The organism is Streptomyces sp. NPDC020917, from assembly GCF_044333795.1.
Lineage (GTDB): Bacteria > Actinomycetota > Actinomycetes > Streptomycetales > Streptomycetaceae > Actinacidiphila.
Window position 1 is genome coordinate 1 of the sequence record NZ_JBIRRR010000017.1, and the last position, 113411, is coordinate 113411.

The following is a 113411-nucleotide window of genomic DNA, read 5'->3' on the forward strand; positions in this document are numbered from 1 at the left end:
AGCGTTAGGGAAACGCCCGGTTACATTCCGAACCCGGAAGCTAAGCCTTTCAGCGCCGATGGTACTGCAGGGGGGACCCTGTGGGAGAGTAGGACGCCGCCGAACAATCTTTCTGGACCCTCGGTCCTGGCCTGAGCGCTGGGACCGGGGGTCCTTTTGTTTTGTCTGCTGTATTTCCCCGTGCTCCCTCGAAGCGCGCCCCTCCCGTCAATGCGGGAGAATTGCACTTGCAGCAGCACGATCCGACAGGAGTTACGTCGATGTCCAACTCACCCGAAGACCGGCCCGAACGCCCTGAGCGTCGGGACTCGCGTGGTGGCGGCTACCGCCGTGAGGACCGACGTGACGACCGCCCGCGTGGTCCGCGCCGTGACGACGACCGCGGCGGGTTCCGTCGCGACGACCGTCGCGACGACCGCCCCCGTGACGACCGCCCTCGTGACGACCGGTCAGGAGGCGGCCACCGCCGTGACGACCGCCCCGGTGGCGGCTTCCGTCGCGACGACCGGCCGCGCGACGACCGGCGTGACGAGCGCCCCCGCAGTGACCGTCCCCGTGACGACCGTGGTGGTTACCGTCCGCGGGACGACCGTTCCGGCGGCGGTTTCCGTCGTGACGATCGGCCGCGCGATGACCGCGGCGGGTTCCGTCGCGACGACCGGCGTGACGAGCGTCCCCGTTATGACCGTCCGCGGGACGACCGCCCTCGCGATGACCGTTCCGGCGGTGGGTTCCGTCGCGACGAGCGTCCGCGCTACGACCGTCCCCGTGACGACCGCCCCGGTGGCGGCTTCCGCCGCGACGACCGGCCGCGCGATGACCGGCGTGACGAGCGCCCCCGCAGTGACCGTCCCCGTGACGACCGCGGTGGTTACCGTCCGCGGGACGACCGTCCCCGTGACGATCGTCCGCGTGGTCCGCGCCGTGACGACGACCGCGGCGGCTTCCGTCGCGACGACCGGCGTGACGAGCGTCCCCGTTATGACCGTCCGCGGGACGACCGCCCTCGCGATGACCGTTCCGGCGGTGGGTTCCGTCGCGACGAGCGTCCGCGCTACGACCGTCCCCGTGACGACCGCCCCGGTGGCGGCTTCCGCCGCGATGACCGGCCGCGCGATGACCGGCGTGACGAGCGCCCCCGCAGTGACCGTCCCCGTGACGACCGCGGTGGTTACCGTCCGCGGGACGACCGTCCCCGTGACGATCGTCCGCGTGGTCCGCGCCGTGACGACGACCGCGGCGGCTTCCGTCGCGACGACCGCCGCGACGAGCGTCCCCGCGACGACCGCCCCCGCGGTCCCCGCCACGACGACCGCGACCGCGGCGAGCGCGGGTACGGCCGGCGTCCGGCCGTGCAGGGCCGCGGGCGGTTCGAGAACCGTGGCGGCCGGGACGAGCGCCGTGACGAGCGGGAGCCGATCAGGCGGCTGCCGATCCCGGAGGAGGTCACCGGGCAGGAGATCGACCCGAGCGTCCGCCAGGAGCTGATGAGCCTGCCGAAGACGCTCGCCGAGGACGTCGCGCGCAACCTCGTCATGGTCGCGCGGCTGCTCGACGAGGACCCGGAGCAGGCGTACGCGTACTCGCGGGTCGCCCTGCGGCTCGCGTCCCGTGTCGCCGCCGTCCGCGAGGCCGCGGGCTTCGCGTCGTACGCCACGGAGCGGTACGCCGAGGCGCTCGCGGAGTTCCGGGCGACGCGCCGGATGACCGGGACCGTCGACCTCTGGCCGGTGATGGCGGACTGCGAGCGCGGTCTGGGCCGTCCCGAGCGCGCGCTGGAGATGGCCGGCGCCCCGGAGGTGCACAAGCTCGACAAGGCCGGACAGGTGGAGATGCGGCTGGTCGCGGCCGGCGCCCGGCAGGACATGGGCCAGGCCGAGGCGGCCGTGGTCACCCTGCAGAGCCCGGAGCTGGCGTCCAACGCCGTCCACCCGTGGACCGCGCGGCTGCGGTACGCCTACGCCGACGGGCTGCTGGCCGTCGGGCGCGAGGCCGAGGCCCGCGACTGGTTCGCCAAGGCCGTGGAGGCCGACCACAACGGCACCACCGACGCCTCCGACCGGCTGGCGCAGCTCGACGGCGTGGAGTTCGTGGACGCCCTCGCCACCGACGCCGACTCCGAGAGCGACGAGACCGACGACGCCGACGACGCCGCCTACGCCGATGCCGGCGAGGACGGCGAGGCCGGCGGCGCCCGGGACCGGAGCGCGGACGACACCGCCGACGACACCCCCGACGACGGTGACGCCGACGCGGAGGACGACGCCGACGGCGACGACGGTGCGTCCGAAGACGACGGCGCGTCCGACGAGGACGGCGAGGACGACGAGGACGACCACGCCGACGAGGACGGTGACGACGCCCCTGCCGCCGCCCCGGACGACGACGCCGTGGACCTGACGGACGAGGCCGACCCCTCGTCCTTCCTGGACTCGCCGTTCCGCGCGCCCACCCGCCCGGAGCGCGACGACGACTGACCGTCGCCGGCTCCGGCCGTCCCCACCGCCGAGGGCGGCACCCGTTTCCGCGGGTGCCGCCCTCGGCGCGTTTCAGGACAGGTCGAGGCCGCGCATGACGAGCCCGCTGGCCGGCTTCGGCCCGAAGGACGTGGACTTGCGGGGCATCATCACGCCCTCGCGGGCCAGCTCCAGCACCACCTGCTCGTCCACCGGGTGCATCAACACCGCGGTGCCGCCGAGCCGTTCGGCCAGTTCGACGGCCGCGCCGGTGTCGTGGATGTAGCGGATGTGCTCGGGGGCGTCCGGGACCCGCCAGACGCGGTCAAGGAGCAGGTGGTGCAGCACCGTCGCGTCCAGTCGACGCCACGGCTCCGGGCGGTCCGCGGGAACGGCGGCGGCGACGCGGGCCGGGTCGGGCCGGTCGAGCAGGTGGTAGCCGTCGCCGGCCAGCACGAAGGCGTTGCCGTCGGCCGCCGCCTTGCCGAGCGCGGCGAGCGCCGCGTCGAGCGTGTCGCCGGCGGGCCGCACCCGGAAGGCGCCGCGGGCGGCCTCCAGCGCGGCGGCCACCGGGAGGCCGGGCAGCACGCGGTGGATCGCCCGGACCCGCAGCGGGTAGCGGGCGGAGTCGACGAGCAGGACCAGGCCGTAGTCCCAGGGGCCGTCCGGCCGGTGCTCGGCCTGGAGCCGCCGGTAGGTGGCCCAGCGGTGGTGGCCGTCGGCGATCAGCGCCTGGCGGGTGGACAGGTCCGCGTCGATCGCCGCGAGGTCGGCGGGATCGGTGACCGCCCACAGCCGGTGGCGGACGCCGTCCTCGGTGGTGGTGGCCAGCAGCGGTTCCGCGCCGGCCGCGGTGCGGTCGATGACGCGGGCGGTCGCCTCGCCGTCGCGGTAGGTCAGCAGCAGCGGTTCGAGGTTGGCACGGGTCGCGGTCATCAGAGCGGCGCGGTCCGCGACGGGGCCCGGCATGACGTCCTCGTGCGGCAGCACCACGCCGTCCTCGGGCCCACTGAGCCGCAGCGCGCCGATCACCCCGCGCTGCAGGTGGTCGCCGTCGCGCTGCTCGTAGACGTACACCGCGGGGTGCGGGTCGGCGGCCAGGACGCCCTCGTCCAGCCAGCGGGCCAGGGTGCGAGCCGCCTTGCGGTTGCGGGCGTCCGCGGTGGCGGCGTCCGGGAGGATGAGCCGCACCACGTTGTACGGGTCGGCGGTCTCCAGGTGGCGCTGGCCGTCGGGGCGGACCACGACGTCGTACGGCGGCGAGGTGACGGCGGCCAGGCTGCCGACGCGCCCGCGGACGTAGCGCAGTCCGCGGAACGGCGCCAGGCGCAGGCCGCGCTGGCCGGACCCGCCGGCCGGGCTGGAGTTGCTCATCCGCGCATGCTACGTCGGCGGGTGCGCCGGCTGCCGCGGGCATGGGAGATGATCGGGGTTGTCGACCGCCACACGAGGAGCGAGCACGCATGACCCACAGGACCCGGCCGAACGGCAGCGAGCATCCGCTGGACGTGGCGTACGACACCGCGCTGCTGGACCTCGACGGCGTGGTGTACGCGGGCGGTGACGCGATCGCGCACGCGGTGGAGTCGCTGGATTCGGCGCACCGGCAGGGGATGCGGCTGGCGTACGTGACCAACAACGCGGCCCGCACGCCGCAGACCGTGGCCGAGCACCTCACCCGGCTCGGCGTGCCCGCCGCGGCCGAGGACGTGATCACCTCGGCGCAGGCGGTGGCCCGGCTGATCGCCGATCAGGTGCCCGCCGGCGCCAAGGTGCTGGCGGTCGGCGGCGAGGGACTGGTCGCCGCCCTGCGCGAACGGGGCCTGGTGCCGGTCGAGTCGGCGGTGGACGGCCCGGCCGCGGCCGTCCAGGGCTACTCGCCGGATCTGCGCTGGGCGCAGCTGGCGGAGATGGCGTACGCGGTGAACGCCGGGGTGCCGTGGTTCGCGTCCAACACCGACCTGACGATTCCCAGCGGGCGGGGCATCGCGCCGGGCAACGGCGCTGCGGTGGAGGTGGTCCGCATCGCCACCGGAGCGACCCCGCAGGTGGCGGGTAAGCCGCTGCCGCCGATGCACCGCGAGACGGTGATCAGGACCGGCGCGCGGCGGCCGCTGGTGGTGGGCGACCGGCTCGACACCGACATCGAGGGGGCCTTCGCCGGCGGCGTCGACGCGCTGCTGGTCCTGACCGGCGTGACCACGCCGGCCGCGCTGCTCGCCGCCGAGCCGCGGCACCGGCCCGCGTACGTCGGTGCCGACCTGCGGGACCTGCTGCGGGCCCAGCCCGAGGTGGCGGACGCCGCGGACGGTGCGTTCGGCTGCGGCGGCTGGACGGCCTCGGCGGGCGCGGACGAGCTGGCGCTGGACGGCGAAGGCGACCCGCTCGACGGGCTGCGCGCGCTGTGTGCCGCCGCGTGGTCCGCCGCGGGCGGGGGCACCTGCCGGCTCGACGGCGGCAAGGCCCTGTCCCGCCTGGGTTTTTGAGTCCTCGCGCGTTCGGCGGGGCGCCGGCCCGGGCGTCCGAGGGGCCGGCGCCCCGCCGGAACGCCTCCGCGGAGCGAGCCGCGCCCGTTCAGGCGTCGGCTTCGGCGGCCGCCGCCGCGGTCAGCAGTTCGTCCTCCGTGGCGCCCTTGCGCCAGTAGCCGGTGAACGTGACGGCCGCCCGGTCGAAGCCGCGCTCGCCGACCAGGTGGCGGCGCAGTGCCCGGACGCCGGACGCCTCACCGGCCAGCCAGGCGTACGGGGTTCCGGCGGGCAGTGCGGCGGTCCGCACGGCCTCGGCCGGGGACTCGGGCCGAAGCAGCCAGGTGATGTCGGCGTCGGCGCCGGTGGGCAGCGGGGTCCGGTCGTCGGGGTGCGCGACCTGCAGCCACACCTTGGCGGGCAGGCCGGCCGGCAGCCACTCCAGGATGGCCGCGATGGCCGGCAGCGCGGTCTCGTCGCCGGTCAGCAGCACCCAGTCGGTGCCCGGCGGCAGCCGGAAGTCGACGCCGCCGTTGTCCCCGGTGACCGGCGCCAGGATGGACACGGGGTCGCCGGGGGTGGCCCGGTGCGCCCAGCGGGAGGCGGGTCCGCGGTCGCCGTGCAGGGCGAAGTCGACGTCGATCTCGGCGGGGTCCTGCCGGGTGCCGCGGATGGTGTAGGTGCGCATGATGCCGCGCACGCCCGGGTCCAGGGCCCGCCAGCGCGGGTACCACCGGTCGTCGAGGACGTCGGGGAGGACCGGGACGTCCTGCCCTGGGTGCGGCAGGAACAGCTTGAACCGCTGGTCGCGGCCGCCGTTGACGACGGCGGACAGGTCGTCGCCGCCGAGGACGACCCGCAGCATCGTCGGCGACAGCCGGCGGGTGCGGACGACGCGGGGGTGGAAGAAGGCGTAGGTCGGCTCCGGCACGGTGTCAGCCCACCTTCTTCGCCGAGGTGATGGCCTTGGTGAGCTCCTCGATCCGGGCGGCGCACTTGCCGTAGGAGAAGATCGGTTCGCTGGGCCAGCCGAGGACCTGCCCGGCCTTGACCGCGGGCAGTCCCGCCCAGGTGGGCTTGGCGGCCAGGTCCTTGGGCTGCAGGGTCGCCGAGCGGTTGTCGAGCATCATCACGTCGGCCTTGTACTTGTCGGCGTTCTCCCAGCTGAGCGTCTCGAAGAAGCCGCCCTGCACCTTGTTCGGGACGATGAAGTCCACGCCGAGGCTGCGGTAGTAGCTCAGGTCCGCGGCCGAGGAGGGCGTGGAGACGTAGAACGCGTCGGCGGCGCCCGAGCAGGCCATGACCTTGATGCCGGGGTGGGCCCTGACCGCGGCGCGCAGGTCGGCGGACGCCTGCTCGAACCGGGTCTTCTGCGCGGCGTTGCGGGTCGAGGCCATGTCCGCGCCCAGGGACGTGGCGAGTTCGGCGTAGCGCCGCAGGGGCGTGGTGAGCGGCACCCCGGCGACGTCGATGCCGACGCTCGGGGCGATCGCCAGGATCTTCTTCGCGCTCTCGTCCGGGACGTACCACAGCGTCGGCGCCTCGTACATGTGGCTGATCAGCAGGCCGGGGGAGAGGGCCGCGTACTTCTCGATGGCGAACTCGCCCCAGGTGTTGCCGATGACGGTCACCTTGTCGACATCGAGATCGCCGGCCTGCGCGTCGGGCCGGCCGTCCTTGAGCTTGGTGGGGCCGAACACGCCGACGCACTCGATGCCGTAGTCGTGCAGGGCCGCGGCCGCTCCGACGTAGGCGACGAGGTGGGTGGGCGTGCGGTCCAGCCGGAGCGGCTTCTTGCGGTCGTCGGTGAACGTCCAGGGCCCGGCGGGGGTGGTGGCGGAACCGGACGCGGAGCCCTTGGTGGCGGACGCCTTCGAGTCCCCGGAGCCGGACGAGCCGCCGCAGGCGGTGAGGAGCGCGCCGAGGCCGGCGGTGCCGCCGGCCGCGAGAAGGCCGCGGCGGGACATTCCCGACGCAGGCGTACCTGGTGTGGGCATTCCGGACGCAAGGGGGGAACGGGAGATGTGCATGGGCTGCCGCTCTGCTCGAAGGTGCGTGGGCAAGGTTAGGCTAACCTAACTCCCGTGTTGGTCGAACGTCACTCCCCGCCCGCCCGGGACACCGGGTCCGCCCCCGGGCCGCCGCACGGCGGCCCCCCGCATGCCAACGCCCGGCGAACGGCCGGGCTGCTGATGGCCGTTGGGCTGCTGATCGCCGTCGTCGTGGCCAGCATCGCCATCGGCGCCCGGGACATCCCCGCCGGACAGGTGTGGCACGGGCTGTTCCACTACACCGGCACCGACAACGACGTGGTGGTCCGCGAACTCCGGCTGCCCAGAACGCTGCTGGGCCTGCTGGTCGGTGCCGCCCTCGGCATGGCCGGCGCCGCCATGCAGGCGCTGACCCGCAACCCGCTCGCCGACCCGGGACTGCTCGGCGTCAACGCCGGTGCGGCGGCCGCCGTCGTCTCGGCCATCAGCTTCTTCGGCGTCAGCAGCACGACCGGCTACGTGTGGTGGGCGCTCGGCGGGGCCGCGGCCGTCGCCGTGCTGGTGTACGCCGTCGGCGGCACCCGGTCCGCCACGCCGGTGCGGCTCGCACTGGCCGGCACCGCCGTCACCGCGCTGCTCCAGGGCTGGACCAGCGCGGTCGAACTCACCGACCACGCGGCCCTGGACCGCATGCGCTTCTGGCAGGTCGGCTCGCTCGCCGCCGCCGACATGGCCACCGTCCGGCAGGTCGCCCCGTTCCTCGCGGCCGGCACCCTGCTCGCGCTCGGCAGCGCCCGGGCGCTCAACGCCGTCGCTCTTGGCGACGACACCGCCCGGGCACTGGGTGCCCGGCTCGCCCGCACCCGCGGCCTGGTGATGCTCGCCGTCACCCTGCTGTGCGGTGCGGCGACCGCCGCCTGCGGGCCGATCGTCTTCGTCGGGCTGATGGTCCCGCACGTCGTCCGCGGCATCACCGGGCCCGACATGCGCTGGATCCTGCCGTACACCGCCGTCCTGTCGCCCGTGCTGCTGCTCGGCGCCGACGTCCTGGGACGGCTCGTCGCCCGGCCCGCGGAACTCCAGGTCGGCATCGTCACCGCGGTCCTCGGCGGACCGGTGTTCATCGCCCTCGTCCGGCGCCGAAGGATGGCCGAGCTGTGACCGACACGCCCCGCACCACCCCGCTCCCGGCCGATCCCGCACCCGCCGCGCGGCCGGTACCCGTACGGATCCCGGCTGTTCGCACCCGCGGCGGGCTGTCGCTGCGGCTGGACGCGCGCGCCGCCCTGGTGTGCGCCGCCCTGCTGCTGGCCGGGCTCGGCGTGTCCGTCGTCCTCATCGGCACCGGCGACTTCCGCATCGCGCCCCTCGATGTGCTGCGCACCCTGACCGGACACGGCACGCCCGCCGAGGAGTTCGTGGTCAGGGACCTGCGGCTGCCCCGCGTCGCCGTCGGCCTGCTGGTCGGCGCGGCCCTCGGCATGGCCGGGGCCGCCTTCCAGAGCGTCTCCCGCAACCCGCTCGGCAGCCCCGACGTCATCGGCTTCGGCCAGGGCTCGGCGGCCGGCGCGCTGGTCGTCATCGTGCTGTTCAAGGGCACCGCCTCCCAGGTCGCAGTCGGCTCGGTCGCCGGCGGACTCCTCACCGGGCTGGCCGTCTACCTGCTCGCCTGGAAGCGCGGCGTGCACGGCTACCGGCTGGTGCTCGTCGGGATCGGCGCGTCCGCGGTGCTCTCCGCGGTCAACAGCTACCTGCTCGTCAAGGCGGACTACGTGGACGCGGCGCGGGCCGTGGTCTGGCTCACCGGCTCGCTCGACGGGCGCGACTGGGACCAGGTGTGGCCGCTGCTGGGCACCTGCGCCGTCCTGATGCCGCTGCTGCTGTGGCAGGGCCCGGCGCTGCGCCTGACCGAGATGGGCGACGACACCGCCCGCGGTCTCGGCGTGCGGGTCGAACGGGTCCGGCTGACCGCGGTGCTGGCCGCCGTCCTGCTGACCGCCTCGGCGACCGCCGCCGCGGGCCCGGTCGCCTTCATCGCCCTCACCGCACCCCAACTCGCCCGCCGGCTCACCCGGTCACCCGGCGTCGGGCTGCTGCCCTCCGCGCTCATGGGCGCCGCCCTGCTCGTCACCGCCGACTGGGCGGCGCAGCGCGCCTTCGGCTCCGGCCAGGTGCCGGTCGGCGTCGCCACCGGCGTGCTCGGCGGCGGCTACCTGCTCTGGCTGCTCGTCACCGAACGCCGGGCGGGCCGGATATGAGCGCTTTGCCGACACGACGTCACCACCCCCAGGAGAAGCTCCCCATGACGCGCCGCAACGACAAGTCGACAGAGCCGCACGGAAGTACCGGGCAGCGGCAGCGGCTCACCGCCGAGTCGGTGACGCTCGCCTACGACCGGCGGACCGTCGCCGAGGACCTGTCCGTCGCGATCCCCGACCGGTCCTTCACGGTCATCGTCGGCCCCAACGCCTGCGGCAAGTCGACACTGCTGCGCGCCCTGTCCCGGCTGCTCAAGCCCGCCCAGGGCCGGGTCCTGCTGGACGGTCAGGCGATCGGCTCGCTGCCCGCCAGGACCGTCGCCCGCACCCTCGGGCTGCTCCCGCAGAGCTCCACGGCACCCGACGGCATCACCGTGGCCGGGCTGGTCGCCCGCGGCCGCTATCCCCACCAGGGGCTGCTGCGCCAGTGGTCGGCACAGGACGAGCGGATCGTCGAGGAGTCGATGGCGGCCACCGGCGTCGCCGCCCTGGCGGATCGCCATGTCGACGAACTGTCCGGCGGGCAGCGGCAACGCGTCTGGATCGCCATGGCGCTGGCCCAGCAGACGCCCGTGCTGCTGCTCGACGAGCCGACCACCTACCTCGACATCCAGCACCAGATCGACGTCCTCGACCTGTGCGCCGACCTGCACGAGCAGGGCCGCACCCTGGTGGCCGTGCTGCACGACCTCAACCAGGCCGCGCGCTACGCCACCCACCTCATCGCCATGCGCGACGGGCGGATCGAGGCGCAGGGCCGCCCCGGGGAGATCCTCACCGCCGCACTCGTCGAACGCGTCTTCGGCGTGTCGTGCCGGATCATCGAGGACCCCGAGAGCGGCACGCCGCTGGTGATCCCCGCCGCGCGCCGGCCCGCGGCGGGCACGGCGGACGCCGGCCCGGGCGACGGCCGTGGTGCCGAGGGCCAGGACGGTGACGCCCACAACGGCGACGGCCAGGACGGCGACGACGGCGCTACAGCAGCGAGCGCAGCCGCAGCACGTCCCGCAGGCTCGCCTGCACCTTGACCCGGCCGCTGCCCCACGCCTTGGCGAAGTGCAGCTCGCCGCCGACCATCCGCAGCAGGTCGTCGCCGGTCATCGACAGCCGGATCTGGGCCTTCTCCTCGGGATCGCCGGGGATCGTCACCACGTCCTGGATCCGGCCGCCGGCCAGCCGGCCCACGAACGTGACGTCGAGATCGGTGATCCGGCAGCTCAGCGAGCGGTCCAGGGCAACGGCGGACTTGGCGTCGCCCTCGGCGCCGGCGAGGGTCGCCGAGAAGCGGTCGAGCGCGTCGCGGCACTCCTCGATGGTGGGCATCGTGCGGTACTTCCCCGGTCGTGGGTTGCGTCCGGATGACCGTACCGCAGGGCACCGTCACCGGGACGCGACGGCAGGAGACGGTAGCGTCGGAGTCATGTCGCATGCATGCGGCCAACGCCGAGGCGAGGAGTGAGAGCGATGCGGGACGCGCTGCGTACCTGTCTGCAGATCGCGGGCGGCCTGACGGAGGCCACCCGGCGCCGCACGGTCGACGCGGCGAGGGACCTGCTCGACCAGGCGGGGATCGACGTCGGCGCCGTGCAGCAGCGGCTCGGGTCCGCCGTCCCGGCCGAGGTGCAGACCCTCGCCGACGAGCTGATGGCCACCGGACGGGCCAACCGCGACCTGCTCGTCGGACTCGTCCGCGAGGAGGTCGACAAGGCGGTGGGCCGGGTCGGCCGCCTGGCCGACGACGTCACCAAGGTCGGCGTGATCCTGGAGACCCTGGAACGGCGTATCCGCAACCTGGAGGAGCCCAAGGCCCCGTCCACGACCCAGCCGCCCTCCGAGCCGGTGCCGTCCCCGACCGTCGAGCACGTCCACGTGGAGCCGGAGAAGCCGGCCGCCGCCGGGACCGGGAAGGCCGCCCCGGCCAAGAAGGCGGCCCCGGCCAAGAAGGCGGCCCCGGCCAAGAAGGCGGCCCCGGCCAAGAAGGCGGCAGCCGCGAAGAAGGCCGCGCCCGCCAAGAAGGCGACCGCGAAGAAGGCAGCCCCCGCGAACAAGACCGCGGCCACGAAGACCGCGGCGAAGAAGGCGACCGCCAAGAAGACGGCCACGGCGAAGAAGGCCACGGCGGCGACGCCCGCGCAGACGACAGCCCCGAACGCCGGGGAGACCGCGGCCGCCAAGACCACCGCCACGAAGGCCGCGGCGAAGAAGGCGCCCGCGAAGAAGACGACGGCCAAGAAGGCGACGGCGAAGAAGGCCGCGCCCGCGAAGAAGAGCACGGCGAAGACGGCCGCCGCGAAGAAGACGACCGCGGGTACCGCGAGGAAGACGACCGCGGGTACCGCGAGGAAGACGACCGCGGGTACCGCGAGGAAGACGACCGCGGGTACCGCGAAGAAGACGACCGCGGGTACCGCGAAGAAGGCCGCAGCGACGAAGACCACCGCCGCGCAGAGTACCGCGCCGGCCTCCGCCGCAGCGGCCCCCGCAGCCGGGGAGACCGTGCCCGTGAAGACGATCGCAGCCGGGACCGCGCCCGCGAAGACGGCGCCCGCGAAGACCGCGCCCGCGAAGAGCGCGCCGGCGGCGACCGCGCCCGCGAAGAAGACCACGAGGACGGCCGCCGCCAAGAAGACGACCGCGGCCGCCACCAAGAAGACGACCGAGAGCGCAGCGAAGAAGGCCGCACCCGCGAAGAAGGCGGCGCCCGCGGCCGGTACGGCCAGGAGCACCGCGCAGGAGGACGGCGATGAGTGAGGGGTACCCGGTGTGGGCCCGGGACTCGGCGGAGGGGCGGCCCGCCACGGGCGTCCCCACCGCGACGCCCGTGCCCGCACCCGCGCGCGAGCCCGCGGTGGCGGCCGCGGACCCGGCGCAGGACCGCGCCGGCGAGCCTCCCGCGGCCGGGCCGGCCGGGCCCGCCGCCCCGGCCGAGCCGCAACCCCTGGGGGTCACCGTCGCGATGACGGGGAATGCTGAGGTGGACGCCGCGGTTGAGCGGCTGGGGGACGCGGACGAACTGCCGGTGCACGCCCACATCGAGGTGTACGAGGATGTGCACCGGGGGCTGCGCGACGCACTCACCGCGCTGGACGAGAACAGGGGCTGAACCGTACGTGGCACGACGCCGACTCGACGCTGAGCTGGTGCGCCGGAACCTCGCGCGCTCACGGGAGCACGCAAGCCAGTTGATCGCCGCCGGCCGGGTCACGGTGGGCGGCGCCACCGCGACGAAGTCCGCGACGCAGGTGGAGACCAGCGCGGCCCTCGTGGTGGCCGCCGACGAGAGCGAGCCCGACTACGTGTCGCGCGGCGGCCACAAGCTGGCGGGCGCCTTCGCGGCGTTCCTGCCGAAGGGCCTGGCCGTCCAGGGCCGCAGGGCGCTCGACGCGGGCGCGTCCACCGGCGGTTTCACCGACGTCCTGCTGCGCAACGGCGCCGCCGAGGTGGTCGCCGTCGACGTCGGCTACGGCCAGCTCGCCTGGTCGCTGCAGAGCGACGACCGGGTCGTCGTCAAGGACCGCACCAACGTACGGGAGTTGACGCTCGACGCGATCGACGGCAGGCCCGCGGACGTCATCGTCGGCGACCTGTCCTTCATCCCGCTCGGACTGGTGCTGCCGGCCCTCGTGCGCTGCGCGGCGCCGGACGCCGACCTGGTGCTGATGGTCAAGCCGCAGTTCGAGGTCGGCAAGGAGCGGCTGGGCAGCGGCGGGGTGGTCCGCAGTACGCAGCTGCGCGCGGAGAGCGTCCGCAAGGTGGCCGGGCAGGCCGCCGAGCTGGGCCTGGGGGTGCTCGGCGTCACGGCCAGCCCGCTGCCGGGACCGTCCGGGAACGTGGAGTACTTTCTGTGGCTGCGTGCCGGCGCCCCCGCGCTGGACCCGGCCGAAGTCGACCGTGCTGTGGCGGAGGGGCCGCGTTGACCGTGACGAGCGATTTCCAGAACCGGACCGTCTTCCTGCTCACCCACACCGGCCGCGACGCGGCCATCCGCAGCGCCGAGCGGGTCGTCAACGGACTGCTGCGCTGCGGTATCGGGGTGCGGGTGCTGGAGGACGAGGCCGCCGACCTGCCGCTGCCCGACACCGTGGAGCTGATCGCCGAGATCGGTCCCGGCGCGGTCCAGGGCTGCGAGCTGATCATCGTGCTGGGCGGCGACGGGACGCTGCTGCGCGGCGCCGAGTTCGCCCGGGCGTCCGGCGTGCCCATGCTCGGCGTCAACCTCGGGCGGGTCGGCTTCCTCGCCGAGGCCGAGCGCGACGACCTCGACAAGGTCGTCGACCGGGTCGTCACGCGCGAGTACGAGGTCGAGGAGCGGATGACCCTCGACGTGCTGGTCCGCAACGACGGGCACATCGTCCACACCGACTGGGCGCTCAACGAGGCGTCGGTGGAGAAGGCGTCCCGGGAGCGGCTGCTGGAGGTCGTGACCGAGGTCGACGGCCGCCCGGTGTCCGCTTTCGGCGGCGACGGCGTCGTCTGCGCCACCCCCACCGGCTCCACCGCGTACGCCTTCTCCGCCGGCGGCCCGGTCGTCTGGCCCGAGGTCGAGGCGCTGCTCATGGTGCCGATCAGCGCGCACGCGCTGTTCGCCAAGCCGCTGGTCACCTCGCCGCAGTCGGTGCTGGCCGTCGAGGTGCAGCCGCAGACGCCGCACGGGGTGCTGTGGTGCGACGGGCGCAGGACGGTGGAGCTGCCGGCCGGGGCCCGGGTCGAGGTGCGCCGCGGGGCGGTGCCGGTCCGGCTGGCCAGGCTGCACCACGCGTCCTTCACCGACCGCCTGGTCGCGAAGTTCGCGCTGCCCGTCTCCGGGTGGCGCGGCGCGCCCCACTGAAGCCCGCCGCCGGAGGCCGTCCGAAGCCTGCCGCCGGAGCCCGTCCGTAGCCTGGGGCCGTAGCCCGTCCGAAGCCGGGAGCCGGAGCCCGTCGCGCGGCGGGCGGCAAACCTCGTATGGTCGTATCCGTGTTGGAGGAAATGCGGATCCGGTCGCTGGGAGTCATCGAGGACGCCGTGGTGGAGCTGTCGCCCGGCTTCACCGCGGTGACCGGCGAGACCGGCGCAGGCAAGACCATGGTCGTCACCAGCCTCGGCCTGCTGCTCGGCGGCCGGGCCGACCCGGCGCTGGTGCGGATCGGCGCCAAGCAGGCGGTCGTCGAGGGGCGGATCACCCTGGACACCGGCGGGCGCGCCGCCGTGCGCGCCGAGGAGGCCGGTGCCGAACTCGACGACGGTGCGCTGCTGATCAGCCGCACGGTGTCGGCCGAGGGCCGCTCCCGCGCGCACGTCGGCGGACGCGGCGTCCCCGTCGGGCTGCTCGGCGAGCTCGCCGACGACCTGGTGGCGGTGCACGGCCAGACCGACCAGCAGGGACTGCTGCGCCCGGCGCGGCAGCGCGAGGCGCTCGACCGGTACGCCGGCGACGCCGTGGCGGTGCCGCTGGCCAAGTACGCGGGCGCGTACCGCCGGCTGCGGGAGGTCGCGACCGAGCTGGAGGAGCTGACCACCCGGGCGCGGGAACGCGCCCAGGAGGCCGACCTGCTGCGGTTCGGCATCGAGGAGATCTCCGCCGCGGAACCGCAGCCCGGCGAGGACGCCGAGCTGGCCGCCGAGGCCGAGCGGCTGGGGCACGCCGAGGCGCTGGCCTCGGCCGCGACCCTCGCCCACGCGGCGCTCGCGGGCAACCCCGAGGACCCCGAGGGCGTGGACGCCGGCACCCTGGTCGCCGGGGCGCAGCGCGCGCTCGACGCGGTCGCGGCGCACGACCCGGTGCTGTCCGCGCTGGCCGGGCGGCTCGGGGAGGTCGGCATCCTGCTCGGGGACGTGGCCGGCGAGCTGGCCGGGTACGCGGACAACCTGGACGCCGACCCGCTGCGGCTGGCCGCCGTCGAGGAGCGCCGCGCGGTCCTGGCCCACCTGGTCCGCAAGTACGGCGCGGACGGTCAGGACGCGGCCGCCGTCCTGGAGTGGGGACGGCAGGGCGCGACCCGGCTCGCCGAACTCGACGGCGACGACGACCGGATCGGCGAACTGGCCGCCGAGCACGAGGCGCTGCGGGCCGAGCTGAGCGGGCTCGCGCAGGAGCTGAGCGACGCGCGCGGCGAGGCGGCGGACCGGTTCGCCGCGGCGGTCACCGCGGAACTCGCCGAGCTGGCCATGCCGCACGCGCGGGTCGGCGTCGCGCTGCACCAGACCGAGGCGGCGGACCCCGAGCAGGGCATCGAGGTCGGCGGGCGGGCCGTGGCGTACGGGCCGAACGGCGCGGACGAGGTCGAGCTGCAGCTCGCGCCGCATCCCGGGGCGCCGCCGCGGCCCATCGCCAAGGGGGCCTCCGGCGGTGAGCTGTCCCGCGTGATGCTCGCCGTCGAGGTGGTCTTCGCCGGGTCCGACCCGGTGCCGACGTACCTGTTCGACGAGGTGGACGCCGGTGTCGGCGGCAAGGCGGCGGTGGAGGTCGGCCGGCGGCTGGCCCGGCTGGCGCGCACCGCCCAGGTCGTGGTCGTCACCCACCTTCCGCAGGTGGCCGCGTTCGCCGACCGGCAGCTGCTGGTCGAGAAGACGAACGACGGGTCGGTGACGCGGAGCGGGGTCAGGGTGCTGGAGGGGGAGGAGCGGGTGCGGGAGCTCTCGCGCATGCTGGCCGGGTTGGAGGACTCGGAGTTGGGGCGGGCGCACGCGGAGGAGTTGCTCGCCGCGGCGAAGGCGTCCCGCTGACCCACGTCCAGGCTGCGCCTGGGGCCGTCCGCGGCTCAGCTCGGGTGGTCAGGCTGCGCCTGGGGCTGGACGGGGCTCGGCCCTGCCGCTACGCGGCGGTCGCGGCGGTGGGTCGCTTGGCCGCGGGGCTGCGGGCTGTTCGCCGGCTGTTCGCCGGTGGGTGGGCCCGCGCCTTGCGGCGCGGTGGTGTTTCCCACCCGCTCCCACCCGCACCACCCGTGCGACTCCGCCGGTGGCCCCGGCCGGGCTTCTCGCCGTCGGCGGCTGCGGGATCGGGGCGGGGGTGCTGGGGGGGACTGGTTGGGCGGGTGGGGGCTGTTGGTGTGGGGGCGGGGGTATGGGAGAGTGCGGCGGGCTGTGGGGGGCTGACGGGAGGAGGGTCGGGATGACCGCGAGGAACGGACGGGTGTCGGTCGGGGCGGCGGCTGCGGCGGCCACCCGGGCCGCGTACCGGCAGTTGCGGCGGCGGCCGCCCGTGGAGGCCCGCATGTGGCAGCGGACCAACTACGCAGGGCGCGGAGTGGAGTTGTATGGCGGGCTGGCCGCCGCGGCCGGCGCGGCGACGGCGCTGGCCACCGCGCGCGGCCTGAGCCTGCGCGCCCGGGCCGCGGCCGTCGGGGCCGCCCTGGCCGCGGGCGCCTGCGGCGCGTACGACGACCAGAAGGGCTCTCCCGACGAGCGCGGGTTCGGCGTGCACCTGGGCGCCCTGCGCGAGGGCCGCCTCACCTCGGGCGGTGTGAAGCTGCTGGGCATCGGCGCGGCGGGACTGGCCGCGGGGGTGCTGCTGAAGGCCCGCCCGCTGGACCAGCTGCTCGCCGGCGTGGTGATAGCCGGCACCGCGCACGCGGTGAACCTCGTCGACGTCGCCCCCGGCCGCGCCGCCAAGGCCGTGATCACCGTGGGCGCCCCCGGCCTGCTCCGCGCCGGAACCGGCGGGGTCCTGGCCGCGGCCCCGGTCGGCGCCGCGGCCGCCGTCCTCGGCGACGACCTGAGCGAGCGCACGATGCTCGGGGACGCCGGCGCGCACGCCCTGGGCGCCGCGCTCGGCGCGGCCATCGCCGCGGCCAACGGCCGCATCGGACTGCTGCTGCACGCCGCCGCACTCGTCGCGCTGACCGGAGCCGGCGACAGGATCTCCACCGACCAGCGGTTGTGGAATGCCCCCGGAGTACGGCACGTTGATGCCTGGGGCCGCGTGGCCCACCCGTACGGGTGACACCCGGGCCGGGTGAACGGGCGCGACGGCCCATGTCCGCGCAAAGCCATGGCCTCGGCCTGGCATCCTGGGACAGGCCGCCCGGCGGCCCCTGTTCCGCACCGCGCCGTCCCGCACGGCGCCGACCCCCGTACCCGAGTCAGGAGCCGTACCCCGCGTGAGCAGCACCGTGAACCCCGCCAAGGGGCAGCTGCACGCCGTGCACGTCCTGAGCACGGCGGCGGGCGCGCATGTCTGCTCCCTGGCCGGCGGACTGGTGGCGCGCGGCGTGGAGGTCACGGTCTGCGCGCCGGCCGCGACCGAGTCGGACTACGCGTTCTCCCGGACCGGCGCCCGGTTCGTGCCCGTCGACCTCGGCCGCCGCACCGCGGCCGACGCGCCCGCCGTGACCGCGCTGCGCACGGTGTTCAGCGGCGCGGGCGTGGTGCACGCGCACGGCATGCGGGCCGGGCTGCTCGCCGCGCTGGCCCTCGGCGGCCGGCGCACCCCGCTGGTGGTCACCTGGCACGGCGCCGACCCGCCCGCCGACGACGGCCCCGGCGCGATGGTGCTGCGCTGGCTGGAACGCCGCTGGGTGCGCGGCGCCTCCGTAGTCCTCGGCGTCTCCTCCGACCTGGTGGACCGGGCCCGCCGGTACGGCGCCCACGACGTGCGGTTCGCGCCGCCGGCGGTGCCGCGCCCCGCGGCCCGGGCGCCCCGCCCGCCCGCGGAAGGCGACCGGTACCGGCAGAAGACCCGGGCCGAATTCGGTGCCGTGGACCGGCCGTTGCTGCTCGCCGTGGGCCGGCTGGAGCCGCCGAAGGGGTACGAGCTGCTGCTCGACGCGGCGACCCGCTGGGCGGGTCTCGACCCCCGCCCGCTGGTGGCGATCGCCGGCGAGGGACCCCAACGGGGCTATCTGGACCGGCGGATCGAAGCCGAGCGGTTGCCGGTGCAGCTGCTCGGGCGGCGCGACGACATCCCCGAACTGCTGTCCGCCGCCGACCTGGTGCTGCTGCCCAGCCGCTGGGAAGGCCGCGCCCTCATCGCTCAGGAAGCGCTGCACGCGGGGGTGCCGCTGGTGGCCACCGCCGTCGGGGGAACGCCCGAACTCGTGGGCGATGCCGCCGAACTGGTGCCGTACGGCGACCCCAACGCCTTCGCACGCGCGGTGACCCGGCTGCTCGCCGACCCCGAACGCCGCACCGCGCTCGCGGTGGCGGGACGCGGGCAGGCCGCGACCTGGCCCACCGAGGACGACACGGTGGCCCAGGTGCTCAGCGTCTACGACGAGTTGACGCAGTCCCGCTGACACGTCCCGGTAACGCTTACGTTCCCGGACTCGTCCCGCGGTCCCGACCTACGCGCGGAACGCCCCGCACGCGGTGAGCCGCAACGCCGTGTCGATCAGCGGCACATGGCTGAACGCCTGCGGGAAGTTGCCCACCTGGCGCTGCCGCCGCGGATCCCACTCCTCCGCGAGCAGGCCGAGGTCGTTGCGCAGCGCCAGCAGCTTCTCGAACAGCCGCCGCGCCTCCTCCACCCGGCCGATCATCGCCAGGTCGTCGGCGAGCCAGAACGAGCAGGCCAGGAACGCCCCTTCGTCGCCGGGCAGCCCGTCCAGGTTCTGCTCGCCGCTGGCGTCGCTGCTGGAGGTGGGGTAGCGCAGCACGAAGCCGTCCTCGGTGGACAGCTCCCGCTGGATCGCCTCGATCGTGCCGATGACCCGCTTGTCGTCCGGCGGCAGGAAACCCATCTGCGGGATCAGCAGCAGCGACGCGTCGAGCTCCTTCGAGCCGTACGACTGCGTGAACGTGTTGCGCTCGCGGTCGTAGCCCTTCTCGCACACGTCGTAGTGGATCTCGTCGCGCAGCTCCCGCAGCCGCTCCAGCGGACCGTCCACCTCGCCGGACTCGATGAGCTTGACCGTGCGGTCGACGGCCACCCAGGCCATCACCTTGGAGTGCACGAAGTGGCGGCGCGGGCCGCGCACCTCCCAGATGCCCTCGTCCGGCTCGTTCCAGTGCTTCTCCAGGTAGCGGATCAGCTTGAGCTGCAGGACGCTCGCGTAGTCGTTGCGGGCCAGGCCGGTCATGTGGCCCAGGTGCAGCGCCTCGGTGACCTCGCCGTACACGTCCAGCTGCAGCTGGTGCGCGGCGCCGTTGCCGATCCGCACCGGCGAGGAGTTCTCGTAGCCGGGCAGCCAGTGCAGCTCGTTCTCGCCCAGCTCGCGCTCGCCGGCGATGCCGTACATGATCTGCAGGTTCTCCGGGTCGCCGGCGACCGCGCGCAGCAGCCACTCGCGCCAGGCGCGGGCCTCCTCGCGGTAGCCGGTGCGCAGCAGCGAGGACAGGGTGATCGCCGCGTCCCGCAGCCAGGTGAAGCGGTAGTCCCAGTTGCGGACGCCGCCGATGTCCTCGGGCAACGATGTCGTGGGGGCGGCCACGATGCCGCCCGTCGGCGCGTACGTGAGGGCCTTCAGCGTGATCAGGGAGCGGACCACGGCCTCCCGGTACGGGCCGTTGTAGGTGCACTGCTCGACCCAGTCGCGCCAGAACTCCTCGGTGTTCGCCAGCGCCACCTCGGGCTCCGGCAGCGAGGGCTGCGGCTTGTGCGAGGGCTCCCAGCTGATGGTGAACGCCACCCGGTCGCCGGGGCCCACGGTGAACTCGGAGTAGGTCGTCAGGTCCTTGCCGTAGGTGTCCACGTCGGTGTCCAGCCACACGGAGTCGGGGCCGGCCACGGCCACCGTCCGGTCGCCGACCTTGTGCACCCACGGCACGACCTGGCCGTAGGCGAACCGCATCCGCAGGCTGGAGCACATCGGCACCCGGCCGCTGACACCCTCCACAATCCGGATCAGCTGCGGCGCGCCGTCGCGCGGCGGCATGAAATCGATCACCCTGACCGTGCCTCGACCGGTGTCCCACTCGGACTCCAGCACGAGTGAGTCGCCCCGGTAGCGGCGGCGTGTCGCCCGCGGCGGCTCCTGGCCCTCGGGATGCGCCGGGCCGACCCGCCAGAACCCGTGCTCGTCGGTGCCGAGCAGGCCGGCGAAGACCGCCGGCGAGTCGAAACGCGGCAGGCACAGCCAGTCGACCGTGCCGTCGACGCAGACCAGGGCGGCGGTCTGCATGTCACCGATGAGTGCGTAGTCCTCGATACGCCCTGCCACGTGCAACTCCAGTCGAACACGGCGCCGCCCTCACACGGGACGGTCTTGCGGTCTGGGGGAAATTCAGATCTGGATCTGTGAACGAGCTCGGCGATCCGGAGGAGGGCGGGGTTGCTGCCGTGCCGGTCGGCTCGCGCAATGCGTCCGAGCAGAATACGTCGTCGCGGCGAGCGTTGCGCGCCTCTCGACGATCTTCGCTCGGCCTGTCGGGTGTACCCCGGAGGACCGCCACGTGACATGTCCCACCGCGTTCGCCCTGCTCGGCCGCGAACCCCGCACATCTCCTCCGCGGGGCTCGCACACCTCACTCATGAGCCTCTCACATCACCGACACAAACCCATGATCAGCGCAAAGCCCCCGAACCGGCGGGCAGCGCCTGCCATCGCCCGGCGCGGGCGCTGATACCCTGGTAGCCCGTGGGCCGGTGGGCTGAACCACTGAACCGCCGCGACGGCGCCCGGCAGGAGCGCCGTCCCTCACCTCGCGACCACGGGAGCCCCCTCTTGGCAAGTGCGCCGAAATTCGCGCCGAAATCCTCGACGACCAAGCACATCTTCGTCACCGGCGGGGTGGCCTCCTCGCTCGGCAAGGGGCTGACCGCCTCCAGCCTCGGCGCGCTGCTGAAGGCGCGCGGCCTGCGGGTCACCATGCAGAAGCTCGACCCGTACCTCAACGTGGACCCGGGCACCATGAACCCGTTCCAGCACGGTGAGGTGTTCGTCACGGACGACGGCGCCGAGACCGACCTGGACATCGGCCACTACGAGCGGTTCCTGGACGTCAACCTGGCCGGCTCGGCCAACGTCACCACCGGCCAGATCTACTCCTCGGTGATCGCCAAGGAGCGGCGCGGCGAGTACCTCGGCGACACCGTGCAGGTCATCCCGCACATCACCAACGAGATCAAGTCGCGGATCCGGCGGATGGCCACCGACGACGTGGACGTGGTGATCACCGAGGTCGGCGGCACCGTCGGCGACATCGAGTCGCTGCCGTTCCTGGAGTCGGTCCGCCAGGTGCGGCACGAGGTCGGCCGCGACAACGTCTTCGTGGTGCACATCTCACTGCTCCCCTACATCGGCCCGTCCGGCGAGCTGAAGACCAAGCCGACCCAGCACTCGGTGGCGGCGCTGCGCAACATCGGCATCCAGCCCGACGCGATCGTGCTGCGCGCCGACCGGGACGTGCCGACCGCGATCAAGCGCAAGATCTCGCTGATGTGCGACGTCGACGAGGACGCGGTGGTCGCCGCGATCGACGCGCCCTCCATCTACGACATCCCCAAGGTGCTGCACACCGAGGGCCTGGACGCCTATGTCGTCCGCCGGCTGGACCTGCCCTTCCGTGATGTGGACTGGACCCAGTGGGACGACCTGCTCAAGCGGGTCCACCAGCCCGCGCACCAGGTCACCGTCGCGCTGGTCGGCAAGTACATCGACCTGCCCGACGCCTATCTGTCGGTGACCGAGGCGCTGCGCGCCGGCGGCTTCGCCAACAACGCCAGGGTCACCGTCAAGTGGGTCACCTCGGACGACTGCAAGACCCCGGCCGGCGCCGCGGCCCAGCTGTCCGGCGTCGACGCGATCTGCGTGCCCGGCGGGTTCGGCGACCGCGGCGTGGAGGGCAAGGTGACGGCCATCACCTACGCCCGTGAGAACCGCATCCCGCTCCTCGGACTGTGCCTGGGCCTGCAGTGCATCGTGATCGAGGCGGCCCGCAACCTCGCGGACATCCCGGACGCGAACTCCACCGAGTTCGACCCGGCCACCGCCCACCCCGTCATCTCCACCATGGCCGAGCAGCTCGACATCGTCGGCGGCAAGGGCGACCTCGGCGGCACCATGCGCCTGGGCACCTACCCCGCGAAGCTCGCCGAGGGCTCGATCGTCCGCGAGGCGTACGGCGACGAGCCGTACGTCGAGGAGCGGCACCGGCACCGCTACGAGGTCAACAACGCCTACCGCGCGGAGCTGGAGAAGAAGGCCGGCATCGTGTTCTCCGGCACCTCGCCGGACAACAAGCTCGTCGAGTACGTGGAGTACCCGCGCGAGGTGCACCCGTACCTGGTCGCCACCCAGGCGCACCCCGAACTGAAGTCCCGGCCGACCCGCCCCCACCCGCTGTTCGCCGGGCTGGTCAAGGCGGCGGTGGCGGCCAAGACGGAGGGCCGGGCATGATCCGGGACACCGCCGAGGAATGGCGGGTCACGTCCACGTCCACGCCGTTCACCGGCAAGAAGACGGGGGTGCGCACGGACGAGGTGGTCATGCCGGACGGCAGCACCGCCGTCCGCGACTACCAGGTCCACCCGGGCTCGGTGGCCGTCCTCGCCCTCGACGACGACGGCAGCGTCCTGGTGCTCCGGCAGTACCGGCACCCGGTGCGGCACAAGCTCTGGGAGATCCCCGCGGGCCTGCTGGACGTCCCCGGTGAGAACCCGTTGCACGCCGCCCAGCGCGAGCTGTACGAGGAGGCGCACGTCAAGGCCGAGGACTGGCGGGTGCTGGTCGACCTGTACACCTCGCCCGGCGGCTCCGACGAGGCGGTCAGGATCTTCCTGGCCCGCGGCGTGTCCGAAGCGGACGGCGAGCGCTTCGAGGTCTCCGAGGAGGAGGCCGACATGGAGCACTCCAGGGTGCCGCTGGAGGAGCTGGTGCGCGGTGCGCTGGCCGGCGAGCTGCACAACAACTGCCTGCTGGTGGGGGTCCTCGCGCTGCAGAGCGCGCTCGCCGGCGCCGGCCTGGACGCGCTGCGCCCGGCCGAGGCGCCGTGGCCGGCCCGGCCCTTCACGGCGTGAGGCACCGACCGGGGCGCGGATGAGCCCAGGGGTGCGCGGCGGGGTGTGACCCGGGATGCGGGCGGCGTCGGGTGGGATGATCCGATGGAGTGATCATTGGGCCCTTCGGCCGCGTCGGCCCTTGGCTCCACGGGGTCGGCCACCAGCGGTGAACTAGGCTCGACGCGCGCCCTGGTCCGGGGCGTCGACCGCGACGACCTCACCAGCCGGGAGCGTGTCCGTGACGGATCAGGCACTCGACCCGCCTCCGGCGCGGCGCGGGGAAACCGCCGGTACCGGCGAGTCCTCCGCGGGCAGCACGGGCAGCACGGGCGGCGCGGGTGGCCCGGGTGGCACCTCCGCCGGCACGCCCGCGGCGCGCCGGCCGCGCAAGCGGGCCGACGCCGACCGGTCCGCGGAGGCCGACCAGGGTTCGGAGCCGCCGACGGACGGCACCGGTGCGGCTTCCCCCTCGCGCGCCGACGCGTCCCGCCGCAGGACCCGGAACCCGGAGGAGCCCGGGAACGGCGAGAGCTCCGGGAAGCGCGACAAGCCCGGGAAGTCCCCCCGGCGGGCGGCCGTTCCCCGCCGCCCCAAGCGCGCGAAGGCCGTCGAGCCCGCCGTGGACGAGGCCGGGACCGGGGCCGTGGCAGCCGAAGCCGCCGACGCCGACGTTGTGAAGGTTGCGGAGGTTGCGGCCCAGGTCGGCGGTACCGGCCGCGCGGAGCCCGCCGAAGCGGCAGGATCAGCGCAGGGCGCCGATGGGGCGCCCGGCCGGACCGCCGAGGGTCCGCGAGCGGGAAGGGAGCCAGCCGTGACGCCGGGGCCGGGCACCGAGGGCCAGCAGCCGCACCACGCCGACGCCACACCCGCCGGCCCTCCCCGCCCAGAACCTGGCACCGGCTCGCCATCCGACGGCCCGGCCGCCCCGCCGGCCGGTCGTACGCGCCCGCCTTCTGGTGCCCGTCCGGTATCCGACAGCCCTGCGAGTCCACCCGCCGGCCGTCCCCGCCCGGAACCCGGCGCGCGCCAAGAACCTGGCACCCGTTCAGCTTCCGGCAGCCCGGCTGGCTCGCCCGCAGGCCGTCCCGGTTCAGGACATGGCGCCCAGCCGGCGTCCGGCGAGTCGGTCAGCGCGCCCGCCGGTCGTCACCGCCCTGCCCCTGGCGTTCAGCCAGCACCCGACGGCCGGGCCACCACGTCCCCCGGCAGTGCCCGCGCGGAATCCGACGCCCGTCCGGCGTCCGGGGGTGCCGCCACCCCGCCCGCCGGCCGTCCCCGTTCCGTGCCCGGCGCCCAGCCGGTAGCCGACGGCCCGGCCACCACGCCCGCCCGTCGCCACGGCCCGGAAACTGGCGCCCGGCCGGCGTCCGGCGACCCGGCCAGCGCGCCTGCCGGCGCGGCCCGCCCGGCATCCGGTGGCCCGGCTGAGCCGGGGGTTGCTGATGCGGAGGGTGGGCCCGTGGCCCGTACGGCGCCCGCACCGTCGCAGGAGGCGGCGCACGCAGGTCCCGCTGGATCGCAGGCCGCCCGGATGTCCGGGGCTCAAGGGGCCGGTGGGCCGGAAGCCGGCGCGCAGGGGGCGCCCGTGGCTGCGGCCTCGCCCGGACCCGTGCCCGGGGTGGTACCGACTCGGAGGCGGGCGAAGCCGTTCGTGCCGTCGAGTCCGGCGACCGGGTTCGTCGGGCGGGAGCGGGAGCTGGAGGAACTGCGGGCGGAGATCGGGCGGCCGGGCCTGCGGGCGGCCGGCGGCCGGGAGTCGGAGCAGGGGCGGGTGCTGCTCGTCGTGGGGCGGCCCGGGATCGGGCGGACCACGGTGGCCCTGGAACTGGCCCGGCAGGTCGCGGGCGACTACCCCGCGGGCCGCTTCTTCGTCCGGCTCACCGGTGACGGCGGCGAGCCGCTGCCCGCCCAGCAGGTCGAGGACGCCCTCGCGCCGGCCGTCGGCGGGCCCGCGCTGGTGGTCCTGGACGACGTCGCCCGCGGCGACCAGCTCGCCGGGCTGCTGCCCGCGGCGCCCGGCAGCCTCGTCGTGGCCACCGCCGGCGGCCCGCTCACCGGCGTCGCCGACGTCCGCCCGTGCACCCTCGGCGGCCTGGACACCCCGGCCGCCGTGGAGCTGGTGGCCCGCACCATCGGCGGCACCCGGGTCACCAACGACCCGCGCGGCGCGGAGACCCTCGTGCAGGAACTCGGCGGCCACCCCACCGCGCTGCGCCTGGTCGCGGCGTGGCTGGTGGGGCATCCGCGGCTGTCGCTGTCCGACGCGGCGACCAGGCTGAAGGCGGCGGAGGGCTCCGGCGAGCTGGTGCGCGCCTTCCGGCTCGTCTACGACACGCTGCCGACGACCGCCGCGCGGATACTGCGCCTGCTGGTGCTGGCCCCGGCCGGCCGGGTCGACGCCCAGGTGGCCTCCGCGCTGGCCGGCTGCTCGGTGCCCGCCGCGCAGAGCACGCTGGACGACTTCGTGGCCGGCGCGCTGCTGGAGGGCGGCGGCGCCCGCCCGTACCGGGTGCCGGGCAGCCTGGAACCGCTGCTGCGCGCGCTGGTCGAGCAGCTCGACCCGCCGGAGGACGTGCGGCTCGCCCGCGCCAGGATGCTGGAGCGGACCGTCCGCCTGCTGCGCTCGTGCGGGGCGACGCTCGCCGGCGAGGCGCCGGACGACGGGCTGCCGCGCACCCTGCGGTTCGGCTCGCGCGCCGAGGCCGCCGGCTGGCTGGCCGAGAGGCTCCCGGCGCTGATGGCCGCCGCGCGCGCCGCCGTCGCCGACGGCGAGCTGGACACGCTGGCCAGGCGGCTCGTCGCGGCCCTGGTCCGGGCGCTGGTCGCCGTCCCCGAGAGCGCGCAGACCATGGCCGGGGAACGCTACGAGCTGCACGGCCTGGTGCTGGGCGTCGCCGAACGCCGCGGCCTGCACCGCGAGAAGGCCGCCGCGCTGATCAACCTCGCCGACCTGGACGCCGAGGCCGGCCGCGGCGACGACGCGGTGGCCAAGTACCGGCAGGCGCTCGACGCGGCCCGCGCGGGCGACGACACCGATGCCGAGGGCCGGATCCTCGAGGCGCTCGCCGGCACCTACCTCGCCCGGCAGGACCTGCCGCGCGCCTGCGACTGGTTCGGCCGGGCGCTGGCCCTGCGCCAGGGCCGCGGCGAACTCGTCCACCAGGCGCGGCTGCACGCCAGGATCGGCTCCGTCCTCACGTACCAGGCCCGCTACGGGCCCGCGCTGCGCGAGTGGCGCGCGTCCGCCGCGGTCTACCGGCGGCTGGGCGACATGCCCTCGCAGGCCCGCGCCCTGACCGAGGCCGCCCGCGTGCAGGAGTACGCGGGCCACCCCGAGGACGCGCTGCGGACCTGCCGGGACGCGCTGTACTGGGCGCGGCAGGCGGGGGAGCGGCGGCTGGAGGCGGCGGTGCTGCTGCGGCTGGCCGACGCGCTGGACCGGCTGGGCGACGGCAGCGGCGCGGGACTGCAGCGCAAGGCCGCCCGGAAACTGTTCCGTCCGGGCGAGTTCCCGGACTTCTGAGAACCGCATTCCGGACCGCCGGAACCGCATTGTGAGGCCCGTCCCGGCCGGGTGACCGGCCACGACGTGCGGCGGGCACGCCGCCGTGCGCCCAGCGAGCCTACGAAACTGCCAATGGTCTCGGTCAAACCAACCACTTTGTAAGGCTGGACAGCGGCTCTTCCTTAACTAAACTGGGCTGCGCCGCGTACAAGGCGGTCACGTCCGATGTGTCGTGCCATCTCGCACCATGTCCGGACGCACTGACGCATTCCCGCGCATCCCACACCCTGTTTCCCTGAGTGCAAGGACCGTGATCGACGTGAAGGTGGGCATCCCCCGCGAGGTCAAGAACAACGAGTTCCGCGTGGCCATCACCCCGGCCGGCGTGCACGAGCTCGTCCGCAACGGCCACCAGGTCGTCGTCGAGCAGGGCGCCGGGAACGGCTCGTCCATCCCCGACGAGGAGTACGTCGCGGCCGGGGCGCAGATCCTGCCCACCGCCGACGAGGTGTGGGCCGCCGCCGATCTGCTGCTGAAGGTCAAGGAGCCGATCGCCGAGGAGTACCACCGCCTCCGCAAGGACCAGACGCTCTTCACCTACCTGCACCTGGCCGCCTCGCGCGAGTGCACCGACGCGCTGCTGGAGTCCGGCACCACCGCGATCGCCTACGAGACGGTCGAGACCGCGAACCGCCAGCTCCCGCTGCTCGCCCCGATGTCCGAGGTGGCCGGCCGGCTCGCCCCGCAGGTCGGCGCCTACCACCTGATGCGCTCGGCCGGCGGCCGCGGCGTGCTGCCCGGCGGCGTCCCCGGCGTCCTGGCCGGCACCGCCGTCGTGATCGGCGCCGGCGTCTCCGGCTGGCACGCCGCCACGATCGCGCTCGGCCTGGGCTTCCACGTCACGCTGCTCGACAAGGACGTCAACAAGCTGCGCGAGGCCGACAAGGTGTTCGGCAACCGCGTCCAGACCATGGCGTCCAACGCGTTCGCGCTCGAGCAGGCGGTGCTCGGCGCCGACCTGGTCATCGGCGCGGTGCTGATCCCCGGCGCCAAGGCGCCCAAGCTCGTCACCAACGACATGGTGTCCCGGATGAAGCCCGGTTCCGTGCTCGTCGACATCGCGATCGACCAGGGCGGCTGCTTCGAGGACTCGCGCGCCACCACGCACGCCGAACCGACCTTCATGGTGCACGACTCGGTGTTCTACTGCGTCGCCAACATGCCCGGCGCGGTGCCCAACACCTCCACCTACGCGCTGACCAACGCCACGCTGCCGTACATCGTCGAGGTCGCCAACCGCGGCTGGCGGGAGGCGCTGCGCCGCGACCAGGCGCTCGCACTGGGTCTCAACACCCATGAGGGCCAGGTCGTTTACGGTCCGGTGGCGGAGGCGCACGGCCTGGAGTCCGTGGACCTGCACACCCTGCTGGGCTGAACCGGCAGGGGGTCCCAACTCCACCGACACGGCCGGGTCTTGGCGAACAGGACCCGGCCGTTCGCGTCGTTACGCCCTTGACAGAAGGGCGTTCGGTTACCGACACATCGTGCCGTGTCCGGCGGATTGTGTTGCTGCGGACCCTCGACACGCCATAGAGTCGCGAAACGTCGGCTGTAGTCACGCTGACCTGTCTAGAAGTTTCCTGGTCACCAAGGAGGTAAGACGACTTGTGAATGAGTCGACATTTGCTCCCGGGGGTGGTCAACCAGGAACGACCGTCGGTTCCGTCGCGGTCCGTACCTTCGAGTCCCGCCGGACCGAACCGATCACAGAAACGCACACCCCGTACGCCATGGCGCCTTTCGACGACGACAACGACCTGCAGGACGGCCAGTTCTACGACCCGGACGCGGAGTACGAGCCCGATCCGGAGTACGCCGCCACCCTCGCCCCCGACGCGGCACGCCAGCGTCGCGAGCGCGTGGGGCCCACCGGCCGCCCCCTGCCCTACTTCCCGATCCCCAATCCGCTCACCGACCACGGCCCGGCGAAGATCGTCGCGATGTGCAACCAGAAGGGCGGGGTCGGCAAGACCACCTCGACCATCAACCTGGGTGCCGCGCTGGCCGAGTACGGCCGCCGGGTGCTGCTCGTCGACTTCGACCCGCAGGGCGCGCTGTCCGTCGGCCTCGGCGTCAACCCGATGGAACTCGACATCACCGTCTACAACCTGCTGATGGAGCGCGGGCTGGCGGCCGACGAGGTCCTGCTGAAGACCGCCGTGCCGGGCATGGACCTGCTGCCCAGCAACATCGACCTGTCGGCGGCCGAGGTCCAGCTCGTCAGCGAGGTGGCCCGGGAGTCCGCGCTGCAGCGCGCCCTGAAGCCGCTGATGTCCGACTACGACTACATCGTGATCGACTGCCAGCCCTCGCTCGGCCTGCTGACGGTGAACGCGCTGACCGCCGCCCACTCGGTGATCGTGCCGCTGGAGTGCGAGTTCTTCGCGCTGCGCGGTGTCGCACTGCTCACCGAGACCATCGAGAAGGTCCGGGAGCGGCTCAACCCCGAGCTCGAACTCGACGGCATCCTCGCCACGATGTACGACTCGCGCACCGTGCACAGCCGCGAGGTGCTGGCGCGCGTGGTCGAGGCGTTCGACGACCACGTCTTCCACACGGTCATCGGCCGCACCGTGCGGTTCCCCGAGACCACCGTGGCCGGCGAGCCGATCACCACGTACGCCTCCAACTCCGTCGGCGCCGCCGCCTATCGCCAGCTCGCCAGGGAGGTGCTCGCCCGGTGCCACGCCGAGTGAGTCTGCCGGGCGCCGACGAACTGTTCCGCACCACCGGGGGAGCCGCGCTCCAGGCACCGCAACCGCGGCAGCACGCCGGTGGTGAGGCGCAGTCGGGGGCGTCGCGCGACACGCGGCTGCGGCCCGTCCCCGGCGACGCCGAGGACCAGGGGCGGACCGCCGGGGCCGGTGGTGCCGCCGGCGGCGATACCGCCGAGCACGAGCACGGCGGACGGGGCACCGGACGCGACCCCGGGCGGGACGGCGGCCGCGACCCCTCCCGCGACCAGGCCCAGACGCCCGCCCAGCGCCGGGCGCTGACCGGGGACCGCCCCGCGGTGTCCTCGGCCGCCGCCGCAGCGCCCACGGTGACCGCCACGGTCACCCCGCAGATGGCGCCGCCCGGACCGGCGAAGCCCGTGCCGCCGCCGGTCACCGCCAACCCGCAGCCGCCCCAGCCGGCCCGCCGCAAGGCACCCCGGCAGAACCGGCGCCCCAGCGGACGCGAACGGCACGACGAGAAGATCACGGTCTACGTCTCCGCCGAGGAGCTCATGGACCTCGAGCACGCCCGGCTCGTACTGCGCGGCGAACACGGCCTGGCCATCGACCGCGGCCGCATCGTCCGCGAGGCGGTGGCCGTGGTCCTGGCCGACCTGGAGTCGCGCGGCGACGCGAGCATCCTGGTGCGGCGGCTTCGGGGCCGCTGAGCCCCGCGCCCTCGCCCGCCCTGTCCGGGCCGGGCGCGGCGACGGCCGCGCGCCGCGCTGCCCGGGCCCACCCGGCGGCGCGATAGCCTGCCCTCTCCGTCTCCGCACCATGGACCCCGATGCCGACCACACCCGACGACCCCGCCGCCCCCCGCCGCCGCCTCGGCCGTGGGGGCGCCGCCGCACCGGCACCGCCGGCCGTCGCGTGGGATCCCGCACCGGAGGTGGAACCGGCCCAAGTGGAGCAGCCCGAGCCGGAGTTCGCGCCCGAGTTCGCGCCGGAACCCGAGCCTGTCGCGGTGCCCGCGGGAGGTGCCGGGGCCCCGCCCGAGGTCGACGGGGCGGCCGAGGCCGACGTGACCGTCGCTGTGGAGCCACCGCCCGAGTCCGTGACCGAGGCCGTGCCTGAGGTCACGTCCGATGCCGACGCTGTGCCCGGGGTCACGCCCGACGCCGTGTCGCAGGAGCAGCCACCCGCGTCCGCCGCGCCGGACGCCGAGCCCGCGACCGATGCCGGTGGTGGGGGCGAGGCGGAGGCCGCGGACGGCGGCAACCGCTTCACCGTGCGGCTGGCGAACTTCGAGGGGCCGTTCGACCTGCTGCTCCAGCTCATCTCCAAGCACAAGCTGGACGTCACCGAGGTCGCCCTGTCCAAGGTGACCAACGAGTTCATGGCCCACATCCACGCGATGGGCCCGGACTGGGACCTCGACCAGACGACCGAGTTCCTGGTCGTCGCGGCCACCCTGCTCGACCTCAAGGCCGCCCGGCTGCTGCCCGCCGCCGAGGTCGAGGACGAGGGGGACCTCGCGCTGCTGGAGGCGCGCGACCTGCTGTTCGCGCGGCTGCTGCAGTACCGGGCCTACAAGCAGATCGCCGGGATCTTCGCCGAGCGGCTGGAGATCGAGGCGCTGCGCTACCCGCGGACCGTCGGCCTGGAGCCGCAGCACGCCGAGCTGCTGCCCGAGGTCGTGCTGAGCATCGGGCCCGAGCGGTTCGCGCAGCTCGCGGTGAAGGCCATGCAGCCGCGCCCCAAGCCGCAGGTGTACGTCGACCACATCCACGCGCCGCTGGTCAGCGTGCGGGAGCAGGCCGAGCACGTCATCGCGCTGCTGCGGGAGCGCGGCGCGGCCAGCTTCGGCGAGCTGACCGCGGACGCTGCCGACACGCTGACCGTCGTCGCCCGCTTCCTCGCGCTGCTGGAGCTGTACCGGGAGAAGGCCGTCGCCCTCGACCAGGAGGAGGCGCTCGGCGCGCTCCAGGTCCGCTGGACCGGCAGCGCGCAGGAGGGCGACCAGCCGCTCGTCACCGACGAGTTCGACCGCGAGACCCCCGCGGACCCCGACAAGCGGCGGCCCGCCGGCGCCGCCGCGTCCGCCGCACCGGGCGAGGCCGGAGACGCCCCCGGCGGCGCGGACACCAGCGAGCCCGGCCCGGCGGCCGGAGAGGGAGAGTCGCCATGACCGAGCCCGCACAGCCGACCGAGGCTGCCATGCCCGTGGAGCCGGCCATGCCCGTGGAGCCGGCCGAGCCCGTCGAGCCCGTCGAGGCCGCACAGCCGACCGAGCCGATCGAGGCGGCCGAGCCGATCGAGGCGGCCGAGCTGGGGGAGCCGGGCGCGCCCGCCTCCGCAGGGGCCGAGCTGGAGCCGGGACCGGCCGAGGGCGGCGCGGCCCCCGCCGGGCTGCTGGCCGCGGCCACCGCGGAGCTGGACCTCAAACCCGCGCTGGAAGCGGTCCTCATGGTCGTCGACGAACCCGCGACCGAGGACCACCTGGCGAAGGTCCTGGACCGGCCGCGCCGGACCGTGGCCAAGGCGCTGCGGGAGCTGTCCGACGACTACACGCGCGAGGGCCGCGGCTTCGACCTGCGGCTGGTCGCCGGCGGCTGGCGCTTCTACACCCGGCCCGCGTACGCGCCCGCGGTCGAGAAGTTCGTGCTGGACGGCCAGCAGGCCCGGCTCACCCAGGCCGCGCTGGAGACCCTGGCGGTCGTCGCCTACCGCCAGCCTGTCAGCCGCTCACGCGTCTCCGCGGTGCGCGGCGTGAACTGCGACGGCGTGATGCGCACCCTGCTTCAGCGCGGGCTGGTGGAGGAAGGTGGGACGGAACCCGAGACAGGTGCGATCCTGTACAGGACGACGAACTACTTCCTGGAACGCATGGGCCTGCGCAGCCTGGACGAGCTGCCCGAGCTCGCCCCGTTCCTGCCGGAGGCGGACGCGGTCGAGGCGGAGTCCCAGGAGGGCCTCCCGTCGTTCGACCCGGACGCGCCGGACGAGACACCGGCCGGTTCGATGACCACCTCGATTACGGAAACTTGATGCGAAGCAGCGACAGGAACAGCGGCGGCAACCGGACCCCCCGGGGCGGCGGCAGCGGCAGCGGTGCGAACCGGCGGGGCGGCGGAGGCGACCGGCGGGGCGCCGGCGCGGACCGCCGCGACGACGGCCCGCAGCGGCCGCGCAAGCCGCGCCCGGAGGAGCGCCGCTACGACGTCGGCGACACCGGCCAGTCCGGGGCGAACAAGCCCGGCGGCATGCCCCGCACCAAGGAGTCGGGCAACCTGCCCGGCAACCGCGGCCGCAAGAGCGCACCCGCGCGCCCGCGTGAGCTGGACGCCCAGATCGAGGAGCGCAACCGCGAGCGGCACAGCAAGCCGAAGCTCAACCTGCCCAAGACCTTCCCCGGCGCCGAGCAGGAGGGCGAGCGGCTGCAGAAGGTGCTCGCGCGCGCCGGCATGGGCTCGCGGCGGGCCTGCGAGGAGCTGATCGAGCAGCGCAGGGTCGAGGTCAACGGGAAGATCGTCACCGAGCAGGGCCTGCGTGTCGACCCCGACCACGACGAGGTGAAGGTCGACGGGCTGACCGTGGCGACCCAGTCGTACCTGTTCTTCGCGCTGAACAAGCCGGCCGGCGTCGTCTCCACCATGGAGGACCCGGACGGCCGGCAGTGCCTGGGCGACTACGTCACCAACCGCGAGACCCGCCTCTTCCACGTCGGCCGGCTCGACACCGAGACCGAGGGCCTGATCCTGCTCACCAACCACGGCGAGCTGGCGCACCGCCTGACCCACCCCCGGTACGGCGTGAAGAAGACCTACCTCGCCGCGATCCAGGGGCCGCTGCCGCGCGACCTGGGCAAGCAGCTGAAGAACGGCATCGAGCTGGAGGACGGCTGGGCGCGCGCCGACCACTTCCGGATCGTCCAGAACACCGGCAAGAACTACCTGGTCGAGGTGACCCTCCACGAGGGCCGCAAGCACATCGTGCGCCGCATGCTCGCCGAGGCCGGCTTCCCCGTCGACCGCCTGGTGCGCACCAGCTTCGGGCCCATCCCGCTCGGCGACCAGAAGTCCGGCTGGCTGCGCCGCCTCACCAACACCGAGGTCGGCATGCTGATGCACGAGGTCGATCTGTAGGAGCGGGGCAGTCCCGGGGGCGGCCGCCCGCCCCCGGGAAACCGTTCGCGCCGGCACCCGCCGTGCCGCTTGGATACCGGCATGACCACGCCAGCCGACACCCTGACCGACGCGGGCGTCCCCGACCTCACCGCGGTCCTCGCCGAGGTGCGGGACCCGGACCGCCCGCTGCTGTTCGCCACCGTCTCCGGGGCCCACCTCTACGGCTTCGCGTCCCAGGACTCCGACGTCGACCTGCGCGGGGTGCACCTGCTGCCCCTGCACGAGGTGATCGGGCTGCGCGAGGGCGAGCACACCCGCAGCCGGATGTGGGACCGGGACGGCCTGGAGATGGACCTGGTCACGCACGACCTGCTGAAGTTCGCCCGGCTGATGCTCCGGCGCAACGGCTACGTGCTGGAGCAGCTGCTGTCCCCGCTGGTCGTCCGCACCGGCGACGTGCACGCCGAGCTGACCGCGCTCGCCCCGGGCGTGCTCACCCGGGACCACGCCCACCACTACCGCGGTTTCGCCCGCACCCAGTGGCGGCTGTACGAGAAGAACGGCGAGCTGAAGCCGCTCCTCTACACCTTCCGTGTGCTGCTCACCGGCATCCACCTGATGCGGTCCGGCGAGGTGCAGGCACATCTGCCCACCCTGCTGGAGCTGGCCGCCGCCCCCGCCTACGTCCCCGAGCTGATCGCGCGGAAGGCCGAGGCCGAGCACGGCCCGGCCGGCCCCGCGGTGGCGGAACCGGAGAAGGTGCGGGCGGACGTGGTGGCGCTGCACGCCGTGCTGGACGAGGCGCAGTCCCGCTCGGCGCTGCCGCTGCGGCCCACCGGGTACGACGCCCTGCACGACCTCGTCGTCAGGAGCCGCGCCGCCGCCGGCTGACCGGGGGGAAAGCGGGCAGGCCCCGGGGGAGTGGCGGTCAGGCGCCGGGCGGCGCCGGCGCCGTGAAGCGCAGCGGGACGGGCTGCTGCCGGGGCGGGGCGGCGGTCAGGCCGCGGACGCGGATGAGGAAGTCCTCGACCCGGGCGCGGTCCGGCGCCGCGGGCAGCGGGCTCCCGGCGGCGGCCGCGTCGCTCTCCTCGTGGAGGCGGCGCATCCACGCGCGCACCTCGTCCCAGGTCCGCTCGCCGCGCCTGACCGCCAGCAGCGGCTCTCGGTGCTCGCCGACGTCGATCACCAGCCGGCCGGTGCGCAGCAGGTCGCGGCAGCTGATGAGCAGCCGCAGCAGGTGCATGGCGTGCTTCCAGCGGGGGCGGCCGTGGGAGCGGATGTCCGCCTCCAGCTTGCGCAGCTGCTGCTGGGCGTAGCCGCGGAAGGTCGTGTCGGCCTGGCGGGACAGGAAGGCGTCCCTGATCTCCAGCAGCTCGCCGCCGACCCGGTCGACGTGCTCCACCAGGGGCGAGTGCAGGCACTCCAGCAGGTTGGGGTTCGCCCGCAGCGCCAGCGTGCAGAACCGCTCGATCTCCCACGAGAACTGCTCGTCGCGGGGCCCGGTGACATGGGTGGGCGGCTTGTCGAACCGCCAGTACAGCGGCGTCGGCGCGACGTACACCCCGCGCACGTCGGTGTCGCTGGACTCCGTGGCCAGGCCGAAGGCGCGCGAGCCCATGACGCACGTGTAGACCGTGTGGTCCCTGACCAGGGCGTGCCCCAGGTCCCCCTCGGGCACCACGGGCACCACGGGCGGCTCTGGTGCCGTGGGTGCCGTCGGCGGCTCGGATTCGCGCATGAGGGCGATTATCGCCAGCAACCCCTCCCGGCGCCGGGGTTTTCCTGCTTCACACGGTGATCAGGAGCACCCCGGGAGTGACAGCCGTCACGGTGGCCGCGGTGCCGGCGGCACGGACGGGTCCCGTCTCGCCCTGCGGTCCGCCGTGCCGCGATGCGGGCGCGGATGACTAGCCTGGTGTCCAGCACAGCAGGTCTGCCGGCCCGAAGGAGCGAACGACGTGGACGTGGAGCGATCGGGCAAGGGCGGCCCGAGGTGAGGACCGCGCTCGTCATCGGATCCGGGCTGATGGGCACCTCCGCCGCGCTCGCGCTCAGCGCCCGCGGCGTCGACGTCCACCTCAGCGACCACGACGAGAACGCCGCCAGGACGGCGGCCGCGCTCGGCGCGGGCACCGCCGGCATCCCGGACGAGCCCGTCGACCTGGTGATCGTCGCCGTGCCGCCGGCGCATGTCGCGGCCAGCCTCGCCGACGCGCTGCAGCGCGGCCTGGGCCGCGGCTACCTGGACGTCGCCAGCGTCAAGGGCGGACCGCGCCGCGACCTGGAGGAGCTCGGCTGCGACCTCGGCCGCTACATCGGCACGCACCCCATGGCCGGCCGGGAGCGGTCGGGCCCGCTCGCCGCCACCGCCGACCTGTTCGAGGGGCGGCCCTGGGTGCTGACCCCGACTGCGGACACCGACACCGAGGTGCTCAACCTCGCGCTGGAACTGGTGGCCCTGTGCCGGGCGGTGCCCGTCGTGATGGACGCCGACGCGCACGACCGCGCCGTGGCCCTGGTCTCGCACACCCCGCAACTGGTCTCCAGCATGGTCGCGGCCCGCCTGGAGCACGCCGAGGACAGCGCGGTGCGGCTGTGCGGGCAGGGCATCCTCGACGTGACCAGGATCGCGGGCTCGGAGCCCGGGATGTGGATGGACATCCTGGCCGCCAACCCTGGGCCGGTCGCCGACGTCCTCGCCGACGTGGCCACCGACCTCGCCGAGACCGTCGCCGCGCTGCGCGCCCTGCAGTCCGCGGACGACGACAAGCGGCGCGGCGGCGCGGCCGGCATCGAGGACATCCTGCGCCGCGGCAACGCCGGCCGCGCCAAGGTCCCCGGCAAGCACGGCGCCGCACCCAAGTCGTACGAGGTCGTCGCGGTGCTCATCGGCGACCAGCCCGGCGAGCTGGCCCGGCTGTTCGCGGACGCCGGAGCCGCCGGCGTCAACATCGAGGACGTCCGCATCGAGCACTCCACCGGCCAGCAGGCCGGTCTGGTGAACCTCATGGTCGAGCCGCGCACCGCGCCCACCCTGACCGCGGCGCTGCGCGAGCGCGGCTGGGCGCTGCGGCAGTAGGGGAGGCCGGGCGGCGCGGCGCAGGCGGCGTGGGGAGCATCGCGGGGCCGGTAACCTTGGGGGACGGCCACGGGTGCGTCCGGGCCGCCCGCCGATCCCCCCGTGTACGAGGAAGGTCCCTCCGCTGTGGTCAATACGGTCAACCCGGTGATCGTCGCCATCGACGGCCCCTCCGGCACGGGCAAGTCCAGCACCTCCCGTGCGGTCGCCGAGAAGCTGGGACTGCGCTACCTCGACACCGGCGCGATGTACCGGGCGATCACCTGGTGGATGCTCAGCAACGGCGTCGACGTCGGCGACCCCGTCGCCATCGCCGACCAGGCGGGCAAGCCGACCCTCGTCTCCGGCACCGACCCGGCCGGCCCGACGATCACGGTGGACGGCCTGGACGCCGCCGGCCCGATCCGCACCCAGGAGGTCACCGCCGCGGTCAGCGCCGTGAGCGCGGTGCCCGAGGTGCGCGCGCGGCTGGTGGAGCTGCAGCGTGCCGCGGTCGCCACCGCGGTCGAGGGCATAGTCGTCGAGGGCCGCGACATCGGCACCACGGTGCTGCCCCGCGCCACCGTCAAGATCTTCCTCACCGCCTCCGCCGAGGCCCGCGCCGCCCGCCGCAGCGGCGAGCTGAACGGCGCGGTCACCGTGGCCGACACCCGGGCCGACCTCATCCGGCGCGACGCCGCCGACTCCACCCGCACCGCCTCCCCGCTGGCCAAGGCCGCGGACGCGGTCGAGGTGGACACCACCGAACTCACCCTCACGCAGGTCATCGAGCACATCGTGACGCTGGTCGAGGAGAAGCGGACCGGCTCGTGACGCCCCGCTCCCCGCAGTCCCCGCCCGACGGCCGCCCGCAGGACGGGCGGGGCCGGAGCGGGCACGACCAGCACGGCCGGGCGGCCGGCCGCGAGCGGGCCGCCGGGCAGCAGCCCCGTCCGGGCCGGAACGCCGCCGGCGCGCCGCCGGAGCGCGGCGCCGCCGTCGGCCGGGGCATCAGCATCCCGTTGATGCGCACCCTGTGGCGGCCCCGGGTGCTCGGCGCCTGGCACGTCCCGGCGCACGGCCCGGTGATCCTGGCCGGCAACCACAGCCACAACATCGACGGCCCGCTGCTGATGAGCACCGCCCCGCGCCCGGTGCACTTCCTGGTGAAGAAGCAGGCGTTCATCGGTCCGCTCGACCCGTTCCTGCGGTCGATCGGGCAGATCGCGATCGACCGGGAGAACGCCGACCGCACGGCCGTGACGTCCGCCCTCGGCGTCCTGGAGGCCGGCGGCGTGCTCGGCATCTTCCCCGAGGGCACCCGGAGCGGCGGCGACTTCGCCGAGCTGCGCGGCGGCCTGGCGTACTTCGCGGTGCGCACCGGAGCGCCGGTCGTCCCGGTCGCGGTGCTGGGCAGCGCCCGGCAGGGCCGGCTCGTCCGGCAGCTGCCGCCGCTGCGGGCGCGGGTGGACATCGTCTTCGGCGAGCCGTTCACCGCGGGCGACGGCAGCGGCCGCCGCACCCGCAGCGCGCTGGACGACGCCACCCGGCAGATCCAGGACCGGCTGACCGCCCACCTGGCCGAGGCCCGGCGGGCCACCGGCCGCTGAACCACCCCGCTGCCACCGCCCCGCGGGCGGTGGCCGCCCCACTTGTCGATCGACGGAGAGACCTCATGGACCAGCAGGACGAGCACGGCGACATCGGCGCGCTCGGCGACGCCGAATACGCCGAGTTCATGGAGCTCGCCGCCGAGGAGGGCTTCGACCTCGAGGACGTGGCGGACGACCTCGCCGCGGCGGGCCACGGCCCGCTGCCGGTGCTCGCCGTCGTCGGGCGCCCGAACGTCGGCAAGTCGACACTGGTGAACCGGATCATCGGCCGCCGCGAGGCGGTCGTCGAGGACCGGCCCGGCGTCACCCGCGACCGCGTGTCGTACGAGGCGAACTGGAACGGCCGCCGCTTCAAGATCGTCGACACCGGCGGCTGGGAGCAGGACGTCCTGGGCATCGACGCCTCGGTCGCCGCGCAGGCCGAGTTCGCCATCGAGGCGGCCGACGCGGTGGTGTTCGTGGTGGACGCGACCGTCGGCGCGACCGACACCGACGAGGCCGTGGTGAAGCTGCTGCGCCGCGCGGGCAAGCCCGTGGTGCTGGCGGCCAACAAGGTCGACGGCCCGTCCGGCGAGGCCGACGCGGCGGTCCTGTGGAACCTCGGCCTCGGCGAGCCGTTCCCGGTGTCCTCGCTGCACGGCCGCGGCACCGGCGACCTGCTGGACGCCATCATGGAGGCGCTGCCCGAGGCGCCCGCGGTGACCTTCGGCGCCGCCACCGGCGGCCCGCGCCGCATCGCCCTCATCGGGCGGCCCAACGTCGGCAAGTCGTCGCTGCTGAACAAGGTCGCCGGCGAGGACCGCGTGGTGGTCAACGAGGTGGCCGGCACCACCCGCGACCCGGTCGACGAGCTGATCGAACTCGGCGGCATCACCTGGAAGTTCATCGACACCGCGGGCATCCGCCGGCGGGTCCACCTCGCGGAGGGCGCGGACTACTACGCGTCCCTGCGCACAGCCGCCGCGCTGGAGAAGGCGGAGGTCGCGGTGATCCTGATCGACGCGGGCGAGACGCTCGCCGAGCAGGACACCCGGATCATCTCGATGGCGGTCGAGGCCGGCCGCGCCGTGGTGATCGCCTACAACAAGTGGGACCTGATGGACGAGGAGCGCCGCTACTACCTGGAGCGGGAGATCGAGCGCGATCTCGTCCAGGTGCAGTGGGCGCCGCGGGTCAACGTCTCGGCGCGCACCGGCCGCCACATGGAGAAGCTGGTGCCGGCGATCGAGACCGCGCTGGCCGGCTGGGAGACCCGGGTGCCCACCGGGCGGCTGAACGCCTTCCTCGGCGAGCTGGTGGCCGCCCACCCGCACCCGATCCGCGGCGGCAAGCAGCCGCGCATCCTGTTCGGCACCCAGGCGGGCACCAGGCCGCCGCGGTTCGTGCTGTTCGCGTCCGGGTTCCTGGAGGCCGGCTACCGGCGCTTCATCGAGCGCCGGCTGCGCGAGGAGTTCGGCTTCCAGGGCACGCCGATCCAGGTGTCGGTGCGGGTGCGCGAGAAGCGGGGCCGCAAGAAGTAGCCGCCGCGCCGGCCGGTTCAGCCGGCCGGTGGCCGGGGCTCGTCGCCGGCCGCCGGGCGCGGTTCAGGCGGCCCGCCGGTTCACGCCGGGCGGTCGCCGCCGTTCTCGGCCCGGCCCGGCGGCAGCGCGGCCGGGCCCGTGCCGCGGTGCCGGCCGCCGGCGCTCAGCGGCGGGTACTGCGCGTGCCAGGCCGCGAAGCCGCGGAACTGCAGCTGCTCCTCGCCGCTGCGGTCGCCCGGCAGCGTCCGGAACAGCCGGCGGTACTCGGAGTACAGCGCGTCGTAGATCGGTGTGCCACTGCCTCCGGCCGCGTCCTGCGCGGTGCGCATGGGCGGGATGTACCGCTGGAACGGGGAGCGCGGGGAGGCGTCAAAGGTGTGCACGTAAACGCCAACGAGGAGACGTGCCCCGGGATGCGGGCCGCACGGCTGAATTGCCGATCTTTGACCTCGTCAACGTGCGCCGGCGCATGAAGGGGCGCGCACGGTAGTCCGTGCGCGCCCCTCCTTGCTGCCCCAGGCCGGGCCAGCCGCGGCCGCCCGGCCGCCGGCCCGCCACTCAGCCGCTGGTGGCAGCCCCGTTTCCCCGGTCTCCCGCCTCCGTCACGTCCCCGACAGCGGCATCGTCGCGGCCACCAGCTGGCCCCGCGCGCACGCCTTGGCGAGCGCCTCGCGCATCAGGTCCTCCCGCGGCTGGCGGCCCACCGAGCCGGCCGGTCCCGCGTAGACGTACACCTCGTTGCTGCGGTTGACCGCGGACCGCCAGCCGTCGCTGACCTGGAGCGGCTGGTGCGCCTGCCACCAGGCGGACGCCGGGGCGCCGGCCGCGCCGGGCTGCAGCACGGCGTGCAGCTTGCCCATCGCCAGCAGCACCGACCAGCCGCGCAGCGGGGAGGGCGCCACCTCCAGGTCGAGCTGCGGCATGAAGCCCTGCTCGATCAGCAGCGGCAGGAAGTCGTCCCCGCCGCCGACCGCGCCGACCCGCGCCACCGGCCCGGTCGGCTCCACCACGAGCGCCGGCCGCAGCTGCTCCTCGACGATGATCAGCCCGCAGGTGATGCCGAGCACCGCCTGCCGGGTCGCGGGTGCCGGGACGGGGTCGGCCTGGACCGGCACCGGAGCCGGGGCGGCCGGGGCGCTGCCCGCCGCCGCCACGTCGTCGGTCCCGGAGATGCTGCGGACCGCGCCCTGCAACTGCTCCTCGGAGACCGGGACCACCTGGGAGGGGATGCACGCGGCGTGCGCGAACGCCAGGACCGCGGTCTCGTCGCCGACGAAGAGCACGGTGCTGGTCCGCTCCTGCGTCGTGTCGCCCGGGGTGCGGCAGGAGGTGCAGTCGTATGAGCCGGGCGCGTTCTCACCGGTGAGGAGCCGCTGGGTCTCCTCGTCGCCGATCTCGGCTCGTACCTCGTCACTCACGTCGAGCATGGGCGCCACGGGAGTCTCCTTGGAAGTGCGGTGCTGCGGTCGCGATGGGTCCGGCGGGATCCGGGCGCCGGGCATGTCCCGGCGCACTGTGACAACGGACGGTCTGTGCCGGGAGTCACGGTTTGCGGCGATCCGGATTGCCCCGCCGCGGGGCGTCGGCCACCCGGGTGGGGTGCGCGACGCGCGGGGTCGTGTCGGCCGGGATTCGCGGTGGGGCTGTGCTTAGCGTGGCCCGATGATCGAACTGTCCAAATATCGTGAGATTCGTTCGTCGCGGCGCTTGAGCAGCGCCACCCGCAACGGCGTCCGCGCCGCCACCGCCCTGGCCGCGCTCGGTGCCGGCGCACTCTGGCCCCTCGTCACGCAGACGGCGAGCGCGGCGCCTCCTCTACGCCAAGCCGCCGCGCCCCCTGCGCGATCCAGCCAGGCCGGGCCGCTCCATGCGGGCCCGGCCGTCCACAGCACCCTGCAGTCCGGGACGCAGCTGTCCGGCCCCCCGCTGGCCGGCCCCGCGCAGGGCCCGGCGCTGTCCGGCCCCGGGCAGACGGGAGGCGCTCCCGGCATGGCGAGCACGGGCGCCACGCTCACCGGCGGCACGATGCCGGGCACCGGCACCCCGGCCGCCCAGCAACTCGGCGGCCAGGCCACCGCGCAGCAGACCACGACGACGCCCGCGCAGGCGCCCGCCACCGCGCCGGGCGAAGCCCCGGGCGACACGACGGCCGCGTCACCGGGGAACCCCGCCGCCGACGGGCCGGCCACGGCCCAGCCCGGCACCCCGCAGGCCGCCGCCGCACCGGCCGCCACCGCCCCCGGCTCGGTCTGGGACGACATCGCGCAGTGCGAGAGCAGCGGCGACTGGCACATCAACTCCGGCAACGGCTACTACGGCGGCCTCCAGTTCTGGCAGCCCACGTGGAAGCGCTTCGGCGGCGGGAAGTTCGCCCGCAGGGCGGACCTGGCCAGCCGCGTCGAGCAGATCACCATCGCCCAGTCCGTGCTGCGCGACCAGGGCTGGACCGCCTGGCCGGTGTGCTCCCGCCGGATCGGCCTGCACGGCAGGGTCCAGCCGCAGGGCGACGGCCGGCACACCGTCGTCCCCGGGGAGACGCTGTCCGGCATCGCCCGCAGCCACCACGTCGCCGGCGGCTGGTCGCGGCTCTACCAGCTCAACCAGGCGGCCGTGGGCGGAGACCCGGACCAGCTGGCCGTCGGCACCGTGCTCACCCTGCCCTGACGCACCCGCGCGGGCGCGACCCATGGACCGACGCAACCCCGGGCCGAGGCACCCGGGCAACCGACGGCCCCGGGGCTCGCGCCCGCGCGCGGTGCGGGAGTTGCTAGGGTCGGCGGACACCCCGCCGGCCCGCGGCACTCCTGTCCACGGCCGTGCGGGCACCAGGCCGGGGGTTCGGGACACCGCATGCGCATCGCCTTCCTCATCACCAACGCCTACGGCTTGGGCGGCACGATCCGCACCACCTGCAACCTGGCGGGCCAGCTCGCCGAGGACCACGACGTCCAGATCGTCTCCGTGGTCAGGGACCGCGACGAGCCGTACTTCCGGTACGACCCGCGGGTGCGGGTGCGCGGGCTGGCCGATCTGCGCCCCGACAGCGAGGGCAACGTGCGGAACGACCCCCGGCGCTCGCAGCCGTCCGCGGTCTTCCCGTCCTCCGACCGCCGGCACGCCTCGTTCAGCGTCCTCACCGACGAGCTGATCGGCGACTGCCTGGCCGGCCTGGACGCGGACGTGGTCGTCGGCACCCGGCCCGGACTCAACGTCCACCTGGCCCGGCAGGCCCCGCGGCACCTGGTCCGCGTCGCCCAGGAGCACCTCACGCTCGACACCCACTCCACCCGCCTCGTGCTCGCGCTGCGCCGCGCCTACCCGAGCCTGGACGCCGTCACCACCACCACCGAGGCCGACGCGGCCGTCTACCGCCGGCGGATGCCCGGGGTGCGGGTGGCCGCGGTCCCCAACAGCGTCCCGCCCTACACCGGGCAGCCCTCGGACTGCACCGCACCTGTGGTGGTCGCGGCCGGCCGGCTGGCCGAGGCCAAGCGGTACGACGACCTGATCCGCGCCTTCGCGATCGTCTCCGCGGCCCGGCCCGACTGGAGCCTGCGGCTGTACGGCAGCGGCAAGCTGCGGGACAGCCTGGCCGCGCTCGTCGCGAAGCTGGGCGTCGGCAAGAACGTGACCCTGATGGGCGCGGCGACGCCGCTGGAGCCGGAGTTCGCGAAGGCGTCGGTGCTCGCCGTCACCTCCACCACCGAGTCGTTCGGCATGACCCTCGTGGAGGCGATGCGGGTCGGGCTGCCGGTCGTCTCCACGGACTGCCCGCTGGGCCCCCGGGAGATCGTGCAGGACGGCGTCAACGGGCTGCTGGTGCCGCCCCGCGACGTCGACGCCATCGCCGCCGCCCTGCTGTCCCTCATCGACGACGACGAACGGCGCAAGGCCATGGGGCGGGCCGCGTACGCGTCGTCCACCGCCTACGACCCGGCGCGCATCGCCGACCGCCACCTCCAGCTCTTCCAGGACCTGCTGGACGCCAGGGGCCGCACGGCGCACCGGGCCCGCGCCGGGGTGCGCGCCGGTGCCGCCCGCACACTCGGCGCGGCGCTGTCCGCCGCCGACACCGCGGGCGCCGCGGCCCGCAAGGCCCAGCGCATGGCGGGCCGGGGCGCCGGCCCCCACTGAGGCGGATTCCGCGCAGAACCTGTGCGGCAGTTGTGTGCATCCGGAATTGGTGACTGGCCGGTATTAACCGGGGCGCGGCGGGCCGGACGCGCTTACGGTTGCCGTATGGCGCCCCACGCGAGCTTTCCCGGAGACAATCCGCCCGACGACCTGAACGCGTATCAAGGGATGGAACAGCAGCAAGCGGAACGCCGCGCCAGGGAGCGCGGCTGGACCACGGTCCGCAGTCTGCCGCCCGATGCCGTGGTCACCATGGAGTACGTGGTGGGCCGCCTCAACTTCACCATCGCCGACGGCCGCGTCCAGCGCTGCTGGATGGGATGAGCGGCCCCGCCTCCCTGTGGACACCGGCGGGCCCTTCGGCTCGGGCGCTACGCAAACGGGTGAGGCGGTGCGTTCGGTGAACGGTCCCGGGGGCCCGGGGCGACCTCCTGGGTCACCCCGGGCTCAGCCGGGGATCACCCCGCGATGCCGCGGCCGCGGACTTGCTGGTGGACCAGGGGCGGGGTGGGGCGGGCGGTGCGGTCGACCGGGGGGCGGCGGCTGCCGCCGGGGGTGAGGGGGGTGCGTTCGTGGCGTCCGACGGGGGGACGGCCGGGCGCGTGCGGGGCGGGGGTGAAAGCGGAAGCGGAAGCCGCGGCGACGGTCTCCCGGCTCGGCTCGTCCTCGTCCGCGGCGCGTGGCGTGGCCAGGGCGGGACCCACCGCGGGCACGCCGAGAGGCACCCGCGAACGGTCGCGCAGCCGGGCCCAGGCCGTGCTGATCGCTTCCTCGCTGCGCGCCATGGTCGGTTCGAACCACGGCAGGGCGAGGAGGATGAGCAGTCCGGCGGCCCAGCCCAGCAGGACGTCGCTGACCCAGTGCGTACCGAGGTAGACGGTGGTCGCGCCGACACCGAGCGCCAGCAGCGCGCTGATCACCGAGCCGATCCGCTGGGCCCGCTGGGTCCTGGCCAGGTACGCCAGCACACCCCAGGTCACGACCGCGTTCGCGGTGTGACCGGACGGAAATATATCGCCGCCGGCGAACATCTCGGCGGAGCCGACGGTCGTCGCGTAGTGCGGGCCGAGCCGCCCGAGTCCGTACTTCACCGCGCCCACGGTGATGTTGAGCAGCAGCAGTGAGCTGCCGAGGACGAGCAACGGGTGCAGGGTGCGGTGGCGCCAAGAACGCCACCCCAGCCACGCGAGCACCATCACGGCGGTGGGTCCCCGCTGGCCGAGCACCACGAAATAGTCCAGAAATGCGTGGATCTGCGGCCATTGTTTGTAGGGGCGCCAGAGCATGACCTGCCAGTCAAGCGTCACCAGTTTGGAGGTCGTCAGAACGCCCACCACGATCGCCACGTACACGGCCAGCGTGAGACCGAACAGCCATACGCGCGTTCGGCTCATCCGCGGCGGTCCGCCGGCGCTCGGGCGCTCCTCCGTGCGGTGGAGCCTCTCATCGGTACGCACTCAATCGACGTTACAGCGTGTGACGGCATGCATCGGCAGAATCGGCCGCTTTGTAATGACGATGTGATGTGGAGTGCGTCTCACCACCCCTTTGGAGTCGGCCGATTGGCGGGAATGCGTGTCACCCCTGGAGTTTATGTTCGGGTGTTGATACTCACACTGTCGTCTTCTTATTTATCGCTTATTTCCCTCGGCTTTCTGCCCGGTTTCCCGGCCTGTATCCCTGCGGGGAAGGGCCGCCGCCGGCCCATCGGCGGCCCCGGTGCCGTGAGCGGGGCCACGGCCGTCCGCGGCCACCTCACGTACGCTGTCGTCTCATTCGTGCCCGGAGGTCGTGGAGGTAGCGCCTATGAGGCGGCAGGTCAGCCGGTGGACCGTCCTCGTGGTCCTCTGCGTCAGCCTGCTGATCGTGGCCCTCGACGCGACCGTCCTGCACGTCGCGGTGCCCGCGCTCACCGAGGACCTGCGGCCCGGCGCCCAGGACCTGCTGTGGATCGTGGACGCCTACCCGCTGGTCGCCGCCTCGCTGCTGATCCTGTTCGGGACCCTGGGCGACCGGATCGGCCGCCGCCGGGTCCTGCTCATGGGGTACGGGCTGTTCGGCGCGGCCTCCGCCCTCGCCGCGTTCGCCCCCGACGCGCGCGTCCTGATAGCCGCGCGGGTGCTGCTCGGCGCCGGCGGCGCGATGATCATGCCCGCCACGCTGTCCATCCTCCGCCAGGTCTTCCCCGACCGGCGGGAGCGGGCGATGGCGATCGGCATATGGAGCGCGGTCGCGGCCGTGGGCGCCGCGGTCGGGCCGGTGCTCGGCGGCTTCCTCGTGGAGCACTTCTGGTGGGGCTCGGTGTTCCTCATCAACATCCCGCTCATGGCGGTGATGCTGCCGCTCGGCCGGATCCTGCTGCCGGAGTCGCGCGGCACCGACGACGGCCCGTGGGACGTGCCGGGCGCGCTGGCCGCCGCGTTCGGCCTGTTCGGCTGCATCCTCGCCGTCAAGCGGTTCGGCGGCGGCGCGGGGCCCCTGGACGCCACCGCCTGCGTTCCGCTGCTGGCCGGCGTCGCGCTGCTGGTCTGGTTCGTCCGGCGCCAGCGGCGCCGCCCGCACCCGCTGGTGGACCTGCGGATGTTCGCCAACGCCGCGTTCGCCACCTCCGTCGGCTGCATCGTGATCGCCATGCTCGCGCTGGTCGGCCTGGAGTTGATCGCCGTCCAGTACCTGCAACTGGTCCTCGGGCTGAGCCCGTTCCAGACCGGGCTGCGGCTGCTGCCGCTGACCTTCGCGGCGATGGCCGCGGGGCTGGCCGGCGCCCGGCTGCTGCGCCGGTTCGGTCCGCGCCGCATGGTCTCCGCGGGCTTCGTGCTGACCGCGCTGGCCGTGCTGTCGCTGACCGCGATGGGCCAGCGCGACCGCCCCGGACTGCTCACCACCGCGTTCGTGCTGCTCGGATTCGGCCTGGAGACCACCCTGTTCGGGGCTTACGAGTCGATGCTCAACGAGGCCCCGGCCCAACGGGCGGGCAGCGCGGCCGCGATCGGCGAGACCTCGTACCAGCTCGGTGCCGGCGTGGGCATCGCCCTGCTTGGCAGCGTGATGAACCACACCTACGCGCCCCGCGCGGTGGGACTGGACGGCGCCGACCGCGCCTCGGCCGGCCGCTCGCTGGGCGAGGCGTACACCGTCGCCGACCGGATCGGCGGACCGCCGGGCGCCGCGCTCCGGCACGCCGCCCGGCAGTCGTTCGTCTCAGGGCTCCATCTGACGCTCCTGGTCAGCGCCGTGCTGTTGGCGTGCGGCGCGGTCGCCGCGCTGCGGCTGCCGCGGATCATGGAGTGCGCGCCGCGTGCCGAGACCGCGGCGCCGGCCCCGGAGGCGGCGCCCGCCCCGGCCGCGCTGCCCCGACCGGCACGCCGGGCGGCGGAGCCCGCGGTCCGCTCTGGACGCGCGGGAGACTGAGCCGTAACGTCGGCGGCGAGCCGTCGACTACCACCGCTAGTTTTCGCAGCGCTGCCGCCACTGCTGGTTCTCCCGGGCCGGAGGTCCGCCATGTCCGCATCCCACGCCGCCAGGCCGCCGTTCGACGCGCACGACCCGCTGGGCCTGGACGACCTGCTGAGCCCGGAGGACCGCGCGGTCCGCGACACCGTCCGCGGCTGGGCCAGGGACCGCGTGCTGCCGTACGTCGCCGGCTGGTACGAGCGCGGCGAGCTGCCCGTCATCAGGGAACTCGCCCGCGAGCTGGGCGCGATCGGCGCGCTGGGCATGCCGCTGACCGGATACGGCTGCGCCGGGGCCAGCGCCGTGCAGTACGGGCTGGCCTGCCTGGAGCTCGAGGCCGCCGACTCCGGCATCCGCTCGATGGTCTCGGTGCAGGGGTCGCTGGCGATGTACGCGCTGCACCGCTACGGCTCGGAGGAGCAGCGCGAGCAGTGGCTGCCGCGGATGGCGGCCGGTGAGGTCATCGGCTGCTTCGGCCTGACCGAGCCGGACCACGGCTCCGACCCGGCGAGCATGCGGACCCGGGCCAAGCGCGAAGGCTCCGACTGGGTGCTCAACGGCCGCAAGATGTGGATCACCAACGGCAGCGTGGCGGGCGTGGCGGTGGTGTGGGCGCAGACCGAGGAGGGCGTGCGCGGCTTCGCCGTGCCCACCGACACCCCCGGCTTCTCCGCCCCGGAGATCCACCACAAGTGGAGCCTGCGCGCCTCGGTCACCAGCGAGCTGGTGCTCGACGACGTACGGCTGCCCGCCGACGCGCTGCTGCCCGGGGCCACCGGACTCGGCGCGCCGCTCAGCTGCCTGAACCACGCGCGGTACGGGATCGCCTGGGGAGCGATGGGCGCGGCCAGGGCCTGTTTCGAGACGGCCCTGGAGTACGCGAAGGAGCGCGAGCAGTTCGGCCGGCCGATCGCCGGCTTCCAGCTCACCCAGGCCAAGCTCGCCGACATGGCCGTGGAGCTGCACAAGGGGATCCTGCTCGCCCACCACCTCGGGCAGCGGATGGACGCCGGCACGCTGCGGCCCGAGCAGGTCAGCTTCGGGAAGCTCAACAACGTCCGCGAGGCGATCGAGATCTGCCGCACCGCCCGCACGATCCTGGGCGCCAACGGGATCTCGCTGGAGTACCCCGTGATGCGGCACGCGACCAACCTGGAGTCCGTGCTCACCTATGAGGGCACGGTCGAGATGCACCAGCTCGTGCTGGGCAAGGCGCTCACCGGACTCGACGCCTTCCGCGGGTGAGGCGGCGCCGCGGGGCGCTCGGTCCGGTGAGGGCCCTGGTCAGTTCTGGTTGAAGAAGCCGTCGCCGCCGCGGTGGACGTCGCCGTTCATCACCGAGTAGTCGGCCGGGGTCAGCAGGAACACCCGGGTCGCCACGCGCTCGATCGAGCCGCGCAGGCCGAAGGTGAGACCCGCCGCGAAGTCGACGACCCGCTTGGCGTCGGACGGCTCCATGCCGGTGAGGTTGACGATCACCGGCACGCCCTCGCGGAACAGCTCGCCGATGCCGCGCGCGTCCCGGAACCCGTCCGGGGTCACCGTGGCGATACGGCGGCCCTGCTCCTGCGCAGACTCCGAGGCCACGCGCACCCGCGGGTCGGTCACCCACGTGTCCGCGCGCTCGGAGCCCTGGCCGTAGTCGGCGTACTCCTCGTCGTAGTAGCCCTCGCCGCCGTTGTCGTCGACGAGGCCCAGCCAGGCACTCGCCCGTCGAACCGAACCCATGGACGCCTCCTCTCTCACGCGGTCGTACCGTCCGCTGGTCCTATCGTCATCCATAAAGTGGGGGATGCGCCAAGCAGATAGCCGCCGTGCGAGCGACTTGTGACGGTACTGGCACACACGATAGTGGCGTACCGTCAGCCCGCCACAGGGGTAAGCGAGCTGACGGTTCGATGGGAACGCTCTCCACTTCCGGGTGATTTGCACAGCCGAACGGCCGTACGCCCCTGTCCCCGAGGACCCCCGTGACGGCCGGTGTCGACGCCCCGACGGGCCGTGATCGGCCCTCCTCCCGTCCGCCGGGCGGAGCGGCGCGCTGGGACGAACACAAGGTCAGAAGGCTTATGAACAGCGGGAGTCGGCTGCTTACGGCCCCGGGATGCGCAGAGCGGACTCCGCACAGCGCGCCGGGCGGGCACCGCGACTTCCGTAGGACGACTCAGCCGCAGGGGGGACGCGAGCGGGTGCCGCGGGGGCCCGGGAGGCGCGGGTCTACGTCCTCCGGGGAGTGCCGAGCGTGCTGATGGTGCGTCAGAAGCTCCGGCGGACATGCTCCGAACGGGGGACGGCGTTGGGCCGCTAGCATGACCGGCGATCACCTGGTCATGAACGACAGTCGTACCAGTCGTACCGCCGCAGACAGGGATGGCCGGCCCGGCGCGGGCCCTGGAGCGGCGAAGAAACGGGGAGCGGGGAATGTTCGGGATCATCAGGCCGTGCCGACACCGCATGTCGGAGGGGATGGCCGCCTCGTGGCTGGCCCACCTGTGCGGGCTGTGCCTGGCACTGCGCGACTCCCACGGGCAGTTCGCCCGGGTCGCCACCAACTACGACGGCCTGGTCATCTCCGTGCTCACCGAGGCGCAGACGGCCCCCGACGACAGCCGGCGCCGCAAGGCCGGGCCCTGCCCGCTGCGCGGAATGCGCACCGCGCCCGTGGCCATGGGGGAGGGCGCGCGGCTGGCTGCCACGGTCTCGCTGGTCCTCGCCTCGGCGAAGGTCCGCGACCATGTCGAGGACGCGGACGGGGCGTTCGCCCGGCGCCCGGTCGCCGCCGCGGCCCGCAACGTCGCGCGTCGCTGGGACAGGGCAGGTGTCCGCGGCGGCGACGACCTCGGCTTCGACACCGCGGTGCTGCTCGACGCGGTCGGACGGCAGGCCGCGGTGGAGGCGGCCGCAGGACCGGGTACGTCGCTGCTCACCGTCACCGAGCCGACCGAGACCGCCACCGCGGCGGCGTTCGCCCACACCGCCGTGCTGGCCGGACGCCCCGCCAACCAGGCGCCACTGGAAGAGGCCGGGCGGCTGTTCGGCCGGCTCGCCCACCTCCTCGACGCGGTCGAGGACCTCGCCGAGGACATCCGCACCGGTGCCTGGAACCCGCTCGTCGCTACCGGCACCGGACTGCCCGAGGCGCGGCGGCTGTGCGACGATGCGCTGCACGGCATACGCCTGGCCCTGAAGGACGTCGAGTTCGCGAACTCCGCGTCCGGGCGCCTGTCCCACGTGCTGCTCGTCCACGAGCTGGGCCGCTCGGTGGACCGGGCGTTCGGCACGGGCTCCTGTGCACACCACGTGGCGGGTGCGGGCGGTGCCGAGGCCTCCAACCAGGGCAGTCCCTACGGGCCGGGCCAGAGCCCGTACGCGCCGGGCGATCCCGGCCAGAACCCGTACGCGCCCGGGCCGGGCAACCCCTATGCGCCGGGCGGGCCGGGCGGCTTCCCGCCGCCGCCCGAGCCGCCGCGCAGGCGCGGCCTGCTCGCCGGCTGCCTCGTGTACACCGGCCTGTGCTGCACGTGCCAGGTGTGCTGCCGCGAGCACGACGACGCGTGGAGCGGTCAGCGGCGCGAGTCGTGGTGCAGCAAGTGCGGGGACTGCTGCGACTGTTGCGATGGGTGCGAGATCTGCGAGTGCTGTGAGTGCTGTGAGTGCTGCGACTGCGGTTGAGCGGTGCTCGGTCGCGGTGCCTGCGGCCTGAGGGAAGGGCCGGGGAAGCGCTGAGGGAAGGTCCGCGGCGGCGTGGCCGCGGAGGTGTGAAGGCGGGGAGGCGCGCCGGGTGCGGGGCACCTGCGGGGCGCCGGGCAGCGGGCCGGGGCGGTCAGCGGCCGGTCAGCGGCGACAACACGAGGACGACCACACCCGACCGAAGTCGATGTGGCCGCGGGTGACCAGCCGGCAGCTGCGCATGCGGACAGTGCAGCAGCCGTGCCGGGCATCCGTCAACCACGCTGAGACGCGGTGTCCACTCCTCGGACAACCTTGACAGCTTGCGAAGGCGTCGGCATAGCCTCATGACAAGGCCCTTGGGGCCGGGCCGCGTTGAGGGACGCGGCAGCCGTGTGAAGGCACGCCCAGATCTTCCGTCTGCCACGGAGCCTTCGCATGCCCGCAGATCCGCATCCCTCCTTTCCCCCGGCCTTCCCTTCCGCGTCCCCGCCGCACCGGCCTCACCAGCCGGAGCAGCCGTCCCCGCCGCACCGGCCCACGCCCACCCGCACCCTGCACCTCGGCGCCGCGATCGACTGCGGCGGGCCGCACGCGGTGGAGACCTCCCTGCAACTGGCGCGGCTGGCCGAACGCGGGGCCCTGGACTTCGTGACGCTGGGCGGGGGCGAGCCTGCTCCCGGCGCGCGTTCCGGTGCGGGCGCGGGTGCGGGTACGGGTGCGGATTCCGGCGCCGGTCCGCCCGACGCGTTGGGGGTGCTGGCCCGCATCGCGCGCGGAGCCGACCGGATCGGGCTGCTGGCCGCGGTTCCCGCCGGGCGAGGTCCCGGCACGGCGGCGGAGGTCGCCGAGCTGGACCGGGCCAGCCGCGGCCGGGCCGGGTGGGCGGTCACGCCGGTCACCGCGGTTGCCGGGGTTGCCGGAGTCGCCGCTGCCGCCGCGGGGACCCGGGCGCCGTCCGGAGCCGGGCGGAAGTCCGGTGCTGCCGGTGGGGCGGCGCGGAGGGCTGCCGCCGTCGGCGCGGCCGAGGCCGTGGACGCCGCCGCGGCGGCGGTGCGGATCTGGCAGGGCATGCGCGCCTCCGGTGCGTGCCCGCCGGACTGCCGTCCGGTCGTCGCCCTCGACGCCACCGAGCCCGCCGCCCGCGAGGCCGCGGCCCGAGTCGCCGACATCGCCCTGGTCCGCGCCGACCGGCCGGACGCTGCCGGGCTCGTCCGGGCCGAACTGCGCGCGCTGGCGGAGCGGGCCGGGCGGGACCCGGACCGGCTGCTGGTGCTCGCCGACCTCGCCGTCGACCTCGGCGGCGGCGAGCTGGGCGCGGAGCCCGGCGCCGAACCCGTGCCTGCGGCCGGCGGCGCGGGGGGCCCGCTGTTCCGCGGCGGGCCCGTCGACCTCGCGGACCTCGTCGCGCGATGGCAGCGAGCGGGAGCGGTGGACGGCTTCCATGTCCGTCCGGTGGAACCCGCCCGGGATCTGGAGCGGTTCGTCAACGGGACCGTGGCGCTGCTCCAGCACCGCGGCCTGTTCCGCACCTTCCACCCCGGGGCGACCCTGCGCGAGCACCTCGGGCTGCACCGGCCGGGCCGGGCGGCCGCCGCGGCCTCGGGTCCACCGGCACCCCCGGCTCCGCCGGACACCCTCCCGGACGCGTATGGAAGGCTTGGATGATGAGCACAGAAGCAGTTGAGCAGGCGGTTTCCAGCTGGGAGCAGTGGCGGGAGCGCCGCGCGGCGGCCGTCTCCGCCCTCCACGGACCGCTGGCGCTGGCCGGCACGTACTGGCTGGACGACGTGGTGGACGGCGTGATCCCCGGGCTCGCCGGCCACTGGCGGCAGGAGGGCGGCGCCGTGGTCCGCGACCTGGACGGCGCGGCCACCGCCCTGCAGCCGGAGGGCAGCGCGCTGCTGCTGCCGGACGGGCGCAAGCTGCTGGCCATCGACCGGGAGGGGCTGCTCGCCGTCCGGCTGTGGGACCCCGAGGCGCCGGCCCGCACGGCGTTCGCCGGGATCGACGCGTTCGCCTGGGACGCCCGGTGGGTGGTGCCCGGTGTGTTCACGCCCTTCGCCGCGGCCCGCTCGGTGCAGGTGCCGAACGCCGACGGCCGCGAGCGCGGCCTGGGCCTGGCCGGCGAACTCGCCTTCACCGTCGACGGCGTGGCGCACACCCTCGCGGTGGCGGTCGAGGACGACGGCCGGCTGTGGGCGGTGCTCGCCGACGCCACCAGCGGGACGACCACCTTCCGGTTCCGCTTCCTGTACGTCGAGGCGCCCGCCGCGGACGGGACGGTGACCGTGGACCTCAACCGGGCCCAACTGCCGCCCTGCGCCTTCTCGGACGCGTTCATCTGCCCGTTCCCGCCGCCCGGCAACACCCTGCCCTTCGCACTGGAGGCGGGGGAGCGCGCGCTTCTCGCCCGCTGAGACACCGTCACCACCCCGCGCCCCGGCGGTCCCAGGACCGCCGGGGCGCTTCCGTGCGCCGAACCACCGGCCGGAAAGGCCCTCTTGTGTGTTGCCTGTGAGAACTGAATACTCCCAGGAGTACTTGTCAGGCTCATGGTGCGTTCGTTAATCGGTGCGATTCTGACGGTACATCGACAAGTGATGCCCTGGTTCCGGGCGCTCCGCCGACGTGTACACAGACCGTCAACCCTCCACCCCCACAGGAGGAACGAGTGAAGTCCCGTCGCATACCCCTGATCGCGGTGACCTCCGGCCTGCTGGCCGCGACCGCGTTCGCCCTGCCTTCCGCTACGGCCGCCCCCGCGGCCAAGGCCACCCCCGACTCCGCCGCGTCCGTCGCCGCCCGCCTGGGCGCGGCCAGTACGGCGGGCAGCTACTTCGACGCGGTGAGCAGGACCACCGTCGTGAACGTCACCACGCAGGCCGCGGCGGACGCCGTGCGCGCCGCGGGCGCCACCCCGCGTCTGGTCGCGCACAGCACCGCCCAGCTCCTCAAGGCCGGCGACGCCGCCAGGTCCGCCGATGTCGCGGGCTCCGCCTGGGCGGTCGACCCCCGCTCCAACACTCTCCAGCTCAGCGTCGACAGCCGGGTCACCGCCTCGCAGCTCGGTCAGCTGAAGAAGTCCACCGCGAGCTTCGGCACCGCGGTGCGTATCACCCGCGTCCAGGGCAGCTTCAGCAAGCTGCTCTCCGGCGGCGACCCGATCCTCACCAGCAGCTGGCGCTGCTCGGTCGGCTTCAACGTCCGCAGCGGCAGCACCTACTACTTCCTCACCGCCGGCCACTGCACCCAGGGCTACCCGGCGTACTACACCAGCGGCGGCAGCTACATCGGCCCCACGGTCGGCACCAGCTTCCCCGGCAACGACTACGGCATCGTCCGCTACGACACCTCCGTCGCCCACGACGGGACGGTCGGCAGCCAGGACATCACCAGCGCGGCCAACGCCTACGTGGGTGAGCACGTCACCCGCCGCGGCTCCACCACCGGCATCCACAGCGGCACCGTGACCGGCCTCAACGCCACCGTGAACTACGGCAACGGCGAGGTCGTCTCCGGGCTCATCCAGACCAACGTCTGCGCCGAGCCCGGCGACAGCGGCGGCTCCCTCTACGACGGGACCAAGGCCATCGGCCTGACCTCCGGCGGCAGCGGCAACTGCACGTCCGGCGGCACGACCTTCTTCCAGCCGGTGACCGAGGCGCTCAGCGCCTACGGCGTCAGCGTGTACTGACCCGCCCTGTACTGACCGCCGTTTCCTGATGGCCGTGTGCTGACGGCCCGCGGCCGACCCGGCGCCCCTGCCGTTCCGTGCGCGGCGGGGGCGCCGGCGTGCGGCCCCCACCACCCTTGCGGTCAGCCCCTGTCCGCGACGGCTGCCAGACTGGGCCCATGCTGGAAACGTCGGCGAGGCTGCTGCGTCTGCTCTCCCTCCTCCAGTCGCGCCGCGACTGGCCCGGTCCCGAACTCGCCGAGCGCCTCGACGTCACCCCGCGCACCGTCCGCCGCGACGTCGAACGGCTCCGCGTCCTCGGCTACCCCGTGCACGCCTCGCCCGGTACCGCCGGCGGCTACCGGCTGGGCGCGGGCGCCGCCCTTCCGCCCCTGCTGCTGGACGACGAGGAGGCGGTGGCCGTCGCCCTGTGCCTGCGGACGGGTGCGGGCGGCACCGTCGAGGGCATCCAGGAGACCTCGGTCCGCGCGCTGGCCAAGCTCGAACAGGTCCTGCCGTCCCGGCTGCGCCACCGCGTCCAGGCCATGCAGGCGGTGACCGTGGAACCGCGGGCACCCGGTTCCGCCGTCGGCCAGGAGGTGCTGACCGTCATCGGCGCCGCCTGCCGCGACCACGAGCGGCTGCGCTTCGACTACCTCGACCACTCCGGCTCCGCCAGCCGCCGCGAGGTCGAGCCCTACCGGCTGGTCCACCACAACCGCCGCTGGTACCTGCTCTCCTACGACGTCGCCCGCGCCGACTGGCGGACCTTCCGGGTGGACCGGATCGAGCCCAAGCCGCCGGCCGGCCCCCGCTTCACCCCGCGCGAACTGCCCGACGACGCCGCTTCCTACGTCGCCAAGGGGGTCACCTCCCGGGCCTACCGGTACCAGGCCGCGGTGGTGCTGCACGCCTCGGCCGAGACCGTCCGCCGGTTCGCCTGGTCCGGCTTCGGGACGCTCACCGCCCTCGGCGAGGACTCCTGCGAACTCACCACCGGCTTCGAGTCGCTGGACGCGCTGGCGATGTACCTCGGGACGCTCGGCGTGGATTTCGAGGTCAGGGAACCACCGGAACTCGTCGACCACCTGCGGGTCGTGGCCGCACGCCTGTCCCGCTCGACCGAGCGCCGCTGACGCGAGGCAGCCTGACCCCCGGCCCGCCCCTGCCGCCTCAGTCCTCGACCGTGCCGCTCGTGGCGCCCTGCGTGCGTCCCCAGCCGTACGCGCGGTCCACCCGCAGCCTGACCACCAGCCTGCGGTCGGCGACCATCGCGGCCCGGTACTCGTCCCAGTCCGGGTGCTCGCCGGCGACGGCCCGGTAGACCTCGATCAGCTCCTCCACGGTGGCGTCGTGCGGATCGGCGGCCGCGGGCGTCAGTTCGGCCTCGCCCTCGGCGACGAGATAGGCCCCCATGTCGGGCGTGGTGACGTAGAAGCTGGCGCGCGGATCACGGCGCAGGTTGCGCGTCTTGGCGCGGTCGTCGGTCACCGATATGCGGATGGTCCTGCTCGGCTCGTCGTACGCGAACGACACGTTGGACAGCTGCGGCCTGCCGTCCTTCTTCAGCGTGACGAGCGCTCCTGTCCTGTGCTCGCGCAGCAGGTCGAACAGCGGGCTGGTGGCGGACGGCTGACTCATGATCGCTCCGGTGGTCTTCGTGCCGGCTGGGCGGGGGGTGGTGCTCCTCAGGCTTGCTGGTTTCTCCTCCGGACGTCGTCGTGGACGTCCTCGCTCATCCAGGCCAACGTGGCGCTTCGTACGGTTGTTCCACTCCGCGGGCCCCGCCCGCCAGGTTCACCCGTTCGGTGCATCGGCGGCCTGCGGGCCGTCCTCGCGCAGCGGAAACACCATCGCCGTCACGCCGATGCCCGTCGTGCCGGGGGTGTGCGGGGGCCTCGCGGCGTCGTGCAGGTCCGCCATGAGCGCGGCGAGCCTGCCGCGGAAGTCGGCCCACGCCTCGGGGGTCACCCACAACTCCGCGTCCGTGGTGACCCCTTCGGCGTCGGGGGCGCGGCGGGCCGCGCGTTCCCGCAGGTTGTGCGCCAGCGCCTCGGCGAGCAGCGGGGCGGCGGCCGCCTGCCGCTGGTCGGACAGCGGGGAGCCGTGGACGGCGCGGTAGCGCCGCTCCCGGCCGCCCCGGTTGGCCCGTACCTCCGCGAGTTCGACGACTCCGACCTCGTCCAGCCGGCGCAGGTGCTGGCTGGCCAGGGCGTGCGAGATGCCGAGCTCACGGGCGAGTTCGGCGGCCGACAGCGGCGCGTTCCAGACCAGGGACACCATGCGCAGCCGCACCGGGTGGGCCAGCGCGCGCAGCAAGGGATCGGTCGCCGTCATGCCCCCATTACACCGCCCCACCGCCCCGGCCGGCGATCCGCGCCTGCGTCCGCGCCCGTGCCCGCCGGCCGGCGGCCCGCGCCTGCGCCTGCGCCCGTGCCCGCCGGCCGGCGATCCGCGCCTGCGCCTGCGCCCGTGCCCGCCGCCCGGCGGCCCGCGCCGCGCCTACGCCCGTGCCCGCGGCTCCGGCCGCGCCCGTGCACCCGCATCCCCGCCCGCCCGCATCCCTGCCCGCGCCCTGCCCGGGGCGGGCATTGCCAGATCAACCCCCTAGCAATAGCTTGGAGGTCATGACGGTGCGGAGGGTCCTGGCGGACCGGGTGGCGGGGACGTATCTGGGCGGGGTGCTGGTCTCCGGGTTCGGGGACTCGGCGATGATGCTGGTCGCGGGCGTCTGGGTGAAGACGATCACCGGATCCAGCAGCCTGGCCGCGGCGGTGACCGTCTGCATGTGGGCGCCGGTGCTGGCCGGCCCCGTCCTGGGGGCGTTCGCCGACAGGGTCCGCCGCAAGCCGCTCCTGGTCGGGGTCAACGTGGTGCTCGCGGTCCTGCTCCCGGTACTCCTCCTGGTGCACGCGAGCAGGGACATCTGGCTGCTCTTCGCCGTCCTCGCGGTGATCGGGGCCGCGACCGTGCTGACCGACGCGGCCGAGGCGGGGCTGGTGGTCGCCGCCGTCCCCCCGGCGCTGCGCGGTGACTTCAACGGCCTGCGGATGACCGTCAACGAGGCGATGAAGCTGGTCGCCCCGCTCGCCGGCGCCGGCCTGTTCGTGCGGTTCGGCGGCGGGGCGGTCGCCCTGCTCGACGCCGCCACCTTCGTCCTCGCGGCGCTGGCCTTCGCGTCGCTCCGGGTCCGCGAACCGCGGCCCGCCCCAGCGGAGTCCGGCTGGCGCGAGCAGACCGCGGAGGGCCTGCGGCACCTGCGCCGGGAGCCGCTGCTGCGGCGGCTGGTCGCCGCGGGCGCCGTGGCGATGCTGCTGTCGGGCATCAGCAGCGCCGCGATCTACCAGATGAACGACGCGGGGCTGCACCGGGCGCCGGCCTTCGTCGGCGTGCTCTACGCGGTGCAGGGCGGCGGCTCGATCGCGGCCGGGATCGTGGCCGGCGCCGCCATGCGGCGGCTGGGGGAGCGCGCCTTCGCCGCCGTGGGGCTGCTGCTGTTCACCACCGGGGCGGCGGTGCGGGCCGTTCCCGAGCTACCCGTGGTCCTCGCCGGGACGCTCGCGATCGGCGTCGGGCTGCCGTGGGTGATCGTGGCCGTGTTCACCGCCGTCCAGCAGCGCACCCCGCAGGAGATGGTCGGCCGCGCGTCCGCCGCGGCCGGCACGGTGGTGTTCGCGCCCAACGCCCTGGCCGCCGCCCTCGGAGCCGGTCTGGTCGCGCTCGCCGACTACCGGCTGCAACTCGTCGCCGTGGGCGTCGCCGGCCCGGTCGCCGCCTGGCTCCTGCTGCGGGCCCGAGCCGTGCCCGGGGAGGCGGCCGCGCTCGGCGGCTCCGCAGCGCTCGCCGACGCGCCGGTCCTTGAGGACGCGGCCGCACTCCGCGACGCGCCCGCCCGCGACGACGCACCCGCCCCCGGCGACGCGCCGGCGCTCGGCGCCCCGGCCGGGCCGGACGGCTCAGACGCCCGCGGCGCCCAGCGCGAAGGTCTCCCGGAGGTGCCAGCGGGCACCGTCGCTGACCACCAGGTGGACCCCCGCGACGCGGGTGCGCAGGGGTAGACCCGCGGCGAACTCCCGCGCCACCGCGTCGTACGCCTCCTCGGCCCGGCTGCCGGCGACCGACAGATGGGGTGCAGGGTCGCCGAACGCGCCCTCGTACGGCGGGACTTCGGGCCAGCGGGCGGCCACGGCGGCGGTCAGTGCCCGCAGCGGCGCCTGGGGTTCGGGGGCGAGCCACAGCAGGCCGGGGAAGCGGCCGAACGCGGCGAAGTCCAGGGCGAACGGCTGGTGCGCGACGAAGAGTTCGCGCAGCGCCGCCAGCACCTCCGCGTCGATCCGCGCCGCGGGCAGGAAGGGGTAGAGCACCGTGACATGGGCCGGCGCCGCGCCGCGGTCCTCCGGCTGGTACGTCCGGCGCACCCGGCCCACCAGCGGATCCGCCTCGGGAACCGTGATCACCAGCGCCGTTCCGCCCGCCGCCCAGCGCGGTCCCGCCCCGTCGCCCATGCCCCGTATCGTGCCGCGCCCGGCGGGGCCGCGCCATCCGCCACCCCGCGGGGGCGCCGGGGCCGCCGGGTCTTCGCGTTGCCCGGCGCCGCGCGCGAGCGATCGAGAGCTGCCACGGGGTCAGGGCCGACATAGTCTGCTGACCGAGCCGGGTCGCGGTGGCTGTCGCCGGGCCGGGTGTCGAGAACGTGGCGCCGGCTACGTCCCAGGGACACGAGCGGCCACGAGGGGCCGTGCCATGTGGGAGGAAACCATGACCGTCCACCGGATGGACCACACCGGCTTCGTGGTCGAGGACCTGGCTGCCGCCATCGCGTTCTTTCTCGCGCTCGGCCTGGAGCTGGAGGGCGAAACCGCCGTCGAGGGCGCATGGGTCGACCAGCTCCTCGGGCTGGACGGCGTCCGGGCGGACATCGCCGTGATGCGGACGCCGGACGGCCACAGCCGGGTCGAGCTGTCGACGATCCACACGCCGAAGGCGATCAGCGCCGAACCGAAGGACGCGCCGGCGAACACCTTGGGCATCCCCCGCCTCACGTTCGTCGTGGACGCCGTCGACGACGTCCTCGACGGCCTGCGCGCCCAGGGCGCCGAACTCGTCGGCGAGGTGGCGCAGTACGAGCACTACTGCCGGTACTGCTACGTACGGGGCCCCGAGGGCGTCATCATCGGGCTGGTCGAAGAGCTCGGCTGACGCCGCACGACTCGCCCGCGCGGAGCGGGAGAACACCGCCCCGCCGGTTCACCGCCCGCGCCCGTGCCGCGTCCTCGGCAACCCCTCGCCCGTCGCATCGCCGCAGGTCCGGCGTGCGCGGCGCCGCCTCCTGCGGATCGTACACATGTTCGACATCTGGTCTATGGTGGGGGCGGGGGAGGGGCATGGTTGTACCGGGGGTGAGTGCGGCGGGAGGCGCGGATGGGCGGTGGCGGCTTCACCCACCTCCACGCGGTATCGGGATTCTCCCTCCGGTACGGCGCCGGGCACGCCGCGGACCTGGCGGAGCGCGCGGCGGAACGCGGCATGGACGCGCTGGCACTGACCGACCGGGACACCGTCGCCGGAGTGGTGCGCTTCGCCAAGGCATGCGCGAAGGCCGGGGTGCGGCCGATCTTCGGCGCCGGGCTCGCCGTCCCCGGCTACGGCGAGGCCGGGCAGCGGGCCGCCGACCGCCGCCGCACCCCGGTGCGCGGCGGTGCCTTCGTCGACGAGAGCGCGCCGCGCGCCGTGTTCCTCGCCAGGAACGGGGAGGGCTGGGCGGCGCTGTGCAGGATGGTCTCGGCCGCCCACCGCGCCACGCCGGGCCACGGGCCCGCCGGCCACCCGGCCGGCCCCGCGCGGCCGGCCGGCGGCCCCGGCCCCCGGCTGGACCCGGACGACCTGGCCGACCGCGGCCTGTTCGCGCTGCTCGGGCCGGACTCCGAGGTGGGCCGCGCGCTGGCCGCCGGCCGGCCGGACCGGGCGGCCCGGCTGATCGCCCCCTGGCGGGAGGTCTACGGCGACGCGCTGCGGCTGGAGGTCGTCTGCCACGACCGGCAGGGCACCGGGCCCGGATCGCTGCGCCTGGCCGCCAGGACCCTGGGCTTCGCGGCCGACCAGGGGGTGACCGCGGTGCTCAGCAACGCGGTGCGCTACCCCGACCCGGACCGCGGCGAGATCGCCGACATCCTCGACGCCGCCCGCCGGCTGGTGCCCGTCGACACCCGGCGGCCCGAGCGGCTGGACAGCGGCGAGCGCTGGCTCAAGGGCGCCGCCGACATGGCCCGGCTGGCCGAGCGGATCGCCGAGTCCGCGGGACAGGGGCGGGCCGGCGCCCACCGGCTGCTGCGGGCGACCGAGGAGACCGCCGCGGCCTGCGCGGTGGACCCGCGGGACGACCTGGGCATCGGCCGCCCGCACTTCCCCGAGTCCGCGCTCCTGGACGGCAGCGGCCGTACCGCCGACCGGATCCTGCAGGCGCGCTGCACCGCCGGCATGGTCCGCAGGGGCTACGACCGCAGGCCCCGCTACTGGCAGCGGCTTGAGGAGGAGCTGCGGGTCGTCCGGCAGCTGCGCTTCGCCCCGTACTTCCTCACCGTCGGCCAGGTCGTCGACGACGTGCGGACGATGCGGGTACGGGTGGCCGCCCGCGGCTCCGGCGCCGGCTCGCTGGTCAACCACCTGCTGGGCATCGCGTCCGCGGACCCCGTCGAACACGGCCTGCTCATGGAGCGCTTCCTGTCCGTCCGCCGCACCGAACTGCCCGACATCGACATCGACGTGGAGTCCGCCCGGCGGATCGACGTCTACCGGGCGATCTTCGCGCGGTTCGGGGCGGAGCGGGTCGCCACCGTGGCCATGCCCGAGACCTACCGGGTCCGGCACGCGGTACGGGACGTGGGCGCGGCGCTCGGCATGGACCCCAGGGCCGTCGACCGGCTCGCCAAGTCGTTCCCGCACATCCGGGCCAAGGATGCGCGCGCCGCGCTGGCCGAACTCCCCGAACTGCGCGCGGTGTCCGGCGAGGACCACGGGCGGCTGTGGGAGCTGGTCGAGGCGCTGGACGGGCTGCCGCGCGGGATCGCCATGCACCCGTGCGGCGTCCTGCTGTCCGACGCGACGCTGCTGGACCGCACCCCGGTGATGCCGACCGGTGGCGAGGGCTTCCCCATGTCGCAGTTCGACAAGGAGGACGTCGAGGACCTCAAACTGCTCAAACTCGACGTCCTGGGCGTGCGGATGCAGTCCGCGATGGCGTATGCGGTCGACGAGATCGCACGCGCCACCGGCGAGCGGGTCGACCTGGACGACCCGCGCCACGTGCCGCCGGGCGACCAGACCACGTACGGGCTGATCCGCTCGGCCGAGACGCTCGGCTGCTTCCAGATCGAGTCGCCCGGGCAGCGCGACCTCGTCGGCCGGCTGGAGCCCGCCACCTTCCACGACCTGGTGGTCGACATCTCGCTCTTCCGGCCGGGGCCGGTCGCCGCCGACATGGTGGGGCCGTTCATCGAGGCCCGGCACGGCCGCGCCCCGGCGCGGTACCCGCACCAGGACCTGGAGAAGGTGCTGCGCGAGACCCACGGCGTGGTGGTCTTCCACGAGCAGGTGATCAGGATCCTCCACGAGATGACCGGGTGCGGCCTCGCGGCGGCCGACGAGCAGCGCCGCGCCCTGTCCGACCCGGACCGCCAGGGCCGGGTGATGGCCGGGTTCGGCACCGCCGCGCGGGCCCGCGGGTACTCCGCCGAGGAGATCCGCCGCACCTCGGAGATCCTCAGCGCCTTCGGCAGCTACGGCTTCTGCAAGGCCCACGCCGTCGCCTTCGCGGTGCCCACCTACCAGTCGGCCTGGCTCAAGGCCCACCGCCCGGCCGCCTTCTACGCCGGGGTACTCACCCACGACCCGGGCATGTACCCCAAGCGGCTGCTGCTCGCCGACGCCCGGCGGCGCGGGGTGCCGGTGCTGCCGCTGGACGTGAACAGGTCCGACGCGGACTACCGGGTCGAACTGGCTTCGGGCAGATGGGGGGTGCGGCTGGGGCTCGCGGACGTGCACGGCATCAGCGAGGCCGAGACCGCGCGGCTGGTGGCCGGGCGGCCGTACGCCTCGCTGCAGGACCTGTGGCAGCGGGCCCGCCCGGGGCGCCCGGTCGCCGAGCGGCTGGCCCGGGTCGGGGCACTGGACTGCCTCGGCGGCAACCGCCGCGACCTGCTGCTGCAGATCGCCGAACTCCACCGGCAGGGGCGGGCCGAGGGCGCCCACGAGGGCCAGCTCCCGATCGGCGGGGACGAGGACCCGGCCGTGCCCGCGGGCCTGCCCGACATGGACGAGAGCGAGCGACTCGGCGCCGAGCTGGGCGTCCTGGGCATGGACGCCTCCCGCCACCTGATGCACGACCACCACTCCTTCCTGGCGGAGTTGGGGGCCGTTCCCGCCAAGTCCCTGCGGGGGATACGGCACGGGCAGACGGTGCTGGTCGCCGGCGCCAAGGGCGCCACCCAGACCCCGCCGGTGCGGTCCGGCCGGCGCGTCATCTTCACCACGCTCGACGACGGCACCGGTCTGGTGGACTGCGCCTTCTTCGAGGACAGCCACAAGGCGTGCGCCCACACCGTCTTCCACTCCTTCCTGCTGCTGGTGCGGGGCGTGGTCCAGCGGCGCGGGCCGCAGAGCCTCAGCGTGGTCGGGGCCGCCGCATGGAACCTCGCCGAACTCGTCGAACTCCGCCGCACCGGGGGCCTGGAGGCCGTCGCCGAGCGGCTCGCCGAGAACCCTGGCGGCGCTGGCGGCGACGCCGGGGAGGACGGGGAGGACGGGGCACTCCACCCCGCCGACCACCGTCGGATCCATCTGTCCACCGGCTACGAGATGCACCCCTGGGCGGATCTGCGGCCCGCGGGCGACACCGCCGCCACCGGCCGCAAGCTCTGGCACTCCAGCCCGGGAAGCGCGGGGTGAGCAACGAGCACGGCCGTCATCCCCGTCCAGGTGCCAGCCGGCAGCGTCCATCGGGCCGTGCAGCGGTCGGCCAGGTGCTGCGGGGCGATCTCGATCATCTGAAACTCCTTGCCGGGCAGGTCACTTCGGACCAGGTCGTGCGATGCGCGGCGGCGATCGACAATTCCCGTCAGGGCATGGGCGCCGCGCCCTCCCCGCCGGCGAGCCGCCACGACTTTTTACTCACCCGTAGCTAGTCAGCTCCTTCCTACCCGTGCGTAACTTGTCATGAGCCCAGCAAGCGTGATCCGGATCACAGGGCGTGCTGCGTCGTGTTGCGACCCCCTTCCGACCTGCGAGGAGATCACATGAGGCTGCCCTGGCGACGGCTCCTGGCCGCGCTCTGCCTGGCGACCGCGACGGCGGTCGTCCCCACCGCCGCGTCGGCCGCCTCCGCGCCGTCCAGCGGATGGAACGACTTCTCCTGCCGCCCCTCGGCCCAACACCCGCGCCCTGTCGTGCTGGTGCACGGCACCTTCGCGAACGGGACCGACAACTGGCTCGCTTTCGCCCCGTACCTGGAGGCGCGCGGGTACTGCGTCTTCTCGTTCGACTACGGCATGCTGCCGGGGGAGTCGCTCATCGGCGGGCTCGGCCCGATCGCCGGTTCCGCCCAGCAGTTGTCGGACTTCACCGACCGGGTCCTCGCTGCCACCCATGCCGCCAAGGTCGACATCGTCGGCCACTCCCAGGGCGGCATGATGCCGCGGTACTACCTGAAGTTCCTCGGCGGGGCGGCCAAGGTGAACGCCCTGGTCGGCCTGGCGCCGGACAACCACGGGACGACCCTGGACGGGCTGACCGCGCTGCTGCCGTACTTCCCCGGTGCCTCGGCCTTCCTCCAGGCCGGGCTTCCCGGGCTGGCGGACCAGGTCGCCGGATCGTCCTTCCAGCAGCAGCTGAACGCGGGCGGGGACACCGTGCCCGGCGTGCACTACACGGTGATCTCGACGATCTACGACGAGGTCGTGACCCCGTACACCACCCAGGCGCTGTCCGGGCCGGACGTGCACAACGTGGTGCTGCAGGACCTGTGCCCCCTCGACGTCTCCGAGCACGTGGCCATCGGGCTGACCGACCGCATCGCCTTCCACGAGGCGGCGAACGCCCTCGATCCCGCGCACGCGACGCGGACCACGTGCCTGTCGGCGCTCAGCTAGCCCGCGGCGGGGTGGTCCGCGAGCCGACCTGGTGAACGGCCGTGCTGTCAGTGCCGGGTGACAGGCTTCCCGGATGACCGCCGAGCGCCGCACCGACACCACCGACCACCCCGCCGACGCCGGCGGCGCGTCCCGGTCCGCCACCGGCGCCGGCGAGGACGGCCGCCGCTACTGGGACGACGCCGCCGCGCACTTCGACGACGAGCCCGACCACGGCCTGCGCGATCCACGGGTCCGCGACGCCTGGGCGGCGCGGCTGCGCTCGTGGCTGCCCGCGGAGCCGTCCGACGTCCTCGACCTCGGGTGCGGCACGGGCAGCCTCGCGCTGCTCGCGGCCGGGCAGGGCCACCGGGTGACCGCCCTCGACCGGTCGGAGCGGATGGCCGAGCGGGCCCGGGAGAAGCTGAGCGGCACCGGGGCGCGGGTGCTCGTCGGGGACGCCGCCCTGCCGCCGGTCGCCGCGGGCGCCTACGATGCGGTGCTCGTCAGGCACCTGCTGTGGGCGCTGCCGGAACCTGAGAGCGCGCTGCGCCGCTGGGCGGGGCTGCTGCGGCCGGGCGGCCGGCTCGTCCTGGTCGAAGGCCGCTGGGGCACGGCCGACCCGGTGGGCATCCCCGCCGACACCCTCGCCGCGCTGGCCGCCCCGCTCGGCGGCGTGACCCGGATCGAACAGCTCGGCCACGCCGAGGAGTTGTGGGGTCGCGCGGTCGGCGACGAGCGGTACGCGGCGGTGATCAGGCCCGCCGCGCCCCGGCGGCACGCCGAGATCGTCGACGTCCACCTCATCCTGCGGCGCGGCGACGAGATCCTGCTCGGCCGCAGGGCGGGCACCGGGTACGCCGACGGGCTGCTCGGCGTCCCCTCGGGGCATCTGGAGGCGGGCGAGGACGTCAGGAGCGGCATGATCCGCGAGGCGCGCGAGGAGACAGGGGTCGAGCTGGCCCCCGGCGACCTCGAGGCGGTGGTCGTGATGCAGCACCGGGCGCCGCACGGCGAGTCCAGGATCGGCTGGTTCTTCGCCGCGGACCTGCCCGAGGGCTCCCCGGAACCGGTCAATCGCGAGCCGGACAAGTGCGCGGGCATCGGCTGGTACCCGCTGGACGACCTGCCGCGGGACATGGTGGCCTACGGCCGTGCGGGCCTGGAGGCGTACCGGGCCGGCCGGCCGTTCGTCCTCCACCTCCACGAGCCGGGCGACTCCATAGCCCACGACCCGGCGGGACCCGGCCGGATGAGGCCCCTGTAGCCCGCGGCTGTGCCAGGATCCGGACATGAGCCTGAAGATCACCATCGACCCCGAGGCGGCCACCGCTCCGTACGAGCAGCTGCGCGGGCAGATCGCGGAGGAGGCGCGCGCCGGCCGCCTCCCCGTCCACTACAAGCTGCCCACCGTCCGGGGCCTCGCCGAGGAGCTCGGGCTCGCCGCCAACACGGTGGCCAAGGCGTACCGGGCCCTGGAGGAGGACGGGGTGATCGAGACCCGCGGGCGGCACGGCACGTACATCGCGGCCGGTGACGCCCGGGCCCGCGAGGTGGCCGCGGCGGCGGCCGCCTTCGTGGAGCGCGCCCGCCGGCTCGGCCTGGACCGGGCCGGTGCCCTGGCCGCCGTCGAGGAGGCGCTGCGCGCCGCCTACGGCGACACCCCGGCCTGACGGGCGGCCAGGCTCCGCCCGCGTCTGTCCAGTTATGCCTGGTATGGGGCGGCTTGCTCGGTGATGGTGGGGCTTGCGGGGCCAGAGGTGGCGAATTCCACAGTTCACCGGCAAGGTGCATCTCTGAGAGTTGTCGGGGAACACGACGTCTGCCCTGCCGTCCACCGGCGGCCCCCACCCCCTACAGGAGGCACCAGCGCATTATGAGTGACGTTGTCCGTGAGGACGTGACGCGAAGCAATCCGGCCACGGTCGCGGTGGCGGCTCCGACCGCCCCACCGCCTCCCGGTGCTCCGCACGAGACGGGCTCACGGACCGCCGCCGGCGCAGGGCAGGGCCGCAGACCCCGGTCGGCGAAGCGGCTGCACGTCCTGGACGGGCTGCGGCTCGTCGCCGCGCTGATGGTCGTCGGCTACCACTACATGGGCTACGACGACTGGTTCCGCTCGCCCTGGGGCGCCTCCACCGCGTCGGTCTTCCCCACCGCCCACGCGGCCGCCGTGTACGGCTGGCTGGGCGTCGAACTGTTCTTCCTGATCAGCGGGTTCGTGATCTGCCTGTCCTGCTGGGGGCGCACGCCGCGGCAGTTCGCGGTGTCCCGCTTCATACGCCTGTACCCGGCGTACTGGTTCGGTGTCGCCGCCACCTCGGCGGTCCTGCTGCTGCGCCCCGGCGGCTGGGACGGCAAGCCGAACGACATCCTCACCAACTTCACGATGCTGCAGGAGCCCATCGGCGCCCGGGACGTCGACGGCGTCTACTGGTCGCTGTGGGTGGAGCTGCGCTTCTACCTGCTGTTCGCGATCATCGCGGTGGCCGGCCTGACCTACCGGCGCGTCGTCCTCTTCTGCGCCGCCTGGCTGCTGGCCGCGGCCCTCGCGCCGAGCGCCGGCCTCGATCTGGTGAACCTGCTGGCGGTACCGGAGTACGCCCCCTTCTTCGTCGGCGGCATCCTCATCCACCTCATCGGCCGCTTCGGCACCGGGCGCCCGGAGTTGTGGCTCATGCTGGGCATGTCCTGGCTGATGGCCCAGGACTCGCTGGCCCAACTCGTCTCGGACGCCGACCAGTCCGTCGGCGGGGGCCTGTCGTGGGGGATAGCGCTGGCCATCGTCACGCTGTTCTACGTGCTGATGCTGGCCGCCGCGCTGGGCCGGCTGGACTTCTTCAACTGGCGCGTGCTCGGCGTGGCCGGCACCCTGACGTACCCGCTGTACCTGCTGCACGAGGACATCGGCTGGGAGGTGATCCGGCACACGCACGGGCAGGTCAACGCGTTCGTCCTGATCGCGGTCCTGGTGGCGGTGATGCTCACGGCCGCCTGGCTGGTCCACCGCTTCGTCGAACGCCCGGCGGCGTCCCGCCTCAAGGCCTGGCTCGCGTAAGGGCCGCCGGGCGCGGGCCTCACAGGTAGAGGCCGTCCGCCGCCCGGGCGGGGGCGGGCACGGTCGCGGAGCTCCCGCGGCGCAGCGCGTACAGCTCGGCCAGGGTGGCGCCGTCGCGCCCGACGCCCTCGCTCGTGCCCAGCCAGGACACGGCCTCGGCGCGGGTCAGCGGGCCGACCTCGATCCGCGCCAGGCAGCGGCCGGGGCGGACCACCGCGGGGTGGAGGCGCTCCAGGTCCTCGTTGGTGGTGATGCCGACCAGGACGTTGCGGCCCTGGCCCAGCAGCCCGTCGGTCAGGTTGAGCAGGCGGGACAGGGCCTGCCCCGCCTGGTGCTTGGCCTGGCCGCGGATCAGCTCGTCGCAGTCCTCGAGGAGCAGCAGCCGCCAGCGGCCGCCGGTGGCCTCGTCCTCTCCTATGGCGATGTCCATCAGGTAGCCGACGTCGTTGAACAGCCGCTCCGGGTCGAGGACGCAGTCGACCTGGCACCAGTCGCGCCACGAGCGGGCCAGGGTGCGCAGCGCGGAGGTCTTGCCGGTGCCGGGCGGCCCGTGGAGCAGCAGCAGCCGGCCGGTGACGTCGTCGGCGGTCAGCTTCATCAGGTGGTCCATCGCGTCGGCGACGGGCGCGGTGTAGTTGCCCCGCAGCTCCTCCCAGGTGGCGGCGGAGATCTGGCGGGTCGTGCGGTACGGGCCGCGGCGCGGCGAGACGTACCAGAAGCCCATGGTGACGGCCTCGGGCTGCGGTTCCGGCTCGTCCTCGGCGTCGTCGACCGCGGAGTGCAGGACGCGCTCGGCGAGTTCGTCGGTGACGGCGGCGACCGTGACGTCCGCGCCGCGGCTCCACCGGGAGATCAGGACCGTCCAGCCCTCGCCCTCGGCGAGGATGGCGCTGCGGTCCTTGTCCCGCGCCTGGCGGAGCACCGCCGCGTCCGGCGGCAGCAGCGTCAGCCCCGACTTGACGGTGTCCAGCGACGCGCCCCGCGCGAACGGCTGCTCCCCGGTGGTGAACCGGCTCAGGAACAGGGCGTCGATGACGTCGGACGGCGAGTCGCTGTCGTCGAGGCGCAGGTGGACGGGCAGGACGCGGTAGGGGTCCTGCGGTTCCGCGGCCTGCGCCGACGGCCTGCTCTGCCTGCTGCGGGAGGTGGGCGGCACGGGCCTCCTCGGCTTCTCCGGTGTCACGGACATGGGCCCCATGATCCGGCACCGGGTCGCGATTCGCCCAGCGCTTTTCCGCCTCGGCCGCGTCAGCCGCCGGGCCGGGCGAATCCACCGTACGGGCGGATTGCGGGCACATGCGTGCGGACAGGTACGCGGCATCACTCACCGGGCACCCGGAGGACCCATGCCATCCCGCCGCCTCGCACCGCCGCCACGTCTCCTCGCCTCCCCGCTCTCCCGCCTGTCAGTCCTGTTCGCGCTGCTGCTCTCATCGGTGCTCTCCGTCGCCGGAACGGGCCAGGCGCAGGCGGCGGGGCAGCGCTACGTCGCGCTCGGCGACTCCTACTCCAGCGGCCTGGGCGCCGGCGGCTACGACGGGGCCTCCGGGGCGTGCAAGCGGAGCAGCCGCGCCTATCCGGCGCTGTGGGCCGCCGCGCACGCGCCCACGTCCTTCGCCTTCACCGCCTGCGCGGGGGCGTCGACCCGGGACGTGGCCGCGAAGCAGCTCGGGCCGGTGAACGCCGCGACGACCCTGATCAGCGTGAGCGCCGGCGGCAACGACGCCGGCTTCTCGGACGTCATGACGACTTGTGTGCTCCACTCCGAAGCGACCTGCCTGGCCCGCGTCGCGCAGGCAAGGCGCTTTGTCGACACCGGCCTGCCCGCCCTGCTCGACGCCGCCTACGCGGCGATCCACGCCAAGGCGCCGCACGCCCGCGTGGTGGTCCTCGGCTACCCGCACCTGTACCAGGTGCCGGGGGACTGCCTCCTGGGGATCGGCGACGCCTCGCGCAAGGCCGTCGACGCGGCGGCCGACGACCTGGACGGGGTGATCGCCAAACGCGCCGCCGACCACGGCTTCGCCTTCGCGGACGTGCGCGCGAGGTTCGGCGGGCACGAACTGTGTTCGAACACGCCCTGGTTGCACAGCGTGACCCTGCCGCTCCCGGAGTCGTACCACCCGACCGCCGCCGGCCAGTCGGGTGGCTACCTGCCCGCCCTCGCGGCTGCCGCCTGACCTGCGGCGCGTGTCGTTCCCGGGCCGTGCGCGGCACCGCGGCGCGGCTCCGCGCGAAGGGCCCGGAACTCTCGCAGAGTTGTCAACAGCCTTAAAAAGAAGGTGAATCCGGCGTGGGAGACGGCTGGGGATGCACGCGTGACGTGATGGGGCGATAGGGTTACCCTGCCCGTGCCGGGGTGTCCTCGACAGGGTGGGGAGAGTCATGGAACAGATAGCGATGCCGAGCAGGCCGCGAGTGCCTGCCATCAACTGCGGTACCAGCGCGTCCAGTGCACGCCTGGACCGGCATCTCGCGGTGCTGTCGGGGCCCGCCGTCCCGCAGCGCCAGGCGGAGGAGGCGACGGTGCTCATGCGTGAGCTGACCTCGCGCAACACCCCGCACACCAAGGCCAATCGCGGTGCGCGCGTCTCGCTGTTCGCCCCGCTGCGCAGGCTGCGGCGCTCGCTGTTCGGCAACCGCGGCTGACCGCCACGACCCGCTGAACCGCGGCGCCCCGCCGCTCGCACGTCCGGTCGCGACGTGCCCGTTCCGCGTCCCCGTCTCCGGCCACCTCCCCGCCGGAGCCGGCGACCGCGAACAGGAACGCCGCGACCACGACGACGACTTCGAGGACAGCCGCGGCGAAGGCCGCGCGCACGACCAGGACTCCCCGCCCCGCACCCCGGCCGCGATCCGGGCCGGCGCACCCCGGTACCCACCCACCCGGCCGGGGCCGCCGTCACCCGGCACCCACCCTGCACCCCGCGTCCGGCACCTGCGGCACCCGCGACCTCACACCAGCGCGAACTGCCCCTCAGGGCCCTCCTCGCGGTGCTCCAGCACCGAGGCGGGCCGGCGTCGCGCCGCCGGCACCGGCAGCACGCCCGCGCCGCGCAGGCCGCCCGCCCCGTCCCGCGTACCGGCACCGGGACGTCCCACGTGCGCCAACCGCTCGGCGAACTCCGCGATCTCCGCGCGCAGTTCGGACAACAGCGTCACCAGGCTGATCAGCTCCAGCAGTTCCGAGGTGACCGCCCGCGTCCAGGTGGCGGGGCGCAGCGCCTCCAGGGTGCCGGGGGCGCCCGGGTCGGCGCGGCGCTCGTACCACTGCTCCAGCACGCCCACACCGCCCGCGGTCAGCTCCCAGGCGCCGGGGGAGACGGGCGCCACGAGGCCCTCGCCGATCCGCAGCGCCCCTTCCTCGGCGTCGTAGGCGAGTTCCCCGGGCCGCGGCACGGCGGGCAGCGGCGAGCGGACGTAGGGGCGGCTCCCGCCCGGCAGGCGCGGCCGCCCCTCCTCCCGGCCGCCGTCCGGGTCCGCCGCCCGCTCGCCCCCGGTGTGCAGCCACAACGACCGTGCCCCCAGGGCCAGTCCGTCCCGCCACACCTCGGGGCCGTCGGGCAGCGGCACGGTGCAGCCGCCCGGGCCCGGCCGGGCGGCCGCGGCGATCCAGGCGAGGACGTCCTCGGGCGCCACCGGGGTGCCCAGGCGGGCCGCCAGCCAACCGGTCAGGCCAGGTGCGAGGTTGGGGTCGCGGCCGCCCGGCCGGCGGAACAGCGGGCGTATCCACCCCGGCCGGCCGGCGGGGGAGCGGCCGTCGGGCAGCAACGCGGAGAAGGACAGGGCGGGTTCGCGCACCTCCGGCAGATGCGCCTGCTCGACGACGAACACCTGCCGGTCGTCGGCCACCCGCCACAGCTCGGGCCGGGCCGCGTCGATGAGCCGGTGGTCGGGGATCAGCCACTGCCGGTCGAAGGCGCCGTGCTGCACCCGTACCGGCTCCGGGCACGGCCCGTCCTCGCGGGCCAGCGCGGTGGTGGGTGTGCGGTGCCCGGGCAGTTGGGCGACCGGGGTGCGCAGGCCGCGGGCCCTGCTGGCGTGCAGCAGCGCGCCGCGGGCCGCGTCGTCGGGCGCGGCCGTGAGCAGGGCCCAGCGGGCCCGCAGGCAGGCCGGCTCCGGAGCCATCGGCCAGCCACGGCCGATCCGCAGCGGGCGCACCGCCCAGGGCATCAGGTCGTGCAGCAAAGGCGCGTCGTCGCTCACCGCATGCATGCTACTGACGGGCACCCCGGCCCCTCCACGGATCCGCCGGCCCGGATCGGCGTCCCTCCAGGGCACCCCGGCCCCGGATCAGGGCGCCTCCATGGTGACGGTGAACGAGAAGCGGTCGCCCCGGTAGTGGATGCGCACCAGGTCCGCCACCCGTCCCGACTCGTCGTAGGTCACCCCGGTGTAGTGCAGTATCGGGCTGAGCAGCGGCACCCGGAGCAGCCTGGCGGTCTCCGGATCGGCCAGCCTCGCCTCGACGGTGTCGGTGATCCGGCTGATCCGCACGCCCAGGGCGTCCCGCAGCACCTTGGTCATCGGCCAGCGCTCCAGGTCGGCGACGTCGATGCGGGCGCCGAGGTCGGGACGCACGAAGTTCTCGGCCCAGTTGGTGGGCTCGCCCTGCTCGTCGCAGCGCAGCCGCCGGTAGGCCGTCGCCTCGGTGAGGCCGGGGAAGTGCTCGGCGGCCTCCGGGGGCAGCGGCTGGGGGCCGTGCCCGAGCACCGTGGTGCGCCCGCCCGACTGCTGCGCGACGATGGCGTCCACCGAGCCGAGCAGCTTGACCGGGGCGCCGCGCTGCGCCCCCGGCTCGATGAAGGTGCCGCGCCGGCGGTGGCGGCTGATCAGCCCCTCGTCCTCCAGTTCCTTGAGGGCCTGGCGCATGGTGAGCACGCTGACCCCGTAGTGGCGGGCGAGGTCGTCCTCGGTGGGCAGGCGCAGCGGGGCGTCCGGGTGCCGGCCCAGTATCGAGGCGCGCAGCGACTGGGAGACCTGGTACCACAGCGGCAGCTTGCGGTTCAGGACCAGCGAGTCGGGGGCGAAGGCGTTCACAGCCGGAAGTGTCTCTCGAGCCCCTCCCAGACCGTGTCGTACCCCTGCTGCCGGTGGTCCGCCGTCAGGGCGAACTCGGTGGGCACCACGGGCCAGCGGGTCTCGAACATGAACGCCAGGCCGTCGTCGACCTTCTGCGGCACCAGTTCGGCGCTGCTGGCCCGGTCGAACGTGGTCCGGTCCGGGCCGTGCGCGGACATCATGTTGTGGAGGGACGCGCCGCCGGGGACGAACCCCTCGGCCTTCGCGTCGTACGCGCCCTCGACCAGGCCCATGAACTCCGACATCACGTTGCGGTGGAAGTACGGCGGCCGGAAGGTGTCCTCGCCGACGAGCCAGCGGGGGGCGAAGACCACGAAGTCGGCGCCGGCCAGGCCAGGGGTGTCCGACGGCGAGGTGAGCACGGTGAAGATCGACGGGTCGGGGTGGTCGTAGCTGATCGACCCCAGCACGTTGAACCTGCGCAGGTCGTACAGGTACGGGACGTGGCTGCCGTGCCAGGCCACCACGTCCAGCGGCGAGTGGTCGTAGAGCGCGGCCCACAGGTTGCCGCCGAACTTGTTGACCACCTCGGTCTCCTCGTCGCGGTCCTCGTACGCCGCGACCGGGGCGAGGAAGTCCCGGGCGTTGGCGAGGCCGTTGGCGCCGATCGGGCCGAGGTCGGGGAGCTGGAAGGGCTGCCCGTAGTTCTCGCAGACGTAGCCGCTGGCGGAGCCGTCCGGCAGCTCGACCCGGAACCGCACCCCGCGCGGGATGAGTGCCACATGGCCCGGTTCCGCCTGCAGCACGCCGAGTTCGGTCCTGATCAGCAGGGTGCCGGCCTGCGGCACGATCAGGAACTCCCCGTCGGAGGACGAGAACACCCGCTGCTCCATGGACCGGTTCGCCGCGTACCAGTGGATGCCGATGCCCTCGCGGCGGAGCACGTCGCCGTTGCCGCCCACGGTCACCAGGCCCTGGACGAAGTCCGTGGGCTCCTCCGGCAGCGGCAGCGGGCCCCAGCGCAGCCGGTTGGGGTCAGGCTCGACGTCGAGGAACGGGGCGCTGCGCAGCGAGCCGTTGCCGGTGCGCAGGAACGGCGGATGCGCCGCCGAGGGGCGGATGCGGTACAGCCAGCTGCGCCGGTTGCGGGCGCGCGGCTCGGTGAACGCGGTCCCGCTCAACTGCTCGGCGTACAGCCCGAAGGGGGCCCGCTGCGGGGCGTTGCGCCCCACCGGGAGCGCGCCTTCGACGGCCTCGCTGCTGTGCTCGTTGCCGAAGCCCGGCGAGTACGCCAGGTCCTTGCCGCCCATGAGGTGCTCCCCGTCCTGTCGTCCTGATTCCTATGCTGAACCATAGGAATCAGGACGGCAAGCCCCCCGCTAGCCGGGCACGCGGGTCGCCAGCGCCCGCAGGGTGGTGGCCGCGGCCACCGCGTGCCCGCGGGCCGAGAAGTGCACCAGGTCCGCGCTGTACAGGTCGCGGTCGCCGGACGCCGGGTGCCCGTGCATCTCGACCACCAGCGCCCCGTGGCGTGCGGCGACCGCCCGCGTGACGTCGTTGAGCACCGCGACGCCCGCGTCCAGAGGCCCGCCGCGCAGCTCGGGCACGGCCCTGGCGACGTCGGAGAGGGCGTAGGTGAACACGGTGGTGCCCGGGGCGGCCAGGCGGGAGAAGAGCAGGTCCAGCTCCTTCTCCAGGACGGCGGGCGAGAAGCTGGGCAGCAGCAGGTCGTTCCCGCCGCAGACCACGCAGACCAGATCGGGTGCGAACCGGGCGGCCGCGTCCTCCTGCCCGGCGCGCACCTGGGCCGCGGTCAGGCCCCGCACGCCCAGGTTGGCGTACTCCAGGCCGGGGTTCACCGCGCGCAGCGCCTCGGCCACCCGATCCGCCCAGGAGGCGAACCGGTAGCCCGGGAGCGGGTCGCCCAGGCCCTCGGCCAGGCTGTCGCCGACGACCGCGAAGCGCGTCCACGGCGCGCCGCGCAGCAGGTCCGCACTCGCGCCCGCGCCCAGGCAGTGCGGGTCCGCCGCCTCCCCGGGGTACTCGGCGCGGCCGGACGGAAGTGGGGTGCTGCCGTTCATCTCAGGACTCCTTCGCAAGGGTGCGGGCCATGGCCGGCCCGATGGCCGCCGCGGCGGCGGCCATCAGCGCGCAGGCCAGGTAGACGTCGCGGAACGCCCGCGGCCCGCCCGTGGCGTGGGCCGCGAGGATCGCGCCGGTGGCGGCCACGCCCAGCGCGCCGCCCAATTGCCGTGCCGTCGTGGTCATCCCGACGCCGGAGGCGAACCGGTGGGGCGGCAGCGAGGTCGCGGCCGCCGTGGACAGTGCGGTCAGCGCGGCCCCGAAGGCGGCGCCGCCGACCAGGCCCATCGGCAGCCACAGCGCCAGGAAGCGGGGCTGCGCGCCGAGTTGCAGGAACATCCAGCCGCTCACGAGCGCGAACGCGGCCATCGAGGATCCCACCACCCACGGCAGGTGATGCGGCCGCGCGCGCCTGCCGACCGCCACCGCCGCCACCGCGGACGTGAGGGCGCCGGGGGTGACCGCGAAGCCCGCCTTGAGTACCGAGTAGTGCCAGACCGAGGTGAGGAACAGCGGGCTGCTCAGCAGCCAGGCGAACAGTGCGGCGCCCGTGCAGGCGGCCGCAGCGGAGGCCACCGCGAAGGTGCGGTTGCGGAGCAGCCCGGTCTCCACGGCCGGCGCCGGATGCCGGGACGACCTGAGGAGCGCGGCCGCCGCCAGGGCCGGACCGCCGATCGACGTGCCCAGGGTGGCGGCCGACGTCCAGCCCCAGTCGCTGCCCTTGGTGAGGCCGAGGACGAGCAGCGCGATGCCGCCCGCGAAGGCGACCGTGCCCAGCGGATCGGGCAACCGCCGTTGCGTGCCGTTGCGTTCGGGCAGCCCGCGCAGTCCCGCGGCGATCAGCAGGACGCCGGCCGGCACGTTGATCAGGAACACCGAGCGCCAGCCGAAGGCGTCGACGAGCACGCCGCCCAGGGCCGGCCCGGCCGCGGTCGCCAGCGAACCCGCCGCGCCCCAGGCGCCGATGGCCGCCGCGAGGCCGGCCGGCGGGGTGGCGGCCAGCAGCAGGCCGAGGGCCGCCGGGATCATGCCGGCCGCCGCGGCGCCCTGCGCGGCGCGGGCGGCGACCAGCCACGGGAGGTCCGGGGCCGCCGCGCAGAGGGCCGACGCCGCCGTGAAGGTGGTGAGCGCGACCAGGAAGACCCGCCTGCGGCCGAAGGCGTCGGCCAGGCGCCCGACGGGGGTCAGCAGCGCGGCGAACAGCACCGCGTAACTGCTGACCACCCAGGACAGGTCGGAGACGCCGTCGCCCGGGAAGCTCCTGGCCAGGTCGGGGAAGGCGACGTTGACCACGGTGGTGTCGAGGAACGCGACGAAGGTGGCACCGGCGGTCAGCAGCAGGACCAGACCGGCGCGGACGGCCCCCGTGGCGTCCGTGCCGGTCCGGTCCTGCGGGTCGGGGGCGGACGCCGCCGGGGCGGCCGCGGGTGACGCGGGTGACGCGGGTGAGCCGGGCGAGGGGGGCGACGGGGGCACTGAGGACGATGACGGTGACCGTGACGACATGGCCGTCCTTGCCTGGTGGGAGACGGAACATACTGACGGTACGGAACATACATACCGAAGGTATGTGGGTGTCAAGGGCCGGCCGTTGGCTACGCTGGAGACGCATTCCGTACGAGCAGGAGGGTGGGGCCGTGGCAGCACCGCGCACAGCGACCGAGAGCCGCGGACGGCGGACCGGCGGGCGCCCCGCGGCAGCCGCCGGCGGCGCGGCGTCCGGGACGGCCGGCCGCCGCCAGCGCGAGCGCTCCGACGCCACCGTCGAGGACCTGCTGACCGCCGCCCGCGCGCTGTTCGCCGCCGACGGCTACGCGGCCACCTCGCTGGACGCGGTGTGCGACCGCGCCGGGGTCACCAAGGGCGCGCTGTACCACCACTTCTCCGGCAAGCAGCAGCTGTTCAGCGCGGTGTACGCGCGGGAGCAGGACCACCTCAACGAGCGGATCACCGCCGCCTACCGCGCGGTCGCCGACGATCCCTGGGAGGCGGTGTACGAGGGCAGCCGCGCCTATCTGGAGGCGTCCCTCGACCCGGGGGTGCAGCGCATCACCCTGCTCGACGCGCCGGGCGCGCTCGGCTGGGAGCTGATGCACGAGCTGGGCGTCAACTGCCGCGAGCTGACACTGCGCGGGGTGGCCCGGGCCATCAGGCGCGGCGCCATCGCGCCGCGTGCCGCGGAGCCGCTGGCGTCGATGCTCTACGGCGGGCTGAGCGAGAGCGCCATGTCCGTCGTGCGCTCCGCGGACCCGCGGGCGGCTCTGGCCGAGACCCTGGCGGGGCTGCGGCAGATGTTCGACGCCCTCGCCGCCAAGGGCTGAGGCCGTGCCCGCGCACCCGCACGTGCCCCGCACGCAGCCGCCCGAGGGCGCGCTGCGCCGCGTCCCGGTGCAGCAGCGCAGCACTGAGCGGCTGGCCCGGATCCTCGACGCGTGCGCCGCGGAGCTGGACGAGGGCGGCTACGAGCGGCTGAGCACGCGGTCGGTGGCCGCCCGGGCGGGGGTGCCGATCGGCTCGGTCTACCGGTTCTTCTCCGACAAGCGGGCCATGACCGACGCGCTGGCCCACCGCAACCTCGACGACTTCGTGGCCCGGGCCGCCGCCCGCCTGGCCGAGCCCGGCACGGGCACCGACTGGCGCGGCGCGGTCGACGTGCTCGTCGACGAGTACACGGCGATGAAGCGCACCGCGCCGGGCTTCGCGCTGGTCGACTTCGGGGTCCCGGGCGAGACCAACGAGGACCTCGCCGACCGGCTGCCCGCGCTGCTCGGCGACCGGCTGACCGCCGACCCCGGCGACCCGCGGCTCCGCCTCGCGCTGGTCGTCGCGGTGGAGGCCGCGGACGCCGCGCTGCAACTGGCGTTCCGCACCGACCCGGCGGGCGACTTGAGGGCGATCGCCGAGACGAAGGCGCTGCTGCGCGCCTACCTGGGCACCGTCCTGGACCGGTCCGCGGAGCCGCCCCCGCCGGCCGACGGCCCGTAGCGGCGCGGGGACGCCGGCGGATTCGGCGGGGTCCGCGGATTCGGCGGGGTCCGCGCCGCACCCGTGCAGGACCCGTGGCGTTGTCGGTACCGGCGGGTAGGGTCGGCATCGACACGCCCGGAGGTGCGGGCGCGGCCGGCAAACCGTCCAGGGGAGTCACCGATGTCCCGAACCGCTCTGCGCATCTGCCCGCTCTGCGAGGCCACCTGCGGTCTCACGCTGACCGTCGAGGAGGGCCGGGTCACGCACGCCCGCGGGGACGCGCTGGACGTGTTCAGCGCCGGGTTCATCTGCCCCAAGGGCGCGTCGTTCGGGCAGCTCGACGGCGATCCCGACCGGCTGCGGCGGCCGCTGGTCCGGCGCGGCGGCCGGCTGACCGAGGCCACCTGGCAGGAGGCGTTCGCCGCGGTCGCCGAGGGGATGGGCGCGGTCACCCGCGCGTACGGGGGCGCCGCCGTCGGCGTGTTCCTCGGCAACCCGAACGTCCACACCGTCGCCGGCGGGCTCTACCCCGGGCAGCTGATCGGGGCGCTGGGCACCCGCAGCGTCTTCACCGCCAGCACCCTCGACCAGATGCCCAAGCACCTGTCCTGCGGGCTGATGTTCGGCGACCACGACGCCATCCCGGTGCCAGACCTGGACCGCACCGACCACCTGGTGCTCATCGGCGCCAACCCGCTGGTGTCCAACGGGAGTCTGGCCACCGCGGCCGACTACCCCGGCAAGCTCAGGGCGCTGCGGCGGCGCGGCGGGCGGCTGGTCGTCGTCGACCCGCACCGCACCAGGACCGCCAGGGCCGCGGACCGGCACGTCGCGCCCCGGCCGGGCACCGACGCCGCGCTGCTGCTCGCCATGGTCCACGTGCTGTTCGCCGAGGACCTGGTGGCGCCGGGCGCGGAGCTGGAAGGCCACCTCAGCGGCGTCGAGGAGGTGCGGGCCCTGGCGGCGGACTTCGCGCCCGAGGCGGTCGCCGCCCACTGCGGGGTCCCGGCCGGCGAGATCCGCGCCCTGGCCCGCGAACTGGCCGCCGCGGAACGGGCGGTGGTGTACGGGCGGCTGGGCAGCACCGCGGTGGAGTTCGGCACCCTGTCGAGCTGGCTGGTCGACGTCCTGAACGCCCTCACCGGCAACCTGGACCGGCAGGGCGGCGCGATGTTCCCGCTCTCGGCGACCGCCCGCGCGCCCAGGCCCGCCCGCCCCGGGCGGCCCTACGTCACCGGCCGCTGGCACAGCAGGGTCTCCGGGCGGCCCGAGGTCAAGGGCGAACTGCCGGCCGCCATGCTCGCCGAGGAGATGGACACCCCCGGCGAGGGCCGGCTGCGCGCCCTGGTCGTGGTCGCGGGCAACCCCGTCCTGTCCACGCCCGACGGGGACCGGCTCGACCGCGCGCTGGCCGGGCTGGACTTCATGGTCAGCGTCGACCCGTACCTGAACGAGACCTCCCGGCACGCCCACGTGGTGCTGCCCCCGCCGCCGCCCGCGCAGAGCGCGCACTACGACTTCGCGTTCTCCACGCTCGCGGTGCGCAACACCGTGCGCTACAGCCCGCCCGCGGTCCCGCTCGCCGAAGGCGCGCTCGACGAGCCGGAGATCCTCGCGCGGCTGATCCTGGCCGTGCTCGGGCAGGGCGGTCCGGACGCCGACCCGGCGCTGGTCGACGACCAGGCGATCCGGCGCCGGCTGGACCGCGAGACCGCCGACCCGCACTCGCCCGTGCACGACCGCGACGCGGCCGCACTCGCCGCCGCGCTCACCGGGCGCACCGGCTACGAGCGCCGGCTGGACATGATGCTGCGGCTGGGCCCGTACGGCGACGGCTTCGGCGCCGACCCCGAGGGCCTGACCCTCGACCGCCTGCTGGGCCACCCGCACGGCATCGACCTGGGCCCGCTGCGCCCGCGCATACCCGAGGTGCTGCGCACCCCGTCGGGCACCGTGGAGCTGGCGCCCGCGGCGCTGGCCGGCGACGTGCCGCGGCTGCGGGCAGCGGTCGCGGCCGGCGCCGAGGCCCCCGCGCTGGTGCTCATCGGCAGGCGGCACCTGCGGTCCAACAACAGCTGGATGCACAACGTCCCGGCGCTGACCGGCGGCAGCAACCGCTGCACCGTGCAGATCCACCCCGAGGACGCGGCCCGGCTGGGCCTCACCGACGGCGCGACCGCCCGGATCAAGGGCGACGGGGGCGAGATCACCGCGCCGGTGGAGATCACCGACGCGCTGCGGCCGGGCGTGGCGTGCCTGCCGCACGGCTGGGGCCACGACCGCGAGGGCACCCGGCTGACCGCGGCGGCCCGCGAACCGGGCGTCAACGTCAACCAGTTGCTGGACGGCACCCGGCTCGACCCGCTGTCGGGCACCGCGGTGCTCAACGGCTTCCCCGTCCAGGTGGAGCCGGCCGGGTGACCCACGGCACCCGGCGTCCCCTGGCCACATAAAACTAACGGCGCTAGTTTGGGCTCTGGAGCAGAGCGGCGACGGTTCGGAGGGCAGCACGGTGGCGGACGGCACGGACGAGCAGCAGACGGACGGCACCCCGCGCGTCCACCGGGGCCGCGACGCGGTGTTCGTCGGCGGCCGGTGGCGGCCCGCCGCCTCGGGCGAGCGGATCGACGTCGTCGACCCGGCCACCGAACAGGTCCTCGGGCAGGTCGCGGCCGGCGGCGCCCAGGACGTGGACGACGCGGTCGCCGCGGCCCGGGCGGCGCTGCCCGGCTGGGCCGCCACGCCGCCCGAGCGGCGCGCCGCGGTGCTGGCCGCTGCGCGCGACCTGATGGCCGCCCGGCGGGAGGAGATCGCCGCCACGGTGTCCGCCGAACTCGGCGCGCCCCCCGCGTTCGCCGCGGCCGTCCACACCGACCTGCCCACCGCCGTCATGGGCTCGTACGCCGCGCTCGCCGCCGACCACCCCTTCGAGGAGCGGATCGGCAACTCGCGGGTGCTGCACGAGCCGGTCGGCGTCGTGGGCGCCATCACGCCCTGGAACTACCCGCTGCACCAGATCGTCGCGAAGGTCGGTCCCGCGCTCGCCGCCGGCTGCACCGTCGTGCTCAAGCCGGCCGAGGACACCCCGCTGGTCGCCCAGCTCTTCGCCGGGATCCTGGCCGACGCGGGGCTGCCCGAGGGGGTGTTCAACCTGGTGACCGGGCTCGGGCCGGTCGCCGGGCAGGCGCTCGCCGAGCACCCCGGTGTCGACCTGGTGTCGTTCACCGGCTCCACCGCCGTCGGGCGGATGATCGGGGCCGCGGCCGGCGGCGCGGTCAAGCGGGTCGCCCTCGAACTCGGCGGCAAGTCCGCCAACGTGATCCTGCCCGGCGCGGACCTCGCCAAGGCGGTCAACGTCGGCGTGGCCAACGTCTTCGCCAACTCCGGCCAGACGTGCAGCGCGTGGACCCGGATGCTGGTCGACGACGCCCGCTACGACGAGGCCGTGGAGATCGCCACCGCGGCCGCCGCCAAGTACCGGCCGGGCGACCGCATCGGCCCGGTCGTCAACGCCAAGCAGCGGGAGCGGGTGCGCGGGTACATCCGCAAGGGCGTCGAGGAAGGCGCGAGGATCGCCGCGGGCGGCCCCGACGCCCCCGAGGGCCTGCCCGCCGGCTACTACGTGCGGCCCACCGTCTTCGCCGACGTGCGGCCGGAGATGACGGTCGCCCAGGAGGAGATCTTCGGCCCGGTCGTGGTCCTCATCCGCTACCAGGACGAGGAGGACGCGCTGCGGATCGCCAACGGCACGGTGTACGGCCTGGCCGGCGCGGTGTGGGCGGCCGACGAGGACACCGCCGTCGCGTTCGCCCGCCGGATGGACACCGGCCAGGTCGACATCAACGGCGGGCGGTTCAACCCCCTCGCCCCGTTCGGCGGTTACAAGCAGTCCGGGGTCGGCCGGGAGCTCGGGCCGCACGGCCTGGCAGAGTACCTGCAGACCAAGTCGCTCCAGTTCTGAGGCGGTTCGCCGGGCCGCGGCCGACTCCCGGCGGCCCGGCGGCCCGCGGACCCTCGCGTACCCCGCTCGCCGAGCGCTCGCTCCGCGGGCAACTCGTCGACCAGCCGACATGTCAACAATCCCCCAGGAGAGCCCCCGTGGTCCGCGCCGCCGTCCTGCCCGCCGTGAACGCCCCGCTGACCGTCGCCGACATCGAGCTTCCGGAACCGGCCGCCGGCCAGGTGCGGGTGCGCCTGGCCGCCGCGGGCGTCTGCCACTCCGACCTGTCGCTGTCCAACGGGACGCTGCGCCAGCCCGCGCCCGCCGTGCTCGGCCACGAGGGCGCGGGCACGGTGGTGTCCGTCGGCGAGGGCGTCACCCATGTCGCGCCCGGCGACCGGGTGGTGCTCAACTGGGCCCCGGCGTGCGGCGCCTGCCACTTCTGCGGGCTGGGCGAGCCCTGGCTGTGCGCCAACGCGGGCACCGCCGCGGCGGCCCCCTACGCCACGCTGGCCGCCGACGGCAGCGCGCTGTACCCGGGCCTGGGCACCGCGGCGTTCGCGGAGGAGACCGTGGTCGCCGCCGGCGCCGTGCTGCCGCTGCCCGACGGCGTACCGCTGACCGACGCCGCCCTGCTGGGCTGCGCGGTGCTCACCGGCTACGGCGCGGTGCACCACTCGGCAGCGGTGCGGCCCGGCGAGTCGGTCGCGGTGTACGGGGTCGGCGGGGTGGGCCTGGCGGTGCTGCAGTCCGCCCGCATCGCCGGCGCGGACCGGATCGTCGCGGTGGACGTCGCCCCCGGCAAGGAGGAACTGGCGCTCGCCGCGGGCGCCACCGACTTCCTGGCGGCCGGCGACGACACGGCCAGGCAGGTACGCAAGCTCACCGGCGGGCACGGTGCCGACGTCGCGATCGAGTGCGTGGGCCGGGCCGACACCATCAGGACCGCCTGGTCGTCCACCCGCCGCGGCGGCCGGACGACCGTCGTGGGCATCGGCGGGCAGGACCAGCAGGTGACCTTCACGGCCCTGGAACTCTTCTACTTCGGCCGGACGTTGTCGGGGTGCGTGTACGGCAACTGCGACCCTGCCCAGGACCTCCCCGTCCTCGCCGAGCACGTACGGGCGGGCCGCCTCGACCTGTCCGCCATGGTCACCGACCGGATCGGCCTCGACGGCATTCCGGACGCGTTCGCGGCCATGACGGCGGGCCGGGGCGGCCGTGCCCTGGTCGTCTTCTGAGCCGCGCGGGCCCGAGGAGCGCCGGCCGGCCAGGGCCCGGTCACATCCGCCAGTTCCCGGTCAGGCCGTCGGCTCCGCGGCCGGGTCGCTCCCGCCGACCAGCGCCAGCCACCGTGCGTGGGCGCCGCCGAACGGCCCGGTGCCGGCGGCGACCGCCGCCATCAGCCGGTCGGCCGCGTCCTGCGCCGCGGCCACCACCTCCGGCGGGTAGCCGTAGCGCACCTGGTGCTCGGCGAACTCGTCCTCGTCGACGAGGACCGGCAGCGGGGCGCCGCGCTTGCGCAGCACGTCCAGGTCCAGGTCGACCATGGTCACCGCGTCCTGGGACAGCCACTCGGGCGGGGTGGTGATGTCGCAGTAGATCTCGGTGCTGCGCGGCGCGTCGTTGAACACCGCGGTCCACCAGTCGCCGCGCGGGAAGAGGATGACGTGCGCCTCGGGGAGCGGGACCGCCGGGTTGTGGCCCTTGCGCATCGAGCTGTTGGCCGGCAGTCCGAGCCACACGCCGTGCTCGTCCTCGCCCAGCCGCCGCATCCGCAGGTTCCAGTGCAGGCTGCCGTCGTACTTGTGGTAGTCGACCTGGACCAGCCCGTCGCTTCCCGCCTGCCGTCCCGTGTCCTGTCCCGTCGTCGTCATGCGGGCCATCCTGTCAGCCCGCGGTGCCGTCCAGCGCCCGGAACTGCTGGTCCAGTCCGTCCACCAGCGCCCGCAGGCCGGTCTCGAAGGCGGCGTTGTCCACCCGCTCCGGGTGGCGGGCGAGCAGGTGCGCCTGCCCGAGGTGCGGGTAGTCGGCGGGGTCGTACGCCTCCGCGTCGCCCACGAAGCCGCCGGCGAACGAGCCCAGCGCGGAACCGGTGACGAAGAACCGCATCAGCGCCCCGATCCTGGTCGCCTGCGCGGGCGGCCACCCGGCGTCGACCATGCCGCCGAAGACCGCGTCGGCCATCCGCAGGCCGGCCGGCCGCAGCCCGGGGCCGACGGCCAGGAACGGCACGATGTGCGGATGGGCGGCCAGCGCCGCGCGGTAGGAGCGGCCCCAGTCCAGCAGGGCGGTCCGCCAGTCCCGCCCGTCGCCGAACATCGACAGGTCGACCTGGTCCACGACCAGGTCGGCGGCCGCGTCGAGGATCGCGTCCTTGGTGGCGAAGTGGTTGTAGAGCGAGGGTCCGCTGACCCCGAGCTCCGCGGCCAGCCGGCGGGTCGACAGCGCCGCGAGCCCGTCCGCGTCGATGAGCGCGAGCGCCGCCGTCACGATGCGGTCGCGGCTGAGCAGGGGCTTGCGGGGGCGGGCCATGCGGCACATAGTAGAGGCTGCCGCCGAAAAACTAGCGGTGATAGTTTCGAAGTCGTGGAAAGGCCCGGGTGCTGCCGTGAACCTTGAGCTGTCCGAGGAGCAGGCCGCCGTCAAGCAGCTGGCCAGGGACTTCACCGACCGCGAGGTCGTCCCGCACGCCGCCGCCTGGGACCGCGCGGAGAGCGTCGACCGGGCGATCGTGAAGAAGCTCGGCGCGCTCGGCTTCCTGGGCCTGACCGTCGACGAGGAGTACGGCGGGTCCGGCGGCGACCACCTGGCGTACTGCCTGGTCACCGAGGAACTCGGCCGCGGGGACTCCTCGGTGCGGGGCATCGTCTCGGTGTCCCTGGGACTTGTCGCCAAGTCGATAGCGCGCTGGGGGAGCGAGGAGCAGAAGCGCGCCTGGCTGCCGCGGCTCACCTCCGGTGAGGCGGTCGGCTGCTTCGGCCTCACCGAGCCCGGCACCGGCTCCGACGCCGCCAACCTCACCACCCGCGCGGTCCGGGACGGCGACGCCTACGTGCTCACCGGCAGCAAGATGTTCATCACCAACGGCACCTGGGCCGATGTCGTGCTGCTCTTCGCCCGCACCGGAGGCCCCGGCCACCGCGGGGTGAGCGCCTTCCTGGTGCCCGCGGACACCCCCGGCCTGACCCGGCGCGAGATCCACGGGAAGCTCGGGCTGCGCGGCCAGGCGACCGCCGAACTCGTCCTGGACGGGGTGCGGGTGCCGGCCGCCGCCCTCCTCGGGCCCGAGGGCAAGGGATTCTCGGTGGCGATGTCGGCGCTCGCCAAGGGGCGGATGTCGGTCGCCGCGGGCTGTGTCGGCATCGCCCAGGCGTGCCTGGACGCGGCGGTGGGATACGCCGGCGAGCGCGAGCAGTTCGGTGCGCCGATCGCCGGACGCCAGCTCGTCCAGGAACTGCTCGCCGACATCGCCGTGGACGTCGATGCCGCCCGGCTGCTCACCTGGCGGGTCGCCGACCTGATCGACCGCGGGCTGCCGTTCGCCACCGAGTCCTCGGTCGCCAAGCTCTACGCCAGCGAGGCCGCGGTGCGCTGCGCCAACAACGCCCTCCAGGTCTTCGGCGGCTACGGCTACATCGACGAGTACCCCGCCGGCAAGCTGCTGCGCGACGCCCGCGTGATGACCCTCTACGAGGGCACCAGCCAGATCCACAAGCTCCTCATCGGCCGCGCGCTGACCGGCGTCTCGGCCTTCTGAGCCCGGCGGCCGGACGGCGGCCGGACGGCGGCCGGACGACGGACGGAGAGGGCGGCTCAGCCCGCGGGCAGCGGGTGTCCCGGGGCGAGTGCCGCGGCGATGCGGGAGGCGACGGCCTGGGCGGTGTTGCCGGGCGGGGTGGTGGGCGTCTCGGTGGTGGTGACCGCGATCGACAGCCGCTGCGCGGGAAGGTAGGCCTGGATGGCCGCGTAGCCGCTGAACGAGGGGTTCGCCACGATCCAGCCGTTCGCCACGATGATCCCGAAGCCGTAGTGCTCGGCCTCGGTGTTGTGCACGCAGACCGTGGCGGGGCAGGTGTCCGTGGGCCCGCCGAGACCGACCGTGCCCGGGTTCAGCTGGGTCCTGAAGCCCCGCGGGGAGAGCAGGGCGCCGGTGCCGATGGCGCGGGCCGAGACCGCCAGGTCGCAGATGTCGGTGGTCTGCACGGCGCCCGGCGCGGTGGTCCACGACGGGTTCCAGAAGGTGGACTCCTCGTAGGTGCCGCGCTCCGAGGTGAAGGCGTGCAGCACGGGCTCCGGGATCGCGGGCGTGTAGCTGTTGGTGGTCTGCCGCAGCCCCAGCGGGCCCATCACGCGCTGCTGCAGCAGCCGGTCGAGGCGGACTCCGGTGATCTTCTCCAGGACGGCGCCGAGCAGCACGAAGTTGGCGTGCGAGTAGCTCCAGTTGGTGCCCGGCGCGTACCAGAGCGGGTGGCTGAGCGGGTAGGAGAGCAGCTCGGCGGGGGTCCAGTGCTTGAACGGCGCGGCCTCGAGCCGGGCCAGGAACTCCGGGTCGGTGACGTAGTCGTGCAGGCCCGTGGTGCTGCTGCCCAGCATCCGCAGCGTGATCCGGCGGGCGTACGGGAAGTCCGGCAGCCAGCGCGAGATCGGGTCGTCGAGGCGGACCGCGCCCTCGTCGACGAGCTGGAGCAGGGCGGTCGCCATGTAGGCGATGGCCACCGAGCCGGAACGGAAGTGCATGTCCGGCCGGGCCGGGACGCTCGTCATGGACTGGCCGAGCGCCTGGGTGACGATCTCCCGCCGGCCGGAGTCGACCCGCAGGATCTCCGCGTTCAGGTGCAGGTCCTGCCTGGCCCGGCGGGCGATGCCGGCGATCTGGGCGGCCCGGCCGCGCAGCGGGCCCGGGGTGGCGGAGCAGCCCTTCCGGCCACCGGGACCGGCGGCGTGCGCGGCGGCCCCGGCCGGCAGGACCGCGGCGACTGTGGCGAGCAGGGTGGCGGCGCACAGCAGCGCCGTACGAGTACGCGTCATGCTGCACTATCTGCGGACGGACCGGCGCCGCTCCGCACAACACCCGGAGGCGGCCGGTGCCGTCCGCTGGAGGGAGTAGTTCCGGGACCGCACGGCCACCCGCCTAAGCGACCACTCGGTATCTAAGCGCTTGCTCAGGTTCCGGGTAGGGTGTGACCCTGACAATGGAACGGCTGGGAGGAGCACGCGATGAGTGCGGAGGCGGCAACGGGCGAAGCCTGGGGCGACATCACCCCCGACGCCGCCCGGCGGCTGGTGACCGCCGCGGTCCAGGCGTTCGCCGAACGCGGCTACCACGCCACCACCACCCGCGACATCGCGGGCCGGGCCGGTATGAGCCCGGCGGCGCTCTACATCCACTACAAGACCAAGGAAGAGCTGCTCTACCAGATCAGCAAGGTCGGCCACCAGCGGTCGCTGGCCATGCTGACCGAGGCCCGGGACGCCGAGGGCACCGCGGCCGAGCGGCTGGCCGGCGCGGTGCGGGTCTTCGTGCGCTGGCACGCCGAGCACCACACCACCGGCCGCGTGGTGCAGTACGAGCTGGGCGCGCTGGCGCCCGAGCACTACACCGAGATCGTGGGCCTGCGCCGGCAGAGCGAGGAGGCGATCCGGTCGATCATCGGGGACGGGGTGGCCGACGGCGAGTTCGACGTCCCCGACGTGTCCGGGACCACCCTCGCCGTGCTGTCGCTGTGCATCGACGTGGCCCGCTGGTTCAACCCGGACGGCCGAAGGACGCCGGACGAGGTCGGCGCGCTGTACGCCGACCTCGTGCTGCGGATGGTGCGGCAGGCGGGCTGAGCCCCCGCGACGGCTCCGCGGTGTCCGGCCGGGGAGTGCGGGCCGCGAGAGGCGGGAGCCGTCAGAGGTAGAAGCGGGCGACCGTCTCCGCGACGCAGACCGGTTTGTCGCCGCCCTCGCGCTCGATCGTCACCCGGGTCACCAGCTGCACCCCGCCGCCGACCTCGGTCACCTCGGCCACCACGGCGGTCGCCCGCAGGCGCGAGCCCACTGGCACCGGGGCGGGGAAACGCACCTTGTTCACGCCGTAGTTGACACCCATCTTCACGCCCTCGACCCGCAGCAGCTGCGGGGTCAGCGAAGGGATCAGGGACAGGGTGAGGTAGCCGTGCGCGATGGTGGTGCCGAACGGGCCGGCCGCCGCGCGCTCGGGGTCGACGTGGATCCACTGGTGGTCCCCGGTCGCCTCGGCGAACTGGTCGATCCGCTTCTGCTCGACCTCCAGCCACTCGGTCCAGCCCAGCTGCTCGCCGACGGCGGCGCGCAGGTCGTCGAGCGAGGCGAAGACGCGGGGCTGCTGCGGCACGGCCTGCGACATGGGGGCTCCTCCGGGGTCTGGTTTCCAAGCGCTTGCTCAGCTCGGCTGCCCGCTCAGCATGGTTCCGGGTGGCCGTGCGTGTCAACGCGGCGCGGAGCGGCGCGGTGACGCACCGGGCGAAGGCCCCGGCGTCGGCTCGGCGCTCGGTCCGGCGACGGGTCGGCCCCGTGCGCAGGGCGAGGCCGTCCCCCCTCCCCCTAGTGCCACACCTCAGGGTGCCGTTCCGCCCACGGCCGGGCCTGCTCCAGCTGCGCGGACAGCGAGATCAGCGTCGCCTCGTCGCCGTACCGCCCGCCCAGCATGACGCCGATCGGCAGCCCCTGCGGGGTCCAGTGCAGCGGCACGCTGACCGCCGGCTGGCCGGTCGCGTTGTAGAGCGGGGTGAACGGCGTGAAATGCGCCAGACCGTCGAACTCGGCCGCCGGGTCCTCGTCGTGGCGCAGCGCGCCGATCGGCGCCGGGGGCTGGGCGAGCGTAGGGGACAGGATCACGTCGTACGTGCCGAGCAGGGCGTCGGCGATCAGCTGGCCGAGCGCGCGGAACCCGTACAGCGCGTTGGCGAAGCCCGGGCCGGTCGTCGCGCCGCCCAGCGCGCGCAGGTGGCGGGTCAGCGGCATCAGCCGCTCCTCGTCCTGCGGTGCGACCGGCCACACCGTCGCCATCACCGCCCACACCGTGCCGAACGCGTCCCGCACCGAATCGTCCACCGGCAGCGCCAACTCGTCGACCTGGTGGCCGAGGTCGCGGAGCAGCGCGACCGCCGCGTCGTGCGCGGCCCGGCAGTCGGGGTGCAACTCCACTCCGGGGACCGGCGGTTCGGGCAGCGCCACCACCTTCAGGGCCCCGGGCTCGCGCCGGGCGCAGGCGGAGAAGGTCTCACCGGGCGGCAGCGAGGGCGCACCGTAGGGGCTGCCCGGCATGGGGCCGGCGAGGACGTCGAGCAGCGCCGCGGCGTCGGCGACCGTGCGGGCGATCGGCCCGGAGGTGCTGAGCCCGCTGACGTCGTGCTGGATCGGGCCGGAACTGACCCTGCCGCGGCTGGGCTTGATGCCGAACAGCCCGCACACCGAGGAGGGGATGCGGATCGAGCCGCCGCCGTCGCTGCCCTGGGCGAGCGGCGCGAGGCCGCCGGCCACCGCGGCCGCCGCGCCGCCGCTCGATCCGCCCGCGGAGCGTTCCAGGTCCCAGGGGGTGCGGGCGGGCGGCGCGAGCCGGTTCTCGGTGTAGCAGGGCAGGCCGAACTCGGGGGTGTTGGTCTTGCCGAGCAGGACGGTGCCGGCGGCGCGCAGCCGGGTCACCACGTGGTCGTCGGTGTCCGGCACATGGTCGGCGTAGGCCGCGGAACCCAGCGTGCAGCGCACGCCGGCCACGAAGTTGAGGTCCTTGACCGGGACCGGCACGCCGTGCAGCGGCGACAGCTCCCGGCCCTCGCGGCGGGCCGTGAGCGCCTGCGCCTCGGCGTCCGCGGCCTGCTTGCGCGCGATCTCCGGCGTCACGGTGACGAACGCGCCCAGCGCGGCGTCCAGCCGGTCGATCCGGGCCAGGTAGTGCTCGGTGAGCTCGACCGGCGAGAGCGAGCCGTCCCTGATCGCCGCGCCCTGCTCCACCGCCGTCAGATCGTGCAACTCGCCCATGGCCGTCCCTTCGCCGCAGTGCGCCGTGCGTTCGGCGCGATCCTCGCACTACCCGCCGGTAACCGCCAGACCCCGGGACGCGGCGAGGGGCCCGGGGAAAAGTTGACGTATGTTCATCTTCCGGGGTCGCTGTACCGGCGGTAACCTCCGCCCACCGGCATCCGGAAGGAGCAGACATGCCGCTGCGGACCCCACGACGGATCGGCACGCTGAGAACGGCCACGGTGGCCGCCCTCCTGGCAGTGGGCGCGACCCTGGTCGCCCCCGTGCCAATGGCGGCGCACGCCGCCGACCCCACCAACGACTACTGCGCCAGCCAGTGCGCGGACATCCTGCCGCCCGGCGAGAACGGCAACGCCACCCTCGCCGACATCCTCGCCAACAAGGTGCTCGGCACCCGTCCCGCCCACACCATGGACCAGCTCGGCCCGTACTCCTCGCTGGCCTCGGGCTACCAGAACCTCACCGACGCGACGATCACGAACTTCTTCAACAACTCCTCCTTCGGAGTGCCCTCGAACCAGGTCGCCTCGGTGGAGAGCCCGCGCTCGGACGTCACCATCACCCGCGACAAGGCCACCGGAGTCCCCCACATCCAGGGCAGCACCCGCTCCGGCACCGAGTTCGGCGCGGGCTACGCGGCCGGTGAGGACCGGCTGTGGCTGATGGACCTGTTCCGGCACGTCGGCCGGGGCGAGCTGTCCTCGTTCGCCGGCGGCGCGGCCGCCAACCGCGGCCTGGAGCAGGAGTTCTGGCGGCAGGCCCCCTACACCGAGGCCGACCTGCAGTCGCAGGTCGACTGGCTGTCCACCCAGGGCGGGGCCCGCGGCCAGCAGGCGCTCGCCGACGCGCAGGCGTACGTCGACGGCATCAACGCCTACATCACCGCGTCCAAGAACGGCCGGTACTTCCCCGGCGAGTACGTGCTCACCGGGCACGTGGACGCCATTACCAACGCCGGGACGATCCAGCCGTTCCAGCTCACCGACCTGATCGCGCTCGCCTCGGTGATCGGCGCGCTGTTCGGCACCGGCGGCGGGGGAGAGGTGCAGTCCGCGCTGTCGCTGCTCTCCGCCCAGCAGAAGTACGGCGTCGACCAGGGCACGAAGGTCTGGGAGGCGTTCCGGGAACGCGACGACCCCGAGGCGGTCTCCACCGTCCACGACGGCAGCTCGTTCCCGTACGCGGGCAAGCCGGCGAACCCGCAGGGGGAGGCACTGCCCGACCCCGGCTCCGTGGTGCCCGAGCCCCTGGTCTACGACGCGACCGGCGGTGCCACCCAGGCCGCCACCAAGAGCCAGGGCGTGCTCCCGTCGAACCTGTTCTCCACGCCGCGCAAGGGCATGTCCAACGCGCTGCTGGTCAGCGGCGCGCACACCGCGAGCGGCCATCCGGTCGCCGTGTTCGGCCCGCAGACCGGCTACTTCGCGCCGCAGCTGCTGATGCTCCAGGAGCTGCAGGGCCCCGGCATCAGCGCCCGCGGCGCGTCCTTCGCGGGCCTGGGCATGTACGTCGAACTCGGCCGCGGCCAGGACTACGCCTGGAGCGCGACGTCCGCGTCGCAGGACGTCACCGACACCTACGCGGTCGAGCTGTGCCAGGACTCCACGCACTACCTGTACCACGGCAGTTGCGTGCCGATGGAGAAGCTGGAGCGGACCAACTCCTGGAAGCCCACGACCGCCGACTCCACGCCGGCCGGCTCCTACCGCATGCAGGTGTGGCGCACGGCGTACGGGCCGGTGGAGTACCGGGCCACGGTGGGCGGCAAGGCGGTCGCCTACACGCAACTGCGCAGCTCCTACCGGCACGAGGCCGACTCCATCCTCGGCTTCCAGGAGCTGAACGACCCCGGCTTCGTCCACGACGCCGCCTCGTTCCAGCGGGCGGTGCAGGACATCAACTACACCTTCAACTGGTTCTACGCCGACTCCCGGCAGACCGCGTACTACAACAGCGGCACCAACCCGGTGCGGGCGCCGGGCGTCGACCCGTCGTTCCCGGTCTGGGCGCAGGCCGCCTACGACTGGCGCGGCTGGGACCCGACGTACAACACCGCTGACTACACGCCGTCCTCGCAGCACCCGCAGTCGATCGACCAGGACTACTACGTCAGCTGGAACAACAAGCAGGCCCCGGGCTACACCGCGGCCGGCTTCGGCGACGGCTCGGTGCACCGCGGCAACCTGCTCGACGCGCGGGTCAAGGCCCTCGTGCAGCAGGGCGGCGTCACCAGGTCGGCCCTGGTCAAGGCGATGGAGGACGCGGCGGTCACCGACCTGCGCGGCGAGGACGTGCTGCCCGAGCTGCTGCAGATCATCGGCACCGCCCCGGTCACCGACCCGCAGGAGGCCACCGCCGTCCAGCAGTTGACCGCCTGGGGTCAGGCCGGCGCCAAGCGGCGCGAGACGTCGGCCGGTTCGCACACCTACGCCGACGCGGACGCGGTCCGGGTGATGGACGCCTGGTGGCCGCTTCTGATCCAGGGCGAGTTCACGCCCGGCCTGGGCAGCGACCTGTACACCGCGCTGACCGCCGACCTGGCCGTCGACGAGTCGCCGTCGGCGGGCCACGGGCCCACCGGATCGCACGCCGGCAGCTCGTTCCAGTACGGCTGGTGGTCCTACGCGGACAAGGACCTGCGCGCGGTGCTCGGCAAGCAGGTGCAGGGTCCGCTCGCCCAGGAGTACTGCGGCGGCGGGCAGTTGTCCGCCTGCCGCGACATCCTGCTGTCCACGCTCAAGCAGGCCGCGGCCGTCCCGGCGAACACCGTCTACCCCGGTGACGACGGCGGCTGCTCGGCCGGCGACCAGTGGTGCGCCGACTCGATCGTGCAGCGGCCGCTCGGCGGTGTCACCGACGACCGGATCAGCTGGCAGAACCGGCCCACCTTCCAGCAGGTCGTGGAGTTCCCCGCACACCGTTGACCGGTCTGGTCCCTGACCGGTGGCGGAGACGACAGCGCGCCGGCCGGGTGCCCGGATCCCCTCCGGGTGCCCGGCCGGCGGCAGCCCGGGCGTCAGCCCTTCGACGCGCGCAGCACCAGCCGTGCCAGTTCCTCGTGGCAGATGTCGCTGTGCGCGCCGGACGGCGGCCCGCCCGAGCACACCACGGCCGACGCGTCCACGCTCACGCAGCCGCCGCCGGGGAACGGCCCGGCCAGCGCGGCGGCCAGCGTCAGCGCCGGAGTGCCGTCCAGCGCCTGGAAGCCGTCGTGGCCCATCGCGCCCCAGCGGTCGCCGAAGCCCAGCAGCGACTCGTCCTCCCCGGCGATCCGGGAGGCCAGCGGGTAGAACACCCCGAGGGCCTGGTCGTGGCTGGAGTGGGCGGCCACCAGCGGCCCGGTGACGCGCTGCTGCATCCCGTGCAGCGCGCCGCCACGGGCGTCGAAGGGCAGCGGTCCGCTGAAGGCGTAGTGCGAGAAGGCGCCCTGGAGCAACGTCACCGAACCGACCCGCACACCCGGGGGCAGCCCGCGCAGCGCGAAGGACACCAGCCGCGCCCCGAAGCTGTGCCCCACCAGGTGCACCCGCACCCCGGGCGCCGCCGCGGCCAACTGCCCCAGGAACGCGCCGAGTCCCTGCTCGCCGACGGTGCCCGCTCGGCGCTTCATCGCGTAGTACGTCGCCTGCCGCAGCAGTTCCTTCGCGCCGTCCCACACCCGCTTGCCCAGCCCGCCCAGGATCGCCTCGCCCTGCGCAGGGGCGACCGGGCAGCCGGCCTGATCGAGCGCGTCGGCCAGCAGATCGCACATCGCGGCCGGATCGCCGGCCAGCAGCTGCGGTGCGGCCGCCGCGCCGTCGGACGCCATGTCCTGGGCGGCGGCCGCCGTGCCCGCGGGCGCCGCCGTACCCGTCAACTGCCGTACCGCCGCGGCGAACTCGGCCAGCCGCTCGGGCTCCGGGGGCCGCTCGGCGAGCAGTTCCGCGATCCGCGCGATCAGGGCGTCACTGCCGGGGAAGACGGCGGCCAGCGCCGCCCGCGTGCCCGGGTCCAGGCCCGGGCCGGCCCCCGCTGCCGCGGCCGGCCCGTCCGGGGCGCCCGGTGCGGGGGCGGCGAGCGAAGCGACGGCGGTGTGCGGGAAGTCCGGGATCGGCTCGTCGCTGAACCGCATCGACGGCCAGTGCACCCCCGCGTAGCCGAACCGGGCCTTGGGAGCCGCGGCGACCAGTCCCGGGAAGGGCGCGTAGAAGCGGTCGTAGAGGGCGTTGGCGGTGGACAGGTCGTTGTTCCAGCCGTGCGAGAACACGACCAGGTCGGTGAGGGCGCGGGCACCGGCGAGCAGCGCGTCGCGCTGCGCGGGATCGGGATCGCCGTCCGCGTCGAAGGTCACGTCCCAGTACGGCTGCACGCTGGTCACCCTCGTCACGCCCGACATGCCGGCCTCGGCGTCCACAGCCACGGTTCCCCCTCGAAACGCGCCGCGCCCCCCACCGGAGCGCCGCGATTGTCCGCTCTGCGCGCATCATCCTCAAGGGCCGGGTTCGCGTCCATCCCCCGGGTAGGTGAATACGCAGCAGCTACGTCACGGGAGGCGCGGCGGTGCGGGTTCGGGGCGCGGCTCGGCGGCGTGGTTCCCTGGGCGCACCGCGTGCACCGGCTGGGCCGCGCTGCGGATTCCGGCCCTTCCGCCAGATTGACCGACCGCTTAGTATGCGGGCGTAGGCGGAACCGTGCACCTCGCGCGAGCCGCTCCGGGAACGCCCCGCGGCCGACCCGGAGGCGCGTGCCGGCCGCCCGGAACGGACGCCGAGTCGAAGGAGACACGTCGTGGTCGTGGAAGCGCTGCGGGACGCCCGGGTGGTCGTCACCGGGGCGGGCGGCGGCATCGGAGCCGCACTCGCCCGCCGATTCGCCGCCGAGGGCGCCCGGGTCGTCGTCAACGACCTCGACGCGGACGCCGCCCGCAAGGTGGCCGACGAGATCGGCGCCGCGGTGGTGGCCGGCGACGCGTCCGGCATCGTGCCCGCCGCCCGCACCGCGCTCGGCGGCGGCATCGACGTGTTCTGCGCCAACGCCGGGGTCGGCACCGGCGGCGGCCCCGAAGCCGACGACGCCGCATGGGAACTGGCCTGGGACGTCAACGTGATGGCGCACGTGCGCGCCGCCCGGGCGCTGCTGCCGGAGTGGCTGGAGCGCGGCCGGGGCCGCTTCGTGTCCACCGTCTCCGCGGCCGGACTGCTCACCATGATCGGCGCCGCGCCCTACTCGGTGACCAAGCACGGCGCGCTCGCCTTCGCCGAGTGGCTGTCGCTGACCTACCGCCACCGCGGGGTGCGGGTGCACGCGGTGTGCCCGCAGGGCGTGCGCACCGCGATGCTGCGCTCCACCGGCCCCGCAGGCGACCTGGTGCTGACCCCGGGGGCCATCGAGCCCGAGGATGTCGCCGAGGCCGTCATGCGGGGCATCGCGGACGACCGCTTCCTGATCCTGCCGCACCCCGAGGTCGCCGGGTACTCCGCGGCCCGCGCCGCGGAACCGGAACGCTGGCTCCGCGGCATGAACAAGCTGCAGCGCAGTTACGAGGGGCTGCTGGCGCAGCAGGCCGCCGGTGGTGCCGGTGGCCGTTCCGGCGCCGGCACGACCACCGGCACCACCGGCGGCGAGGGAGGGCGGCAGGCATGACCACCTCCGCGGACCGGCCCTGGCTCCGGCACTTCACCGAGGAGCAGCGGAAGGACGTCGAGCACCCGCCGTCCGTCCTGCGCGGCTTCCTCGCCGCCGCAGAGCAGATCCCCGACCACCCCGCCCTGCGCTATTTCGACGGCGCCCTGACCTACCGGGACCTCGACACCCTCTCCGACGGTCTGGCCCGGCGCCTCGCCGCGCGCGGCTTCGCCCCCGGCGACCGGCTCGCGGTGATGCTGCAGAACGTGCCGCAGTTCGTCGTCGCCCTGTTCGCCGCCTGGCGGGCCGGCGGCGCCGTCGTCCCGGTCAACCCGATGTACAAGCAGGGCGAGCTGGCGCACATCCTCGACGACGCCGGCGCCGCGGCGATCGTCTGCTCGGAGGCCGCCTGGGACGGCTACGTGCGCGACACCGCGGCCGGCTCGCCGGTGCGGATCGCGCTGACGGCGAGCGAGTTCGACCTGCAGACCCGCGACGACCCGCGGGTGCTGACCGGCGTGCGCCGGCCCGCCGACGACGCCGAGGACCTGCTGGCCGCCGCACGCGCGGGCGGCCCGGAACTCGCGGTCGCGCCGCCCGCCGCCGGCGACACCGCGCTGATCAGCTACACCTCGGGGACCAGCGGGCGGCCCAAGGGCGCGCTCAACACCCACGGCAACCTCTCCTTCAACGCCCACCGCCAGGTGCGGGTCCAGGAGCTGGGCGAGGACGCGGTGGTCTTCGCGCTGGCGCCGCTGTTCCACATCACCGGGATGGTCTGCCAGCTGTCCGCGGCCCTGGTGGGCGGCCACACCCTGGCGCTGACGTACCGCTTCGAGCCCGGCGTGGTGCTGGACGCCTTCCGCGAGTACCGGCCCGCCTACACCGTCGGCCCGTCCACCGCTTTCATGGCGCTGCTCGCCAGGCCCGACGCGGCCGCCGCTGACTTCGCGTCGTTCCGGCTGATCTCCTCGGGCGGCGCCCCGCTGCCGCCGGCGGTCGTGGAGGCGTTCCGGGCCCGCACCGGCGGGCTGTACCTGGCCAACGGCTACGGGCTCACCGAGTGCACCGCGCCGTGCGCCAGCGTCCCGCCGGGCAGCGAGGCCCCCGTCGACCCGGACTCGGGCACCCTGGCCGTCGGCGTGCCCGGCCCCGGCACCATGGTCCGCATCCTCGACGACGCGGGCACCGAGGTGCCCTTCGGCACCCCGGGCGAGATCGCGGTCAGCGGGCCGATGGTCGTGCCCGGCTACTGGAACCGCCCCGAGGAGTCGCGGGCCGCGCTGCCCGGCGGTGAACTGCTCACCGGCGACGTCGGGTTCATGGACGAGGACGGCTGGCTCTACGTCGTGGACCGCAAGAAGGACATGATCAACGCGTCCGGCTTCAAGGTGTGGCCGCGCGAGGTCGAGGACGTCCTCTACACCCACCCGGCGATACGCGAGGCCGCGGTCGTCGGCGTCCCCGACGCGTACCGCGGCGAGACGGTCAAGGCGTACGTGAGCCTGCGGCCCGGGGCCGACGCGGACCCGGCGGCGATCGTGGCGTACTGCAGGGAGCGGCTCGCCGCCTACAAGTACCCGCGGGAGGTCGAGGTGCTCGGCGAGCTGCCGAAGACCGCGACCGGCAAGATCCTCCGACGCGAACTGAGGACGACGGCCGGATAGGGTCCATACCGGTCGGAACGCCGGCGGGCACGGAACCGGCGGGCAGGAAGAGAGGGCAGGCCATGGCACGCAGCGCGACGGGCGGGAGCAGCGGTACGACGGGGGCCGGCGCCGGCGCCGCCGTCCCCGAGCGGCTGCTCGCCGAGGCGACCCGGCTCTTCGCCGAGCGCGGTTACGACCGCACCTCCGTGCAGGAGATCGTCGAGGCGGCCGGCGTCACCAAGGGCGCCCTCTACCACTACTTCGGCTCCAAGGACGACCTGCTGCACGAGATCTACGGGCGGGTGCTGCGGCTGCAGACCGAGCGCCTGGACGCGATCGCCGGGCGCGGCACCGACGTGCGCGGCCGGCTCGCCGAGGCCGCCGCGGACGTGGTGGTCACCAGCATCCAGAACCTGGACGACACCAAGATCTTCTTCCGTTCCATGCACCAGCTCAGCCCGGAGAAGCAGAAGGCGGTGCGGGCCGAACGCCGCCGCTACCACGAGACGTTCCGCTCGCTGATCGAGGAGGGGCAGCGCGACGGCCAGTTCCGGCCGGAGCTGCGGGCCGACCTCGTCGTGGACTTCTTCTTCGGCTCGGTGCACCACCTCGGCACCTGGTACCACGCGGACGGCCCGCTGTCCGCGGAACAGGTCGCCTCCGAGTTCTCCGACCTGCTGCTGCACTCGGTGCAACAGCCCTGAACCTCCTGGGAGTTCCGACGTGAAGGCATGGCGCGTGCACGAGAACGGGGAGCCGCGCGAGGTGATGCGCCTCGACGACATCCCGACCCCCGAGCCGGGACCGGGACAGGTGCTGCTGCGGGTCCGCGCCGCCAACGTGAACTTCCCCGACGCCATGCTGTGCCGCGGCGAGTACCAGGTGCGGCCGCCGCTGCCGTTCACGCCGGGCGTGGAGCTGTGCGGGGAGGTCGCCGCACTCGGTGACGGGGTCACCGGCCTGGACACCGGGACCCGGGTGATCAGCCCGGCCGCGCTGCCCGGCGGCGCGTTCGCCGAGTACGCCGTGGTGCCCGCAGCCGGCGTGCTGCCGGCTCCCGAGGCGCTCGACGACGCGGAGGCCGCGGCCCTCCACATCGGCTACCAGACCGGCTGGTTCGGGCTGCACCGCAGGGCCGGGCTGCGGCCCGGCGAGACGCTGCTGGTGCATGCCGCGGCCGGCGGGGTCGGCAGTGCCGCCGTCCAGCTCGGCAAGGCCGCCGGGGCGACGGTCATCGGCGTGGTCGGCGGGCCCGAGAAGGCCGAGGCGGCGCGGGAACTGGGCGCGGACATCGTGGTGGACCGCCACCGCGAGGACTTCGTGCCGGTCGTCAAGGAGGCGACCTCGGGGCGGGGCGCGAACGTCGTGTACGACCCGGTGGGCGGCGAGGCGTACACCCGCTCCACCAAGTGCGTCGCCTTCGAGGGGCGGATCGTGGTCGTCGGGTTCGCCGGCGGGACGATTCCCGCGCCCGGGCTCAACCATGCGCTGGTGAAGAACTACTCGATTCTCGGGTTGCACTGGGGGCTCTACAACAGCCACGACCCGGTGGCTGTGGGCCACGCCCACGACGAACTGTGCAGGCTGGCGGGCGAGGGGCTGGTGCGGCCTCTCGTCAGTGAGAGGGTTCCCTTCTCCGGCGCTGCCGGGGCTGTTCAGCGGGTTGCCGATGGTCGCTCCATCGGCCGCCTCGTCCTCACCCCCTGATCCCCTCCCTCCGGGCTGGTCCCACCCCCGAACGGACGGCGTTCCCCCGTGAACGGTCGGCCCTCTGCCCTGCGGGCTGCATCCACCCGTGAACGGACAAAGGGCAACCATCAGGGGCGCGGGGTCCCCCAGGGCTGCGCCTGGGAGGTGCCCCCAGCGCGCTCAGCCCACCGCCGGCCGGTGGTCCGGGACGGACCGAACTGCCCCTTCGGGGCGGTTGGCGGAGTGCGGCGCCGCGCTGGCTGGTCGCGCAGTTCCCCGCGCCCCTGGCGGTGCACGTTCGGTGGGTGGGGTCGGGGCCGCCCCCCGTCTGCGGGAAGAATGCGGACGGGGGTCACCCATAGGGGCGCGGGGTCCCCCAGCGCTTCGCCTGGGAGGTACCCCCAGCGCGACAAGCCACAGCGGCGCGGCACCCGGCAACGTAGGCCCGGGGGCACCCCGGACCCCCGCCCCGGAGGGGCGATGCTCCCAGGAGCGCGGGGAGGGGCAACCCCGGCCCGGGGAGGGCGAACCCCGGCCCGGGGAGGGCGAACCCTGGGTCGGGGGGGGAGCCGTCAGGCGTGGGAGCGGAGCTCGCGCCGAGCGAGCGAACGCTTGTGGACCTCGTCGGGGCCGTCGGCGAGCCGCAGGGTGCGGGCCGCGGCCCACAGGTGGGCCAGGGGGAAGTCCTGGCCCACCCCACCCGCGCCGTGCGCCTGGATCGCCCGGTCCACGATCCGCTGCACCCCCGCCGGCGTCGCGATCTTGATCGCCTGGATCTCCGTGTGTGCCCCCTGGTTGCCCACCGTGTCCATCAGCCAGGCCGTCTTGAGGACGAGCAGCCGCAACTGCTCGATCTCCACGCGTGATTCGGCGATCCACTCCTGGACCACGCCCTGCGCGGCCAGCGGCTTGCCGAACGCGGTCCGTGCCGTGACCCGGCGGCACATCAGCTCCAGGGCCCGCTCGGCCATGCCGATCAGCCGCATGCAGTGGTGGATGCGGCCCGGGCCCAACCGGGCCTGGGCGATGGCGAACCCGCCGCCCTCCTCGCCGATGAGGTTCTCCGCGGGGACCCGCACGTCGTGGAAGACCACCTCGGCGTGACCGCCGTGGTCGCCGTCGTCGTAGCCGAACACCCGCATGCCGCGCCGTACTTCGAGCCCCGGGGTGTCCCGGGGGACGAGGATCTGGCTCTGCTGGCGGTGCCGTTCGGCGTCCGGATCGGTCTTGCCCATCACGATGAACACCGCGCACTTGGGGTTCATCGCCCCGGAGATGTACCACTTGCGGCCGTTGATGACGTAGGAGTCGCCGTCGCGCCGGATGCGGGTCGCGATGTTGGTCGCGTCCGAGGAGGCGACGTCCGGCTCGGTCATGGCGAACGCCGACCTGATCTCGCCGGCCAGCAGCGGCTCCAGCCACTCCTTGCGCTGGGCGGGCGTGCCGAACTCGGCGAGCACCTCCATGTTCCCGGTGTCCGGGGCCGCGCAGTTGAGGGCGGGCGGGGCCAGGTGCGGGCTGCGGCCGGTGAGTTCGGCCAGCGGCGCGTACTGGAGGTTCGTCAGCCCGGCGCCGTGCTCGCCGGGGAGGAAGAGGTTCCACAGGCCCTGCCGGCGGGCCTCGGCCTTGAGCTCCTCGACCACCGGCGGGGCGCCCCAGCGCGCGTCGCCGGTGGCCTCCTCGCGCTGCGCGTCGAAGACCGCCTCCGCGGGGTACACGTGCTCGTCCAGGAACGCGCGCAGCCGCTCCTGCAGCTCCACGGTCGTGCGGTCGAAGTCGAAGTCCATGGCGGTCAGCCCTCCTGCGGGTGCTGCGGTCGGACGTCCTGGAGTTTGCGCAGGCCGCGGTCGATGAAGACCGGGACGACGGCGCCGATCCGGTCGAAGCCGGGCCCGAGCGTCTGGCCGAGGGTCCAGCGGTAGTGGATGCCCTCGAGGATCACGGCGAGCTTGAAGTAGGCGAAGGAGGTGTACCAGTCGACGGCGGACACGTCCCGGCCGGAGCGCCGGGCGTAGCGCTCGACGACCTCCGCGGGGCTCGGGTGGCCGGGCGCGCCGCTGGGGGTGGGGACGGGGAAGTCCGGGATGTCGTGCTGCTCGCCGTACATCACGAGCAGGCCGACGTCGGTGAGCGGGTCGCCGAGGGTGGACATCTCCCAGTCCAGTACGGCGGTCAGCCGGTCGCCCTCGTCGAACAGGACGTTGTCCAGGCGGTAGTCGCCGTGCACGATCGCCGGCGCGGGGGAGACCGGCATGGCCCGCCCGAGCGCGGCGTGCAGCTCGTCGATGCCCGGCAGGTCGCGGCTGCGGGAGGCGTCCAGCTGCTTGCCCCAGCGGCGCAGCTGCCGGTCGAGGAAGCCCTCGGGCCGGCCGAAGTCCGCGAGCCCGACCTCGGCGGGGTCCACGGCGTGCAGGTCGACCAGGGTGTCGACGAGGGTGAAGGCGACGTCCCGGGTGCGCTCCGGGCCGAGGGCCGCCAGCTGCCGCTCGGTGCGGTAGGGCGTGCCGGGCACGCACTCCATGACGTAGAAGGGGGCGCCGATCACCTCGGGGTCCTCGCAGAGCAGCAGCGTGCCCGGCACCGGCACCGGCGTCGGGGCGAGGGCGCTGATCACCGTGTGCTCGCGGGCCATGTCGTGCGCGGTGGCCAGCACATGGCCGAGCGGGGGGCGTCTGACCACCCAGTCCGTGACGCCGTCGGTGACACGGTAGGTGAGGTTGGACCGGCCGCCCTCGATGCGCCCGGCCCGCAGCTCGCCGGACACCAGGCCGGGCCGTTCGCGGTCGAGGTGCTGTCGCAGCCGGCCCAGGTCCAGACCCCGCGGGGTGTCGGTATCGCTCATGCGGAAATCGTACCGACTGGTCGGTATGCCGTCCAGTTCCCCCGGCGGGGCGCGCCCGGCGCGTTGACGGCCGAGGGGCACCCCGCCTACTCTCTGGACTTATGGGTGAACCTAATTCACATATGAAGACGGAATCGGCTTCGACCGCACCACCTGCGGCTCCGCCGGCCGCGTCCGGCGCGCTCACCGTCGCCGAGGTGCGGCTCACCCCCATCCTGATCGCCGACCCGCCGCTGCTCAACACCCAGGGCGTCCACCAGCCGTACACCCCGCGGCTCATCGTCGAGGTCGTCACCGCCGACGGGACCACCGGGATCGGTGAGACGTACGGCGACACGCGCTACCTCGACCTCGCCGCGCCGCTGGCCAAGGCCCTGCCGGGGCACCAGGTCAGCGACCTGAACGGGCTGTTCACCCTCGCCGAGCAGGTGTGCGGCGAGCCGGCCGAGGTGTCGGACTCGGTCGACGTGGGCGGGCTGCGCGGCGTGCAGACCGCGGACAAGCTGCGGCTGTCGGTCATCTCCGGTTTCGAGGTGGCCTGCCTGGACGCGCTCGGCAAGGCGACCGGCCTGCCGGTGCACGCCCTGCTCGGCGGCCGGGTCCGCGACGCCGTCGACTACAGTGCCTATCTCTTCTACCGGTACGCCGAGCACCCGCAGGGCCAGGGCGAGCCCGACGACTGGGGCGCCGCCCTCGACCCGGCGGGCGTGGTCGCCCAGGCCCGCCGCTTCGCCGACCGCTACGGCTTCGGCTCGTTCAAGCTCAAGGGCGGCGTCTTCCCGCCCGAGGAGGAGATCGCCGCGATCCGCGCGCTGGCCGAGGCGTTCCCCGGGCAGCCGCTGCGCCTGGACCCCAACGGCGCCTGGTCGGTGGAGACCTCGCTGACCGTTGCCCGCGAGCTGGCCGGCGTGCTGGAGTACCTGGAGGACCCGGCCAGCACCACCGAGCGGATGGCGCAGGTGGCGGCCGGCACGGACGTGCCCCTGGCCACCAACATGTGCGTGACGACGGTCCCGGAGATCCGGGAGGCGTTCCGGCGCGGTGCCGTGCAGGTGGTGCTCTCCGACCACCACTACTGGGGCGGGCTGCGCAGGACCCAGCAACTCGCGGCGATCTGCCGGGCGTTCGGCGTGGGCCTGTCCATGCACTCCAACACCCACCTGGGCATCAGCCTGGCGGCCATGACGCACGTCGCGGCGACCGTGCCGAACCTCGACTTCGCCTGCGACACGCACTACCCGTGGCAGGTCGAGGACGTCATCACCGAGCGGCACGCCTTCCACAGCGGCGCGCTCGCGGTCTCCGACCGCCCCGGCCTCGGCGTCGAGCTGGACCGCACCGCGCTGCGGGCGCTGCACCGGCGCTGGCTGGACGACGACGGCACCATGCGCGACCGCGACGATGCCGCCGCCATGCGCAAGGCCGACCCCGGCTGGCAGGCCCCGCCGGTGCCGCGCTGGTGAGTCGAAGGGCCCCCGGCCTGCCCTGACACGACGGGCGGCGGCGACCGTGTCCTGCACGGTCGCCGCCCGCCCGCCGCGTTCCGGGGACGCCCGCGGTGGGCATCCCCGGAAGGGTCACAGCACCAGCGACAGCAGCATCACGAAGCCGAGGGCGACCACCGAGATCACCGTCTCCATCACCGACCAGGTCTTCAGCGTCTGCGGGATGTCCATCCCGAAGTACTCCTTGACCAGCCAGAAGCCCGCGTCGTTGACGTGCGAGAAGAACAGCGAACCTGCGCCGACCGCCAGCACCAGCAGCGCGGTGTGGGTGCCGGACATGGTCGCGGCGAGCGGGGCCACCAGGCCGGACGCGGAGATGATCGCCACGGTCGCCGATCCGGTGGCGACCCGGATCAGCACCGCGATCAGCCAGCCGAGCAGCAGCGCCGATATGTGCCAGCCGTGCGACCAGTCGAGGATCATCGTGCCGACGCCGCAGTCGATCAGGGTCTGCTTGAAGCCGCCGCCCGCACCGACGATCAGCAGGATGCCGGCGATGGGCCCCAGCGAGGAGTCGACGGTGGCGGAGATGCGCTCCTTGGAGAAGCCGGCGGCCCGGCCCAGCGTGAACATGCCCACCACGACGGCCGCGAGCAGCGCGATCAGCGGGGTGCCGATCACGTCGAACACCCGGTAGGCCAGGTTCGACTTGTCGTCCACGATGACGTCGGCCAGCGCCTTGGAGAGCATCAGGACCACCGGCAGCAGCATCGTGCCCACGGTCGCCGCGAAGCTCGGCCGCCGGTCCAGGTCGTCGGACGGGCGGGCCGGGGTCATCCGGTCCGGCGGGGTGACGTCCACCCAGCCGGACGCGAACCGGCCGAACAGCGGTCCGGCGATCGCCAGCGTCGGCAGGGCCACCAGCACGCCGAGGGCCAGCGTGGTGCCGAGGTCGGCGTGGATCGCGTCGATGGCGGCCAGCGGGCCGGGGTGCGGCGGCACCAGCCCGTGCATCACCGACAGGCCGGCCAGCGCCGGGATGCCGATCCGCACCAGCGACTGGCCGCTGCGCCGGGCCACCAGCAGCACCACCGGGATCAGCAGCACGATGCCGACCTCGAAGAACAGCGGCAGCCCGATCAGGCCGGCGATCAGCGCCATCGCCCACGGCAGCCGCTTGGGGCCGGTCCTGGCCAGGATGGTGTCCACGATCTGGTCGGCGCCGCCGGAGTCGGCGAGCATCTTGCCGAGGATGGCGCCGAGCGCGATCAGCGTGCCGACGCCGGCCACGGTCGAGCCGAGGCCGGTCGTGAAGCTGGTGACGGTGTCGGCGAGCGACGCGCCGGCGGCCACGCCGAGCACCCCGGACCCGATGGTCAGGGCCAGGAAGGCGTGCATCCTCCAGCGGGTGATCAGCAGCACGATGACGGCGATGCCGGCCAGCGCGGCCAGCGCGAGCCGGGTGTGGCCGGAGTCGGCGATCGGGGGCGGGGCGGCGGCGGCCAGCAGCTCGACGCTGAGTGCGGACACGGGTTACTCCAAGGGGACGGGAACAGGCGGTACTTGAGCGGGGCCCGGATCGGGCCGTGACACAGGGGGAGACGAGAGGGCGGGACGTGCCGGGCCGGGGCGCCCGGGCGCCCGGGGCTCAGGCGGGCGCGGTGCGGCCCGGCAGCGCGGCGAGCGCCCGGTCGGCGATCTCCTGCGGGCCGCCGGTGATGGGCACCACGGCCCCGGCCTCGCCGGCCTCCAGCGGCTCCAGCGCCTCGAACTGCGAGGCGAGCAGCCCCGACGGCATGAAGTGCTGCATGCGGGCGGCCAGCCGGGAGGCGATGAGCTCCGGCGGGCCGTCCAGGTGGAGGAAGAACAGATCGGGGGCGGCGGCGCGCAGCCGGTCGCGGTAGCGGCGGCGCAGCGCCGAGCAGCTGACGACGCCGCCGCTGCCGCCGCGTGCGGCGATCCACTCCGCGATGGCGTCGAGCCAGGGCGCCCGGTCGGTGTCGTCCAGCGGGTGGCCGGCCGACATCTTGGCGATGTTGGCCGGCGGATGGAAGTCGTCGGCCTCGGCGTAGGGGACCCCGAGGCGCTCCGCCAGCAGGCCGCCGACCGTGGACTTGCCGGAACCGGAGACGCCCATGACGACGATCACGGGCTGCGGCGCGGGTGCGGCGGCCGTCATTGCTTCCTACCTCCTCGTCAACGACCGCCGGGCGGTGGTCAGGCGGCCCCGTCCGGCGGTGTGGCGACCACTGAACCTCATAGGTACTACTTATTCAAGAGGCTGTGACCTAATAGTCATATGACTCTGCTGACGGGTCGGCATCTAGGCTTGGCCCATGCCTCAGCAGGGATCCCCGCGCGACCCCCGGGAACGGGACGAGGCCGGCAACGGCCTGCACTCCCGCGTACTGGCCGAACTCGGGCCGGCCATCGCCTCGGGCGAGCACCCGCCCGGCACCGTGCTGCGCATCGACGAGCTGGAGTCGCGCTACGGCGTCTCGCGGACCGTCGTCCGCGAGGTCGTCCGGGTGCTGGAGGCGATGCACCTGGTGGAGACGCGCCGCAGGGTGGGCGTCACGGTCCTGCGCACCGAGGAGTGGAACGTCTTCGACCCGGCCGTCATCCGCTGGCGGCTGGCGGGGGCCGACCGGTCACGCCAGCTGAGGTCGCTGACCACGCTGCGGACCGCGGTCGAGCCGGTCGCGGCCGGGCTCGCCGCGGACGCGGCCACCCCCGGGCAGTGCCGCGAACTCACCGTCCTCGCGGCGGAGATGGCGGCCGCCGGGCGCGCGGCCGACCTCGACGCCTACCTCGTGCACGACATCGCCTTCCACCGGGTGGTGCTCGAAGCCTCCGGCAACGAGATGTTCGCCCGCCTCGGGGACGTGGTCGCCGAGGTGCTGACGGGCCGCACCGAGCACCATGTGATGTTCACCGCGCCCGACCCGGAGGCGGTCACCCTGCACGTGCGGGTCGCCGAGGCGGTCCGGGCGCGCGACGCCGTCGCCGCGGAGTCCCTCATGCGCGAGATCTGCGTCGGCGCGCTGCGCGAACTCGACATCCTGGCGCCGTAGCGGCCGGCCGCGGGGGAGCGCCGGTCAGCCGTCGAGGGCCGGGCGCATCTTCTCCACCAGCGCGAACAGGGCGCTGCGCTCGGCCGGGTCGAGGGTGTCCAGCGCGCGGTGCATGGCGTGCATCTCCGCGCGGACCCGGCGCACCGTCTCCTGGCCCTCGGGCGTGGCGATCACCCGCTTCACCCGCCGGTCGTGCGGATCCGGCTCGCGGCGGGCGAGGCCCTGGGCCTCCAGCCGGTCGACGATGCCGGTGACGTTCGACGCGTCACAGCCGAGCAGGGCCGCCAGCTCGCGCATCGGCAGCGGCCGGACCAGCTGGCCGAGCAGCTTGGCCTGCATCGAGGTGAGGCCCTCGTGGGCGGCCGCCGCCTGGAAGTCCCGCCACTGGGCGCCCGCGAGGACCGCGAGGGACTCCAGCAGGTCGTGGCTCGCGGGTGCCGCGGGCGGTGGTGCCGGGATCCCTACCGTGGCGTTCATGCGCCCCAGCGTACCGGCGGAAGCTTCAGGCCATCAATCATTCGCTTGACGTCCTTGACTATTGAGGTCTACCGTCAACCCTCGTCATTTACTTGGCAACCTCAAGTATCCAGGACATGAAGGACCGAAGGACGTCCCCACGATGAGCTCCGCACCGCCGCCACCGCCGCGCACCAGGACGGCCACCGTCTTCGCCCTCAGCCTCGCCGCGATGGTCGTGTCGATGATGCAGACACTGGTGGTGCCGATCCTCGGCCTGATCCAGACGAGCCTGCACACCACCGCGGCCAACGCCAGCTGGGTCACCACCGCCACGCTGCTGTCCGCCGCCGTCTTCACCCCGGTGCTCGGCAGGTTCGGCGACCAGCACGGCAAGAAGCCCACGCTCGTGGGGGTGCTGCTGGTCCTGATCGCGGGCACGGTGCTGTCCGCCACGACCCACTCGCTGCTCTGGCTGATCGTCGGCCGCGTCCTGCAGGGCGCCGCCACCGCGATCTTCCCGCTCGCCCTGTCGATCCTGCGCGAGGAGGTCGAGCCGCGGAAGCTGCCCGGCGCCATGGCCGTCGTCAGCGGCGCGTTCGCCTTCGGCAGCGGCATCGCCCTGGTGGCGACCGGCCTGCTCACCTCCGGCTCGGACCCCGACTACCGCAGCGCGTTCTGGCTGGCCACCGGCATGGCGGTGGTGGTGCTCGCCGCCGTCGTCACGATGGTGCCCGCCACCCGGCACAGGACCGGCGGCCGCACCGACGTGCTCGGCACGCTGACGCTGGCCGCGACGCTGGTCCTGCTCCTGCTGCCCATCACCCAGGGCCACGAGTGGGGCTGGTCGTCGGGCCGGACCGTCGGCACCTTCGCCGGCGCCGTCGTCATGGCCGCGGTCTGGGTGCTGGTCGAGCGCCGGGTCAGCGAGCCGCTGGTGGACATGCGGATGTTCGCCCACCGCCCGGTGCTCTTCGCCAACCTGGCCGGACTGCTCGTCGGCTTCGGCGCGTTCGTGCTGTTCATCGGCGTGTCCTACCTCGCGCAGATGCCGTCGTCGATCGTCGGCTACGGCTTCGACGCGAGCGTGCTGCGCGCCTCCGTCGAGTACCTGCTGCCCAGCACGCTGGTGTCGCTGATCGCCGCGCCCGTCGGCGGCCAGCTCGTCCGGCGGCACGGGCCGCGCGCGGTCCTCGTGCTCGCCGCGCTGGCCGGGACCGCCGGCTTCGGCTGGCTGGTGGCCGACCACGCGCACAGCTTCTCGGTCATCGGCGCCGGCGCCCTGGTCGGCGTCGCCATCGCGTTCGGCTACGCCGCGATGCCCGCGATCATCGTCGGCAGCGTCCCGCACCACCAGACGGGCATCGCGAACGGCATCAACTCGATCTCCCGGTCCACCGGCAGCGCGATCGGCAGCGCGGTCGTCACCACCGTGCTCGCCTCCCGGACGGTCCCGCACCTGCCGCCCGGCGTCCCGCCGCTGCCCGCGCAGTCGCAGTACACGCTGAGCTTCGCCATCGCCGGGGTCGCCCTCGCGCTCGTCGCGGTGGTCGCCTGGGCGGGCCTGCGCCACATCCATGTGGCCGGGCACGACCCCCGGTCCGTCGCCGGCGGCGCGCCCGCGGACCGTCCAGTGGAGGAGGCCGAGCCGGTCAGCGGCTGATCGGGCCGGCCCGCCGGCCCGCCGCCCGGCCGCGGACCGCCGCGGCCCGGCGGCCGGTCACCAGACCACCGCCGATCCGAACACGGCGAGCGCGACCATGCACACCGCCACCGCCACCGCCGTCGCCGTGCGGACCGGCATCGCGGGCGGGCGCGCCGCGCCGAGGCGCTGTATCCGCCGGTGCGCCAGCCGCAGGAAGGCCAGGAACGCCAGCGCCGCCAGGCCCACCGCGGCCACCGCCGGCCCCGAACTCCCCGAGCGCAGGGCCTGGCGCATCGCCAGCACCGCGGTGACCAGGCAGGTGAGCGTGGTGCGCCGCCACGCCAGGCGGGTCCGCTCCGGCTGCAGGCCGGGGTCGCGGTCCGTCTCCACCGGGGGCAGCCCGGGAGGCGGCGCCACCGTCAGCCCGCCCAGCCGAACAGCACCACGGCCACCATGACGATGGAGAGCACCGCGACGACGACCGCGAGCACCGCGGGGAACCGGGACACCGGCAGGTTCGTGCCCAGCCGCATCGCCCGCTCACAGCGCACCCAGTGGTTGACCGCCCGCAGCGTGCAGGCGACGCCCGCGGCCAGCAGGGCCAGCGCCAGCGCGGCCCGCGCCCAGTGGGAGAGGTCGGTGAGGAACTGGTCGACGGCGAAGCCGCCGCCGATCAGCGCCAGCGCGGTGCGGATCCACGCCAGGAAGGTGCGCTCGTTCGCCAGCGAGAAGCGGTAGTCGGGGGTGGTGCCCTCGTTCTGCACCTTGGCGGGCGCGAACCACAGGAGCACCGATTCCCGGGCAGCGCGCAGCCGGCCGATGTCGCTCACGCCTGTTCCCGGTCCGCTTCTCCGCGCGCTGGGCGGGGAGGCCGGGGTCGCGCGGCCGGCTGCGGCCCGGCTGCCTCGCGTGCGTCGCTCACCCGACCACCCTAACCAGGGCCCGTCACCGTCACCCGGCGGGCCGCCCGTACCGGTCACGCCACGGCCGGAACCCGGCCGCGGCGAGAGGCCCGGCCGCCGTCCGGGCGCCGGTCACCGCCTGCGGCGGGAGATCACCGCGAAGATCACGACCACCACCGCGGCGGCCAGCACGAAGCCCACCACGGTGAGCAGCACATGCCCGGAGGAACCCCCGTCGCGCGGCGGTGCCACGTCGGCGAGCAGCGTCGGGATCACGAGCGAGGTCACTTGCCGCCTCCGGCAGTACGGGGCGCGAGGCCCAGGACGAGCATGAGCAGGACCGGGAACTCCAGGTACGCGTGGTAGCTGGCCACCGCCGCGTACAGCGAGGTGCCCTGCGTGTAGTCGCTGACGAACAGCACGGCGAGCGCGGCGGCGCCGCCCAGCCCGAGGCCCCAGGCCCAGCGGCCGGTCATGCCCGGCACCCGCCGCTCGAACGCCTCGGTGGCGTCCGGGGCGTAGCGCGGCATGAACCACACCCACACCAGGTAGTGCATGAGCGCCATGAACGCGAACACCGTGACGAAGCGCAGGCCCGCCTCGGTGTGCTGCCAGGCCGGCGGGGTGTACGACCGCGACAGCCGGTCCGTCCAGTGCGACCCACCGCCCATCAGGCCGTCGAACGCGCCGCCCAGCACCAGCGCGGGAACGACCAGCACCCAGCCGCACTGCAGAGCGCGGAAGACGGTCCGCCCGCGCCCCTCCATCCCCCGCGACCACTCCCACAGGAAGAACAGCGGGACGACGTTGTGCAGGTGCGTGAGCACCACGAAGTGGTAGTCGGGGAACGCCAGCGAGGCCGCCGCGGCGCCGGCGACCACCAGCAGGGCCGCGGCCAGCCACAGCGGCCGGGAGCGCAGCGCGTACCCGCAGGCCGCCGCCAGCAGCACGTAGGCCAGCAGGATCTCGGCCGCCCTGGTGCCCGACGAGACCGGCAGCAGCCGGCACAGCACGATCCCGGTGATCAGCGCGGCCAGCAGCCGCAGGAACGGCCCGCGCAGCAGGCCCTCGAACCGGCCTGCCATGTACCGCAGTTCGAGCACGTTGTGCAGGATGCCGAAGGCGGCGAGGCCGACGACCGCGGTCCCGGCGGGCAGCCGCAGCGCCAGCGCCAGGGTGACGGCGATGAGGACCGCGAAGCCGGTGAGCGGCCCGGCCCGCCCGGCCCGCCCGGCGAGCCCCGGACGTCCGGGCGCCGCGCGCCGCGCGCCGCCCTGCGGTGCGGCGGCCACGTTCGCACTGGCCACTGGTCCCCTCCCCGTGACACGATCCGGCCGTGTCCTACCCGCCGGCCCTCGCCCTCACGCTGGCGGTGGAGGTGCCGGTGTACGTCGCCGCACTGACGGCGGCGGCCGCCCCCGGTGTGCGCAGGACGGCCGCCGCGGCCGTCCTGGTCAACCTTGTGACGCACCCGCTGCTGTGGTGGTTCCTCGGCCGGGCCGCCACCCTTCCCCGCGCCGCCTACTGGCCGCTGTTCGCGGGCGCCGAGTCGGCGGTGTGCCTGGTCGAAGGCGCCCTGGCGGCACGGCTGTTGCGGCTGCGGGGCACGCTGCCGTACGCGGCCTCGGCCGCCGCGAACGCGGCGTCCGTGCTGGCCGGGCTGCTCGTCCTGGGCTGACGGCGGGCGCGCGTCGCGCGAACCGGCACTGGCGGCCGCCCGGGCCGTCCCCCGACGAGTCCGGCCAACTCGGCTTCCGGGCCGGGGAGTCAGGGCATGGCGGCGAGGACCGCCGGGCGCGGCGTCCGGCGGGCGAGGGCCGGGCGGATCGCCAGGGCGCCCGCCGCGCCCGCCAGGCCGACGGCGCCCACCGTCCACCACAGGGCGCCGGCACCCGCCACCGCGTACAGCGCGGGCCCCACCCCCAGGGCCAGGAAACGGGCCACGCCCCGCGCCCAGTTGAGGGCCGCCTGGTAGCGGGCGCGAGCGTCCTCCGGCGCGAGGTCGGCGACCACCGAGGTGGCGACGCCGCCCGCGCACACCTCGCCGGCACTCCACACCACGACGGTGAGCAGGTATCCGGTCGTCGTGTGGGCCACGCCGGTCAGCGCGACGCCCGCGGCGATCAGCACCGAGACCGCGGCCCACAGCCGCATCCGGTCGAAGCGCAGCACCCAGGCGTTGGTGAACGGCTGGAGCACCACCACGATCGCCGCGTTCACCACGGCCACCAGGCCGTACACGGACGCCGGCAGCCCGTCGTCGCGGATGGCCATCGGCACCGTGAACTCGGTCTGCGCGTAGACGCATTCACCGGCCACGGACACCGTGACGAAGGCCAGCAGCAGCCGGTCGTGCACCACCACGCCGTAACCGCCCCTGCCCGCGGGGCCCTTGGCCGCGGGCGGCGGGGTGCGGGGGAGCGCGAAGGCCGCCACCGCGGCGAAGCCCAGGCACGTCGCCGCGTCCACCACGAACAGCAGCCAGAAGCCGCGGTCCACCAGGAAACCGCCGACCGCGCCGGCCGTGGCGGCGCCGATGTTGATCGCCCAGTGGTAGAGCCCGAACGCGGCCTGGCGGCGGGTCGGCCCGGCCGAGTCGACGATGACGGCGGCGACCCCCGGAGCGTGCAGCGAGCCCGCCGCGCCCACCAGCGCGGCGGCCAGCGCGAGCGTCACCACGCCCGGCGAGCAGAACAGCAGGCCCTGGCTCGCCGGGGTGGCGACCATCCCGGCCAGGATCGCCTGCCGGCGGCCGACCCGGTCCGCGAGCCACCCGCCGGCCACCGGCCCGGCCAGCCCGCCCGCGCCGAGCGCGCCCAGCACGTACGGCGTCTGGTCCGCGGTGATGCCGCGCGAGCCGAGATAGAAGACGAGGAACGGCACCACCATGGTGCCGACGCGGTTGATCACGGTGCCGGCGAAGACCACCCAGAACGGGCCGGGCAGCCCGCCGAAGTGCCGGGCCGCGGCGCCCCGCAGCCGGCCGCCGCCCCCGCGCGGGGCGGACGGGCCGTCGGACGGGCCGCCGGACGGCCGGGGCGAGGGGCGGCCGGCCGCGCCGTCGGACGGGCTGCGGGAGGGCAGTGCGGGAGCGCTCATGACGGGAATCGTGCGGCCGCCCCACCCGTTGACGGGATTGATTAAGGTACGGCTGAATCCGGGCGCGGCCCGGGCGGGATCCGGGCGGGCCCCGGGACGATCGCACCGGGTGCGGGAGGAGACGGGGGAACGTCATGGCCGGAGACGTCCGGTTCGCCTTCTCGGCGACCGACATGGCACGCACCAGGTTCGCGGTCTCCCCGCTGTGGGAGGTCGTCGCCAGCGTCCGCACCTTCCAGACCGCCGGCCCGCACGCGGTGCACCGCCGCTGGCGCGAGCAGGTCGCCCCGCGGCTGGCGGCGGCCGGACTCGACGGCGGGCTGCTCACCGACCTGGTGCCGCCCGCCGGCTACACGCCCGACTTCATCACCCCGCCACCGGTACCCGGCGGCGCGGGACTGGACGCCGAACTGCGCGAGGTCGCCGCCACCCCCGTCGAGGAGATCCGCGGCGAGCTGCTGGAGTACGGGCTGCGCAGCGAGCGCGTCCGGCAGCTGTACGACGACCCGGCCGCCGGACTCGCCCGGCTGACCGCGGAGATCACCGCCTACTGGGACGTGGCGCTCGCGCCGTACTGGGCACGGGTGCAGTCGGTCCTGGAGGCGGACGTCTTCCACCAGGCCCGGCGGCTGGCCACGGACGGGGCCGAGGCGGTGCTGGGGAGCCTGCACCCGACCGTGCGGTGGAGCGCGGGCACCCTGACGGTGACGCACAAGCAGTGCGCGGCCAGGACCGAACTGGCGGGCAAGGGCATGGTGCTGGTGCCGTCGGTCTTCGCCTGGTCCTCGGTGGCCACGACGGTGGCGACGCCCGGGGCGAAGCAGCTGTTCTACCCCAGCAGGGGCTGGGGCTCGGTGTGGGAGGAGTCACGGGCGCCGGTGCCGGACGCGGTGGCCGCGGTGCTCGGGCGCACCCGCGCCCTGCTGCTCGCCGAGCTGACCGTGCCGGCGTCCACGAGCGAACTCGCCGGCCGGACGGGGCTGTCCGCGGGCGGCGTCAACCAGCACCTCACCGCGCTGCGGGACGCCGGGATCGTGTCCGCCCACCGGGCCGGGCGGTCCGTCCTGTACATGCGGACCGCCGTCGCCGAGTCCCTCCTCGCCGCCCACCCGTAGGCCCGGCCCAGCAGACTCTAGCGGGTGCCGGACTCGCGCCAGGCCAGGTAGCGGTGGTAGCCGTCGAGGCCGTCGGGGACCCAGTCCCAGGTGGAGAGCCGGGCCGCCACCTCCTCCTCGGTGAGGAAGGCGTGCCAGGCGACCTCCTCGACCTGCGGGTCCACCGGCAGGTCGCAGCGCACCTCGTACAC

99 protein-coding genes, 1 rRNA gene and 1 pseudogene (1 of these 101 running past the window's edge) are annotated in these 113411 nt (G+C 74.6%); 64 read left to right on the forward strand and 37 right to left on the reverse strand.

All coding sequences use genetic code 11. From position 1 onward, the window contains the following. Window positions 1-105 (forward strand): 5S ribosomal RNA (gene rrf / locus ACH4TG_RS29400); the annotation flags it as partial. 344 nt (window positions 106-449) lie between these two features. Here the strand turns inward: rrf and ACH4TG_RS29405 are convergent. Continuing rightward, window positions 450-1307, reverse strand: coding sequence for a hypothetical protein (locus tag ACH4TG_RS29405; RefSeq protein WP_398245588.1), 858 nt, complete (start codon window positions 1305-1307; stop codon window positions 450-452). Between the two features lie 180 nt (window positions 1308-1487). Between ACH4TG_RS29405 and ACH4TG_RS29410 the strand changes: the two are divergent. Then, window positions 1488-2178: pseudogene (locus ACH4TG_RS29410) on the forward strand (hypothetical protein); the annotation flags it as partial. A 371-nt stretch (window positions 2179-2549) separates the two neighbouring features. On the opposite strand, the gene ACH4TG_RS29415 reads toward ACH4TG_RS29410, so the two are convergent. After that, window positions 2550-3830 carry a DUF1015 domain-containing protein gene (locus ACH4TG_RS29415; RefSeq protein ID WP_398245589.1) on the reverse strand — a complete coding sequence of 427 codons (1281 nt, stop codon included), beginning with the start codon at window positions 3828-3830 and terminating at the stop codon, window positions 2550-2552. A gap of 89 nt (window positions 3831-3919) precedes the next feature. On the opposite strand from ACH4TG_RS29415, the gene ACH4TG_RS29420 reads away from it, so the two are divergent. Then, window positions 3920-4942 (forward strand): HAD-IIA family hydrolase, encoded by a 1023-nt coding sequence (locus ACH4TG_RS29420; protein ID WP_398245590.1) that lies wholly within the window; start codon window positions 3920-3922, stop codon window positions 4940-4942. Window positions 4943-5030: 88 nt separating this feature from the next. Here ACH4TG_RS29420 and ACH4TG_RS29425 read toward each other — a convergent pair whose 3' ends face one another. Continuing rightward, a complete protein-coding gene (locus tag ACH4TG_RS29425) occupies window positions 5031-5852 on the reverse strand; it encodes a siderophore-interacting protein (protein WP_398245591.1) in 822 nt (273 codons plus the stop codon). A 4-nt stretch (window positions 5853-5856) separates the two neighbouring features. Continuing rightward, the gene (locus tag ACH4TG_RS29430; protein ID WP_398245592.1) at window positions 5857-6888 is read right to left on the reverse strand and encodes an ABC transporter substrate-binding protein; all 1032 of its coding nucleotides are present in this window, start codon (window positions 6886-6888) and stop codon (window positions 5857-5859) included. A gap of 225 nt (window positions 6889-7113) precedes the next feature. On the opposite strand from ACH4TG_RS29430, the gene ACH4TG_RS29435 reads away from it, so the two are divergent. The 3 genes from ACH4TG_RS29435 to ACH4TG_RS29445 all read left to right on the forward strand — a co-directional run bounded on the left by ACH4TG_RS29435 (window position 7114) and on the right by ACH4TG_RS29445 (window position 10198). Then, on the forward strand, window positions 7114-8073 hold the full coding sequence (locus tag ACH4TG_RS29435) for a FecCD family ABC transporter permease (RefSeq protein ID WP_398245754.1): 960 nt from the start codon (window positions 7114-7116) through the stop codon (window positions 8071-8073). 68 nt (window positions 8074-8141) lie between these two features. Continuing rightward, the gene (locus tag ACH4TG_RS29440) at window positions 8142-9170 is read left to right on the forward strand and encodes a FecCD family ABC transporter permease (protein ID WP_398245755.1); all 1029 of its coding nucleotides are present in this window, start codon (window positions 8142-8144) and stop codon (window positions 9168-9170) included. A gap of 44 nt (window positions 9171-9214) precedes the next feature. After that, on the forward strand, window positions 9215-10198 hold the full coding sequence (locus ACH4TG_RS29445) for an ABC transporter ATP-binding protein (protein ID WP_398245593.1): 984 nt from the start codon (window positions 9215-9217) through the stop codon (window positions 10196-10198). On the opposite strand, the gene ACH4TG_RS29450 is transcribed toward ACH4TG_RS29445, so the two are convergent. Continuing rightward, on the reverse strand, window positions 10146-10493 hold the full coding sequence (locus tag ACH4TG_RS29450) for an SCP2 sterol-binding domain-containing protein (RefSeq protein WP_398245594.1): 348 nt from the start codon (window positions 10491-10493) through the stop codon (window positions 10146-10148). The genes ACH4TG_RS29445 and ACH4TG_RS29450 overlap by 53 nt on opposite strands. 141 nt (window positions 10494-10634) lie before the next feature. Between ACH4TG_RS29450 and ACH4TG_RS29455 the strand changes: the two genes are divergently transcribed. The 7 genes from ACH4TG_RS29455 to ACH4TG_RS29485 all read left to right on the forward strand — a co-directional run bounded on the left by ACH4TG_RS29455 (window position 10635) and on the right by ACH4TG_RS29485 (window position 18382). Next, on the forward strand, window positions 10635-11921 hold the full coding sequence (locus tag ACH4TG_RS29455) for a hypothetical protein (RefSeq protein WP_398245595.1): 1287 nt from the start codon (window positions 10635-10637) through the stop codon (window positions 11919-11921). Then, the gene (locus ACH4TG_RS29460) at window positions 11914-12273 is read left to right on the forward strand and encodes a hypothetical protein (protein WP_398245596.1); all 360 of its coding nucleotides are present in this window, start codon (window positions 11914-11916) and stop codon (window positions 12271-12273) included. The genes ACH4TG_RS29455 and ACH4TG_RS29460 overlap by 8 nt, the downstream gene beginning before the upstream one ends. Window positions 12274-12280: 7 nt before the next feature. Continuing rightward, window positions 12281-13087, forward strand: a complete 807-nt coding sequence (locus tag ACH4TG_RS29465) for a TlyA family RNA methyltransferase (RefSeq protein ID WP_398245597.1) — start codon at window positions 12281-12283, stop codon at window positions 13085-13087. Between the two features lie 2 nt (window positions 13088-13089). After that, the gene (locus ACH4TG_RS29470; RefSeq protein ID WP_398245598.1) at window positions 13090-13998 is read left to right on the forward strand and encodes an NAD kinase; all 909 of its coding nucleotides are present in this window, start codon (window positions 13090-13092) and stop codon (window positions 13996-13998) included. Window positions 13999-14114: 116 nt separating this feature from the next. Next, window positions 14115-15875 carry a DNA repair protein RecN gene (gene recN / locus ACH4TG_RS29475; protein ID WP_398245599.1) on the forward strand — a complete coding sequence of 587 codons (1761 nt, stop codon included), beginning with the start codon at window positions 14115-14117 and terminating at the stop codon, window positions 15873-15875. 385 nt (window positions 15876-16260) lie between these two features. After that, window positions 16261-17091 carry a hypothetical protein gene (locus tag ACH4TG_RS29480; protein WP_398245600.1) on the forward strand — a complete coding sequence of 277 codons (831 nt, stop codon included), beginning with the start codon at window positions 16261-16263 and terminating at the stop codon, window positions 17089-17091. A 157-nt stretch (window positions 17092-17248) separates the two neighbouring features. After that, window positions 17249-18382, forward strand: a complete 1134-nt coding sequence (locus tag ACH4TG_RS29485) for a glycosyltransferase family 4 protein (RefSeq protein ID WP_398245601.1) — start codon at window positions 17249-17251, stop codon at window positions 18380-18382. A gap of 48 nt (window positions 18383-18430) precedes the next feature. Here ACH4TG_RS29485 and ACH4TG_RS29490 read toward each other — a convergent pair whose 3' ends face one another. After that, on the reverse strand, window positions 18431-20257 hold the full coding sequence (locus tag ACH4TG_RS29490) for a glycoside hydrolase family 15 protein (protein WP_398245756.1): 1827 nt from the start codon (window positions 20255-20257) through the stop codon (window positions 18431-18433). Window positions 20258-20749: 492 nt separating this feature from the next. Between ACH4TG_RS29490 and ACH4TG_RS29495 the strand changes: the two genes are divergently transcribed. From ACH4TG_RS29495 to ACH4TG_RS29540, 10 genes are all read left to right on the forward strand, one after another. Next, window positions 20750-22423, forward strand: coding sequence for a CTP synthase (locus ACH4TG_RS29495; RefSeq protein ID WP_398245602.1), 1674 nt, complete (start codon window positions 20750-20752; stop codon window positions 22421-22423). Beyond that, window positions 22420-23043, forward strand: coding sequence for an NUDIX domain-containing protein (locus ACH4TG_RS29500; RefSeq protein ID WP_398245603.1), 624 nt, complete (start codon window positions 22420-22422; stop codon window positions 23041-23043). Before ACH4TG_RS29495 ends, ACH4TG_RS29500 begins: the two co-directional genes overlap by 4 nt. Before the next feature lie 1513 nt (window positions 23044-24556). Beyond that, window positions 24557-26548 (forward strand): tetratricopeptide repeat protein, encoded by a 1992-nt coding sequence (locus ACH4TG_RS29505; RefSeq protein ID WP_398245604.1) that lies wholly within the window; start codon window positions 24557-24559, stop codon window positions 26546-26548. 301 nt (window positions 26549-26849) lie between these two features. Beyond that, window positions 26850-27965: an alanine dehydrogenase gene (ald, locus tag ACH4TG_RS29510; RefSeq protein ID WP_398245757.1), complete on the forward strand. Its 1116-nt coding sequence runs from the start codon at window positions 26850-26852 to the stop codon at window positions 27963-27965. Between the two features lie 355 nt (window positions 27966-28320). Beyond that, entirely contained in the window at window positions 28321-29286 is a 966-nt protein-coding gene (locus tag ACH4TG_RS29515) for a ParA family protein (RefSeq protein ID WP_322900208.1), read from the forward strand. Further along, window positions 29271-29975 carry a hypothetical protein gene (locus ACH4TG_RS29520; RefSeq protein WP_398245605.1) on the forward strand — a complete coding sequence of 235 codons (705 nt, stop codon included), beginning with the start codon at window positions 29271-29273 and terminating at the stop codon, window positions 29973-29975. The genes ACH4TG_RS29515 and ACH4TG_RS29520 overlap by 16 nt, the downstream gene beginning before the upstream one ends. A gap of 119 nt (window positions 29976-30094) precedes the next feature. Further along, the gene (locus tag ACH4TG_RS29525) at window positions 30095-31438 is read left to right on the forward strand and encodes a segregation/condensation protein A (protein ID WP_398245606.1); all 1344 of its coding nucleotides are present in this window, start codon (window positions 30095-30097) and stop codon (window positions 31436-31438) included. A 47-nt stretch (window positions 31439-31485) separates the two neighbouring features. Then, a complete protein-coding gene (gene scpB, locus ACH4TG_RS29530; RefSeq protein ID WP_398245758.1) occupies window positions 31486-32298 on the forward strand; it encodes an SMC-Scp complex subunit ScpB in 813 nt (270 codons plus the stop codon). After that, complete coding sequence (locus ACH4TG_RS29535) at window positions 32298-33395, forward strand: pseudouridine synthase (RefSeq protein ID WP_398245607.1); 1098 nt, start codon at window positions 32298-32300, stop codon at window positions 33393-33395. Before scpB ends, ACH4TG_RS29535 begins: the two co-directional genes overlap by 1 nt. 81 nt (window positions 33396-33476) lie before the next feature. Beyond that, the gene (locus tag ACH4TG_RS29540; protein ID WP_398245608.1) at window positions 33477-34268 is read left to right on the forward strand and encodes a DNA polymerase beta superfamily protein; all 792 of its coding nucleotides are present in this window, start codon (window positions 33477-33479) and stop codon (window positions 34266-34268) included. A 37-nt stretch (window positions 34269-34305) separates the two neighbouring features. Here ACH4TG_RS29540 and ACH4TG_RS29545 read toward each other — a convergent pair whose 3' ends face one another. Continuing rightward, complete coding sequence (locus tag ACH4TG_RS29545; RefSeq protein ID WP_398245609.1) at window positions 34306-35115, reverse strand: DNA polymerase beta superfamily protein; 810 nt, start codon at window positions 35113-35115, stop codon at window positions 34306-34308. Window positions 35116-35370: 255 nt separating this feature from the next. On the opposite strand from ACH4TG_RS29545, the gene ACH4TG_RS29550 reads away from it, so the two are divergent. From ACH4TG_RS29550 to der, 4 genes are all read left to right on the forward strand, one after another. Further along, a complete protein-coding gene (locus tag ACH4TG_RS29550; RefSeq protein WP_398245610.1) occupies window positions 35371-36456 on the forward strand; it encodes a prephenate dehydrogenase in 1086 nt (361 codons plus the stop codon). A gap of 126 nt (window positions 36457-36582) precedes the next feature. Beyond that, window positions 36583-37269: a (d)CMP kinase gene (gene cmk / locus ACH4TG_RS29555; RefSeq protein WP_398245611.1), complete on the forward strand. Its 687-nt coding sequence runs from the start codon at window positions 36583-36585 to the stop codon at window positions 37267-37269. Between the two features lie 191 nt (window positions 37270-37460). Then, a complete protein-coding gene (locus tag ACH4TG_RS29560) occupies window positions 37461-38045 on the forward strand; it encodes a lysophospholipid acyltransferase family protein (RefSeq protein ID WP_398245759.1) in 585 nt (194 codons plus the stop codon). Between the two features lie 65 nt (window positions 38046-38110). Further along, the gene (gene der / locus ACH4TG_RS29565) at window positions 38111-39568 is read left to right on the forward strand and encodes a ribosome biogenesis GTPase Der (RefSeq protein WP_398245612.1); all 1458 of its coding nucleotides are present in this window, start codon (window positions 38111-38113) and stop codon (window positions 39566-39568) included. 80 nt (window positions 39569-39648) lie between these two features. Here the strand turns inward: der and ACH4TG_RS29570 are convergent, their stop codons facing one another. Both ACH4TG_RS29570 and ACH4TG_RS29575 read right to left on the reverse strand, forming a co-directional pair. Next, window positions 39649-39897: a hypothetical protein gene (locus ACH4TG_RS29570; protein ID WP_398245613.1), complete on the reverse strand. Its 249-nt coding sequence runs from the start codon at window positions 39895-39897 to the stop codon at window positions 39649-39651. A gap of 273 nt (window positions 39898-40170) precedes the next feature. After that, window positions 40171-41004: a hypothetical protein gene (locus ACH4TG_RS29575; protein ID WP_398245614.1), complete on the reverse strand. Its 834-nt coding sequence runs from the start codon at window positions 41002-41004 to the stop codon at window positions 40171-40173. Window positions 41005-41230: 226 nt separating this feature from the next. On the opposite strand from ACH4TG_RS29575, the gene ACH4TG_RS29580 reads away from it, so the two are divergent. The 3 genes from ACH4TG_RS29580 to ACH4TG_RS29590 all read left to right on the forward strand — a co-directional run bounded on the left by ACH4TG_RS29580 (window position 41231) and on the right by ACH4TG_RS29590 (window position 44026). Then, on the forward strand, window positions 41231-42232 hold the full coding sequence (locus tag ACH4TG_RS29580) for a transglycosylase family protein (protein WP_398245615.1): 1002 nt from the start codon (window positions 41231-41233) through the stop codon (window positions 42230-42232). A 186-nt stretch (window positions 42233-42418) separates the two neighbouring features. Then, window positions 42419-43702 carry a glycosyltransferase family 4 protein gene (locus tag ACH4TG_RS29585; RefSeq protein WP_398245616.1) on the forward strand — a complete coding sequence of 428 codons (1284 nt, stop codon included), beginning with the start codon at window positions 42419-42421 and terminating at the stop codon, window positions 43700-43702. Window positions 43703-43807: 105 nt separating this feature from the next. Then, window positions 43808-44026: a proteinase inhibitor I78 gene (locus ACH4TG_RS29590; RefSeq protein ID WP_398245617.1), complete on the forward strand. Its 219-nt coding sequence runs from the start codon at window positions 43808-43810 to the stop codon at window positions 44024-44026. Between the two features lie 134 nt (window positions 44027-44160). Here the strand turns inward: ACH4TG_RS29590 and ACH4TG_RS29595 are convergent, their stop codons facing one another. After that, a complete protein-coding gene (locus tag ACH4TG_RS29595) occupies window positions 44161-45159 on the reverse strand; it encodes a phosphatase PAP2 family protein (RefSeq protein WP_398245618.1) in 999 nt (332 codons plus the stop codon). 349 nt (window positions 45160-45508) lie between these two features. Here ACH4TG_RS29595 and ACH4TG_RS29600 point away from each other — a divergent pair, with 349 nt between their 5' ends. Together ACH4TG_RS29600 and ACH4TG_RS29605 are read left to right on the forward strand one after the other, a co-directional pair. Beyond that, complete coding sequence (locus ACH4TG_RS29600) at window positions 45509-47113, forward strand: MFS transporter (protein WP_398245619.1); 1605 nt, start codon at window positions 45509-45511, stop codon at window positions 47111-47113. Between the two features lie 90 nt (window positions 47114-47203). Continuing rightward, window positions 47204-48400, forward strand: coding sequence for an acyl-CoA dehydrogenase family protein (locus ACH4TG_RS29605; protein ID WP_398245620.1), 1197 nt, complete (start codon window positions 47204-47206; stop codon window positions 48398-48400). Window positions 48401-48439: 39 nt separating this feature from the next. Here ACH4TG_RS29605 and ACH4TG_RS29610 read toward each other — a convergent pair whose 3' ends face one another. Continuing rightward, window positions 48440-48883 (reverse strand): cell division protein SepF, encoded by a 444-nt coding sequence (locus tag ACH4TG_RS29610; RefSeq protein ID WP_398245621.1) that lies wholly within the window; start codon window positions 48881-48883, stop codon window positions 48440-48442. A gap of 693 nt (window positions 48884-49576) precedes the next feature. Between ACH4TG_RS29610 and ACH4TG_RS29615 the strand changes: the two genes are divergently transcribed. From ACH4TG_RS29615 to ACH4TG_RS29635, 5 genes are all read left to right on the forward strand, one after another. Then, a complete protein-coding gene (locus tag ACH4TG_RS29615; RefSeq protein WP_398245622.1) occupies window positions 49577-50827 on the forward strand; it encodes a DUF5685 family protein in 1251 nt (416 codons plus the stop codon). Window positions 50828-51262: 435 nt separating this feature from the next. Then, the gene (locus ACH4TG_RS29620; RefSeq protein WP_398245623.1) at window positions 51263-52492 is read left to right on the forward strand and encodes an FMNH2-dependent monooxygenase; all 1230 of its coding nucleotides are present in this window, start codon (window positions 51263-51265) and stop codon (window positions 52490-52492) included. Further along, complete coding sequence (locus ACH4TG_RS29625; protein WP_398245624.1) at window positions 52492-53244, forward strand: DUF1684 domain-containing protein; 753 nt, start codon at window positions 52492-52494, stop codon at window positions 53242-53244. The genes ACH4TG_RS29620 and ACH4TG_RS29625 overlap by 1 nt, the downstream gene beginning before the upstream one ends. A gap of 428 nt (window positions 53245-53672) precedes the next feature. Beyond that, the gene (locus tag ACH4TG_RS29630; protein WP_398245760.1) at window positions 53673-54521 is read left to right on the forward strand and encodes a S1 family peptidase; all 849 of its coding nucleotides are present in this window, start codon (window positions 53673-53675) and stop codon (window positions 54519-54521) included. Window positions 54522-54679: 158 nt separating this feature from the next. Next, window positions 54680-55636 carry a helix-turn-helix transcriptional regulator gene (locus ACH4TG_RS29635; RefSeq protein ID WP_398245625.1) on the forward strand — a complete coding sequence of 319 codons (957 nt, stop codon included), beginning with the start codon at window positions 54680-54682 and terminating at the stop codon, window positions 55634-55636. 37 nt (window positions 55637-55673) lie between these two features. Here the strand turns inward: ACH4TG_RS29635 and ACH4TG_RS29640 are convergent, their stop codons facing one another. Both ACH4TG_RS29640 and ACH4TG_RS29645 read right to left on the reverse strand, forming a co-directional pair. Continuing rightward, window positions 55674-56141 carry a PPOX class F420-dependent oxidoreductase gene (locus ACH4TG_RS29640; protein ID WP_398245626.1) on the reverse strand — a complete coding sequence of 156 codons (468 nt, stop codon included), beginning with the start codon at window positions 56139-56141 and terminating at the stop codon, window positions 55674-55676. A 156-nt stretch (window positions 56142-56297) separates the two neighbouring features. Then, window positions 56298-56837: an ArsR/SmtB family transcription factor gene (locus ACH4TG_RS29645; RefSeq protein ID WP_398245627.1), complete on the reverse strand. Its 540-nt coding sequence runs from the start codon at window positions 56835-56837 to the stop codon at window positions 56298-56300. Window positions 56838-57127: 290 nt separating this feature from the next. Between ACH4TG_RS29645 and ACH4TG_RS29650 the strand changes: the two genes are divergently transcribed. Beyond that, the gene (locus tag ACH4TG_RS29650) at window positions 57128-58558 is read left to right on the forward strand and encodes an MFS transporter (protein ID WP_398245628.1); all 1431 of its coding nucleotides are present in this window, start codon (window positions 57128-57130) and stop codon (window positions 58556-58558) included. Here ACH4TG_RS29650 and ACH4TG_RS29655 read toward each other — a convergent pair. Beyond that, on the reverse strand, window positions 58457-59005 hold the full coding sequence (locus ACH4TG_RS29655) for a 2'-5' RNA ligase family protein (protein ID WP_398245629.1): 549 nt from the start codon (window positions 59003-59005) through the stop codon (window positions 58457-58459). The two genes, ACH4TG_RS29650 and ACH4TG_RS29655, sit on opposite strands and share 102 nt — an antisense overlap. A 253-nt stretch (window positions 59006-59258) precedes the next feature. Here ACH4TG_RS29655 and ACH4TG_RS29660 point away from each other — a divergent pair, with 253 nt between their 5' ends. From ACH4TG_RS29660 to ACH4TG_RS29690, 7 genes are all read left to right on the forward strand, one after another. Next, window positions 59259-59699: a VOC family protein gene (locus ACH4TG_RS29660; RefSeq protein ID WP_398245630.1), complete on the forward strand. Its 441-nt coding sequence runs from the start codon at window positions 59259-59261 to the stop codon at window positions 59697-59699. A gap of 222 nt (window positions 59700-59921) precedes the next feature. Further along, on the forward strand, window positions 59922-63443 hold the full coding sequence (locus ACH4TG_RS29665) for a DNA polymerase III subunit alpha (protein WP_398245631.1): 3522 nt from the start codon (window positions 59922-59924) through the stop codon (window positions 63441-63443). Continuing rightward, the gene (locus ACH4TG_RS29670; RefSeq protein WP_398245633.1) at window positions 63440-63679 is read left to right on the forward strand and encodes a hypothetical protein; all 240 of its coding nucleotides are present in this window, start codon (window positions 63440-63442) and stop codon (window positions 63677-63679) included. Before ACH4TG_RS29665 ends, ACH4TG_RS29670 begins: the two co-directional genes overlap by 4 nt. 111 nt (window positions 63680-63790) lie before the next feature. Then, window positions 63791-64642, forward strand: coding sequence for an esterase/lipase family protein (locus ACH4TG_RS29675; protein WP_398245634.1), 852 nt, complete (start codon window positions 63791-63793; stop codon window positions 64640-64642). A 73-nt stretch (window positions 64643-64715) separates the two neighbouring features. After that, window positions 64716-65888 carry a methyltransferase domain-containing protein gene (locus ACH4TG_RS29680; RefSeq protein WP_398245635.1) on the forward strand — a complete coding sequence of 391 codons (1173 nt, stop codon included), beginning with the start codon at window positions 64716-64718 and terminating at the stop codon, window positions 65886-65888. Window positions 65889-65913: 25 nt separating this feature from the next. Beyond that, complete coding sequence (locus ACH4TG_RS29685; RefSeq protein WP_398245636.1) at window positions 65914-66294, forward strand: GntR family transcriptional regulator; 381 nt, start codon at window positions 65914-65916, stop codon at window positions 66292-66294. A gap of 203 nt (window positions 66295-66497) precedes the next feature. Next, window positions 66498-67679 carry an acyltransferase family protein gene (locus ACH4TG_RS29690; RefSeq protein ID WP_398245637.1) on the forward strand — a complete coding sequence of 394 codons (1182 nt, stop codon included), beginning with the start codon at window positions 66498-66500 and terminating at the stop codon, window positions 67677-67679. A gap of 19 nt (window positions 67680-67698) precedes the next feature. Here the strand turns inward: ACH4TG_RS29690 and ACH4TG_RS29695 are convergent, their stop codons facing one another. Beyond that, window positions 67699-68877 (reverse strand): DUF5925 domain-containing protein, encoded by a 1179-nt coding sequence (locus ACH4TG_RS29695; protein ID WP_398245638.1) that lies wholly within the window; start codon window positions 68875-68877, stop codon window positions 67699-67701. 148 nt (window positions 68878-69025) lie between these two features. Here ACH4TG_RS29695 and ACH4TG_RS29700 point away from each other — a divergent pair, with 148 nt between their 5' ends. Both ACH4TG_RS29700 and ACH4TG_RS29705 read left to right on the forward strand, forming a co-directional pair. Next, a complete protein-coding gene (locus ACH4TG_RS29700; protein WP_398245639.1) occupies window positions 69026-69859 on the forward strand; it encodes an SGNH/GDSL hydrolase family protein in 834 nt (277 codons plus the stop codon). Between the two features lie 205 nt (window positions 69860-70064). Continuing rightward, window positions 70065-70328 (forward strand): hypothetical protein, encoded by a 264-nt coding sequence (locus ACH4TG_RS29705; protein WP_398245640.1) that lies wholly within the window; start codon window positions 70065-70067, stop codon window positions 70326-70328. A gap of 306 nt (window positions 70329-70634) precedes the next feature. On the opposite strand, the gene ACH4TG_RS29710 is transcribed toward ACH4TG_RS29705, so the two are convergent. The 5 genes from ACH4TG_RS29710 to ACH4TG_RS29730 all read right to left on the reverse strand — a co-directional run bounded on the left by ACH4TG_RS29710 (window position 70635) and on the right by ACH4TG_RS29730 (window position 76259). After that, window positions 70635-71894: a type ISP restriction/modification enzyme gene (locus tag ACH4TG_RS29710; RefSeq protein WP_398245761.1), complete on the reverse strand. Its 1260-nt coding sequence runs from the start codon at window positions 71892-71894 to the stop codon at window positions 70635-70637. 78 nt (window positions 71895-71972) lie between these two features. After that, window positions 71973-72719, reverse strand: a complete 747-nt coding sequence (locus ACH4TG_RS29715; RefSeq protein ID WP_398245641.1) for a GntR family transcriptional regulator — start codon at window positions 72717-72719, stop codon at window positions 71973-71975. Beyond that, window positions 72716-74011, reverse strand: a complete 1296-nt coding sequence (gene hmgA / locus ACH4TG_RS29720) for a homogentisate 1,2-dioxygenase (protein ID WP_398245642.1) — start codon at window positions 74009-74011, stop codon at window positions 72716-72718. Before hmgA ends, ACH4TG_RS29715 begins: the two co-directional genes overlap by 4 nt. A 69-nt stretch (window positions 74012-74080) precedes the next feature. Beyond that, a complete protein-coding gene (locus ACH4TG_RS29725; RefSeq protein ID WP_398245643.1) occupies window positions 74081-74782 on the reverse strand; it encodes an SGNH/GDSL hydrolase family protein in 702 nt (233 codons plus the stop codon). Between the two features lies 1 nt (window position 74783). Continuing rightward, entirely contained in the window at window positions 74784-76259 is a 1476-nt protein-coding gene (locus tag ACH4TG_RS29730) for an MFS transporter (protein WP_398245644.1), read from the reverse strand. A 161-nt stretch (window positions 76260-76420) separates the two neighbouring features. On the opposite strand from ACH4TG_RS29730, the gene ACH4TG_RS29735 reads away from it, so the two are divergent. The 5 genes from ACH4TG_RS29735 to ACH4TG_RS29755 all read left to right on the forward strand — a co-directional run bounded on the left by ACH4TG_RS29735 (window position 76421) and on the right by ACH4TG_RS29755 (window position 82931). Beyond that, entirely contained in the window at window positions 76421-77104 is a 684-nt protein-coding gene (locus tag ACH4TG_RS29735) for a TetR/AcrR family transcriptional regulator (protein WP_398245645.1), read from the forward strand. A gap of 4 nt (window positions 77105-77108) precedes the next feature. Further along, entirely contained in the window at window positions 77109-77768 is a 660-nt protein-coding gene (locus ACH4TG_RS29740) for a TetR family transcriptional regulator (protein WP_398245646.1), read from the forward strand. Between the two features lie 162 nt (window positions 77769-77930). Further along, window positions 77931-80171 carry a molybdopterin oxidoreductase family protein gene (locus tag ACH4TG_RS29745; RefSeq protein ID WP_398245647.1) on the forward strand — a complete coding sequence of 747 codons (2241 nt, stop codon included), beginning with the start codon at window positions 77931-77933 and terminating at the stop codon, window positions 80169-80171. A gap of 157 nt (window positions 80172-80328) precedes the next feature. Then, complete coding sequence (locus tag ACH4TG_RS29750) at window positions 80329-81711, forward strand: aldehyde dehydrogenase family protein (protein ID WP_398245762.1); 1383 nt, start codon at window positions 80329-80331, stop codon at window positions 81709-81711. Window positions 81712-81848: 137 nt separating this feature from the next. Beyond that, entirely contained in the window at window positions 81849-82931 is a 1083-nt protein-coding gene (locus ACH4TG_RS29755) for a zinc-binding dehydrogenase (RefSeq protein WP_398245648.1), read from the forward strand. A 60-nt stretch (window positions 82932-82991) separates the two neighbouring features. On the opposite strand, the gene ACH4TG_RS29760 is transcribed toward ACH4TG_RS29755, so the two are convergent. Continuing rightward, window positions 82992-83567, reverse strand: a complete 576-nt coding sequence (locus tag ACH4TG_RS29760) for a DUF402 domain-containing protein (RefSeq protein WP_398245649.1) — start codon at window positions 83565-83567, stop codon at window positions 82992-82994. 13 nt (window positions 83568-83580) lie between these two features. After that, a complete protein-coding gene (locus ACH4TG_RS29765; protein WP_398245650.1) occupies window positions 83581-84225 on the reverse strand; it encodes a TetR/AcrR family transcriptional regulator in 645 nt (214 codons plus the stop codon). Window positions 84226-84301: 76 nt separating this feature from the next. Between ACH4TG_RS29765 and ACH4TG_RS29770 the strand changes: the two genes are divergently transcribed. After that, a complete protein-coding gene (locus ACH4TG_RS29770; protein ID WP_398245651.1) occupies window positions 84302-85450 on the forward strand; it encodes an acyl-CoA dehydrogenase family protein in 1149 nt (382 codons plus the stop codon). Window positions 85451-85506: 56 nt separating this feature from the next. Here the strand turns inward: ACH4TG_RS29770 and ACH4TG_RS29775 are convergent, their stop codons facing one another. Continuing rightward, window positions 85507-86721, reverse strand: coding sequence for a serine hydrolase domain-containing protein (locus ACH4TG_RS29775; protein ID WP_398245652.1), 1215 nt, complete (start codon window positions 86719-86721; stop codon window positions 85507-85509). Between the two features lie 189 nt (window positions 86722-86910). On the opposite strand from ACH4TG_RS29775, the gene ACH4TG_RS29780 reads away from it, so the two are divergent. Continuing rightward, entirely contained in the window at window positions 86911-87525 is a 615-nt protein-coding gene (locus ACH4TG_RS29780) for a TetR/AcrR family transcriptional regulator (RefSeq protein ID WP_398245653.1), read from the forward strand. Window positions 87526-87586: 61 nt separating this feature from the next. On the opposite strand, the gene ACH4TG_RS29785 is transcribed toward ACH4TG_RS29780, so the two are convergent. Together ACH4TG_RS29785 and ACH4TG_RS29790 are read right to left on the reverse strand one after the other, a co-directional pair. Beyond that, window positions 87587-88063, reverse strand: coding sequence for a MaoC family dehydratase (locus ACH4TG_RS29785; protein WP_398245654.1), 477 nt, complete (start codon window positions 88061-88063; stop codon window positions 87587-87589). Window positions 88064-88260: 197 nt separating this feature from the next. Beyond that, a complete protein-coding gene (locus tag ACH4TG_RS29790; RefSeq protein ID WP_398245655.1) occupies window positions 88261-89697 on the reverse strand; it encodes an amidase in 1437 nt (478 codons plus the stop codon). A 176-nt stretch (window positions 89698-89873) separates the two neighbouring features. On the opposite strand from ACH4TG_RS29790, the gene ACH4TG_RS29795 reads away from it, so the two are divergent. Next, window positions 89874-92624: a penicillin acylase family protein gene (locus ACH4TG_RS29795; protein ID WP_398245656.1), complete on the forward strand. Its 2751-nt coding sequence runs from the start codon at window positions 89874-89876 to the stop codon at window positions 92622-92624. 92 nt (window positions 92625-92716) lie between these two features. Here ACH4TG_RS29795 and ACH4TG_RS29800 read toward each other — a convergent pair whose 3' ends face one another. Further along, window positions 92717-94075 carry a serine-threonine protein kinase gene (locus ACH4TG_RS29800; protein WP_398245763.1) on the reverse strand — a complete coding sequence of 453 codons (1359 nt, stop codon included), beginning with the start codon at window positions 94073-94075 and terminating at the stop codon, window positions 92717-92719. A 398-nt stretch (window positions 94076-94473) separates the two neighbouring features. On the opposite strand from ACH4TG_RS29800, the gene ACH4TG_RS29805 reads away from it, so the two are divergent. From ACH4TG_RS29805 to ACH4TG_RS29820, 4 genes are all read left to right on the forward strand, one after another. Further along, the gene (locus ACH4TG_RS29805; RefSeq protein ID WP_398245764.1) at window positions 94474-95322 is read left to right on the forward strand and encodes an SDR family oxidoreductase; all 849 of its coding nucleotides are present in this window, start codon (window positions 94474-94476) and stop codon (window positions 95320-95322) included. Beyond that, a complete protein-coding gene (locus ACH4TG_RS29810; RefSeq protein WP_398245657.1) occupies window positions 95319-96971 on the forward strand; it encodes an AMP-binding protein in 1653 nt (550 codons plus the stop codon). The genes ACH4TG_RS29805 and ACH4TG_RS29810 overlap by 4 nt, the downstream gene beginning before the upstream one ends. Window positions 96972-97033: 62 nt before the next feature. Continuing rightward, window positions 97034-97657: a TetR/AcrR family transcriptional regulator gene (locus ACH4TG_RS29815; protein WP_398245658.1), complete on the forward strand. Its 624-nt coding sequence runs from the start codon at window positions 97034-97036 to the stop codon at window positions 97655-97657. A 19-nt stretch (window positions 97658-97676) separates the two neighbouring features. Next, the gene (locus tag ACH4TG_RS29820; protein WP_398245659.1) at window positions 97677-98660 is read left to right on the forward strand and encodes an NADPH:quinone oxidoreductase family protein; all 984 of its coding nucleotides are present in this window, start codon (window positions 97677-97679) and stop codon (window positions 98658-98660) included. A gap of 554 nt (window positions 98661-99214) precedes the next feature. Here ACH4TG_RS29820 and ACH4TG_RS29825 read toward each other — a convergent pair. Beyond that, on the reverse strand, window positions 99215-100429 hold the full coding sequence (locus ACH4TG_RS29825; RefSeq protein ID WP_398245661.1) for an acyl-CoA dehydrogenase family protein: 1215 nt from the start codon (window positions 100427-100429) through the stop codon (window positions 99215-99217). A 5-nt stretch (window positions 100430-100434) separates the two neighbouring features. Then, window positions 100435-101484, reverse strand: coding sequence for a phosphotransferase family protein (locus ACH4TG_RS29830; RefSeq protein WP_398245662.1), 1050 nt, complete (start codon window positions 101482-101484; stop codon window positions 100435-100437). A 122-nt stretch (window positions 101485-101606) separates the two neighbouring features. Between ACH4TG_RS29830 and ACH4TG_RS29835 the strand changes: the two genes are divergently transcribed. Next, window positions 101607-102947 carry a glucarate dehydratase family protein gene (locus ACH4TG_RS29835; protein ID WP_398245663.1) on the forward strand — a complete coding sequence of 447 codons (1341 nt, stop codon included), beginning with the start codon at window positions 101607-101609 and terminating at the stop codon, window positions 102945-102947. A gap of 114 nt (window positions 102948-103061) precedes the next feature. Here the strand turns inward: ACH4TG_RS29835 and ACH4TG_RS29840 are convergent, their stop codons facing one another. Further along, the gene (locus ACH4TG_RS29840; protein ID WP_398245664.1) at window positions 103062-104459 is read right to left on the reverse strand and encodes a gluconate:H+ symporter; all 1398 of its coding nucleotides are present in this window, start codon (window positions 104457-104459) and stop codon (window positions 103062-103064) included. A gap of 118 nt (window positions 104460-104577) precedes the next feature. Further along, entirely contained in the window at window positions 104578-105108 is a 531-nt protein-coding gene (locus ACH4TG_RS29845) for a gluconokinase (RefSeq protein WP_398245665.1), read from the reverse strand. A 157-nt stretch (window positions 105109-105265) separates the two neighbouring features. Here ACH4TG_RS29845 and ACH4TG_RS29850 point away from each other — a divergent pair, with 157 nt between their 5' ends. Continuing rightward, entirely contained in the window at window positions 105266-106003 is a 738-nt protein-coding gene (locus ACH4TG_RS29850; RefSeq protein WP_398245667.1) for a FadR/GntR family transcriptional regulator, read from the forward strand. Between the two features lie 24 nt (window positions 106004-106027). Here ACH4TG_RS29850 and ACH4TG_RS29855 read toward each other — a convergent pair whose 3' ends face one another. Then, a complete protein-coding gene (locus ACH4TG_RS29855; RefSeq protein ID WP_398245668.1) occupies window positions 106028-106480 on the reverse strand; it encodes a MarR family winged helix-turn-helix transcriptional regulator in 453 nt (150 codons plus the stop codon). Between the two features lie 142 nt (window positions 106481-106622). On the opposite strand from ACH4TG_RS29855, the gene ACH4TG_RS29860 reads away from it, so the two are divergent. Next, window positions 106623-108122 (forward strand): MFS transporter, encoded by a 1500-nt coding sequence (locus ACH4TG_RS29860; protein ID WP_398245669.1) that lies wholly within the window; start codon window positions 106623-106625, stop codon window positions 108120-108122. 57 nt (window positions 108123-108179) lie between these two features. On the opposite strand, the gene ACH4TG_RS29865 is transcribed toward ACH4TG_RS29860, so the two are convergent. The 4 genes from ACH4TG_RS29865 to ACH4TG_RS29880 form a co-directional block, all read right to left on the reverse strand. Then, window positions 108180-108494 carry a DUF202 domain-containing protein gene (locus ACH4TG_RS29865; RefSeq protein WP_398245670.1) on the reverse strand — a complete coding sequence of 105 codons (315 nt, stop codon included), beginning with the start codon at window positions 108492-108494 and terminating at the stop codon, window positions 108180-108182. A 29-nt stretch (window positions 108495-108523) separates the two neighbouring features. Next, complete coding sequence (locus ACH4TG_RS29870) at window positions 108524-108934, reverse strand: YidH family protein (protein ID WP_398245671.1); 411 nt, start codon at window positions 108932-108934, stop codon at window positions 108524-108526. Between the two features lie 204 nt (window positions 108935-109138). After that, window positions 109139-109294 carry a hypothetical protein gene (locus tag ACH4TG_RS29875; RefSeq protein WP_398245672.1) on the reverse strand — a complete coding sequence of 52 codons (156 nt, stop codon included), beginning with the start codon at window positions 109292-109294 and terminating at the stop codon, window positions 109139-109141. Further along, on the reverse strand, window positions 109291-110313 hold the full coding sequence (locus ACH4TG_RS29880; protein ID WP_398245673.1) for a hypothetical protein: 1023 nt from the start codon (window positions 110311-110313) through the stop codon (window positions 109291-109293). The genes ACH4TG_RS29875 and ACH4TG_RS29880 overlap by 4 nt, the downstream gene beginning before the upstream one ends. Before the next feature lie 29 nt (window positions 110314-110342). Between ACH4TG_RS29880 and ACH4TG_RS29885 the strand changes: the two genes are divergently transcribed. After that, the gene (locus tag ACH4TG_RS29885) at window positions 110343-110684 is read left to right on the forward strand and encodes a hypothetical protein (RefSeq protein WP_398245674.1); all 342 of its coding nucleotides are present in this window, start codon (window positions 110343-110345) and stop codon (window positions 110682-110684) included. Window positions 110685-110773: 89 nt separating this feature from the next. Here ACH4TG_RS29885 and ACH4TG_RS29890 read toward each other — a convergent pair whose 3' ends face one another. After that, window positions 110774-112105, reverse strand: a complete 1332-nt coding sequence (locus ACH4TG_RS29890; RefSeq protein ID WP_398245675.1) for an MFS transporter — start codon at window positions 112103-112105, stop codon at window positions 110774-110776. 134 nt (window positions 112106-112239) lie between these two features. Here ACH4TG_RS29890 and ACH4TG_RS29895 point away from each other — a divergent pair, with 134 nt between their 5' ends. Continuing rightward, window positions 112240-113220, forward strand: a complete 981-nt coding sequence (locus ACH4TG_RS29895) for a DUF5937 family protein (protein WP_398245676.1) — start codon at window positions 112240-112242, stop codon at window positions 113218-113220. A gap of 17 nt (window positions 113221-113237) precedes the next feature. Here ACH4TG_RS29895 and ACH4TG_RS29900 read toward each other — a convergent pair whose 3' ends face one another. Next, window positions 113238-113411 carry the 3' end of an NUDIX hydrolase gene (locus ACH4TG_RS29900; RefSeq protein ID WP_398245677.1) on the reverse strand. The gene runs 402 nt beyond the window's last position, so the window shows 174 of its 576 coding nt (coding positions 403-576); its start codon lies beyond the right edge, outside the window — the gene reads right to left on this strand; the stop codon is at window positions 113238-113240.

Excerpts from the sequence above, each read along its gene's own strand:
- ACH4TG_RS29675 (WP_398245634.1), top strand. The coding sequence starts at position 63,791 with ATGAGGCTGCCCTGGCGACGGCTCCTGGCCGCGCTCTGCCTGGCGACC.
- ACH4TG_RS29580 (WP_398245615.1), top strand. The coding sequence starts at position 41,231 with ATGATCGAACTGTCCAAATATCGTGAGATTCGTTCGTCGCGGCGCTTG.
- ACH4TG_RS29645 (WP_398245627.1), bottom strand. The coding sequence starts at position 56,837 with ATGACGGCGACCGATCCCTTGCTGCGCGCGCTGGCCCACCCGGTGCGG.
- ACH4TG_RS29615 (WP_398245622.1), top strand. The coding sequence starts at position 49,577 with ATGTTCGGGATCATCAGGCCGTGCCGACACCGCATGTCGGAGGGGATG.
- ACH4TG_RS29445 (WP_398245593.1), top strand. The coding sequence starts at position 9,215 with ATGACGCGCCGCAACGACAAGTCGACAGAGCCGCACGGAAGTACCGGG.
- ACH4TG_RS29765 (WP_398245650.1), bottom strand. The coding sequence starts at position 84,225 with ATGGCCCGCCCCCGCAAGCCCCTGCTCAGCCGCGACCGCATCGTGACG.
- ACH4TG_RS29660 (WP_398245630.1), top strand. The coding sequence starts at position 59,259 with ATGACCGTCCACCGGATGGACCACACCGGCTTCGTGGTCGAGGACCTG.
- ACH4TG_RS29790 (WP_398245655.1), bottom strand. The coding sequence starts at position 89,697 with ATGGGCGAGTTGCACGATCTGACGGCGGTGGAGCAGGGCGCGGCGATC.
- der (WP_398245612.1), top strand. The coding sequence starts at position 38,111 with ATGGACCAGCAGGACGAGCACGGCGACATCGGCGCGCTCGGCGACGCC.
- ACH4TG_RS29845 (WP_398245665.1), bottom strand. The coding sequence starts at position 105,108 with ATGACGGCCGCCGCACCCGCGCCGCAGCCCGTGATCGTCGTCATGGGC.
- ACH4TG_RS29850 (WP_398245667.1), top strand. The coding sequence starts at position 105,266 with ATGCCTCAGCAGGGATCCCCGCGCGACCCCCGGGAACGGGACGAGGCC.
- ACH4TG_RS29665 (WP_398245631.1), top strand. The coding sequence starts at position 59,922 with ATGGGCGGTGGCGGCTTCACCCACCTCCACGCGGTATCGGGATTCTCC.
- recN (WP_398245599.1), top strand. The coding sequence starts at position 14,115 with ATGGTCGTATCCGTGTTGGAGGAAATGCGGATCCGGTCGCTGGGAGTC.
- scpB (WP_398245758.1), top strand. The coding sequence starts at position 31,486 with ATGCCCGTGGAGCCGGCCGAGCCCGTCGAGCCCGTCGAGGCCGCACAG.
- ACH4TG_RS29725 (WP_398245643.1), bottom strand. The coding sequence starts at position 74,782 with ATGAACGGCAGCACCCCACTTCCGTCCGGCCGCGCCGAGTACCCCGGG.
- ACH4TG_RS29760 (WP_398245649.1), bottom strand. The coding sequence starts at position 83,567 with ATGACGACGACGGGACAGGACACGGGACGGCAGGCGGGAAGCGACGGG.
- ACH4TG_RS29835 (WP_398245663.1), top strand. The coding sequence starts at position 101,607 with ATGAAGACGGAATCGGCTTCGACCGCACCACCTGCGGCTCCGCCGGCC.
- ACH4TG_RS29890 (WP_398245675.1), bottom strand. The coding sequence starts at position 112,105 with ATGAGCGCTCCCGCACTGCCCTCCCGCAGCCCGTCCGACGGCGCGGCC.
- ACH4TG_RS29605 (WP_398245620.1), top strand. The coding sequence starts at position 47,204 with ATGTCCGCATCCCACGCCGCCAGGCCGCCGTTCGACGCGCACGACCCG.
- ACH4TG_RS29810 (WP_398245657.1), top strand. The coding sequence starts at position 95,319 with ATGACCACCTCCGCGGACCGGCCCTGGCTCCGGCACTTCACCGAGGAG.
- ACH4TG_RS29625 (WP_398245624.1), top strand. The coding sequence starts at position 52,492 with ATGAGCACAGAAGCAGTTGAGCAGGCGGTTTCCAGCTGGGAGCAGTGG.
- ACH4TG_RS29775 (WP_398245652.1), bottom strand. The coding sequence starts at position 86,721 with ATGACGCGTACTCGTACGGCGCTGCTGTGCGCCGCCACCCTGCTCGCC.
- hmgA (WP_398245642.1), bottom strand. The coding sequence starts at position 74,011 with ATGGGCGGCAAGGACCTGGCGTACTCGCCGGGCTTCGGCAACGAGCAC.
- ACH4TG_RS29570 (WP_398245613.1), bottom strand. The coding sequence starts at position 39,897 with ATGCGCACCGCGCAGGACGCGGCCGGAGGCAGTGGCACACCGATCTAC.
- ACH4TG_RS29560 (WP_398245759.1), top strand. The coding sequence starts at position 37,461 with ATGCGCACCCTGTGGCGGCCCCGGGTGCTCGGCGCCTGGCACGTCCCG.
- ACH4TG_RS29895 (WP_398245676.1), top strand. The coding sequence starts at position 112,240 with ATGGCCGGAGACGTCCGGTTCGCCTTCTCGGCGACCGACATGGCACGC.
- ACH4TG_RS29540 (WP_398245608.1), top strand. The coding sequence starts at position 33,477 with ATGACCACGCCAGCCGACACCCTGACCGACGCGGGCGTCCCCGACCTC.
- ACH4TG_RS29415 (WP_398245589.1), bottom strand. The coding sequence starts at position 3,830 with ATGAGCAACTCCAGCCCGGCCGGCGGGTCCGGCCAGCGCGGCCTGCGC.
- ACH4TG_RS29535 (WP_398245607.1), top strand. The coding sequence starts at position 32,298 with ATGCGAAGCAGCGACAGGAACAGCGGCGGCAACCGGACCCCCCGGGGC.
- ACH4TG_RS29525 (WP_398245606.1), top strand. The coding sequence starts at position 30,095 with ATGCCGACCACACCCGACGACCCCGCCGCCCCCCGCCGCCGCCTCGGC.
- ACH4TG_RS29620 (WP_398245623.1), top strand. The coding sequence starts at position 51,263 with ATGCCCGCAGATCCGCATCCCTCCTTTCCCCCGGCCTTCCCTTCCGCG.
- ACH4TG_RS29420 (WP_398245590.1), top strand. The coding sequence starts at position 3,920 with ATGACCCACAGGACCCGGCCGAACGGCAGCGAGCATCCGCTGGACGTG.
- ACH4TG_RS29480 (WP_398245600.1), top strand. The coding sequence starts at position 16,261 with ATGACCGCGAGGAACGGACGGGTGTCGGTCGGGGCGGCGGCTGCGGCG.
- ACH4TG_RS29455 (WP_398245595.1), top strand. The coding sequence starts at position 10,635 with ATGCGGGACGCGCTGCGTACCTGTCTGCAGATCGCGGGCGGCCTGACG.
- ACH4TG_RS29780 (WP_398245653.1), top strand. The coding sequence starts at position 86,911 with ATGAGTGCGGAGGCGGCAACGGGCGAAGCCTGGGGCGACATCACCCCC.
- ACH4TG_RS29800 (WP_398245763.1), bottom strand. The coding sequence starts at position 94,075 with ATGTCGGGCGTGACGAGGGTGACCAGCGTGCAGCCGTACTGGGACGTG.
- ACH4TG_RS29700 (WP_398245639.1), top strand. The coding sequence starts at position 69,026 with ATGCCATCCCGCCGCCTCGCACCGCCGCCACGTCTCCTCGCCTCCCCG.
- ACH4TG_RS29860 (WP_398245669.1), top strand. The coding sequence starts at position 106,623 with ATGAGCTCCGCACCGCCGCCACCGCCGCGCACCAGGACGGCCACCGTC.
- ACH4TG_RS29430 (WP_398245592.1), bottom strand. The coding sequence starts at position 6,888 with ATGTCCCGCCGCGGCCTTCTCGCGGCCGGCGGCACCGCCGGCCTCGGC.
- ACH4TG_RS29710 (WP_398245761.1), bottom strand. The coding sequence starts at position 71,894 with ATGCATGCGGTGAGCGACGACGCGCCTTTGCTGCACGACCTGATGCCC.
- ACH4TG_RS29500 (WP_398245603.1), top strand. The coding sequence starts at position 22,420 with ATGATCCGGGACACCGCCGAGGAATGGCGGGTCACGTCCACGTCCACG.
- ACH4TG_RS29600 (WP_398245619.1), top strand. The coding sequence starts at position 45,509 with ATGAGGCGGCAGGTCAGCCGGTGGACCGTCCTCGTGGTCCTCTGCGTC.
- ACH4TG_RS29610 (WP_398245621.1), bottom strand. The coding sequence starts at position 48,883 with ATGGGTTCGGTTCGACGGGCGAGTGCCTGGCTGGGCCTCGTCGACGAC.
- ACH4TG_RS29695 (WP_398245638.1), bottom strand. The coding sequence starts at position 68,877 with ATGGGGCCCATGTCCGTGACACCGGAGAAGCCGAGGAGGCCCGTGCCG.
- ACH4TG_RS29585 (WP_398245616.1), top strand. The coding sequence starts at position 42,419 with ATGCGCATCGCCTTCCTCATCACCAACGCCTACGGCTTGGGCGGCACG.
- ACH4TG_RS29460 (WP_398245596.1), top strand. The coding sequence starts at position 11,914 with ATGAGTGAGGGGTACCCGGTGTGGGCCCGGGACTCGGCGGAGGGGCGG.
- ACH4TG_RS29705 (WP_398245640.1), top strand. The coding sequence starts at position 70,065 with ATGGAACAGATAGCGATGCCGAGCAGGCCGCGAGTGCCTGCCATCAAC.
- ACH4TG_RS29825 (WP_398245661.1), bottom strand. The coding sequence starts at position 100,429 with ATGGACTTCGACTTCGACCGCACGACCGTGGAGCTGCAGGAGCGGCTG.
- ACH4TG_RS29450 (WP_398245594.1), bottom strand. The coding sequence starts at position 10,493 with ATGCCCACCATCGAGGAGTGCCGCGACGCGCTCGACCGCTTCTCGGCG.
- ACH4TG_RS29545 (WP_398245609.1), bottom strand. The coding sequence starts at position 35,115 with ATGCGCGAATCCGAGCCGCCGACGGCACCCACGGCACCAGAGCCGCCC.
- ACH4TG_RS29685 (WP_398245636.1), top strand. The coding sequence starts at position 65,914 with ATGAGCCTGAAGATCACCATCGACCCCGAGGCGGCCACCGCTCCGTAC.
- ACH4TG_RS29745 (WP_398245647.1), top strand. The coding sequence starts at position 77,931 with ATGTCCCGAACCGCTCTGCGCATCTGCCCGCTCTGCGAGGCCACCTGC.
- ACH4TG_RS29635 (WP_398245625.1), top strand. The coding sequence starts at position 54,680 with ATGCTGGAAACGTCGGCGAGGCTGCTGCGTCTGCTCTCCCTCCTCCAG.
- ACH4TG_RS29785 (WP_398245654.1), bottom strand. The coding sequence starts at position 88,063 with ATGTCGCAGGCCGTGCCGCAGCAGCCCCGCGTCTTCGCCTCGCTCGAC.
- ACH4TG_RS29515 (WP_322900208.1), top strand. The coding sequence starts at position 28,321 with ATGGCGCCTTTCGACGACGACAACGACCTGCAGGACGGCCAGTTCTAC.
- ACH4TG_RS29655 (WP_398245629.1), bottom strand. The coding sequence starts at position 59,005 with ATGGGCGACGGGGCGGGACCGCGCTGGGCGGCGGGCGGAACGGCGCTG.
- ACH4TG_RS29505 (WP_398245604.1), top strand. The coding sequence starts at position 24,557 with ATGTCCGGGGCTCAAGGGGCCGGTGGGCCGGAAGCCGGCGCGCAGGGG.
- ACH4TG_RS29855 (WP_398245668.1), bottom strand. The coding sequence starts at position 106,480 with ATGAACGCCACGGTAGGGATCCCGGCACCACCGCCCGCGGCACCCGCG.
- ACH4TG_RS29680 (WP_398245635.1), top strand. The coding sequence starts at position 64,716 with ATGACCGCCGAGCGCCGCACCGACACCACCGACCACCCCGCCGACGCC.
- ACH4TG_RS29690 (WP_398245637.1), top strand. The coding sequence starts at position 66,498 with ATGAGTGACGTTGTCCGTGAGGACGTGACGCGAAGCAATCCGGCCACG.
- ACH4TG_RS29435 (WP_398245754.1), top strand. The coding sequence starts at position 7,114 with ATGGCCGTTGGGCTGCTGATCGCCGTCGTCGTGGCCAGCATCGCCATC.
- ACH4TG_RS29830 (WP_398245662.1), bottom strand. The coding sequence starts at position 101,484 with ATGAGCGATACCGACACCCCGCGGGGTCTGGACCTGGGCCGGCTGCGA.
- ACH4TG_RS29815 (WP_398245658.1), top strand. The coding sequence starts at position 97,034 with ATGGCACGCAGCGCGACGGGCGGGAGCAGCGGTACGACGGGGGCCGGC.
- ACH4TG_RS29795 (WP_398245656.1), top strand. The coding sequence starts at position 89,874 with ATGCCGCTGCGGACCCCACGACGGATCGGCACGCTGAGAACGGCCACG.
- ACH4TG_RS29640 (WP_398245626.1), bottom strand. The coding sequence starts at position 56,141 with ATGAGTCAGCCGTCCGCCACCAGCCCGCTGTTCGACCTGCTGCGCGAG.
- ACH4TG_RS29590 (WP_398245617.1), top strand. The coding sequence starts at position 43,808 with ATGGCGCCCCACGCGAGCTTTCCCGGAGACAATCCGCCCGACGACCTG.
- ACH4TG_RS29650 (WP_398245628.1), top strand. The coding sequence starts at position 57,128 with ATGACGGTGCGGAGGGTCCTGGCGGACCGGGTGGCGGGGACGTATCTG.